Genomic DNA, 115,343 nt, shown 5'->3' with positions numbered 1-115,343 from the left:
CGAGCTTATTGCAGTTTGCTGATAGCTTGGCAAATTCATCATGGCCGGAATCATCTAGTTTATGAGTTAAGTCACCAGATGCGAGAACATTAAGCGCATGGTTTACTTTATCGAGTGAGCGAGTCAGTGGCCTTACAACTGCAATACTCACCACAACCGCAACGACTATGGCAACCAACATGAGTAAAATTGTGCGCATACTGGCACTATCTATATTCGCGATAGCGTCGGTACTAATTTGGTTGGAGATGGTTTCGATATTGTTATTTAGCGTGGACATTTGCTGGTTAACTCTGCCTGCACTTAGCTCTACTTCGTCAAGTAAACTTGCAGCGCTATCATTAAAGGCTATTTCGTTTCGCTTTAACTCGGTTAATGAGTTGCGTCCGCTTATCATGCTAAATACGTTATTGGCTTCGGTATTGATCTCGTTGATTAGCTCCGCATCGACAATACCTTGCCAGTTTGAGGTGACATAGGTGACTTTGCTTTTAGCATCACTAACTATGTAATCAAGCTCCTTAGAAATGGTATTAAACTTGGCTTTATCTTTACTACCCATTAAGTCAAAGCTAGTACTTACAATGCTGCTAAAACTAAGCTCTAGATTACTCGCTGTCGCCGCTATCTCTTGTTCGGTTAGATCTTCACTCATCTCAAGGTCGATTAAGTCGAGTAATAGAGAGGCTGTGTCATCGGCACCAATTTCAATATCATCATAACGAGTCACAATTTTCTGTGCGCTGACTAATGCATTTTCATGTGCCTGCATCATCTGCTTGCTTGTCGTATTGAACTTTGTGTAATCACTCTCTAATTGGCTAATAACCGAGGTAAATTCGCTATTATCGCTAACGAGTGCGCTAAGCTTATCAAGTTCGCTATTAAAGATTTTACCTGCGGCAGAGAACTGTGCATTGACTTGCGGCATTTCGGCGACATTAGGACTATGGTAAGCCACTAGGATCTGCTTTTCTTGCTGAGAAATCGTTTGAGTCAGCAGGTTACTTGACTCTAAGGCTGGAAGGCTTAACTGCTGTAAAACTTGAGTGCTTGTCTTTAGTTGGTTGTTGGTAAACCAAGAAGCGGCGCCGAGAACGAGTAATAGTAAGGTGACAACCGTAAATCCACCTATGACTCTAGTGGCTACATTTAACTTCATAAGCGCTCCATTGTTATTATTTTTATTTAAAGTCACTGTTTTGGCGACACCTAGTTGATATGTTATATCGACCAGATGTCGAAATAGTTTAACTCTTTTTTAACTTCGTTTAACGTCTTTTAATTTAATCTGCGTAATTTTCTGATCTGACTCTAAATGCCATAACGTCATGTGTTCCCCCCAACAGCAACCTGTATCGAGTGCTAAGCGATTAGCGTGTTGAGTTTGCCCCATAATTGCAGCCCAGTGCCCGAATACGACACGGTAGTCATTAGGCAGTTTATGAGGAAGGTTAAACCACGGAGTTAAATTCGACTGGTTACAATGTTCTATTGGTGCTTTGCAGTTAAAATCTAGCGCACCGGAGTCAGTGATATAGCGCATGCGGGTTAGCGCATTGATACAATAAATCTGCTGCTCAAGACTGGATAATTGAGGTCGGTCTTGGTCAATATCATTGGTGTACATGTGCGCAATGAGAGCGGTTAGGTAATCGCTTGACTGTAAGACATTACTCACAGCGTCTGCTCTGGCTCTTAGAGTTGCAAGCTCCCAATTTGGTGGAATGCCTGCGTGGGTCATAATGAGTTGCTGATCAGGAAGTTCCTGATACAAGGGCTGTAATCTTAGCCAGTCGATGATAGAAGCGATATCTTCAGATGCCAGTAGTTCGCTTAGATGATCTTTGGGGTTTGCGCGCTTTAGTTGACCCTGTATAGCCAGTAAGTGAAGATCGTGATTGCCGAGAACGACTTTTGCAGAACCTTGTAATGATTTAAAAAAACGTAAGGTTTCAAGTGACCCCGGTCCTCTGGCCACAAGATCGCCAACAGCCCAAAGGGTGTCACGCGACGGGTTAAAAGCTACTTTTTCAAGTAACAAGGTGAGTTCATTAAAACAGCCTTGAATATCACCTACAAAATAGTTTGCCATTTTTACCTATTTATTATGATTTTATAATGGTTAGTGCAGTAATCCGGGTATAGATAATCGAAAGGCTGAGATTATTGCCTTAAATTCTTGTCCCTGTTCATCTGTCATAGTGTAACTTCCCTCCATCACACCTAACGGCGTTTCTAGTACGGTACCACTAGTATATTCATATGAAGAGTTGGGTTTGATGGTTGGGGTTTCTCCAACAACACCTGAGCCATGAACTTCACTTTTTCGGCCCTCTGCATCGGTTATGCACCAATGACGGCTTTTTAGTGTAATGTCTTCGTTGCCAAGGTTATGGATGGTAATTGTGTAGCTAAATAGGTATTTGTCTTCATCGGGTGAGGATTGGGTTTCGATATACGCTGTTTTTACGTCAACTCTAACTGATGATGCTAAATGACTCATATAGCCCCCTAAAAAGCTTAATTTAATCTTATGTTTACGCGGGTATAGACTTCATATTAAAGCCTGTATTGGAGAATTAATAGGTAAATGTCTACCGATAAAGTATAAAAAAAGGGCAGTTAATGCCCCTTTTCAGATAGTGAATGATTCGAAAGTTACTTCTTATCAAATACGTGGTTAGCCATGGCGACATACTGGTCGACACGGATTTGCTCTGGTCGCAATGTTGGATCTATACCTAACTCAGCAAAGTCTTCATCTGATAACATTTGCTTAAGGTTATTTCTTAACGTTTTACGACGCATATTGAAGGCGGTAGTGGTTAAGTTTCTTAGTAGCTCAACATCTTTACAAGGCCACGGCTTGTTTTTGTAAGGCACTAAGCGCACGACCGCAGAATCAACTTTTGGTGGTGGTGTAAAACATCCTGGTGGTACTTCAAGTACAGGCATCACTTGGCAGTGGTATTGCGCCATTACGGTTAAGCGGCCATAAGCCTTAGTTCCTGGCGCAGCGGAAAGTCTTAACACCACTTCTTTTTGCAGCATAAAGTGCATATTTTCAATATGCTCTGCAAATTCAAATAAGTGGAACATAAGCGGCGTTGAGATGTTGTATGGCAGGTTACCAAACACTTTCATCTGCTTGTCTTCACGTACCAATTGGTTGAAGTCAAACTTTAATGCATCGCCTTGATGGATCTCGAGTTTATCTTTCAGCACTGGGTGCTCTTGTAAACGCTCAACCAAATCTTTATCTAGTTCAACAACAATCAATTTGTCGATGCTAGTTGCTACAGGCTCAGTTAACGCCGCTAAACCTGGGCCAATTTCTACCATAACGTGGTCGTTATCTGGTGAGATAGCGCCAACAATGCGATTAATCACATTTTCGTCGGTTAAGAAGTTTTGTCCGAAACGCTTTCTGGCCGTATGGCCTAAATGTACTTTATTGCTCATGAGGTAACTTTTATCACTAATTCTTAGCAGCCAAATCAATGGCTTTATTTAATGCGCAGACGAAACTGCCGATATCTGCAGTACCTGTGCCTGCAAGCTCTAGGGCCGTACCATGGTCGACCGACGTTCTTATATAGGGTAATCCTAGGGTGATATTGACTGAACTGCCAAATCCTCTAGATTTTAGTACTGGAAGCCCCTGATCGTGGTACATAGCAAGCACAACGTCAGCATCTTCTAAGTATTTTGGTTGGAACAGAGTATCTGCTGGTAAAGGCCCAACTATATCCATATCCAGTTCACGTAACTCATTTAGTGCAGGGATAATAACATCAATCTCTTCTCTGCCTAAATGACCGTCCTCACCAGCGTGAGGATTTAAGCCGCAAACGTAGATGCGTGGCGAGGCAATAGCGAATTTCTCGACCAGATCTCGATGTAAAATCTTGATGATTTGGTGCAAACGATCGCGGGTAATTGCTTTTGATACATAGGCCAGAGGTATGTGTGTCGTTACTAGCGCAACCTGCAGACCTGGCGCTGCCAACATCATCACTACATCTTGACAGTTTGCTTGGTTAGCAAAAAATTCGGTATGACCACTAAATGGAATACCTGCCTCGTTGATAATGCCTTTGTGAACCGGGCCGGTTACCACCGCATCAAACTCGCCAACCATGTTTTTCTCACCTGCAAATCGCAGTGTTTCAACCACGTAGGCACTATTTTGCTCATCAAGCTTACCGCAAACCGCTTCAGCTTCTAATGAGAATGGCACTATGGTTAATGTGCCGGCTTCTTGGGGCTTTGGTGGCTGATTTGGTTGATAAGGACGCAGCTGAATAGGTAAACCAAGTTTTTTAGCACGAGATTGCAGTAATTGTGGATCGGCACAAACGACTAGCTCAGCAGGCCATGCCTGCTGAGCTAGTTGTATCACTAAATCTGGGCCTACACCCGCCGGTTCACCCGGCGTGATGGCTATGCGTTTAGTCGACAATAGTATTAACCTCGGTTTGATACTGGCTCAAAGATATCGATAAAAGCTTCTGCGCGCATTTCGTCTAACCAGTTTTGTAATTCTTCATTAAACTTACGGCGGAATATCAGCTGATGAGCTCGGTTTGTGTTGAACTTGTCAGTTGCATCAGTGGTACGCTTATCTTCTAGCTGTACTATGTGCCAGCCATGTGTTGAACGGAACGGTTCACTGTACTGGCCTATTTCTAGACTATTTAGCTCTTGAGCAAACGCAGGTACGTAAATGTTTGGATCTGCCCAACCTAATTCACCACCTTTAACCGCACTACCCGGATCTTCTGAGTACTGACGCGCTAGGTCTTCAAACTTAGCTTCACCTGATTTCACTTGCTCAAGGAATCTATCCATCATGCTTTTTGCACGTTCTTCTGACAGAATTGGTGATGGCTTAAGTAGAATATGACGAGATTTAACCTCTTCAATTTCTTGAGTTTGCAAACCGCGTGCGTCCATTATTTTAATAATGTGTAAGCCTGAACCACTTTTAATAGGGCCGATTATATCACCAGTTTTAGCATCACCAACGACTTCAGCAAATAAAGTCGGCATTTCGTTGATGTTCATATAATCCCAAATACCGCCTTCTAGCGCTTTTGGACCAGAGGATGCTGCAATCGCGATGCTTCTAAAGTCATCACCATCGTTTAGTCTTTTTAGTACCGCTGCAGCTCGCTTACTTGCAGCGTCTAATTGTTGGCTGTTGGCATCGCTTGGGACGTCAATCAAGATGTGGCCAATTTGGAACTCAACATCTTTAAGCCCTTGTTCATTGATGATTTTGACAAGGTTATTGATCTCTTGTGGCGAGACTTGGATACGACGTTGAACCTGAATACGTTGGATTTCACCTAAGGTGATTTCTTCACGTAATTGCTCACGGTATTGCGCAAAAGTGGTGCCATCGCTTTCGATTTGCGCTTTCATTTGTGAAACCGTGATATTTTGCTCTTTAGCAATATTTTCAATCGTTTGGTCTAATTGTAAATCACCAATATGCAAACCAATTCTATCTGCCATTTGTAGCTGTAAACGAGTTAAGATCAGTCGTTCAATAACCTGAGTTCGTAGAGCTGTATCAGAAGGCAACTTTTGGCCAGCGTTTGCCGCATTGGCTTTAATGGTTTTCACCATTCCACTGACTTCGCTTTCTAGAATAATCCCTTCGTTTATCTGCACAGTGACGCGGTCAAGTGGCGTCGGAGCTGCTTGAATCGTCTGGCTCATCGCCAAAGTTAACAGGGCAAAAATTAATTGGTTACAGCGTTTCATCCACTAAAATCCTTGGCATTTATTGAGTGTCATTTACGGTATTTACATACCGCGCTAATGATTCTTTAGTCCTGCTTTGACTGCATGTCGTCAGCTAGGTTCAGCATTTTTTTAAGTTAATTTTTTGCTAATTTTTCAAATAAAGCGGTTTACGATAATTAAATAGGCCATCATCCAACATATCTGATACGCCTAACGGGCCCGAGCCACCGAGTCCTTTAACTACAAAGTTCAGGTAGAAGCCGCTTTCAAATAGCTCTCGAGTATCCTGTACCGGATTATTTTCGTCAATATAATTGGTTTTGATGCGGTAATGATAACTCAAACGCACTGCCCAACAACATGATTCATATTGAAAGCCGGTATAGGTTTCTACGGCGCGACTCTCATTTAGATCATAATACCAGTTACCGACTAAATATAAGCTGTCGTTAATTGGCCATGCACCACGAAAGCCTAACTGCTTAATATCGACTGACTCATTAGTGTTGGTATTCAGTAGATCCGGCACATAGCGGTAACTAGCTTGGAGCAACTTGTTTTCACCAGGGCGATAGTCGACAGTAACTTCACTCTTTTTATTTTCACTCTCTTTAGCGTCGTATTGAATCGAACCGCTTAAGAACCAGTCAGAGTAAAGCTGAGTTGTTAACTCTGCGGCTACGGCTGAATTAGAGGTGTTTTCTTGTACGAATGTATCGGCACTTCCATTAACGTCGTTAAGACCGACGCGACTATCTTGTAGATAGACTATCTGACCTAAGCTGAACTTAAATACTTCGCGGTTTTGTTCATTAAACATTCTGGTTGTTAGACCCAGAGTGAATTGATTGGCATCGGCAATGCGGTCTAAACCTGAGAAACGGCGTTCTCTAAACAGACCGTTATAGTCTTCTTGTAATAATGCTGTATCGTAAATACCGATGTTTGACTGGTCTTCATAACCAACATAAAGGTATTGGAATTGAGGCTCTAATGTTTGCCTATAATTAGTGTCAAAATAATCAGTAAAACGCTCAAAGTTTATTTGGCCGTGAATGCGCACTTGCGGCAGGGTACGGTTCACCGTGTCATCGAGTTCTGATGTCATCAGGTTAGAGCGATCATCTTGCCAGTAATTGGTTTGCAGTAGTTTCACTTCACTGGTTAACGAACCTGCTGGACCATGAATTGGGTAAGAAATACTCGGCTCTAAATGTAAGCGGGTTGCAGTTGAGTACTCACTGTCCCGGTGCTCAAAGTTAGTCACTTCGCTATTGAAGTTAAAATCCAGTCCGTGCCAATAACTAGGTGCGCGATAATTAAACACAAACTGTGGCATAACTTGGTAAGGTTTTTCGTCCTCGCCTAGCACTTTAATATCTTGCACGCGGGCGCTGATATCCCAGTTTTGCTCAAAATAAGCAACTTCACCAATGCGGGTTAATTGGTTATCTGTCGCGCGCTGTACATCAGAGCTTAAGTCGTTAAAGTAGTTGTTATCCGATACATCGGTATAGTTAGCCAGTACTCGCCAGTTTTTGTTGATGGCACCACTATGTTCCCAGTGATAGAGGTAACGGTCTGGGCTACCAACTAATTTGTCGTCATCGGCTAGGTATTCTAGGTTTAACTGACCTTGCTGTTTTTCACCCGCTAAATATCTAAATTCAGTCTTGGTAAATAGTCCGCGAGCTGACATATAGTTTGGAGTAAAGGTTAAATCGTATTCTGGAGCAATATTCCAATAGTAAGGGGTAGCAACCTCTACACCATTGGTGGTGCTGGTGCTGAAACTTGGAAATAGGAATCCAGATTTTCGTTTGTCAGAGACTGGAATTGTCATGTAAGGCACATACATAACAGGCACGCCTGCGATTTTGATCTTAGCGTCCCAGATCTCGCCCCACTCTTCAGTACTGTCAATTTTGATGCGGTCAGCTTCTAACAGCCACGCCGGATCATCACCAGGACAAGTGGTGAAGTTAGTCCCAGCAAGTAGTAGGTTGTTTTCTTGGGTGATCTCTAATGTTTCTGCGTCACCATGGATCTGCTGCCCATGCAGCCAATATTTAGCACCACTTAATACTGCGCTATTGCTGCGCATTTTAGCTACCAATGAACTTGCTGTGACGGTAAACATTTCGTCTTGAAAGACTAAGTTGCCGTTAGCTTCTAGTTCTTCAGCTTCTTGATTCAGAATCGCTTCATCTGCGGCAACATTACGGCCGCCTTGGCTAAAGTTCACATTGCCTGAAAATGTTGCTTGTTTGCCCATCTGCGCATCTGAACGGTCAGAGCTAATATAGATGCGAGCTAAATCCTCTGGGGTATTAAGCTCATAAAGTGGCACATAAGGCTTTACTGGAGGTACAACTACGCATTGTGCGCTAGATGTGGTCACAGTTTCGGTTTCGTCTGCTAAGACTAATTGGGGAAGCAGGCTCAAGGCCAGAAAATAACGGATCTGCATCTTAGGTCAATTAATTATGATTTCTTAGTCTGGACAGTGAAAGAGGAGAAAAGTTGACCCTTACCTGGGCAACTCAGCCAAATAAATTTTTTCAATTGCTTAGCTGTTTCCATTTTGTCGTTATAATAAAGCAATTTCTTCTTAAGAGCCATGAGGTGCCCTTGTCAGATCCTAGATTTCTTCAGTTAAATGCATGGCTAAACCAGTATTTTAATGTAAAAGTCTCGCCACAGTTGATATCTGGCGATGCGAGCTTTAGACGCTACTTTAGAGTTTTTATCGATGACTTGTCATATATTGTAGTCGATTCACCGCCTAACCTTATCGATATTGCACCGTTTATTCAATTGGCAGACAGTTATTCACGTCAAGGTATTGCTGTGCCAAAGGTGATAGCAAGCGACCAATCTTTAGGGGTTATGCTGCTGAGTGACTTAGGCGATGTGCAGCTGTTGTCGGTGTTAAACGAGCAAAGCTTACAAAAATATTATTCTGAGGCATTGGTTTTACTGACTGATATTGCAAAAGTCACTACGACAAGTGCGGGCCCTTTACCTAGCTATGATAAAGCCTTTGTAGAACGTGAGTTAGCGATCTTTTGTGAATGGTTAGCTGTGCATCATTTAGGCTTACCTGCCGAAGCGGTCAAAAGTCACACCACTAAAGCTTTTAAGGTATTAACCGATAGCGCGTTATCACAGCCTCAAGCCGGTATGCACAGAGATTACCATAGCCGTAACCTAATGCTTCAAGATGGCCAGTTAAAAGTTATTGATTTTCAAGATGCCGTCATAGGTCCTGTGACTTACGATGCAGTCTCTTTACTACGTGACTGCTATATTCGCTGGCCAGACTCTGATGTGGAGCGACTGATGCTGCAGCACTATACACAGTGCATTGAGAATAAACTCATTCCCGCAAAGACGAGCATTGAGCAATATCGCCGCTGGTTTGATCTTATGGGGATACAGCGTCATGTAAAAGCCGCTGGTATTTTCGCAAGACTCAATTATCGAGACAATAAACCTGCTTATATGGCAGACATTCCGTTGACGCTCGAGTATATCCGCGATATAGCAGGCAGATATGCAGAGTTAAAGGCATTTTCGGTATGGATCGCAGAAGATATAATCCCGGCGGTAAATGCACCAAACAACTCGATTTAAATAGCTAATTTACATAAAAGGCATGCAATGAAAGCAATGATCTTAGCGGCGGGGCGTGGAGAGCGTTTACGGCCATTGACTGATTCAATTCCTAAACCTTTAGTCCCAGTTGCTGGTAAGCCATTAATTGTGTATCACATTGAAAAACTCGCTGCAGCAGGTATTTCAGAAATAGTGATTAACCATGCTTGGCTCGGACATAAGCTAGTTGAAACGCTAGGTGATGGTAGTCAGTGGCAAGTTAATATCCAATACAGTGCAGAGGACTCTGCGTTAGAGACCGGCGGCGGGATCAAGCAAGCGCTCAACCTTTTAGGTAATGAACCATTTTTGGTGATTAATGGTGATATTTTTATTGACCAGTTACCAGAGATTAAGCCACTGATGCCTGACATGTTAGCCCACCTATGGTTAGTTAATAACCCTAGTCAGCATCCAGAAGGCGACTTTGCCTTAAGCCGAGGGCTTGTCGTTGATGAAGGCACGCAAAAGCTAACGTTTTCGGGAATGGGTATTTACCATCCACAATTATTTAATGGCACGGAAGAAGGTGCATTTGCGTTAGCACCATTATTACGGCAAGCCATGAAAACGAAACAAGTTAGTGGCGATCATTTTGATCATTTTTGGTGTGATGTCGGTACAATAGAACGGCATACACAAATTGAAGCTCGCGAAAGTAAAAAGGTTAGATAATGCGTATTTGGGGTAAGGTTTTCGGTTTTATTATAGGTTTTATGTTCGGACGTCTCGGAGGCGCGATTTTAGGGCTTTGGCTTGGACATATGTATGACCGCAAATTCGGCAAAAGTGCAGGCATAAGCAGTAGCGGTAAGCGTCAGGCATTATTTTTTAATACTACATTTGCGGTAATGGGCCATGTTGCTAAAGCATCTGGGCATGTCACCGAAAATGATATTCGCATGGCGAGTTCTTTAATGGACCAGCTTAATTTAAGTGGCCAAGCGCGCGCAGATGCACAAGCAGCATTTCGTGAAGGTAAAGAGTCTGACTTTGACCTCAATGCCTGTTTAAAGACCTTTAGAGTTATCTCAATGGGGCGTAAAGAAGTGCTACAGATGTTTTTGGAGATCCAAATTCAAACGGCACTATCTGATGCTCAACTAGATCAAAAAGAGCGCTCTATTTTATCGATTGTGGCCAAAGAGCTGGGTTTTAGTCAGCAGCAACTCGATGATTTGCTTGCAAGATGGCAAGCTGAATTTAATTTCCACCGTAGCGGCGGCGCTGGTAATCAAACATCAATTAAAGATGCTTATGAGGTGCTTGGCATGTCAGAGTCTAATTCAGACCAAGATATCAAGCGCGCCTATAGAAAGTTGATGAATGAACATCATCCAGACAAATTAGTGGCTAAAGGATTACCAGCTGAAATGATGGAACTTGCCAAGACAAAAGCGCAAGATATTCAAGCGGCTTATGATAGAGTCAAAGGTGAAAGAGGTATGCGCTAACTTAGCCAACAATGGCTAGGACTCATTATAGGGACATTATATGAAACCAAGTATTGCGTTATTAATGACTTCATTGTGTGCTCTTCCTGCGGCAGCTGAAGTTTATGTAGCTCCGTTTGCTGGTTATAGTTTTGCTGCGAGTGAGTTTGATATCTCAAACTCAGCTTCGGCAGACACTGGCCAAGGAAAGATTGCTGAATCTGAAAACTACGGCGTAATGCTTGGGATCACTACTAAGGACCCTGGCAGTGTTTATTTACTCTATAGCCATCAAGCCACAGATTTAAAAGGCGCGGGAAATTTTAGTCCTGAAATCATCACTTCTATGGATGTTGATTACTTTCATGTCGGTGGCGCGCTTTACTTTCCTACTCAAGTTCTTAATCCCTATGTCACCACCAGTCTTGGTTTAACCAGTATGCGTCCAGGTGGTGGCTATTCAACTGAAACGCGTTTTTCAATGGCGATTGGTGGCGGCTTTGAATATCAAGCTACCCAATCATTAGCGCTATTTGCAGAAGTTAAAGGTTACGCCACCTTTGTGAACGCTGATAACGCTCTGTTTTGCGATGGAACGGGCTGCATCTGGAATATTCAGTCAGACATTATGTGGCAAGGTCAGGCGAATATTGGCGCCAGTTTAAAATTTTAGGAAAACCTATATGAAGATAGTGGTACTTGACGGTTATACACTTAATCCAGGCGATTTAGACTGGCAGCCGTTAACTGCACTTGGCGAGCTCACTGTTTATGAGCGCTGCGATGCGAATAACATATTGCCGCGAAGCCAAGGTGCTGAAATAATCTTCACTAACAAAACACCTCTAGATGAGGCGCTGTTAACGCAATTGCCTAAGTTAAAATACATAGGTATTTTAGCGACAGGTACTAATGTTGTTGATTTAACAGTAGCTGAAAAGCTTGGCATTATAGTGACTAACGTACCCGCCTATGGTCCTGATGCTGTGGCGCAAATGGTATTTGCACATATTCTGCATGCAACGCAGCAAGTTGCCCTGCACTCAGGTGCAGTGAAAAGTGGCCAATGGAGTCAGTCTGCCGACTTTTGTTTTACGTTGTCACCGCTGCAATCGCTAAAAGGTAAAACCATAGGTTTAATCGGCTTTGGTGATATAGCCAAAGTGGTAGCGCAAATCGCATTGGCGTTTGGTATGCAAGTGCTGGTAAACACTCGAAATTCCGAGGTGCAATTACCGGTAGGTTGCAGCTGGGCTGAGCGAGATGAGCTTTTTGCACAGTCTGATATTATTTCACTGCATTGCCCGTTAACAGCTGATACTCAAGAGCTAATTAATGCTGAAGTGCTTGATTGCATGAAACCATCTGCAATGTTAATCAATACTGCTCGAGGTGGTTTAATTGATGAGCAAGCGCTGGCAAATGCGCTAAATTCAGATCTGCTGGCTTATGCGGGAGTCGATGTTTTATCGAGTGAACCGCCTGCAGCTAATAATCCTCTACTTAGCGCTAAAAATATCAGCATCTCTCCTCATAATGCATGGGCAACGATTGAAGCAAGACAAAATCTACTTAATATCGCTGTCGATAACTTAAGTTGCTTTATAAAGGATGAGCATAAAAACCGCGTTAACTAAGTGTTTTGGTGTTCAAATCGCTTTTATCATTACTACGTTTATGCAGCTTGAGAATATAAAAAGAACCCACCTAAAAAGGTGGGTTTTTGTTTTACATAATAACTTTAATCTTGCTCGCTGCGTTTAACGCTTTTTGGACAGCCTTGTCTAGGTTCAGATCTCTTGCTAGTGCAACACCTAAGCGTCTTTGCCCATCAATTTCGGGTTTGGCAAATAAGCGAACTTGAGTGTCTGGCTCAACTAGTGCCTCAGCCACACCGGTAAACTGAATATTGTTTGAAGTACCATTAGCCAAAATAACCGCTGATGCACTTGGGCCGTGTTGGGCAATGTTACTAATTGGTAAGCCTAAAATGGCGCGAACATGTAAGGCAAATTCTGACAAATCTTGGCTGATTAATGTAACCATGCCAGTGTCGTGAGGTCTTGGTGAGACTTCAGAGAAATAAACCTCATCACCTTTGATAAATAGCTCAACACCAAATAGGCCATATCCACCTAAGGCTTCAACGACTTTTTTACCAATAGTTTGTGATTTTTGTAAAACCGTTGCCGACATAGCTTGAGGTTGCCATGATTCACGATAATCACCGTCTTCTTGACGATGGCCAATAGCATCGCAGAAATGAATACCATTAACTGCGCTAATTGTTAGCAGGGTAATTTCATAATCAAAGGCGACAAAGCCCTCAACGATCACCCGACCTTTACCGGCGCGGCCACCTTCTTGAGCATATTGCCAAGCAGGTAGGATTTGCTCTTGAGAGCGAATAACGCTTTGTCCTTTACCCGATGAGCTCATCACCGGCTTAACAACACAAGGTAAGCCGATTGTCGCTACTGCATCGTTAAACTCGGCTTCGGTATCGCAGAAAAAGTATGGTGAGGTTGGAATATCGAGAGTTTCAGCAGCTAAACGGCGAATACCTTCACGGTCCATTGTTAGTTGCGTTGCTTTTGCTGTTGGCACAACATTAACGCCTTCGGCTTCCACTTCAACAAGGGTTTGGGTGGCAATGGCCTCTAATTCTGGAATAACTAAATCTGGTTTTTCAAGCGCAATAACGGCTTTAAGTGCGTCAGCATCTAGCATATTTATAACGTGTGAGCGGTGAGCGATTTGCATTGCAGGAGCGTTAGGGTAACGGTCAACGCCAATCACCTCAATACCGAAGCGTTGCAGTTCAATGGCGACTTCTTTACCTAACTCACCGCAGCCAAGCAACATTGCGCGTTTAGCGTTAGGAGATAATGCAGTACCTATCATTTGTGTACCTTTTATTTTGTAGGGAGTTTTTGTTTATTGCAGAGGCTAATTTTACAGACGCTGCAATATTTGAAAGCATCTTTGGCTTTCAATTGTTATTTGCGCTTAGTGTAACGTGCAGTGAAAGCTTGTTAGTGATAATTACTAACAAGTGTGCGTGAGATCACTAAATAGTGATGGCTAGAAAGATAATTAATGTTTGGTTTTTAATCAAAAAAATAGATTTTAACCGCAAATATTGCCAATATGTTGCTAGGATGTTTTGGGCTCGATTGCCGAGTTCCTTTTATTAAAGGGAGAGCACTGTGTTTCTAGATTATTTTGCATTAGGCATTATCTTTTTCGTGGCTATCTTTATCTTCTACGGAGTAATTGCGATTCATGATATACCTTATGAAATCGCTAAAAAGCGCAATCACCCCCAGCAAGATGCTTTGCATATAGCTGGCTGGGTAAGCTTATTTACACTACATGCGATTTGGCCATTTTTATGGATTTGGGCAACGCTTTACCGCGAAGACAGAGGCTGGGGTTTCCAAGAGGTTGTAGAAAAAGAGCAATTACTCGAAAGCGAGGTTAAAGGCTTAACTGAGTCTGTGAGGAAGTTAGAGCAAAAATTAGCTGCAATGGAAGCGATGAATAGCAAGGGGCCTGATGATAACGCCCATAGGTCAAATAACTCAGATAATACCTCAAAAGGGCCGACTGGCGAGCCTTCCGATAACAACCAAGCAAATAAGGTAGAGGTGTAATATGGATTTACTATTAGTTCTAACCTATACCGCAGTGTGTATCGCCATCTTTAAGATCTTTAAAATTCCATTGACTAAATGGACAGTACCAACAGCCATTTTAGGCGGGATTTTTATTGTTGGCGCATTGATTTTGCTGATGAATTACAACCACCCTTATACGCCTTTTGCGAAAGAATATTTTGTAACGACTCCAATTAACCCCGCGGTAAGAGGTGTAGTGACAACAGTAGAGGTTGAACCAAATACGCCGATTAAAAAAGGCGACGTATTATTTAGAATTGACCCAACACCATTTCAAGCCATTGTTAAACAAAAGCGTGCCGCACTAGTGGCGGCAGAACTTGAAGTGCCACAACTTGAAGCTGCGTGGGAAACCGCAAGGGCTGCGGTTGCTCGAGCAACGGCTGATAGAGATAGAACCAAGTCAGCGTTTGAGCGCTATGAAAAGGGCCGTAAACGTGGCGGTGCCAACTCGCCCTTTACTGAGCTTGAATTAGATAATAAACGTCAACTCTATCTTGCATCTGAAGCGCAATTGACCGCGGCAAGTGCTGAAGAGTTGCGAGTGAGATTAGCCTTTGAGTCTAATGTCGATGGGGTCAATACTAAAGTTGCAGGTATTCAAGGTGAACTTGAAAAAGCGGAATTTGACTTAAAGCAAACCGTGGTTAGGGCGCCAGCTGATGGAATGGTGACACAAATGGCGCTACGCCCAGGAATAGTTGCAGTGCCTATGCCACTTAGACCATTACTAAGCTTTATTCCTGATGAAGAAAGGGTGTTTGTTGGTGCATTTTGGCAAAACTCCTTGTTGCGTTTACAAGAGGGCGATGAAGCTGAAGTCATCCTAGATGGCGCGCCAGGGCAGGTGTTTAAAGGTAAGGTGGCTAAGGTGCTACCAGCAATGGCTGAAGGTGAAATTCAATCCTCGGGGGCCTTGGTATCTTCAAATCGTTTAATGGTGCGCGGCCGCGCATTAGTATTAATCAAGCTTGAAGATCATGAGGTAAGAACCCGCTTCCCTGCAGGTGTTTCTGGTCACGCCGCGATTTACACTGAGCACTTTGCTCATGTATCGATAATGCGTAAAGTTTTACTAAGAATGCAGGGCTGGCTCAATTACTTATTCCATTAATTTATTTGAATAAATAAGGCGTTATAAGCTAAATCAGATATAAAGCTTATAACTTTGATATAAAGGGGGCGTAAGCCCCCTTTTGCTTCATTAGTAACTTGTTCAAGCAGTTTAAGGACTAAATATGCAAGATATCCAAGATCTCACTGCGGTACTGCGCTCAAATACCCCCATTGTTGTAATCGAAACTTATGAAGAATACCGAGTGATAGAGTTACTAAAAAAGGTATCTAATATTCTGTTTCAACCTCTATTTAGTTGGAGTGTCACAGAGGGGCTAATGCGAGTCGATAGTGGGCTTGGACGACAAAAGTTCAATGCTGAGCCGAGCGATATTCTTGGGCAAATAAAGTCGACACGAGAGCGGGGCATATATGTGCTTTGTGACTTTCATCCTTTTGTTGAAGATGCACCTAAAAATGTGCGTTTACTTAAAGAGATCGCGCTGGAATATGAATCATTACAACACACCCTTGTATTGGTGAGTCATGAGTTCAGCATTCCGCCTGAAATTAAACATTATTGTGCCCACTTTAGATTGTCACTGCCCAATAGCACCCAATTGCTGAATTTAATCTATGAACAAGTCGATAAAGTGCGCAGTGAAGGCGTTCTGCTTAATGTTGATGACACTGCAGTGGCAAAGCTTGCTGAGAACCTTCGCGGGGTAACATTTGATGATGCGCGGCGTTTAGCACATAAAGCCATAGTCGATGATGGTGCCATAACTCATTCAGATGTAGATACAATTAATCGGGCTAAGTTTGAGTTGCTTGATATGCAGGGCGTATTGCAATTTGAATATGACACCAGTGATTTTTCTCAAGTGGCGGGACTGCAAAACCTCAAGCAGTGGTTAGCTTATCGCTCGCCCATATCCGCGCCCCAAGGAATTGTAGACAAGCCGAAAGGCGTATTACTGCTTGGGGTACAAGGGAGCGGTAAAAGTTTAGCTGCTAAAGCAGTAGCCGGTATGTGGCATCGACCTTTACTTAAGATGGATATGGCTGCGCTTTATAATAAGTACATAGGTGAAACTGAGAAAAATTTGGCTAAGGCATTAGAGTTAGCGGATTTAATGGCGCCATGTGTATTGTGGATAGATGAAATAGAGAAGGGCTTGAGTAGTGGCAGTAGTGATGATGGCACTTCAAAACGCATTTTAGGTACGATTTTAACTTGGATGGCTGAGCGTAAATCAGATGTTTTTCTGGTTGCAACGGCCAATGATATTAGCGCTCTTCCGCCAGAGTTAATGCGTAAAGGACGCATGGATGAAATCTTCTTTGTTGATTTACCAGACGCTGAAGTAAGGCAGACTATTTTTGAGATCCATTTAAAGCGTCGTCAACTTGCACTTAACTTATTTGATCTTGAGCAGTTGGCTACGGTCAGTCACGGGTTCTCTGGAGCTGAAATCGAGCAAGCGGTGATCTCAGCGGTTTATACGGCGAAAGCATCACAACTTGAGGTTAATCAAACGGTTTTACATCAAGAGATTATGAAAACCCAACCACTTTCTGTTGTTATGCGTGAGCAGTTGCAATCATTACGACATTGGGCGGAGGAGCGAACCGTCAGTGCGCATTGATTTGTCGCTTTAGACGGAGATTTTAAGCTTGTAAATTTTAGCTGCTAGCAGTTTTACTAGCAGCTAATTAGTTATTTAATGATTAGTCGGCTGTTTTTTGTGGTGGAAACTGAGCCAGGATCTTTGCCACAGTAGCATTTGTTTCCTCTGCTTTTGCTTGGCCACCATCATCAAAGGTGAACTTGTCAGAGCCGCGCCAGACGAGTTTATTCGTTTCTGGATCTATAATATCAATTTGAATCGTTTGGATTTTAGCTGTGTCGCTGCCAACTGGTACATCGACACTTGTGCCGATACTTGCACCACCTGAGCTGCCCCACGAGCCTGTACCTAAGCCAATTGAAAAGCCTGAGTCTTTGGGTTTATCTTCCACTTTAAAACCGTAAGTAACATTAAAGTCCGGATTTGTGTCTTGCTTTATAAAGCCTTGGCTGGCTAGAGCTGTTTCAATGGCGAGCTGAATTCTACTTGCACTTAGGGGATCATTATTGGCAGGTGGTGTTACCTGAGAAAAGCTTTTTAAGCTGGCAAAATCGTAGCTAAGATCGTAATCATTCTTAGGTGTTGAACTACAAGCGCTGAGCAATACTAGCGGCAGAGATATTAGTATGAGCAATAGCTTACGTTGTAACTTATTCAGTTGTAACTTATTCATATATAGGACCTCTGCTGTAGACGACATTCCTGCATGCCATAAAAATAGCTAAAATTTGAGTAATCATGCTGATAAATAACTGTATTTATTTTAGCCTTTTATTGTCAAGATGGTATATGTTTAACCTATGGAGCAGTTAGAGTTTTTTGAGATCCTTAGTCCTTGTATTGGTGTGTGTCAAAGTGATGCAAGAGGCTACTGTAAGGGATGTTTACGTAATCGCGATGAGCGCTTTAATTGGCTCGAATTTAGCGATGCGCAAAAAAATAATGTGATTCGTTTATGTAAGCAGCGTAAACGGAGGCGTCAGCTCGCTTTTCTTAAAGCCAAAAAAGCGCAGATCCTCGATGAAAGAGCAAAAATTAACGCAAACTTAGATTTTGAAGCTGGATCTAATAATGACTGACGGCTTAGTAAACTCAGTATAAACTGCCTGCTGTATTAGCCTACTTATCAAATGATTTTTGAGGTGATTGTTGAACAGGTCCTCATTGGGCGCTATTGGCTACTGTTTGGCCAAATAAGGCTAAAACAGGTGTAACCTGGTTGGCTTTCAAGCGTCACTTGGCCATGATGCCGTTCCATAATTCGTTTGATAATCGCTAAACCTAGACCGTGACCTTTATTGCCATTTTTACTGCTAGCACTGCGGTAAAAAGGTTCAAAAATCTTACTTTGATCTTCAGCTAAAATTCCTTCACCGTGGTCGGTAACAGCAACTGTAATCGCATCTTGAGTCTGGCTAATTTTGACTTTGATATCGTCAGTAGAGAAGCGCTGCGCATTGGTGATTAAGTTTTGTAATGCCCGCTCTACCAGTGATGGTTCAGCCATTAGGTATACGACACTTTCTGGTGCATCAAGAGTAATCGGAGTCGGATTATAGGTCTGTAACCGTCTAATGGTTTGGCTGACTAAACTATTTAAATCGCAGCGCTCAAAACTAAGAGATTCACGCTGAGTTTCTAAACTCGCATAGGTTAGTAACTCTTGTAACAGATTCTCCATCTCTTTGATATCAAGCTTCATATCGTCTAGGAATTGTTGACGCTGAGCGAGATCTGAATCAGGTTGGCAGTACTGAGGCAATAGGGCTAGGGCGAACTTTAGTCGAGCTAGCGGCGTTCTAATCTCGTGAGATACGGCGTTAGAAAGGTGCTTTTGGTTTTCAATTAGCGCGCTAATATGTGCAGCCATATCGTTAAACGTATCGGCTAACGGCAGTACTTGTGAGCTTTTAGCTAACTTAATGCGGGTGTTCCATTTAGCTTGGCCAAATTCTTTAGTGGCTCTGCCCAAAATTTTAAGATCTTTTGATAGCGGCCATACCCAGATCAGTACGATAAAACCAAGTAGTAGATAGAAAAAGATATTGTACAGATTACGCAGACTAGCTCGAGGGTCTAGCTCTATAGGCCCAGCCATTAACACTTGCTCACTTACTGCAATAAAGTGTAATTCATGGTTGAGATCATAAGGCGTGGCAATAATTTTATCGGCGCGCATCAGTTGCTCGCTAGAAACTGCAACTTGCTCGGCGTCGAGTAAGGTTAGAGGAAACTTAGGGTTAGGCTCTATGGTTGTCAGCATGGCTTGGCGCTGTTCTGCGGGCAGTGCAGATAGCACCTGCGCTAAAGCAATTAAAGGTGCATCGTGTACACCTTTATCGTCAACATTGCTTTGCCACAAATTATCGAGTGCCCAACCTATGCCCAATACACCTAGGCTGAGCAAAAAATAAAGGCTAATAAAAAGACGTTTCATCTTAATATCGCGGTAGCGTTAGTTATTCCATGCTTCTGGTGCAAACAGGTAACCTTGACCCCAAACCGTTTTAATTCGAAATGGTGTTTCGATATTGTCACCTAGTTTCTTTCTTAAGCGGGAAATACGCACATCGATTTTTCGGTCTTTGCCATCAAAATCAATATTTAATAGATACTGGTAGATGTATTGGCGACTCATGACCTGACCTGCTTGAGAAGCCAGTAGCCATAATAGCTCGAATTCGTGACTGGTTAAGTCAACTTCGGTGTCACCTAAACGGATTGCTTGGGTATGTGGATCAATGCTTAACTTACCAAAACTGAGGCAGTGTGATTCAACTTGATCAGGTTTAGCTTGGCGACGCAATAGGTTGTTAATACGCGCAACTAGCAGGGCTGGGTCGACAGGCTTAACAACATAATCGTCGGCACCTAGTTCAAGGCCTTTGATTTGATCTTCATTTGAGCCTAGAGCACTCATCAATAAGATTGGACCGGCAAAATAGTCTGGTAACTTTTCACACAAGGTTAACCCGTCCATGCCTGGCAACATGATATCGAGTAAAATAATGTCAGGCTTATAGTTTATTAGGCGAGTCAATACTGTGTCGCCTCGGCGTTCAACTTCAACATGCATGCCATGGGACTTTAAAAAGTCGACGATCAAATTGGCCAAACGAATATCATCTTCGACTAATAATACTCTATGCGTAGATTGCGAGTTGGTCATTAGAATAAACTCCATGGGTTTCGGTATCGCCGCCTTACTTGAGGCGGAGAAGCTGGTGTTACTTTTAATTTTACACCCGCAATAGTCTCGTGTGTATCTTTGTCTATCATCACAAACTGAATATCACGATCAGCACTAATATTGACGGTTAAAGCGTGAATATCAGGTGACGTACTGCACCATTTTTTTAAATCTTTGTAGTCAGATATGATGCAAATCGTTTTGTTTGTTAATTCACCCCATTCAAGGGTGACTTCGATATCACAGGACTTTTTGTCTGCAGAAGTAATACAGATCTCTGGTGAGAGTTTAAGTAAAGGGGGGGATTCCTCAGTCGTATTTTGCGCAAACGCACTTGGGCTCAACAATGAGCCAGCCAAAAAACATAGGTAAAGTAGTTTACGTTTTGAAAGCACGCTAGTTAGAACCTATATGCTGCACTGACAAAATAGGTGCTAGTGTAATCTTTATCTAGTAAGGGACTATTGGCAATTTCATCTGCGATATCGGTATAGCGCGCGACAAAGAGTAGATTCCAGTTTTCAGTTAATACGTACTGCCCGGTAAACTCAATACTCTTATTCAACGCTGACTCCGCTTGATATGCTTGGTTCCAGTAGAGGCTTTCGCTAGCTCTTACGCCATAATAGTAATCAACTACCTCTTCACTCTTCCAGTCTAACACTGCAGCAAACTCAAAATTCCATCTATCTAAAGGAATATTGTAAAGCCACTTTAGTCTAGACTCCATTCCACCATGTACATCTAAAATATCATGGGCAATGGTTGCATGCACTATACCAAAACGGGTGTAAATAAAAGTCTCTACTCCGCCAAGATATGTAAAGTTTCGGTTTTCTAATTCACCAATAGATTTTGGGTCCGGGGTGCTCCGTGTCGTCATCGTACTTGCTAGTGGAGCAATCGCTGCATGGTTATTATCAGCATTAAGTAAGAAAATATTTGAAGGATCCCAGCGATGAAAAAAGGCGCTGTCATTACTAAAAGTGGTGATTAGGTTTACGGTGTAGTTTTCACCCTCTGCTAAGGTGTAACCAATGTTTCCATTATCAAAAAACCAACTGTCTCCATAATAAGCAAGAGTAGGGACCGCATACAAAGGGATATCTTCATAATCTTTAAGTGGGTTAGTTTTATTGCCGTAACCTATGGCAATACCAATGTCCCAACGACCAACTTCAATACAGTCGGTATTGTTATCACAGCTTGAAGGGGTGCTAGCAAAAGATGCTGTGGAAAATAGGCTAGCAGCCATTAATAATGCTAATAAATAAGGCATCTAAAACATTGACTCATGATTACAAAATTAACAAATGGACTCATAGAGTATCACTTATTGGAATAAAGCGGCATGTGAGATAAGCGCTTTGTTGCAAACTGATACAGCTTGAAATACAACCAAGGTAGAGATTGTTAAATCAGTTTGCACTATGGTTTCTTTCTAATGCTTAGTTGTTACTTATTGATATAGAAGTTATTTTAATTAAGCTTAACAAGGTGTGTGCAAAGTTTACTTCAAGGAAAGGGCTATGGAACTAGATACTATTCATACAGTTACTGGTGAAACTAAATTGCTAGATATAGAGATCCGTCACAGCAATGATAGCGATATTGAAGGTATTTGGCGGCTCTATAGTCAGCCAAGTTGCTACCGAGAAACGCTGCAGCAGCCTTTTCCGTCTTTGCAACTATGGCAAAAGCGATTAGTAGAACTACCTGAAAACGTTTATAGCTTAGTCGCTATAAGAGGTGGTGAAGTTGTTGGGCAAATTGGTATGGAGGTGTTTGCCAATCCAAGACGTAAGCATGTTGCTAACATAGGAATGGCGGTGCATGAAGAGTTTCGGGCCATCGGTATTGCATCTGCGTTGCTAAGTGCGATGGTGTCACATGCTCAAAATTGGCTGGCGGTGAGACGTATAGAACTTGAGGTATATACCGATAACCATTTAGCCATTAGCTTGTATAAAAAGCATGGTTTCATTATTGAAGGAGAAATGCGTGAATATGCGTTTCGCGACGGCGAATATATTGACGCATTTCTAATGGCTAATGTTAAAGATTAATCTTAGGTTAGGCTTTTTTAGCCGCTTTATCTTTAACAAACTGTATGGCGGTTTCATCAAGGCTGCGCTTAGAAAGGTAGCTTACGCCTTTAGCTTGTTTTAACAAAAAGCCTTGCTCAGTTTCAGTAAACTCAATTACATCGGCCCATAAAATCGTGCCTTGTATGTAAAATGAATCGTTGCTGATCCCTGATTCATTAAGGGTTAAGGTCACCTCATTGTTGGCCGCTTTACTCATCATTTGGCGCATCAACCACCAAGGTTTTCTAAATTTTACACTTAATGCTTCTAACGCACTTAGCGCGATTAAAAACCACGATGCATAGCCGTTAATGTTGGTCAGCATTAAGCCTGTACCCACAACGGCAAAGATAATCGCTTTCCGATAAGCTTTAATCGAGTTATCAATAACAGCCGATTCGTCATAGCACTCGCTAAAGTGGCTTTTATCTAAGGTATATTGGGTAGTGTAACTATATTCTTGGTTCATTGTTGCTCGTCATTACTGCAGTTTTACTACACTGCTTTGCATATTGTGGCAGATTATAGTGGTTAGTTTGCTGATAGTCGCTTAACTTGAACTTAAATTGCATTAATTAGATTTTACAAATGAAAAGGTAAACCTATGGCTAGCATCCCACTTGATTATGTTAATTATAAATCAACCTCAGTATTTGAAATTAATAGCGTACCTAAGATGTTTTTGCATTTGCACAATACCAAAGCAGGTGTTTTTGGCCAAATCCATGTATTGAATGGAGAGTTGAAATTTTATGGCTTTACTGACAGACGCGGTGAGATTGAGCAAGAGCTGATTATTAAGGCGGGTGAAGTCGCTGTATCACCGCCTCAGTACTGGCATAAGGTGGAGTTTTTAACTCAAAATACTCGCTTTAGAGTCGATTTTTGGGCCCATAAAGACTCAGAGATAGTCGCCCAAAATCTATCTGAACGAGACGAATAGTAAGCGATTAATGAAGTTGAGGTTTTATCGCTAAAATATCGCATTTTAATTGGTCAATAATCACTGCTGATGTATGGCCTTTTAATTCGCTGATCAGCCCATGATGTTCACCAGCGCCAATGACCAACAAGTTGGCATTACATTTATGGGCTACATTAGGAATAACATGGTCCGGTAAGCCTTGCTCTAAATGGAGGTGGTCTCGTTCAAGTTGATAGTTTTTTGCATTATCTAATAATCGTTGCCAATGTTGTTGTTTTTGCGCCTCATCTGAGCGGTGGTGACTATCAGGTGTAACCGCCATACTCCAGTTTTCTAATTGATAGCAGTTGACGAGATGAATGTCATTATCCAATAACTTAGCGAGTTGCTGAGTGTCATCAAGTAGGCATTGATTTAGCTGATGATGCTCAAGGTTCGATTGGCTTGTTTCTAGTGCAGTAAGAATGTGCCCGTGGGACTGCCAGCTTTTATTACCGACAATCATTATTGGCTGGACACAATCTCGTAGCAGGCGAGTGCCACAACTAGGGATGATCTCGTTAAGTAAAGAGTGTTGCTGGTTGTTAATGATAATTAGGTCGTAGTGGCTGTGAGCGCTTTCATTAATTAGCGCAGTATGATCTTTTACGTTGTTGATCGTTTTGACTTCAATTTCGACGCCTAAATGCTGATATTGGCGAATGAGCTTTTTGACAAACAACATAGGATCAAGGGCATTTTGCGGGATGAGCCCGAGCCGACTTAAAAGGTTATTGTTGGGGCGGTCTATTTTTAACGCGGTGACTTTAGCTTTGGTCTTTTGCGCAAGTTGCAGTGCTTTATTCAGTGCCACCTGCGTGGCAGAATGATTGTCGATTAGCGTTAAAGTATTGTGGTAAGCAATCATTAAAGTCGTCCGTTTCATTGCTCTACATTGCATCAACTGTAGTCTACAGCCCAGTAAATACCTGCACTTGCTAATATCAAATTACACTTAAAATAAAGCTTGTAAGCGTTTTTCAATCTACGACTTGTTAAGCTATTGATTTCATAGTTTTGGCATTTTTCCGCTTTGGCTAAATTCACAAAAATTCACAATATATAACGCCATTAAACGTTAACAACCTTTAACTTTAGTTTAACTTTTAAGATGGGTAAGCTAGTCGTTCAATGGATGGAGACGATATGAACACCGAAGATAAGCAAGTTACCTCTAAAATGGATGTTAAGCCAAAAGCTAAAATTACGACTATGAATAGTGGTTCTAGCACGTTAACTGATTTGTTTGCTATGCAAACTGAAGTGGCATTACTGCAATCTATGGCCCGCTCAAAAACACTCACGATTATGGTTGTGGTCGGTGTACTAGGTTTTGCTGGTTTTATACTGTTTTTATATAAAATGGCGGGTTAGTCGCTCAGGTTTATTTTTCACCTCAAACCACTTGCTAAGGAAAGCAATATGTTTATGTTTGCCGCTGAATTACTGTTTACCATCGTCTGGGATTATGTACTGTGTTATGTATTTTATGCGACAGGTGCAATCGTGCTTTATCTCTGTACTTGGGGAAAAGTGAACTATCCGTTGGCTCCAAGTACATTTTTATCCCATTCTAGAGTTAAAGGAAAATCGACGACCGATAAGCCCCTTTTAATGGGCATGGCCTTTTATATTATCTTGTTCATAGTTGCCATTTGGTTAGCTTAATTTGGCTAAGATGATTGCGCTTTTAAGTTATTAAATGAGTTGATCAAGCTCATTCATTATTACTTATGCGTTGCAACCTCAGCATTGGTACCGAAGCTTAAGCTGTTAACGGTAAAGCTTTAGTCATAGCGATTACGCAGGGCTGGAATATCTGTTAAGTATTCAACAAACTCTACTTCATAACCGTCAGGGTCGACAAAATACACATTGCGTCTGTAAGGGTCGTCCATACCGGGTTTTGCAATCTCATAACCCGCAGCTTGGAGCCGACTAACAACGCCATCAAGATCATCAGTGGCATAAGCAAAGTGAGCCAGTCCCACCTGGTGCCCGCTTAAATCGCGGTTATCTGCATCACCATCATCGTTAAAAGTTAAATATTGATAGTCATCGCCAAAGTGCACCCAGTTACGTTCAACACCATGCCAGGTTGACTCGCCGCCACCGCGTATTTGCCAGTGGGGAAATATCGCTTGGTAAAAGTGTAGAGCTGTTGGGATGTCTCTCACGACTAAGTTCAAATGCTCTAAATGAATCATATTACTCTCCTTGTTGTCGTTAATGTTGTTGGTATTTCACCTTATTGTTACTGATTAAGGCTACATGCCGTAACTGTATTCTTGCTGATTGGGATAAACCTGTTGTTGATGGTTAATTCGCACTGATTTTAATGCAGTGCTGTACTGGGCAAGCATATGCAAACTGTAGTCTATGCGCTGACGTAAATGTAAATCGCGATCTGATTGTGGTTGTGAGCCATTAAGCACATTCTCAGCATCTCGAATAATTAAATGATCAGGTGTTGGGACTAATTTATTATTTTTAAAGGCGTTCATTCTAAGCTCTGCAATCGGATAAGCGCCGTTAATGCCGCTAGCAACGCCAACAAGTAACGCGGGTTTATGGGCTGTGTCTTGACTGTTGGACATCAATAAAAAGTTCTTCATTAATGGGGATGCCGTGCCAGCCCACTCTGGGGTAATTAACACCAGTGCATCGGCCCTTTTTATTTGTTGAGCAATTAAAGGCCACTGGCTGCCATCTGCTGATTTTGAGCTAGGGTCGCCATCCCAGAATGGCAGTTGGTATTGACTCAATTCGATGTGATTAATCTTAGTAAAAGCTGAGTTTTGTTCCTTGAGGTAGCGGCCAACTTTTGCACTTTGAGATGGGCTTCTTTGGCTTGCACTTACGATAACTAATTCCATTTTAGTAAACCTTTTACTTTATTTAAGTTATAAGTAAAGTAATCTCTTTACATAAGAAAGTAAAGATATAGTAAATAAAAAAGTTTACTTAATTGTCGATTAAGTAATAATGGCATTAGTCATACTGCTTTGAGCTAGCAGTCATACTGCAGTGTTGAGGTAATAAAGAGGTGTCGATGAAGACAAGTGACAAGATTTTACAGATGTTAAAAACCCAAGGAGAGCTAACCGCTAAAGTGATTGCCTGTGAGTTAGGTCTAACAACCATGGGGGTACGTCAACACCTACAAAGCCTGGAAGAAAGCCAAGATGTGGTGTTTGAAGATAGAAAGGCGACTCGTGGAAGACCAACACGCTTCTGGGCGCTGACCCCGCAAAGTAATAGTCATTTCTCAGATCGCCATGAAGATCTGACGGTGCAATTAATCGATTCGGTAAAAGTTGTATTTGGTGACGGCGGATTAGAGCAGCTGATTAGCCATCGTGAGCAGGCAACCTATACCTTGTATAGCCAAGCTCTGGCGAATGTCGATGGTTTAGAAGCCAAGCTGGATATGCTAGCAAAATTACGTACTGACGAAGGCTATATGGCGACCGTTGAGCAGCAGCAAGGCGTATATTTCTTGCTAGAAAATCATTGCCCTATATGCGCTGCAGCAACCAAATGTCTAAACTTTTGTCGTTCTGAGTTACAGCTGTTTCAGACCTTGCTACAAGATGATGCGATAGTCAGTCGCGAAGAGCATATTATTGAAGGTGCACGCCGTTGCGCATATAAAGTCGTGCCTCATCGTCAAGGTAATAGTCAATAAGTATGGAATCGAAACGTGCACGCTTAGATAGATTTATTAGCGTTAAAACCGGTGTCAGTAAAAAAAACGTCAGAGTAATTTTAGCGAAGGGCCAAGTGCTGGTGGACGGAGAAATTGCCCGTGACATCGATTTAATTATTGATGAGTTCTCTCATGTCACCTTAGATGGGCAGATCCTGCAAGCTTGTCAGCCTAGTTACGTCATGCTGCATAAGCCCGTTGGTGTCGTCAGTGCTACAGTCGATGATAAACATAAAACGGTTATCGATTTGCTAGATAGAGATGATAAGCACAGCCTGCATATTGTTGGACGGCTTGATCTGAATACCTCAGGTTTATTACTGCTGACTAATGATGGCCGCTGGTCTAAAAAATTGATGTCGCCAGAGCATAAGGTCGGCAAATTATATCGAGTCCAGCTGCAGAACCCGATTGATGAATCCTATATCGCTGCTTTTGCTGATGGTATGTACTTTGAGTATGAAGACATCACCACATTACCAGCCAAGCTTGAGATTGTGGATGACCACACGGCATTGGTGACACTTATGGAAGGACGTTACCATCAAATAAAACGTATGTTTGGTCGTTTTCGTAATCCGGTTATTGGTCTGCACCGAATCTCTGTAGGCGCGATAACGTTAGACGCGGACCTTTCAGTAGGAGCAAGTCGCGACCTAACTGCAGATGAAGTGCGACAAGGTTAAGCTTTATCCAGTATTCGGTATTCAACTTCACTGCTCAGATTTTCAGTAGCTTATCTAGCGTAAGCATCTTACATAAAAACCTAGCGTAAGCGTTTAGCATAAGTATCTAAATTTAAACTTAATTGTGAGTTAGTGCCGGGAGCGTAATTCATATTTCAATGAGTTATTCATTCAGTGATAGTAAGCGGCTAGAAAGATCTATTTAGTTAGGATTTCTGACAACCCATCGCACATTTTTCGCCGCAAATATGCGGCTTTAGGCGTATTTGCTATCACTGTGACTTATCACTAATTTCTAAGCATTAGCCTTATCCAAACTAAGCTGAACCCGCCATTAAAGCTGCCAATATGTTATACCTTTAACTAATTATTCAACTTGCCTGACGAAACTATGCTTAATCAGTCGTTAAAAAAACTCGCTGAACTTGATGTGTTCTGCCTACTGGTTTTCAAAACACTTTATGAAAATGGTCATGCCAATACTACCGCGAACGAACTGCAAGTCTCAGCGCCTAAGGTGAGTCGCAGTTTAACCATACTCAGAGCGACATTTAATGACGAGTTGTTTTATCGGCGTCAGCAAGGACTCAAACCGACACCTTTGTCAGATTTATTGTATGAACCTATTTGCCACTTTTGTCGCAGCGTTGCTGCCATTGGCCAAGTAGCATTTAATGAAGTCGAGCCTCTTGAATTACCCACATTAAATATTGCGGTCACCCAAAGCATTATGAGTAGTTTGGCTATCAAGATTAGCCAGCACTCTAGTTGTGAGTTACTGGGGCAAATTAGGCTTCACTGTTGGGGCGGGGGATCTGCAGAGCTTTTACGTAATAACGAGTTAGATTTTGGTATTACCTTTGATACGTCACTGACTAGCGACTTTAATTGTGAGCTTATTGGCTCGCCAGATTCGATTTACGTTGCCGCGCGTGCACAGCATGAGATCTGGCAAAGCCTGCCAGATCTTAGATTAGAAGATCTCGCAAAACACCCATTTTTATACCTTGAGAGCAAAGGCTTTAACGACAAAATCGACCCATTTGAGATGTATTGTCGTAGTGCTAACGTCACGCTTGAAAAAATCGATAAAGTTAGCAGTAGAGAAGCATGGTTTTGTCACTTAATGACCATGGGAAGTGTCGCTTTTTTACCTGCAATAGAAGCCGAGGCCTGTAAAAAAATATCCGGGTTACGTACCGAAGCGTTAGCAGCAGAACAGGTGAAGTTGTTGCATGGTGATAGGATGTCACCTAAGTATTACTTTATTGAAAATAAGACCATTAACCACAGATATACCGCTTCACGTAAAGCGTTAATCATTCAGATGGTGAGTGATTTTTTAAAGTCAAAGTAGCCATCAAACTGGTTAATATTTGTCAGCTATTTTAAATGTTGAAATTGCCAGTTTCAGCAATCGAAATTACGTTTTTTGAATCTTTAAATTGTAATCACAAGTTCGGTACAAGCGCATTTCGCTTCCATCACATTGTTTTATATTTGTTGTACTGCACTAGCAGAAATATAACACCTATAAAGGGACAAAATGATGAGAACACACAAAAAATCTTTATTGGCCATGGCGCTCATTGCTGCCATTGGCCTAGTAGGTTGTAGTGACGGTGATGACGGACAAGATGGGGCGCCAGGTGAACCGGGAAATCCGGGGACACCTGGTCTACCAGCAGGTGCTGTAGTTGATTCCGTCAGCACCGCTGCTGACTATCATCTCACTCTATTGCCTAGCGATATTGTGGTGATTGGCAGTGATGACTTTTCGGTAAAATTCACTGTTACAGGTAAAAATGCTAAAGGCGAAGACACGCCATTTACTGGGCTTGAAAAAGTTGCGCTATATGTAATGAATCAGTCGGCGAACACCAGTGAAACAGGCGCGCCTCTGTTGTGGCAAAACCATTCATTGGCTAACGAGTTCGGCTCCAGTATGTATTGTTCTCCTACAGGTAAAACAGTGAGCTGGGGTAAAGAAGTTGATGCCTGTACGCTGGTTGAAGATACCGAAAATCCAGGGACTTATACCGGCACATGGGAGCATGATGGTAATGCGCCTATCGTTTTAGCTGATGGTAACCCTAATAACTTTTACCGAGTGGTGATCCGCTCATACGATATTAGCGACGACTCGGGCGCAGCAATATCCGATAAACTGCTGTCAACTCCGGTTGATTTTATCGCTGCTACGGGCGAGCTAGCCATTTCTGAAAAAGACTCAGTTTCCAACGCTGCTTGTATTAAATGTCATAGCCAAATGGACGGCTACCAAGCAACTGATCTGCGTATTGCCAACATTGGTGCTCACCACAATTATCAAAAAGTTGAAAACTGTGTTGCTTGCCATAATCCAGCCTATGCCGCTGACCAAAATGATCCAGAAAAAGGCTATAACCCAAATTGGAATGCAATGATCCATACCATTCATGGCGGGCATCATTTAGATCTACAAGGTGAAGCGAAAGAGATGTTTGGCGAAGTGGGTTTTCCATCTGAGCTAAATGAATGTACGACATGTCATGATAATGGCATGCAATGGAATGATAACGTATATGCAGAAGCGTGTGTTTCATGTCATACCAATGTCGACCTTGAAACTGGTGACGGTCACTTAGGTATTGTGCCTGAAAGTGACGCTGCATGTTCCGGTTGTCATGGCGCAGGTAGCTTAAGCCCAATGGAAGCTCATAAAGTGGGTGTGAGGGCGATGGCAACCGAGTCGATTGAGATTGCATTAAGCAGTGTTTCCTACACTGAAAGTGCTGTTGCTAATGAGGACGAAATAGTACTGACATTAGATGTCAGTATTGATGGCGCACCTGTCGCAGACGGTTTTGAATTTACTGGTTTCACTAAGTATGACGAAATTAAAACCGGTTGGATCACTGCTGATGGTACTTATTATGGCAGCGGCGCAGTGAGCCTTAGCGGCACAGCGGCATCTGCTGGTCAGTTAGTGGTAACCCAACTCGGTGAATACAACTTAGAGGGCAAGAGTATTGCGCTTACGCCACGCTTCTCAGTTTGCACTGACGCTAAAGGCGCATTGGTTAAATGTTTAGATGCCAATGGTGAAGCGCAATATGACATCGGTTATGTTGCGGTGAAAATGGCGCCAGCTTATTGGAATCTTGCCAATGCTGATGGCAGCAACGCCACCATCTCGCGCTTTAGCGACCCTGAGCGAGTAACGGCAGATGAAGCGAAATGTAATGCTTGTCATACATCGTTAGGTATTGCTAAGCACTATGGTGATGAACGTTTTGATCAATGTGTCGCTTGTCATAATGAAACATGGGGTGGCTCATATCATCCTGTTGTTGAGTACAAAAGTGATGAGCTTGATGCTGACGGTAATCCGATCTTTAAGACAATAGAAGGACTGACCTACAACACCAGAGATTTGTTTGCTGTGGCACACCGTTTTCATACCGGTCTTTGGGATGATAATCGCGGCGCACCAGCCATCTATGTTGATGCGGATATGCAAACTCAAGGTTATCCAGCTGTCGCCACTGAATGTAGTGCCTGTCATAAAGATGATGTGAGCTTATTTGCTGCAGATGGTGGTTTAGCCTCTGGTAAACGTGCTATTGCTGTTGATTCTGCGGCGACACAGTTTATTAGTCCTACGGCTGAAGCATGTAGAACTTGTCACGCTCACTCCGATGCTGCTGCAATGGCTCATTTTAAGAGCAATGGCGCGATAGTCGATGGTGAGCCGTCATCTACAGCGAATCTACCCGTTGAATCTTGTGCTACTTGTCATGGGGAAGGTAAGACCTATGGTATTGATAAAGTTCATAACGGAGGTGGCCACTAAATTAGAATAATAAATGCAATACCGGCGATGAGATCCCCTGCCTCTCATTAGCCATTGACCCTTTTGGGAGCCTACGGGCTCCCTTTTTTTGGCTATTTCCTGCACAAACGATTTATTTGTCGCTATTGCGAGTTAATGTCCAACTTTGTGAGCTGGTGCAATTTTTCGACACTTTCGGATTATTAAATTCATTAATTACTAATGTGCTAATGAGCCACTCTAGCGATCAGTGTCTCGCTTTTGTTAATTTTGAGACATTGATCTGGAACGTGTTTTTTGTTAAATGCTTGATTGCTAATGTTTTTGTAAGTCTTTGATTTTTAGTGCTTATAATCCTGCTGCCGAACGCATCAGTGGGATACATAAGCAATAGGAGGTATTTGCTCAGCGTAGTGGCTTCAACTAGAATGCGCGCGCTCAAATTAACTTAATTTAATAATGTGCCTTTAGTGAGGCGCATTTGTTAGTGAATACTTCCTGTAGGGGAACTCAATGTCTACACAACTAGCTAATCCTGCTCCACTTGGTCTAATGGGCTTCGGTATGACTACCGTGCTATTAAACATCCATAACGCAGGCTTTTTCCCAATCGATTCAATGATTTTAGCGATGGGTATTTTCTACGGCGGTCTAGCTCAAGTTATCGTTGGTATCATGTGCTTCAAGCGCGGTGATACTTTCGGTACTACTGCATTTACATCTTACGGTCTATTCTGGTTAACGCTAGTGGGTTTACTAGTAATGCCAAAAATGGGCTTCGCGGCTAGTCCTGCGGCGTTTATGGGTTGGTACTTACTTTTATGGGGCATGTTCACTGCTGCGCTATTTGTAGGTTCACTACGTTACCCACGTGCTAAGCAAGTTGTATTTGCTTCATTAACGATTTTATTCTTCCTACTTGCAGCTCGTGATTTCACTGGTAGCGAGTTAATCGGCACTATCGCTGGTTACGAAGGTATTTTCTGTGGTCTAAGTGCAATTTACTTTGCAATGGCTCAAGTATTAAATGCTGAGTTTGGCCGCGTTATTTTACCAGTAGGTCCAGTTGCCGTTGCTGCATACGAGCCAGCTGCAGAGAAACAAGCCGCTTAAGCTAACCACCAATTATCACTTATCTCCGATAATGCATAGTTAAAAGCGATAAAAAAAGCTGACCAATTGGTCAGCTTTTTTGTATCTGCGGTATAGCGGTTGCTATCACTTACTATAGCTATTAACGCTGTTGTAGCTTGAACAACCACTTACCGTATAAGTAAATTCCTACTGCCGAGATAGTACCAATAGCAGCAATAATGTACCAAGCCATACCAATATTGTGGCTGTTGTATAACAGAGTCGTTAGCTCTTGAGCCGGTTCGCCAGTAAAGGCGACTAGTGTGGTAAAGGCTTCACCTTGTGGAATGGCGCTAATTTCACTTGCACTCATGCCGCGCTCAGCAAGCAGTTCTAATGAGAAGATCTCTTTAGATGCATACATCTCATAGAGTTTAGGGCCAAAGTAACCTTCTAGTGTCCAGCCGATCCCTTGCGGTAGCATCACAAAGCCGAGGTACATCGCCTTTTTACCTTCAGGGGCAATGTTACCCATAAATTCATTCTTCTTTGGGCTGATCATCATCTCGCCGAAAGAGAACATCGCAATCGCTAATACAATCATCCACGCGGCATTAGTCGCGCCAATCAATACGAATGCAAAAATACTTAATAAACAGCCACCTAGCATAGCAGTGGTAATACGGTATTTAGCCGTTAACGCTGCCACTAAGAAACAGGTAGTCATAATCATACCTGCGTTAAGGTTAAGCATGCCCTCTGGCATCACCTTAGTACCGGTGTTATCAAGGCCGAGCCAGAACTGGAAGATACCGTTTGAGGTGCCTTCTGGACCAAATAGTGAAGTCACAATAACGCTGGTATCAACCCATTCGGCGATATGGATTGGTAGTACGTCAAATAGTGAGTTGAACAGGAACCAGAAACCTGCAAACACTAACATGTAGTAGATAACCACAGGCTTTTTCAGTTCATGCCATGCATCTTTCCAAAGCGCTTCTTGATGGATTTCACCGGCTTTAATTTTACGGTTACGTTCCATGCGCTCCTCTTTTCCTGGCTCTTTATAGGCAAGTAAGAATAGGAAGTTGAGCGAGATAATAGCTGCACAAGCATAGAATACATTGTCCCAAGAAAGCTGGCGCATATGCACCGCAACCAATGGTCCTAAGAAACCACCAATGTTGACCACTTGGTAGAAAATTCCCCAAGCCATAGAGGTATTTTGTCTACCGGTTGATAGCACTAAAGTGCCTTGAATACCGGGTTTAAAAATACCTGTACCACCGGCAAGTAAAATGGCACCAAACAAGAAACCATAGAAACTGGGGAAGAATGCCATCACGAGATAGCCGGCAATCTTGATAAAGGTCGAGGCGAAAATGGTTTCTTTATAACCGACTCGGTCTGAGATCCCGCCGGTAAAGACAGGTATAAAGGTCTGCATAAATGCCCAGATCGCGATAATAATACCGTAATCGCTGAGGCTAATACCTAGACCGCCTTCTGAGGTAGGTGCTTTTGCATATAGACCTGCACTGGCTTTAACGCCGTAGTAAGCAATTCGCTCTACGAGCTCCATGCCACCGACAATCCAAAATATATAACTTAAGCTGGCAATAGAGGCCCACATACCAAGCTGTTTAACTTCCCTTAGGTCGTTATCTGCATAAGTATCTTTCGAATCACTCATAACTTTCCTTCAATTTTTGTAATTATTTATAGTTATTTTGTATGTTTTTATTGTGTTGGTTTTGAGTATGTCGAACGTGTGACTCTTTACCAAAACGCTGCAAGCTTGTAATTGCAGCAGACACTTTACCTAATTTGTTGTTAAACGCAAAAGTGTTAATTTTCACTTTAGTGAGCTTTAAGCAGCTTTTAATTCGTTTAATTGCCATAAAAGAGTGTGGGATCGGCAATGATTGGCTGTATTTTTGAGTAACAGCAGAGGATTTGAATAGACTAACGAAATGCCGGCCTGTTTATGTGTGGTTTATAACTGCTGCATAATAAACGTAAATTCAATCGTCTAATTTCTAATGTTTATACCTAATGTTTAATGCTTAGGAATCGTGGCAAAAGGAAATGCGAAACGGGGATAGGTAAAGGGGGAGCAAAGCTTAAGCTAGATAGCTGCCAATACTCGCAGCGGTGAAATCATTAACGCAAGTACCAGCAAAAATGTGTGTACTTAACTGATGGTGATGTCAGTTAAGTAGCGCGGCAAAGAGTGGGGCGGTGAGTACCATAGCAATACCTGTAAAAATCATAGTTAGGCTGGCAATAACCCCCTCTTGGTGACCAATCTCATTTGCTTTAGCTGCGCCAGCGCCATGAGCAGAAGCCCCTAATGCAACGCCTTTGGCAATCGAGCTTTGAATGTTAGCGGCTTTAAATAATGGCTCACAAATCAACATTCCAATCACGCCGGTAAGTAACACCAACATTGCAGTGAGCTCAGGTATGCCACCAAATGAGCCTGTTGCTTCAATGGCAAATGGAGTCGATACCGAGCGCACCATCAAGCTGTGGGATAACTCTGGTGGCAGATTGGTTAGCTTTACGAGTAGCCAAGATGAACCGAGCCCAAGTAATAAGCCACAAACAACACCTAGACTAAGTGTGATTGGATATTGGCTAATCAACTTGCGCTCACGATAAATAGGCACGGCAAATGCAATGGTGGCAGGAGCCAACATTGCCGCTAAATAGTGGGTATAGCTAAAGTAGTCACTCACATCAATTTGTAAAGCGACCACAATAACCAAGATCGTAATTGGCGCTATTATGATTGGCGCGAGCCATATTCTTCGCTGGCGGCGATATAGAGCTTTACTTGCAAAATAACCTAGTAAAGTTAGCGCCAAACAAAATAATCCTGTTGCTGAGTGACTCATGCTGCTTGGCGCTCCGCCGGGTTTGTTTGTAATTGTGAGGTTTGTGCTGATGTTAATGCTTGCTCTGCAGCTTGAATCGCTTGATGTTGTAAACGCTTTTTGTGCTCAAATTTAAATAATTTATCAACAGCAAATGCGGTACCTAAAAGCACGCAGGTACTCGCTGCTAGCATGGCGCTAATTAATACTGCGCCAAAATGCTCTAGTAAGGCTTGATACTTAATGACTGCTACAACAGGTGGAATGAAAAACAGCAGTAACTCACCAATTAACCACCTTGAAGCAAAGCTTACGCTGCGCTCTGGGACTAATTTCAATGACAGTAATAACAGTAATATTGTTAAGCCGATAACACTGCCAGGAATAGGGGAGTGGAGGTAAATAGCTAAGGTTTGACACAACCAAGCAAAGCCACAAAAGCCGGCGACTTGCAGGGCAACAAGTACGCAGTGTTTGATATTTTTGTGGTTAATCTTGGCGAAAATAGCCATGGTTGTTTCCAGAGCAGTAAACGTAGCGAATGCGTGTTAGTTTACGCTTGCTTATTAAATAGAAAAAATGAATATTAAGAATGCTATCTATAAATATTGGTTATCTAAATGGATCTCAAAGCGCTGCAACACTTTATCCAAGTGGTCGATGCTGGTGGTTTTGCTAAGGCGAGTCATGTGGCATGCCTGACTCAACCTGCTCTGTCTAAAGCGGTAAGAATGTTAGAAGAAGAACTAGATATGGTGTTGCTTGAGCGAGGAAAACGCGGCACCCAGATAAAACTCACTGCGGCAGGGGAAGTCGTATACCAGCACGCTCAGCAATTACTTACTGGGCGTCAGGCACTGCTGCATGAACTTGATGCACTGCGTAATTTAAGCGGTGGCAGCTTGAAACTTGGTTTAGCGCCGCTTGGCAGCGCTGAACTGTTTGCTCCGGTGATTGCTAAGTTTAGGCAACTGTACCCAAAAGTTGATATGCAACTTTTAGTGCGTGGCGGTATTGAGCAAACACTTGCACTACAGAAAAATGAGATTGAGTTAGCTACCGGCATTATCGCCTTTGATGGCGAGTTTGATGGCTTAAGGATCCGTAACGATCCTATGGTGGTTGTGGTACCTAAAACTCACGAGTTAGCAAGTTTTAAGGAGCTGCAATTAACGGATTTACGTGCATTAGCGCAGGTGATGTTTGAGCCTGAATATGCACTCTATGAGTTGATTTTAGACGCCTGTAACAAAGCAGGCTTTGTACCAGCTGAGATCACTCGGGTGAGTCACGCTGATTTTGGCATCGCATTGGTGGCCGCTGGCACAGGCATTATGGTGTTACCGCAAATTATAGCTGAACGCTATCGGGTCGATGCGGTTGTGAACGTGCCACTTGCGAGTGAAGATTTACGTTGGGAGTTATCGCTGTTTTGGCGCAAACAACAAAGCTTGTCTTTTGCTGCTAAGGCGATGATAGAACTGGTTAAGCAGCAGCTTGAGCAAACATCTGCTGATTAGTTACGCTGGCCATAAAAAAAGCCTAGCTCTTAGCTAGGCTTGATATTTGCGGGGGACTAGCGTGACACTATTTCGTCACAACCCAGAGTGCATGCAGTAAGCCCGGAATAAAGAATAACAAGCATAAAATAATATTAATCAACAGGTCTTTACCTACACCGCTTTTTAAAAATACTGCTACTGGAGGTAATAAAATCGCGATGATGATGAGTAACAGTTTATTGGTATCCATATAGTCATGTCCTTTAGCCAGTTAGTTGATTTTTATGTCTGGTTTACTTAGTTAATGCTGTTTAAAACTTAATCTATATTTCAAGGCTTGTAAATGTTGCTGCTATTGAAATAAAAGCCAACTTAACTCTTGTTGAGCCTAGCTGGCTAATTGTTATGAATTACCTTTACCTCAAGTGTTTACCTATAGTGGCCAAGGTGATGTGCCATCAATGGCCACAGCTTGCAGATCTAGGCCTTTACAGTATTCGCCAGGCGCATAAACATAAATCTGCTTAGCGATGCTGGTAAAACCAAACGAGCTAACCTGATCTTTCGCTGCTTGAGTGGTCGCTAAGCCCCACATTTGATAAATTTGGCGATAATCCAGTTGGGCTGAATAGCTCATGGCAATCATCAAAAAATCATTGTTTGAGATAGTCTTGGCTGTATCTAAATCAAATTGATTGAAACCAAGTTGAGTCCGTTTTTGTAGCCAGATTTCATCTGAAGCCTTAGCTCGCTCAAACTCCCGCAATAAAATATGCAGCCTAGCAAGCAGGTGCCAGCCATTGTCTAACTTGCCATAATCTTGAGCCGCGACCATCATTTGCAACATGGTAGCCATACCATTAGACCAACTAGTAAGATTGGCTGCTTGCATATAAGCAAATGGATCTGGCTGATTTACACTGGCTTGTAGTACGGCAAACTCATCGTCAATGTCCAACCCTTGGCATGATGGTAGCTTACCAAGTTCTGTATATGCTCGGGATTTAGTGTAATAAGAGTATGGATTAGTTGATGCATGACCATCGTGGCCATCAAAACGTAAGCGGCCTTTTTCGAGACCGTGGCCTAGTTCATGAATGTCGCCATGGCCGGTTGGGCTAAATGACCAGTATGCATCGTAAGGATTACCAGAGCAGCCATAACCACAAGTTGCTTGGTCGGCATTCATATGTTTTACGGTGTCTATGGTATCAATCTGCCAGCCTTGACTGCTGGCAAACTCAGTAATTTCAGCCACATCATCGATAAATGGGCCTTTAAAGCCTGCTAATAAATGCGGATAGTTATGTACTTGAGTCATAATAGCATTGGCCATTTTTTCAGGTGTATCCCAAAGTGGCTCATGCTCCATGGTTTGTTGCATTTTATCTAGCTTAGAGTGTACTTCAAAATGCTCGCTTGCAAGTTCACTCCAATCGTACTGCTCTGCTGCCAAGTCTTGCATAAACTTGTTCTCGTCCATTCCCTTACGCCAATATGGGTGTAACCCAATTTGTTGAAAGTCTAATTGGGTGGCTAAGTCGCCTTGGTCAAAGCTAATTTGCATAGGCCCGCCATAAGGGCTGGTTAATTTAATGGTTTCGCCCGCTTTAACTTCAATATGCGTTGACTGCAACAATTTAGGGCGGCTGTAGCCATTAGTGGCAAACTCATGAGTTGAACCGGAACGTAAGCTGTTTACAAATACCCAAGTGCGTACAGGGCTATTGTCGTTACGAGTTACACTTACTGTTTGACCCGGCAATGCGTAAACGCCAGCAGAGCGAAAGCCTTTCTTACTCTCAAGATTAATGGTTTTATCTGTTGCTGTTATATGGCTAAAATCAACCCGGCTAAAATTGCCTAAGTCTTTTGGCACAGGGTTAATATCGCGATAGTTATAAACGCTATGGTCAGCGTAATAAGCTTTTAAATAACTTAAGCTATCGGTTGTTGCGACATCCATAGGGTATTGAATATCTTGGCGATAAATATCACCTAATAGGATAAGCAATTTATAAAGTGAGTAATCAGCTTGGTCAAAAATGTCCTGTTTACTCGTATCTAACGCTTTGATGTTGTTTCTAATATTACTCAATGCTGGGCGATAGGCATCGTTAAATTTAGCATCACAATTAGTTGCACAATTAGCGAGATTAAAATCGGTTTGCTGAGTATCGAATAGCGATAACCACATTTGTTCACTATCAAGCGCATTGTAGTTATTAAGCATATTAGCGGCTGACAGCCAATCAGCCTTATCTTGGGAAAAGTAATTGCCAGGGCCGCCAACACCTTGCATGCTAAAGCCCATAGGGTTAAGCACAGTTTGGGTTAGTGGCACACTGTTCCAGCTATGCAAGTGCATATATAAAAGTGGCTGTTTGTCAGATTGAATTTGTGCGATAAGCGGCTTAACTTGCTCGATAGTAAAGAGTTCGGAAGAACCTGTGATCACTAATTGGGCATCAGATAAACAGATGCTTAACGCTGTCTCTTCACTACAAGTTTGCACTTGCCAGTTTGGGTAGTGTTGATTTATCCAACTGGTAATTCGACTTACTGTGTTACCACTCATTAGAAACAGTCTAACTTGTTGCTCCTGTGCTAGTTGGCTTGTGTCTTGGTTTAACAGCCAAGTTAATAGGCGTTTAAAGCTAGCTTCAAACTCAAGATTATTGCCTTGCTGCATACTCGAAATGATATCAGTGCCAAACGCAGCATTGCGCTGACCAGCTCTATCATTTACTGCGGCAAAAGTGAGCCCTTTGTTACCTGTCACTATGCTGTAGGCTTTGCTATCTGGGTATGCGTGTTCAGCGCCTGATAGTTGGATCATTTGTGAGTGACGACCTTGATCGTATATAACTGGCTCACCTTGATAGATATTCTCAAGTAAGGTTTTGCCGTCTAAACGATATTGCTCAATATGCAATAGAGCACGTTTTACTATATGGGTTGATTGCGTGGCCGCAATGCTGGCATCACCAGTTCGCATAGCGGTAGAAATTCTATCGTTTAATTGCAGGTTAATTTCAGCTGTCGCGGTTTGGTTTTGGCTATCGGTGACACTTAAGCTAAGTGTAATGCTGGCATCTTGAGTTAATTGGCTTGCATCTATTGTGACACCGCTAATACTTGCGTTTGATAAAGAGACCTCGGGTCCAGACTCTTGCTGCCACTGAAAAGTAGCATTACCGGATGCGTAGACTGTGACCTCAGCATTTAACTGTAGGCTTTGATCATTCCAAGCCGTTATATCTTCGCTAAGTGTAACTGCAGGTGGTTGGGCTGACGGGACAAGGTTTTCGTTGTCTGTCGCTGCTGAATCATCTGATCCCCCACAACCAAATAGACCGATTAAGATACAACCCGATAAAAACCAATGTTTCATATTGTTAACACTCTGTTTAATTTGTGTCTATCTTGAGTGTTTTTACTGTTTGAATCAAATGTAATTGAAATTTATTTATATAAAACAATGGTTAAGTCGGTTTTTTGACTTTGTCATCAAATTGACTTCTACAGTATGCGGTTGAGTCGATGTACATAAAATGTATAGTCTGACGGCAGCATTTTACGGCAAGATGGAATATTACAATTGACAGTTAAAGCGAAAATTAGCCCGCGTTCTTACAGCCTAATAAATGCTCGTTGTCGACATTAGTCATTGTAATCGAGTAAAACTTGATATTAGGGTGTGATCTCTATCAATAATCTAAGCGCTTTTCTTATCTTTGTGTATCAAATTGGAACCAAATCTCTATGCTGCTTTCCGGTATGTTTTGAAGATACAAAACCAATACTTCATTTCTCTTTGATTTTAAAATTTCAATAGCTTACGCAGGAAACGAGAATTAGCATGTCTGTATTAATCGAGCAGTTAGGGCAAGATGAACTTCGTCGCCCAAGTCAGTCTCAATCTAGCTTTATGTCACTTATCAAATCAGTTCGCTATCAGCTCAAATTTATTGTTTTTTTAACTGTGATGTCATTTGTGTTTCTTGGATATAAAGGCATATCCGGAATGCAAGATGCTGGAGAATCGATAGGACAGCTGCATGCCCAAGGCATGCAGCTAAGTATTAATGCAGGTCAAACTTTAACTGAGTTAGCTACAGCACGTAGTGAGTTATTACTGGCATTTCAACATGATCCTAGCAGTCAGTTTTCTGAAATGCATAACCACCCATTGTCTTTACACATAGCTCAGGCTCAAGCATCGATAAATACTTTAAAAGATATTGTAGAAAATCAAATATTAAGTGCCGATTTAGCTGCAGATGAGCGTCGTCAGGCCAATGAGCTTAAAAGCCTGCTAGATCGTGTTGTTTTGGTTGGCTTCAATCCAACCATTGCAGCATTGCAGCAACAACAATATGAAGAAGCGAATCAGATTTTACTTAGCGAGATTAATCCGCTATTTAAAACGATTACCGCTGAAGCGAAAGAGTTTTTAGATCTGCAAATCGCTGAGGGTGAACACATCTTTAAGCAGTTTAATAACAATATGCAGGTTTATATTGTGTTAGTCGCGCTGTTTTCTAGTATCAGCATGTTAGTTATTACTATTAGCTTGACGCTAATTCGACGCCGTATTGCTAAGTCGGTGGTTGAGCTTGAACAGACTGCGATTAATATTGCTAGTGGTGATTTAACTAAACGTATTGAAATTGGTGGTGACGATGAATTTGCCCATATTGCAGATTACGTCAACCAAATAGCATCTCGCTTCCAGCATGTAGTGCAGAACACTCACGAGTCTACAGCGCGTTTAGCCAGTGCAGCTGAAGAGAACTCAGTGGTTTCGACTCAAACGCAGCGCAATGTGATTGAGCAGCAACAACAAACTCAGCAAATTGCTGCAGCAATTCATCAGTTTACTTCTACCGTAAGGGATGTGGCACAAAGTGCTGAAGCTGCAGCTTTTACCTCTAATGAGGCTAATGATATTGCTAATCAAGGCCAAGCTGTTGTTAATGAGAGCATAGCTGTTATTGAAACTCTATCGGTTGAAATGGACGGTGCGACAGAAGCAATGCATGTATTGTCCAAGTCATCTGATGAAATTGGCTCAGTAGTTGATGTTATTCAAAGTATTTCAGAGCAAACAAACTTACTGGCATTGAATGCGGCGATTGAAGCTGCACGTGCGGGCGAGCAGGGCAGAGGTTTTGCGGTTGTTGCCGATGAAGTCCGTAGTTTAGCTAAGCGCACACAGGACTCGACTGAAGAGATCCAAAAGATGATCCAACGTTTGCAGCTTGGTGCTAAAGACTCGATGTTAATGATGGAGCGCGGTACAGAGCAAGCTAAGCTGAGTGTGGGTAAGTCACAACAAGCGGGTGAAGCCTTGCAGCAAATTATGGCGAGTATTGAACAAATTAATGCGTTGAATACTCAAATTGCGACAGCGTCAGAAGAGCAAAGCTTAGTGACCGAAGAGATTAACCGCAACATTACTAATATTAGTGATATTTCGGATCAAACCGCCGCTGGTGCTGAGCAAACTCAAGCATCGACTCATGAGCTTGCTAGCCTTGCTGAATCTATGCAACAAGAGATTGCTTACTATCGAGTGTAGCAGGCGAGTGGTATAAAAAATGAGATAACAAAAAGGGCTGTCAGTGACAGCCCTTTTTTTATAAGCTAACTCTCGGGGAGAGAGTTAGCTTTAATTGCTTAGCCTTCTAGCTTGGCAAGCTCAGCTTTTTGCTCAGTAAGCTTGTCCATATCGCGTTGATATTCAGCTTGCTTAGCGCGTTCTTTTTCAATAACGGCTGCAGGTGCTTTAGCAACGAAACCTTGGTTTGATAGCTTACCTTCGATACGTGCAAACTCAGCTTGTGCTTTTTCTAATAGCTTGTCGATACGGGCTACTTCTTTAGCAACATCGATTAGGCCTGCCATTGGGATCAATAGCTCCATGTTGCCGACAAGCTGCGTAGTCGACATAGGCGCAGTTTCACCGTCAGCTAGAATCGTCATAGACTCAAGCTTAGCTAGGGTCTTGAAGAAAGTTTGGTTAGCTTCAAGGCGAGCCTTATCTTGCTCACTCACGCCACGTAGTAGTGCGTTTAGTGGCTTAGATGGGGCAATGTTTAGCTCAGCACGGATGTTACGTACAGCAACAATCACTTGCTTAACCCATTCCAAATCTTCCATTGCTGCAGCATCAACTTTATCAGCTTGGAACTCAGGGAACTGAGCAAGCATCAAAGTATCGCCTTCAACACCAGCTAGCGGCTTAACACGCTGCCAGATAGTTTCAGTTAGGTATGGCATGATTGGGTGCATTAGACGCTGCATCTGCTCAAGTACGTTAACCAAAGTATGGCGAGTACCACGAAGCTGTGCTTCAGTGCCACTTTGCATCACAGGCTTGGTTAGCTCTAAGTACCAGTCACAGAATTGGTTCCAGGTGAACTCGTAAATGGTGTTAGCTGCTAAGTCAAAACGGTAGTTAGCCATGTGCTCGTCATAGGCCTTAACGGTTTCATTGAACAAACCGATAATCCAACGATCTGCAAGAGATAGCTCCATCTCACCGCCATGTTGGCCGCAGTCTAGTGCTTCACCAATTGCATCATCGCTTGCATCATCCGCTTGTACTTCAGTGTTCATTAACACGTAACGTGATGCGTTCCAGATCTTGTTACAGAAGCTACGGTAACCATCTAGGCGTTTCATGTCCCAGTTGATGTCGCGGCCAGTTGATGCCATAGAGGCAAGAGTAAAGCGCAGTGCGTCAGTACCGTGTGCTTCAATACCGTCAGCAAACTCTTTACGGGTGCTCTTTTCAATCTTAGCCGCAAGCTGTGGCTGCATCATGTTGCCAGTACGCTTTTCAACTAAAGATTCAAGATCGATACCATCAATCATGTCTAGTGGGTCAAGTACGTTACCCTTAGACTTAGACATCTTGTTACCCGCTTCATCACGGATAAGACCGGTAACATATACCGTCTTAAACGGAACTTGCGGCTTGCCGTTTTCATCTTTGATAAAGTGCATGGTCATCATGATCATGCGGGCAACCCAGAAGAAGATGATGTCAAAGCCCGTTACCAACACATCTGTTGGGTGGAAAGCTTTTAGCTCAGCGGTATCTTCTGGCCAGCCTAGTGTTGAGAAAGTCCACAATGCAGAGCTGAACCAAGTATCTAGTACGTCAGCGTCTTGGCGTAGAACCACTAAATCGTCAAGCTTGTGCTTAGCACGTACTTCAGCTTCATCACGGCCAACGTAAACCTTACCGGCTTCGTCGTACCATGCCGGGATACGGTGACCCCACCAAAGCTGACGTGAAATACACCAGTCTTGAATATCACGCATCCAAGAGTTGTACATGTTCTCGTATTGCTGTGGTACAAACTTGATGTCACCGTTTTCAACGGCTTCCATCGCAGTCTTAGCCATAGGCGCAACAGCAACATACCATTGGTCTGTTAGTAGTGGCTCGATAACAACGCCAGAGCGGTCACCATATGGCACCTTCAATGCGTGTGGATCGATTTTGCCTAGTAGACCTAATGTTTCAAATTCTTCAACAATAGCTGTACGAGCCTTGAAGCGATCAAGACCTGCGTAACGCTCTGGAAGGCTGTTATCTAAATCGTTGTTGGCTGTGCCGTCAGTGTTTACAACTTCAGCGCTTGAGCGAATAGCCGCATCAATCGTTAGAATGTTGTACATAGGCAGCGCGTGACGTTTACCAACTTCGTAGTCGTTAAAGTCGTGTGCAGGAGTGATCTTCACACAACCTGTACCAAACTCCATATCCACATAATCGTCAGCAACGATTGGGATAAGACGGTTTACGATTGGTAGTAGAATAAACTTACCAATAAGTGATTGGTAACGCTCATCGTCTGGATGAACTGCAACTGCGCTGTCACCCAGCATAGTTTCAGGACGAGTAGTCGCCACTTCTAGGTAATCTTTACCGTCAGCAGTTAAGGCGCCATCAGCTAGCGGGTAGCGGAAGTGCCACATGCTGCCTTGCTTTTCTTTGTTCTCAACTTCTAAGTCTGAGATCGCAGTGTGTAGAGTTGGATCCCAGTTTACTAGGCGCTTACCGCGGTAAATTAGGTCATCTTCGTATAGACGTACAAACACTTCTTGTACGGCATCAGACATGCCTTCATCCATAGTGAAACGTTCGCGATCCCAATCGACAGAAGCGCCAAGACGACGTAACTGTTTAGTGATGGTGCCGCCAGACTGTTCTTTCCAGTCCCAAATACGGTCGATGAAGTTTTCACGGCCAAGATCGTGACGGCTTAAGCCTTCTTCAGCAGCAACTTTACGCTCAACCAACATTTGCGTTGCGATACCAGCGTGGTCAGTACCGACCTGCCAAAGGGTGTTTTTGCCCTTCATACGTTGGTAACGAGTCAAGGTGTCCATGATGGTATCTTGGAAGGCGTGACCCATATGCAAGCTACCCGTCACGTTTGGTGGCGGGATCATGATGCAATAGTTGCCTTGAGACTCATCGCCGTGTGGCTTGAAGTAACCTTTCTCTTCCCAGTTTTGGTAAAGAGACTGTTCTATAGACTGCGGGTTATATGTTTTTTCCATGGGGCGTGTTTATCTCAAACTAAAAATTAATTGGTTGTGCTGCTAAATCTTGGGTCGTTAAAGCTATCCCAAGGCTGCGATACTGCCGATAGCGATCACGAGCAATCGCTTTATTGCTATCGTCATTGGCAACGAAATCGATAATCTGTTCAAAGTTTACCGCAAATTGCGGCACTTGGTCTGCAAGATTAACCAGAAGATGACGTTTTTTGTTGGCGCCAAGCCTGTCAAAGCCTATTTCTACCGGAGCGCCGCCTAATGGACCTTCACCTTTAAGGTTATGTGGTACAAATGATTGCGGCTCAAATTGCCAAAGTAGCTCATCAATCGCATAAGCTTGCTGTTGATCTTGGCAATGAATGTAAACCAACTCTTGAGCAGAAAAAGCTCTCTCTGCCAGTTGGCAAGCAACAAGATACACTTGCTCTAGCGCTGATTTTGATTGATGAGGTACCTGTCCGGCACCTTGAGGCATCAGATAAAACAGAGCTTGCGATTGGCTAGAAGACACACTAGATGACATAGTTGTTTATTAGCTTGGCTTTTTGGCTGACGAAAGAGAGGATTTTACACTAAAAGTCGCTCAGAGATCAGCCTCTAATCATGGATTTCTTTCACGCTTATTTGAGTTTACTGTTGAGCTAATAAAGAACGCGCTTTTTAGCCTCTATTTCATGCTTAGCTAACGGGTTAATTTTACTAATTGCAGCGCTGTGGTTACACTCCATGCAACTGTTGTAAATAGTCCATATTATGAATTTTTCCGACCTAAATTTAAGCGCTCAAATCCTATCTACATTGCCGAGTAAGTTAGCTATTGCAACTGAAATTCAAAGGCTTGCGATTCCTGAAATATTAGCGGGTAACGACGTGCTAGCACTAGCACAAACAGGCAGCGGTAAAACTTATGCCTTTGGCCTGCCGTTACTAGAAGCTATTGCATCAGCTAAGGTCACTAGCTGCGAAACCAAAGATTTAGTTAAAGCACTTATATTGGTCCCCACTCGTGAGTTAGCTCTGCAAGTGGCAGAATCGCTTGATGTTGTGTCGTTGGACACCGAGATAGTCGTACTGTGTGGCGGAGTCGATAAGGCGCTGCAAATAACTGCGTTGCAGCAAGCAAATCAGCTGCATAAGTCGCAGCTTGTTGTGGCTACCCCGGGAAGATTACTCGATTTTTTGCGTGAGCAGCATTTATCGCTGAGTGGATTAAAGCAGCTTGTTCTTGATGAAGCAGATAGATTGTTGGAAATGGGCTTTTGGTCAGATTTGGAGCGTATTCTTGAGTTTATGCCAAGCAAACGCCAAACCTTGTTGTTTTCGGCCACCCTTGCCCCCGAGTTAAATCAAAAAGCGCTGAAATTACTTAATCAACCTAAAATGCTTGCTGCGCAAGCGGTGAATAGCGTGACTGCGGATATTAATGAATCACTTTATTTAGTTAATAAAGGTGATAAAGCGAGAGCATTAGCCGCGTTAATTGATAAACACCGATGGCCACAAGTATTGGTATTTATTAATGCTAAAGACGATGCGGATAAATTGGCAAAAAGGCTAGTTAAAGCAGGCGTAAATGCTGCGGCATTGCATGGTGATAAAGAGCATCAGCAGCGTCAGAAAACACTTACCGCTTTTAAGTCTAATGAGCTACAGGTGCTAGTAACCACTGATCTGTTATCTCGTGGTATTCATGTTGATGCGCTACCTGTAGTGATAAATTTTGACTTACCAACCAATGCGCCTGTTTATGTGCATCGTATAGGCCGCACCGCAAGAGCAGGAGCCAATGGTTTAGCTATTTCACTAGTCTGCCATGGTGAGACTGAGTATTTAAAAGCGATTGAGTTATTTACTGAGCGAAAACTTAGCCTTAAAGAGCTTGATGGTTTTGCGGTGACAGATAAGCCTTCAACAGGAGCAAGTAAGCGTGCCCCTCGAGATAAAAAGGCTAATCGTCGTAGTCAAAATAAACGCAGTGCTAAAGATTTTGTCAGCAAAAAGCCAAGGCCGGCAAAATAGGTGATAGTTAGGCTATATTGGGTATTTTTCCGTGCCCAAATGCCGGGTGTTTAGGCTTTTCAAAAAAAATTAGCGTTTGTTTAATGCAAAGAGTATCAGTGAGCTTTAGTTTGTAATTGATAAAAAATTAATCGCTCACATTGTCTAATTTATTAGCTGGTAGGTTTTTAGCATTGCGGATATACTCCGCGCTCGCGCAAATACTGATCGATATTATACTTATATCTACGGCGAGAAACTTGGCTGCCAGCAAGCAAATATTGTTAGATAAAGTATAGAGATAGGTGTGTTTTTTAGTTTTAGAATAGGTGCTAAATGAGCTTCTTTGATAATGCTGTAATTGTATTGCTCCTGATTGGAGTCAGTTGTTTTTTTTCGATGTCGGAAATTGCGCTGGCGGCTGCCCGTAAAATTCGCTTACGTCAATTATCGACAGAAGGTGATATTCGCGCTGATAAAGTTCTGCTACTACAAGAGCAGCCAGGTAACTTTTTTACTGTGGTGCAAATAGGTTTAAACGCTGTTGCTATCATGGGTGGTATTGTCGGTGAATCAGCTTTTACTCCACATATTCATGCGTTTTTATCTTCTTGGTTAACAGGGCCTTGGTTAGATAAAACCAGCTTTCTATTATCATTTGTGCTGGTGACAAGTTTATTCATTTTAATTGCCGACCTTATTCCAAAGCGCTTAGCGATGGCATTTCCAGAGAAAGTCGCTATGACTTTTGTGGGCCCAATGATGGTCTGTATCGTGGTATTAAAGCCGCTAGTATGGTTTTTCAACGGTTCTGCAAACTTGGTATTTCGCGTGTTTCAAGTACAAACCGCACGTAATGACGCCGTGACCTCTGATGATATCTACGCGGTTATGGATGCTGGCGCTGAAGCGGGGGTGCTAGATAAAGGCGACCAGCTGATGATGGAAAAAGTGTTTGAGATGCAAACCATTCCAGTCACCGCCGCTATGACAGCTCGTGAAAGCTTAGCTTACTTTTTACTGCAAGATAATGAGCAAGAAATTAGACGTAAAATCGCTGAAGATCCGCATTCAAACTTTTTAGTCTGTGATGAGCAGTTAGATACAGTTGTGGGTATAGTTAACGCTAAAAAGTTACTGATTTATCTGATTAACGGCGAAAAAATTAGCCTGACAGATAAGAGCTTAGTGACTAACTGTTTTATCATTCCAGACACGCTAACTTTGTCTGAATCTATGGATTATTTTAAGAATAGTCGTGCCGATTTTGCAGTTGTCATGAATGAATACTCTTTAGTTGTGGGGGTTGTTACTGCTAAAGATCTGCAAGATGCGGTGATGGGCGCCTGGTCATTACCTGAAAGCGAAGAGCAAATCATCGCCCGTGATGAACGTTCATGGTTGATGGATGGTGTTACCCCAATAACGGATGTGATGCGTGCACTAGATATCGAAGAGTTTCCGCAAAATCATAACTATGAAACCATCGCTGGTTTTATGATGTTTATGCTGCGGAAAATTCCGAAGTGTACAGACTCTGTGAATCATGCAGGCTTTAAGTTTGAAGTTGTCGATGTTGATAGCTACAAGGTTGACCAGCTATTGGTAACCCGAATTGACGATATAGTTGTGACTGAAGTGGTTGAACCAAAAGCCTAGTTTCAAGTGAGTTTAAAGTAAAAGGCTGCTAAGTCATTAGCAGCTTTTTTGTATTTGTTGTTTCTGTTTATCTATTTAGTCATCTATTTCGGTTTCACGCCTGTAATTTCGATACTTTTGCATGCTGTAGAGAGCTTTTGGCATACAAGTCGCTATTATAGGCTAAAGTGAATTTCTCAAACTCATACTCTTCTGCAGGGCGATGAAAGTAGTAGCCTTGATAATAATCACAGCCTATCTGACTTAATATCTCCTGCTGCGCTTTCAGCTCCACCCCTTCGGCAATAACGTCTAAATCTAAACATGTAGCTAAGTTAACGATAGTTTTTGAGATCGCGATGTCATTGTCGTCACTAAGCAGATCTTTTATAAACGACTTATCAATTTTTAGTTGAGTTAATGGCAGTGACTTTAAATAACAAAGAGATGAAAAGCCGGTACCGAAATCATCAAGAGAAAACAAAACACCGCAATTGGCTAAATCATTCATAATTGCAATTGTCGCGTCGATATTTTCAATAAAGATACTTTCGGTAATTTCTAGTTTTAACTTGCCTGCTGGAACTTGATAAGTGCTGAGTAGCTGCTTTACATAGTCGGTAAAGTCTTCATGTAATAACTGCATGGTGCTTACATTAATCGACAAGGTTAATTGTTTAAATTCTTGTTGTTTCGACCATTGCTGCAGTTTTTTACAGCCATCAAGTAATACCTTGTTACCAACCGGAACAAGTAGGCCGGTTTCTTCTAGCTGTGGGATAAAGTCATTGGGATAAACCAAGCCCTTTTGGGGATGAAACCAACGGAGCAAGGTTTCCGCGCCAATGACTCCTTGCTCTGACGATACTTGAGCTTGAAAAAATATTTGAAACTCTTCATTAATAATTGCTTGTTCAAGGTCTTTTTCAGTTTGTTTACGCTGTACAATTTTAGTTTGCATTTCTGGATCGTAAAAGCTGATGTTATTGCGGCCCGATGCTTTCACTTTATACATCGCCAGTTCTGCCTGTTTAATTAGGTCCTCAATATTGGTGGCACTTTCGCCGAATAAGGTAATGCCTATGCTTGCAGACAGCTTAAAACTTTTTGAGTCGACATTAAGAGGCTTTTGAATGTTGTGCAGCAACTTACGTGCGACTGATTTTGTTTGGGTGATAGCTTGAAACTTTTGCGGCGATGCATGAGGGATGAACACGATAAATTTGTCACCGCCTAGCCGACAAACGGTAAATTCAGCATCTAAGCTTTGAGTGATTCTATTGGCGAAGCTAATCAACACTTGGTCACCGACACTATGATTGTTTATATCATTGACTTCTTTGAAGTGGTCTAAATCAATAAATAACAGAGCGCTGTATGACTTTAAACGGCGGTTCAATACCAATGATTGGCTGATCCTATCTTGTAGTAGTTGGCGATTTGGCAATTTAGTGAGATGGTCAAAATGGGCCAACTCATAGATTTTTGATTCGCTTAACCTCTTTTGAGTGATATCGATATTGGAGCCAACCATACGAATAGGCACTTTATTGCTATCAGTAATCACCTTTGCTGAAGCTTGTATGCTTCTTACCTCACCGTCGTCTCTAATTATTCTAAATTCACTATTAAAGTTCTCGCCGGTATTTATTGAGCGATGAAAGTCGCTTAGCGCCTGTTGTTTGTCTTCGGGGTGAACTGCGTTTTCCCAGATAATATAAGCAGCCTGGGTCTCTTCAGGGCAAATTCCATAAATACGATACATCCATGAGTCCCAAACTAATGACTGTGTTTTTAAGTCAAAATCCCAAATGCCGATTTTGGCTGCATCTGCGGCAATGGCTAGACGTTGTTGGCTGTTGAGTAACTCTTGCTTTGCTTCTAGCTCATCGTGACGTACAAGAAAGTAATTACGATTATTGATTTGAATTTTATTAGCAGAGAGTTGGAAATAATGACGGCAGCCTTGGTTGTCGTAGCTATATTCCACCTGAATATCGTTAAGCTGTTGCTTTAGTGCTTGCTGTAGGCTTTGTATGACATGATTTGGCACAGTGGCAACATTTAAAGCAATGTCTGGGACAGCTTTTGAATGGGCACATTCTTGAGCGTGACAGGTTTTAAAGTGGAGTGTTAAATAGTTTTCGCCAATCCAATTGTTGATATTAAACGGCTCAAAACATGCAAATTGCTCCCAGCTGCGATTAACTAATTGGATCACGCCTGAGTCATCGATAATTGCTATTGGGCTTGGTAATAAGCTAAATGCATTTGCATATTGCTCGGCGGCTTCTGGTTGGAGGCATACACTATTCACAACATACTATTCCTTCAGTCTATGTGAGTAACACGTGGCTTATCGAGTGTTAGACAACAAGTATCCTTTTGATGTTGTTAGAAAAACGATTGCAGCACAAATTAAGGTTAGCTTATAAGTATCATTTACGCCGATTTTTATAGTGATTTTGGTGGCTTTTTAGCCGATTAATGATTGCAAGTCAGTCGTTAGGTTGGCTGTTGAAGGGTAGGGATGAGCTTTATAAAGCCTATAATATGGCTACTAGAATTGGATGCTAGTTATTCTAATAAGCTTCAGCTTCAGCTTCAGTTAGGCATAATAAGCGCCAACTTAAGCTGGATTGATTCGCTAATAGGGGCTCGCAAGCTGCTCTTTTATGACTTTGAGTTGCCAGTCGTTGTGCCACTGTTTTAAGCGCTCAGCAGACATAGGCGCAGCAATAAAGTAGCCTTGGGCTAAGTTACAATCAAGCTGTTGTAGGTGACGCCAAAGAGCTATGGTTTCAACACCTTCTGCGACAGATTCTAGCTGTAAACGCTGACTTAGTAATAAACATGCTTCAACAATCGCGGCTGCTGTTTTGCTGCTTTCCATTGGCCTGATAAAGCTCATATCAATTTTCAATGAATCAAAAGGCAGGGTATCTAGTAGTGAGAGTGACGAGTAGCCAGTACCAAAATCGTCAATCGATAAATTAAAGCCGTGCATGGCTAAACGTGAAGCCGATTCGAGGGCGCGTCCTGTATTTTCTAAAGCATCCGATTCGGTAATTTCAAAGTAAACCTTTTGACTTAAATTTGGGTGTCTTTCAGCAATATTAAGCAGCTTATCAACAAAATGGCTATGCATTAATGTTGTGGGGGTGATATTAACCGCTACAGATCTGCCCAAGAGTTCCGGTTGCTTGCTAAGAATGTATTCAATACTGAGCAGTGCGAGCTCGGCATCTTTTTGCATTTTGCTCAATAAAGGTAGAAAGCTTGCTGGCGGTAAAACGCCAAGCACAGGATGAATAAAGCGGATTAAAGCTTCGCAACCACGCCATTCGCCATTATCGAGATCAACAAGTGGTTGAAAGTAGGGTCTAATCCAGCCTTGTTCTAAAGCGTGAACCAGCTCTTTCTCAGTAAAATCTTTATTTTTAAGCGTATTATTAACAATAAATGTTGTGTTACTTTGCTGCTCTAGGTGGGCTAACTGTAGTAGCTCTTTGAGTATTGTAATTTTAACTGGCTTACTTATCGCACCTATCACTTTTAGGTGGTAGCTCAAACACATTTTTTGCACTGTATTCAGTACTATGTGGTTACTCGCACTCGTAATAATAATTGAGCCGTTAAACGAGAGCTCACTGATATAGCCAAGAAAAGTAATGCCGTCCATTTCAGGCATTTTTAAGTCGCAAAGTAATACATCAGGCTTAAAGCTAGTCATCAGTTTTAATGCTGCTCTGCCTGAAGAAGCGGTTTTAATTTCACTAATAACCGGTTGCTCAATTAGCGCGAGTTGCATCAGCATCGCTTCGCGTTGAAATTCATGATCTTCAATAACCAAAATTTTCATTACAATTGCTCCACGACTATGGTTATTTGCGTCATAGTCTGCTCAAGTGTAGTCAATAGCTGCTGGCAAAGGTTTAGATCATGGGCAACTGCGGTTGCTTCTAGTTCTTTGGCTACTAGTGCTAAAGCCTGTGATTCTATCACGCCTGCTGCGCCTTTGAATCTATGAGCAATATTTCCGATAGCATCAAAATCTGCATTAACTACAGCCCGTTGCAGTAAGGGTAAGTCTTGCTCTGAGGTGGCAATAAACTTATTTAATAGACTAATACAAATAGCCATATCGCCAAAATTGCCGACGAGTGCATCAAGGTCAATAACTGGCGCTAATGTATCTTCAGCAGGCGTTGGCGCAAGTTTATCTAGTAGATCGTCAGCTTCTGCCTGTTGAGTCTCAGCTTGAGTAGCCTCTGGAGAAACGTTTTCAGTTGTTTCATCTGTGCAAGTCGCCATATTATTTAAATGAGTTTGTAGCACTTGACTCAGCTGGTTTAGGCTAATTGGTTTAATTAAATAATCATCGAAACCCAAGTGCTGACAGCGCTCTTTTTCGCTCGACATAGCATTAGCGGTAAGTGCAACGATTGGCAAACGTGGTAGTTGCAATGAGCGCTCATTTTCACGAATAGCATTGACTAGTCCATAACCGTCAAGCTCCGGCATATGGCAATCTGTTAGCAGTAAGTTGTACTTTTGCTGGTGGTAAGCCGTTAGGGCTTGCTGACCATCATCAAAAATATCGCCAACATAGCCGAGTTTACTTAGCTGCATTCGAATAACATCTTGGTTTATAGGATGATCTTCTGCCACTAAAACTAGCTTATTTTGCTTAATAGCTTGCTCACGGCTAAGACTTTTCTGTTTTGAGGCTTGTGTTGCAGCGTACTTACTTTCGAAGAACTCTGGTTTAGTGATTAAATGCAGTAAGTGATCTGGGATCAACGGGTTAACCGATAATGCCCAGCCAAGTTTTGCTGGCGTTGGTGACAGCATGCTTTGGGTTTTCAGAACAATAATCTGCACGCCAGCTAAGCTGCGTTTTAGCCAGCTTGCGGTAATACCTTGCTGCTCACACCACTGATTTTCAAGTATTAAAATATCGAGTTTATTGATGGTTGCCCAAGAGGCCAGTGATATTTTATTGTTTAGAGCAGAGAGATCGAATGTACTGCAATGCCAGTTTTTCAGATAATCAGAGAGCAGGTCATAACTACTTGCATCACTGGCAAGCACGCCGCAACGTTTTTGTACCAGTGTCGGCACTTCTACTGCTACAACAGGGACATTTAGGTTGAATTTAAATGTACTACCTTGGCCGCGACAGCTATTAACAGCTATTTCTCCCCCCATCAATTTGACTAACTGCTGACAAATTGAGAGTCCTAAACCGGTACCGCTAAAGCGTCGTTCACTGCTTAGATCGACCTGTTCAAACGGCAAGAATAGTTTGCTTATGTCGCCTTCTGAAATGCCCATACCGGTATCCGTAACGGCAAAGCTAATGGTTTGCTGTGTGTCCGTTGATGACAATAGATCTACAGACAACCAGATCTCGCCTTCACAGGTAAATTTAGAGGCATTATTGAGTAGGTTATTAAGTACTTGCTTTAAGCGTAAATCATCAAGTTTTACCGAATAAGCTAAATCTGGATCTAGCCATAACTTGAACTTAAGCCCTTTGCGCTCAACGTGCGCAATATGCGGCTGCACTAACTCGCAGATAAATGTACTTAATTGGCAATCTGTCGGGCTAAGGCTAAGTTTACCCGCTTCGATTTTAGAGAAATCCAGTACATCATTTACTATGTTGAGCAGATTATTGCCTGAGTGGGTAAGGTTTTTATGGATCCCATATAGTTCTTTGCTGTTTAAATGAGGTGCCATCAGCTCTAAAAGGCTTAACACCCCGCTAATTGGGGTACGGATCTCATGGCTCATCATGGCTAAAAAGCGTGATTTTGCTTCGGCTGCTGATTCTGCTAGCTGACGAGCTTCATTAAGCTCGGCCTGCTTTTGCTTGATTAACGATATATCGACAAGGGTATAGGTCCAGTGACGGTTTTTACTGACTAAGGTGCAGACACCGGTCACTTGGAACCAAGATGACTGGCCATTAATATTCAATTTCAGCGTAGTGTAAAGCGAATCAGAAAAGCGCGATTCATCTATATCATTTAAGAAATCGTGTTCTTCTGCATGTTTGCTTAAAAACTCCATAAGCAGATGGGGAGTTTGGTACAACTGCTCGGGAGTAATACCTAGGTATTTTTCAATATTACTGCTGACATAGCTCCATGAAATATCATCAATGTCATCGCCATAGCGAATTAGCTGCGCGACAATACCACCAAAGTTACTGTTAACTAATCTAAGTTCTTTTTCGACGCTGTGCCTTTGAGCAATCTCTGCTTTTAGCTTCCTATTGGAGTAAACAAAAACCAGCAAGCTTGCACAAATACCGGCTAACACTAACAGCATCCAGCTAGGTATTTTGGTAAATGAGAACTCGCTATCAATCTTAACGTCGTTCCACTTGTGATTAATAGCCTCTAGCTCTTCCTCGGAAATAGAAGTGCTGGCTTTATTAAGAATGGATAGTAAAACCGGTGCGCTTTTATTTACGCCAAAGCTGATTGCGCGAGTATGTTTACCGATAGGGTCGTGGATCACCTTAAGTTGGCCAAAGTATCTTGGACCAATAAGGCTGTTAGCTTTAGATAAAGGTAAAATGGCAACATTAACTTTATTGTCAAGAACCGCATTTAACATGTGTTTAGTTGAACCAAAACTATACACTTCGGCACTCGGAAAATGTGGTTCAATGTTGTTTAGTTTTTGGTGACCACTAAGTACGCCAAGTGTACTGGTTTTGCTTAAACTTAGCGTATTTGATTTTACCGATGTAACAGCTATCCATGGATCTCGCATATACGCGGAAGTACAGCTTATATAAGGAATATCCTGCTCTTTACAGGTGTAAGCAAGTATAAGGTCAAACTCACCCTCTATTAACTCTGATTCAATCTTATTTCCTGAATAGGCCGTTGCTTCCAAATTCAGGTTGAGCTTTTTTGCCATCATTTTCAAAATGTCGGCACTCATACCATCCATTTCGCCATCGTCATTGGTAAATGCAAACGGATGATTATCTGAGGAGTAAAGTACTTTTATGTTGCGCTTTTCGCGCATCGCATTAATTTCATCATCGGTAAGATTAAGATCATGCTGCTGATAGACATAACGGCTTTGAGATTTGGTTAACCAAGTTTCATATAAACGATTGAAAGTCTTACTTGAAATCAGCTTTAGGCCACGGTTAAGTTCATCTATGAGTTTTTGATTTTTGTAGAGGCCTGCAAAGTGTAAATGATCAAAAGGCATATCATTCAGTAAAGCGATATTGAGGTTATCTGGTGCATTTTGATGAGTGCGTAAATAATCTAAAGTAATCGCATTACCAACGTAAGCGTCGACATAACCTTTTGCGACAGCTGAGTATGCGTCTTGGCTACCGGGGTAATTACTTAACTCAATCTGGCTTGCTGTGGCGCGAAGTAAAACCTCATTAATCGCAAACCCTGCTTCGGTGGCAATATGCTGATCTTTTAATTCAAGCAAACTACTAATATTAGGCTCACGGGTGATGACTGCATTAGGAACCAACATGATGGGCGAACTAAAGCTTAACCAAGTCATTCTCTCGGGGGTTTTGGAAGCTCCCATGATAATGTCGACTTCACCATGGCGCAGTGCTTGATTGACTTCTGCGTAGCATGGGTAGGTTACTACCTCAATTTTATAGCCGCTATTCTTTGCTATTTCTTGAAATATTGAAGGTAATAGACCTATGACCTTTTTATCTTTACTGACATAGGTAAAAGGTTGCCAATCAAATGCAGGATAGCCCACTTTAATAATACGTTCTGAACCTTGGTCTTCAGTTTCTTGAGCAAAAGCACTAAGCGAGGTCAAAAGGAAAAAAAGTATGAGTAATGCCCGATGCATTTTGTCACCTTAAATGGAGTTGCAGCTATAAAAGTAAATTGGTTTGGTGCACTGAGCTGCGAGTATTGATGGTGATGAGTACTCATCAAGATCGTTAGAATTTTGCGGCTGGTGTCGGTATTTTTTATACTGGGCAAGAATAATAGAAGTTAGTGTAATTAGTCTAAACAGTAAAAATTGTGCGTATTGTAAAGATTAAATATGTGCTGTCGATATTAAGGCGCAAATATATTGCCAGTTAGGTCGCAAATTTGAAGTTTTTTTCAGCAGTTTGGGCGTGTATTAGCTAGCAGCTCTATTTAAATGAGCTTATAAAGAGTATCTGATTGAAAAAGTACTCAGGCGCAGCGTAACAAACCCATAAAGGCGAGCTATCAAAAGGGGATTAAAAAGGCCAAACCCACAAAGGTTTGGCCTAATATCAATCACGCGGTAGAAGGCTACAGCCTATTCACCTTGTTCAACACCTGCACGGTTAATTAGGAATTGAGTGAGCAAAGGTACTGGACGGCCAGTTGAGCCTTTGTTTGCACCACTATTCCAAGCTGTACCAGCCACATCTAAATGTGCCCAGTTGTACTTTTTAGCGAAGCGTGACAGGAAGCATGCTGCAGTAATTGAACCAGCAGCGCGGCCGCCTAGGTTTGTCATATCTGCAAATGGGCTTTCCAAATGCTCTTGGTATTCATCCCATAAAGGCATGCGCCAAGCGCGGTCGCCACTTTGCTCACCAGCGTTTAATAGCTCGTGCGCAAGCGGATTATGGCCAGAGAATAGTCCTGATGCATGTTTGCCTAGAGCAATAACACAAGCGCCTGTTAAGGTAGCTGTGTCTACTACCAACTCAGGGTCAAAGCGTTCTACGTAGGTTAACACGTCACATAATACTAGACGGCCTTCGGCGTCAGTATTAAGTACTTCAACAGTTTGACCAGACATAGTCGTAAGGATGTCGCCCGGGCGATATGCATTACTTGACGGCATGTTTTCACAACCCGCCAAAATACCAATAACGTTGATTGGTAGTTGCATTTCACACAAGGCTTTCATCGCACCAATAACGCCAGCAGCACCGCCCATGTCATATTTCATCTCATCCATGGCTTCGCCAGGTTTTAGTGAAATACCACCAGAGTCGAATGTTAGGCCTTTACCAATTAGCACAATAGGCTTTTCAGTATTATCAATTGCACCCTTGTATTCCATAATGGTCATTACTGACTCATTGTGGCTACCACGGCCAACTGCAAGGTAAGAGTTCATCCCTAAGGCTTCCATTTGCTCTTCGCCAACAGTTGTTACCGTGAGGTTTTCGGTATTTTCAGCGATTTGACGAGCTTGAGAAGCAAGGTAAGCAGGATTACAGATATTTGGTGGCATATTGGCCACATCACGACACAGGTGCATACCCGAAGATACGGCCATACCGTGCTCAATTGCACGTTCGCCAACGGTGAGTTCGCGGCGTGTTGGTACATTAAATACCAGTTTGCGTAGTGGGCGACGAGTTTCGCCTTTACGAGTTTTTAGCGCATCGAAGCTGTATAGGCTGTTTTGCGTAGTTTCAACCGCTTCACGTACTTTCCAGTATGTGTCGCGACCTTTCACATGTAACTCGGTAAGGAAACAAACTGCTTCCATTGAACCGGTTTCATTAAGGGTGTTGATTGTTTTAGTGATGATTTGCTTGTATTGACGTTCATCAAGTTCACGCTCTTTACCACAACCGACAAGCAACACACGCTCGCTAAGTACATTCGGTACATGGTGTAGCAACAACATTTGTCCTGGCTTTCCTTCCAAATCACCACGACGAAGTAAATTGCTGATATAGCCTTCACTGATTTTGTCTAGCTGTTCGGCGATACCAGACAAGCGTCTTGGTTCGTATACACCTACAACGATACAAGCTGAGCGTTGTTTTTCTGGACTACCGCTCTTTACGCTAAACTCCATGAGCTCTCCTAGATTCTTAAAGACAAATTTTATTATTTATTAGATAATGTCTGCTTGTGCCCAAAAAGGGCTTGAATATGGCGCACCCTATAATATTCTTTTCAGGTGTTTTCCCTGGCCATGTTATGTAATTGTTGGTTACAAAACTACTAAAAGTAGACAGTCTACATGAAAGTTGTATTGATACCAGCATAAATGAACGTTTGGAGACCGGATCCTCACTGTGATTGTATTTAGATACCTGATTCGAGAAGTTTTAAAAGCACAAATAGCGGTACTTTTAGTCCTGTTAGCTATTTTTATTAGCCAACACTTTGTACGTGTGCTTGCTGATGCCTCTGATGGCGAATTTCCAGCCTCTCTTGTTATGACCTTACTCGGTCTTAACATGCCATTTCTTACTGTCTTGGTTTTACCATTAAGTCTATTTTTGGGTATTTTGTTGGCCCATGGGCGTATGTATGCCGAAAATGAGATGGTTATTTTTCATGGTGTAGGTATCAGTGAATGGTATATCACTCGAGTAACTCTGTTACTTGCGATTACTAATATGCTATTTACCGGCTTCTTATCCGTGTATGTAGCACCTTGGGCTGAAGAACAGCAAAACCAAGTACTCGAAAGTGCAAAGTCTGAAGCAGGTCTTGCTGCATTAACTCAAGGGCGTTTCCAAACTAGCCCCAATGGTAGAGCAGTACTTTTTGTTGAGCGTATTGATCGTGACAACAAGCTTGATAAGGTATTTGTTGCCCAGTTACCCGATCCTAACGATGAAACCGGTGTTGCAAATGTAGTGGTTGCGCGCTCAGGAAAAGTGGTTGAAGACGGCACTGGTGGCCAGCGACTGCAACTTGAAGACGGTGTGCAGTACCAAGGTAACCCGAAGAGAGTTGACTACCAAGTGGTTGAATTTGGTGGTTACCAAATGCAGATTAAAGAGCAAGCTGTTGATGAGCGTCGCCGTAAATTATCTGCCATGCCAATTGATGAGTTAATGAAAATTGATAGCCCAGAGGCTACTGCAGAGTTTCATTGGCGCTTGGCAATCCCACTGGCTATTCCTTTGATGACTTTAATTGCAGTGCCTATGGCGCGAGTGAATAACCGTCAAGGTAAGTTTGCTAAGATGTTTCCTGCGATTTTGTTATACCTTGGCTACTTTGGTTTGATGGTGGCAGGGCGTAAATCACTAGAAGATGGGGTTATTCCACAGTACTTAGGTATGTGGTGGATCCATGCCTCCGCTTTGATGATAGGGATATTGCTCTTGGGTAAAGAGCGTCCAATCGGTGCTAAGGTTTCTGGCCTGTTCAAGCGTAAAAAGGCGGCTAAAGCATGAGAATTTTAGACTTATATATCGCTCGGGTATTGATTAGTACATCGTCTTTAGCACTGCTAATTTTGACAGGATTATCTGGCATTATTAAGTGGGTGGATCAATTACGTGTTGTCGGCCGTGGTACTTATACCATGATGGATGCGGCTGTTTACGTGCTATTTTTGATCCCGCGTGATATTGAACTGTTCTTTCCTATGGCGGTACTGCTTGGTGCGCTAGTGGGTATGGGCATGTTGGCATCAAATTCTGAGCTGGTAGTGATGCAGTCTTCTGGATTGTCACGCTTACAGATCACCATGTCTGCGATGAAAACCGCCATTCCATTGATGATTTTGGTGATGATGCTAACCGAGTGGGTAGCACCTGTTGCCGAGCTTCGTGCTAAAGAAATTAAACGAACCAATGTATCTGGTGGCAGCTTAATCGATTCTAGTCGTGGGATTTGGGCTAAAGATGGCGCGCTGTTCGTCAACATTGGCGGCGCTGCTGATATTAACAATTTGCGTGATATCACTTTATATGAGTTTGATGATACAACTAATTTAACCAGTACTGTTCATGCCGATTCAGCTGAATTTAAAGATGAATATTGGCTATTAAAAGATGTTCGTCGAACCACGCTTAAAAATGAGCAGGTGGTATTAGTGAACCTAGATGAAGATAAATGGATCTCATCACTTACGCCTGAAAAGCTCAGTGTGGTATCGGTAAAACCAGAGGCGCTTTCGATAGAAGGTCTACTGGATTATCTCGACTATTTAGAAAGTAATAACCAAGCCTCTGAGCGCTATGAGCTAGCACTGTGGCGCAAGCTCATGCAGCCTGTTACGGTGGCAGTAATGATGCTGGTGGCACTGTCGTTTGTCTTTGGGCCACTTAGAACAGTCACTATGGGCGCGCGCGTACTACTTGGTGTGGTGGCAGGTTTTAGCTTCTATATTTGTAGTGAGATCTTCGGGCCGCTAAGTATCGTGTATGGCCTGCCAGCCTTTATTAGTGCAGGTATGCCGGCATTGATATTTAGTATCGGCGCGCTGTACTTTATTCGTAAGTAGCAATGCTCAAATAGAAATGCTTAAGTCGAAATGTTTAAGTCATAGCGCTAAGTATTAAGCCTAAGTATTAAGCCTAAGTATTAACATTCAAAATTGAATAGTAAAAAAGCCAATAAACATAAGTTTATTGGCTTTTTTATTGGAAGGCATTAGCACAAATGAGCTAGCGTACAGCTTTATACTAATTGGTATTACACCGCTTAGGTTAACCTAGGCTGATACCATGTTATTCAATAATAGTATTACACACCGCGCCAGTTACGCATTTGATTTGCTTCTTTAGATAGCTCGACCACTTCTGAACGAGTCATCATATCTTGTAGCGCAAGCTTATTGCCGTTTATCAAAATCCATAAATTACCTATGCCAAGTAACGACCAAACTAATCGTGCTGCGGCCGTTATCATACTTAGATTTTGACCGTTTGGATGCTGGATCTTAAGGCGCCATGCACGCATACCTAAGGTCTGTCCGCCATAGCTCCAGAAGCTGATATAAAATAGACCCACACACAGTGCTATCCAGAACTGATAAATACCTTTATAAAGCGGCGTGTTGTTAAGCAAGTCTGAAACATGCTCATAGCCCGTGGTATCAATTAATCCACTGGATGTTAAACCGATAAAAATACCGAACCCAATTGCGCCAGCAACCATGTATACGGCTACCGCAAGAAAAAGGTCATAAACTATCGCGCCAAAGCGTTTAAAAAAACCGGCTCGTGGAAAGTTAGCATGTTCGTTATTAGGCAAATATGAAGTCGTCATTTATATCACTTTTTATTAGGTTTATTGGATGGTGATAACTGCTACTGGCTTACATGTTATGATTTTTTTGGTTCATCTTTATGGTAGTAGATGTCACTAAAGCCAAAACGCGCAAACTCTTTCGCGCGAAAATCTTTAACAGCAGATGAGCCTTTTGAAGTCATGGCGATTTGCTGTTCCATCATTAGGTATCGTGTTAAATCAACACCTTCAGCAGCGGCAACAGCCTCGTAAATGTCGTGGTATTTGTCGTAAGCAAAGTTAATCTCTTTTGCTTGGTTTTTAAATTTGTAAGTAATTCTGGTTGCCATTTTTAGCGTCTCTAATGAAAGTCTGTCTATGATAGCAAATCTCGGCTACAAGGTATAAACCATATAACGCGCATCTTCAGGGTAGGCGGATAGATCTTTGTTAATTTGCTTAGCGATAAAACCTTGTTTACCCCAGTATAGATGTGCGCCTTGCACTGCGACCAATGAAATATTGGGATAATTATTAGTGTTAGCAAAGCTTATTAGCTGATTTAAGGCTTGCTTGCCAGCACCTTTGCCTTGAGCTTTAGCTGATAGCGCAATATCGTGCAGATAGAGAGTATTAGCTTGGTCAATTTTTGCGAGTTGCTGTTCAAGGGAAGGCGGATTATCAAGATACCAAGGGTGGGCAAGGCAATAACCGATAATGCTATTATTTGCTTCAATGATAAAGCAGCTCTCGGGTGAGGCGAGCCACTTACTTTGCAATACTTCAAGCGACTCGGGCTCAATTTGTGGATAGCATTCAAGTTGAATATCAAGGATACAAGACCAATCAGCTTGAGTAATAGGGCGTAAATTCATGTTAGTTGCAATCCTAATACGGCAATGTTGATATAACAGCGGCTCCGACATCGCTTTATAGCCGGAGCAACTGTTATTAACCTTTCTTTATAGGTAACGGTTTTCAAGATGGCGCTTAAAGTGCGCAGGGTTGAGGGAGTCGCCAGTTGCTTGGCGCATTAGCTCGTCAATCGCCAATAGGCTGCCTTTTGACCAAACATTGCTTTGTAGCCAAGCCATAACATCTGCAAGCTTACCTGCCGCTATCGCATTTTCTATGCTGCCAATTTCGGCTTCCATTGCATGTTTAAACTGAGCCGCGTACATTGCGCCTAATGTATAGCTAGGGAAGTAACCTAGCTCACCTACTGCCCAATGTATGTCTTGCATACAACCATTTTTGTAATCACCATCAGTGTTAATACCTAATAGACTTTGCATCTGCGCCGACCAAAAGTCTGGTAAATCGGCTACTGCTAATTCGCCTGAAACCAACGCTTTTTCAGCTTCAAAGCGCAGTAAAATATGGCAAGGGTAAGTAACTTCATCAGCGTCTACTCGGATATGACCCGGCGTTACGCGAGTATAGATATTGGTTAACTGCTCATGGCTTAATGGGCATGCAAGCAGCTGTTTTAAATGCGGTTGAATAAGTTTTAAAAAACCAGGGCCACGGCCGATCTGCATTTCACAAAATAGACTTTGGCTTTCATGTAGCGCCATTGAGCGAGCAAGCCCTGCTGGTTGCCCACGCCAAGCAAGCGGTAAGCCTTGTTCGTATTTTGCATGGCCAGTCTCATGGACAATACCCATCAAGCCACTAGTAAAATCAGCTTCATCATAGCGCGTAGTTAAACGCACATCACTCGCCACTCCGCCGCAAAATGGATGGCTACTGATATCGAGTCGGCCGTGGTTAAAATCAAAACCTAATACCTGCATCACTTCACGGCCTAGCAGCGCTTGATTGGCAGTGCTCGCGCTTGGAATATTAAAGCGTGGCTCTGAGGCTTGTTTCGCTTGTACTTGCTGAATAAGTTCAGGTAACCAGCTTTTTAATTGGCCGAAAATATTGTCGATACCGGCGGTTGTCATTCCCGGTTCAAATTTATCTAATAGGGCGTCATAAGGACTGACTCCTAGCGCTTGAGCGCGAATAGAGGCTTCTTCCTTTACTAATGACATTAGGTTTTCTAGATTAGGCCTAAAGCCTTGCCAGTCGTTATTCTTGCGTTGATCTCGCCACGCTTGCTCACAGTGGTAAGCGGCTTTAGTTTTGGCTTCTACTAAGTCACCAGGTACAGCATTTGCTTGCAAGTATTGGTAGTTGATTTCACGTAGATTGGCACTTTGTTCAACCGTCAGTGACTCTTGCTGGGCCTGAGCAATGGTATCAGCCAACATTGGCGCTGTTTTTAGGCTGTGGATATGCTTTGCAAGTTCGGCCATTGCTGCACCTCTAGCTTCACCACCGCCAATAGGCATCATAGTCGCTTGATCCCAATCACCTAAAGCACTGAGGTGCTCAAAGTGGCTAATGCTCTGAAAATGCTTAGTTAAGGTTTGATAGTTGGGGGCTTTATCTGCGCTCATATTGCTACTGCTTATATTGGTGTAATATCTGCTAATGCTAGCACGCCGTGGCATACACGCTAAGCCTTAACCGCGAAACTTTAAGCTCGCGAGTCTTTATCGCAATTGGTCTCAATTTATACTCTTGTTATCAAAAGACACTGTGTTAACATACTGTTAAGTTTAAGTCTTGCTATTGGGTGGCAAAAGACATTCAAGAGGTTGCATGGGATGCAACTTGCTAAACATCATGGAGGATAAATGGTTGCATTTATGCTGAGCCAAGAAAACTTGCCTTATGCTATTTCGCTAAGTTTAGTGCTGCTATTCGGTTTGCTAGAAAGTTTGTCTTTGGTGGTTGGCACAAGTTTAGTTAGCTTACTGCAAAGTCCTGAGCAAAACGAAACTCCTTCGTTTAATCCTGAGTTACAGCAAGAATCATATACTCAAGCTCATATTAACCCATCTCGGCCACTGCTTCGCTTTGCGAGTTGGCTGTGTATCCACCGTTTACCTGTGTTAATTTGGTTCTCACTTGCTCTTTCTAGCTTTGCTATAGCGGGCTTAGCTGTCAACTTAGTATCCTTAGGCCTACTAATGGGGCTACAACCCCAATACACCAGCTTACCTGTTGCGTTACTGGTGATGATATTGTCATGTCACTTTCTTGGGGAATTCATTGCAGATCGGTTAAGCACTACAATTTCTAACGTGGTGTCGATTGAAGATCTTAATGGTTGTATTGCCAAAATAGGCTTTGCTCGAGCGCAGCAAGGCTTCCCTGGGGCTGCCATCGTGGTTGATCAGCATCGACAAGAGCATCAGATATTTGTTGAGCCTATAACTGTTGGTACTGAGTTTGTGGAGGGCACATCTGTAGTGCTAGTAAACAGGCGGGGTAGAGTATGGCAGGCATTGCCTGTTGAGGCTGACCGCTTGGCTAAGGTGAGTTAACAAGAGATAAAAAATGGCCTGCAATGCAGGCCATTTTTTTAGATTTAACTTATGCTTTCTACGCTTCCAGTGGCAGCAAAATGGTCAGTGCTGGCTGTAAGTTTTTAGGCCAGATTTGGTACGCTTTGTGGTGCTTAATTAAAGACGCTTTTTTGTTACCTGGGCTTAGCAGTAAATTGTGTTGGTAAGCGATTTTGGCAAATAGCATCTCATCTGCTCGTACAAAAACCGTGATAGGTTTTATTAACTCATCACCGACGATACGCTGGGTAAACTGATCATCTGAGATAATTAAGCTATTACAGCCATCGCTATCTAGCTTAAGCTTTTTAGTTACTTCTTGATCGGTAATGACTAGCCACTCTTGTGATTCAAGCTCGGCAATCATGTTATTTATCGAAGTGCCTAAGCCTGTTTGTTTATCCCTGATATAGCTATATTGCGCTTTGATCTTTTCAAGCAATGTCTTTAGTTCTGCCCCCGCACCCATGCTGCGGCCTTGGCGGATCCATAGGGTTAAGTCATCTGCGACGAGCTTAGAAAAAGTACGTTGCTTTAAAGCTGTTACCATCCAACTACAAAGAAAGTGGCTCTCTGCTGCAGGGGTTCTTACGCTGCTGCTCTTGGCGCTTGCTTCAGCTAGTGCTGCTAAACCTGCAGTGGCGAATTCTAAAACAGCTTGGTTATAGGTGATATCTGACATTGGCTCTCCGCCGCGTGGAAGTGATAAAAGATGACGGCGAAGTGATTATACCTAATGTGCGGCAAGTGCGAAATTAACTTAGCCCGTAAACATCTTTTTAGTCGGTTTACGGGCAGATTTTTATTGTTTAATTAAACTTGCTGCAGTCATGATGAGCTCAGGAGCAGGGCGCACTCTAAAGTTGGGGTTTACATATTGAAAATGCACTAAGCCATTGCCATCAGTAATGTACACAGCTGGTACCGGCAAGACTAAGCGCTGCTTGCCTTCTGGTGTTTGCCAAAGTTTGTTCTCAAGTTTCATTTTACTTAGGTAACGATTGGTGACTTTTTCACTGGTAAAGTAGGCCAAACCGAACGCTTTACTGACATCAAGGTTAGCGTCAGATAGTAAGATGTAAGAGAGCTCTTGCTCTGTCATTGACTCTTTTAGTTTGGCAGGCGTATCAGGTGATATGCCGATGAGCTGAAAACCCATGTCTAATAATTGCGGTTCAATCGCTTTGAGTTGTCCCATTTGCGAATTACAAAATGGGCACCAACCGCCACGGTAGAAAAAGATCACGCTGGGCTTACCTTGGGTTATCTGGGCAATATCAACGGGGCGATCGTTAAGATCTTTTAAGCTTGCAGAAGGGATCGTTTGGCCGTTCATGAGTGGCATAACGCTGAGTTCGTCATTGGCAATGGGTTTAGCATTAACGGTATGGCTTAGCGCTAGGCTACTGATCATTAGGGCCAGAGCGGCAAAGGTATTTCTTAGCATTATTATTCCTTTTTTAAAGCAAAATGAGGTTGCGTTTGAGAAGACCGCGTAGAGCGCAAATTGCTTTCATTGCATAAGGAATAATCGCTGCGTACAAAAAAGACACCAAAAGGTGCCTTTTCTGTTTATAAAATAATTCGGTGTCCGTACAGCGATTATTTTATCTTCTTAATTTTTGCTGGTGACGCATTCTTCACTTTAACGCGGCGACCTTGCATGTTCTTCTCTGCAATAACCTGTGCACCAGCATTGTCTACACGCTGCTGTTTCTTGGCAAAACTGCGACGTTTTTGTAGCTGTTTGATCAATAGATCGCGGCTACCCACTTCATAACCTGGAATGCTAATGCGGCGCAGTTGCTGGCCAATTAGCTTCTCGATATCGGCAAGAGTGCGCTCTTCTTCACGGCTTACAAATGAGATAGCAACGCCTGACTTACCTGCACGGCCTGTACGGCCAATACGGTGTACATAATCTTCTGCTAAGAAAGGTAGATCGTAGTTAACAACGTACTCTAAGCCTTGAATATCAAGACCACGTGCAGCTACTTCAGTCGCTACAAGTACGCGCATTTTACCTTCTTTAAACTCACGTAGTGCACGACGGCGGCTACCTTGAGCTTTTTCACCATGAACAACCGCAGTTGGAATACCATCTAGGTTTAGCTCTTTTTCAAGCTTGTCAGCAGCATCGCGAGTAGCGGTAAACACTAGCACTTGGCGCCAGTTTTTCTTACCGATTAACTCCGACAGTAGCTCGCGCTTACGGCGTTGCTCAACTGGGTAAACCACTTGGCTAACAGTAATCGCGGTAGTGTTTTGCTTGTCTGCAGCAATGACACTTGGTTTTACCATCATCTCGTTAGCAAGTTGCTTAACCGCTGATGAAAACGTTGCTGAGAACAATAGGTTCTGACGCTTTTTATTTACTGCTTGTAGGATCTTTTGGATATCAGCACTAAAGCCCATATCTAGCATACGGTCAGCTTCGTCTAAGACCAGAAAATCGACGTTAGATAGACTTAGGTTGCAGGCAGTAAGGTGCTCTAGTAAACGGCCTGGCGTAGCGATAATGATATCTGCGCCGCGCTTTAGCTTAGTTGCTTGGCTATCCATCTTAACGCCACCAAAAATAGTGACTACTTTCATATCTAAGTACTTAGCGTAGTCATTAACGTTATCGGCAATCTGTGCAGCCAATTCACGGGTCGGCGTTAAGATTAATGCGCGCGCGTTTGAGCGGCCCGTTGTGCTTGGGTTATCAAGCATCTTTTGCAAAATAGGTAGTGCAAATGCAGCTGTTTTACCCGTACCTGTTTGTGCACTAGCAAGTACATCTTGGCCGCGACGAACGGCTGGAATCGCTTGCTGCTGAATTGGTGTCATTTTTTCATAACCACATTCAGAGATTGCACGCAAAATCTCAGGAGCAAAACTAAATGATTCAAATCTCATGATTGAGGAGTCCTATGTTCAACAATTCAATTACTAACAGGTAGGCTAGCATTTTTAAAGCCATAAAATGGCGGCCGCGGAGTATAGCAAACTTTTCAACTGACGGGTATTAGATTAAAACCTGTACTTTTACAATATTAGTACGAAGCTAAATAAAAAAGCAGCGCTTGAGCGCTGCTATGATTTACTGCTGTTAGTAAAGTGGCGCTGATAAATTAAATTGCCGCAGTCACCTTATTTAGCCAGTCTAAATCCTCACCTTGCATAAACGGCGTTAGCTTGTCTTTAACTTGCTGATGATATTGGTTAAACCAATTAACTTCAGACTCGGTTAGATACTGTTTATCGATTAAGCGAGCATCCATTGGGATAAAGGTTAATGCTTCAAACTCAAACATTTCACGCTCGATATTAGCTAGTGCTTCACATGGGCGAACAGCAATTAAGTTTTCTAGTCGAATACCAAATTGTTCAGCGCGGTAGTAGCCAGGCTCATTCGATAGCACCATGCCATCTAACAAAGGCACATTTGAGCGACCTTTGGCGATACCTTGCGGGCCCTCATGCACGCTGAGGTAGTGGCCTACACCATGGCCTGTTCCGTGGTCAAAATCATAACCGTGTTGCCATAAGTATTGGCGGGCAAATGCATCGAGCTGCATACCGCTAGTGCCTTTCGGGAATTTAGCTTGGTCGATAGCAATATGGCCTTTTAATACTAAGGTGACCATTTTCTTTTGTTCGGCAGTGACATCACCAATAGCGATAGTGCGGGTAACATCGGTTGTGCCATCTAAATATTGCGCGCCAGAATCGACAAGGTAGATGCTGTTCATCTGCATTTGTACTGGCGTGCCATTATTGTGGTTGTAATGACACATAGCCGCATTTGCGCCAGTGGCCGAAATAGTATCGAAGCTAGGCTCTTGATACATAGGATCGCTTAAACGGAAGCTTTCAAGCTTATCGGCAAGTACCGCTTCATCGTAAAGACGGCTTGCAGCTACTTCACGATCTAGCCAAGCAAGAAAACGACTGACTGCCACGCCATCGCGAATATGACAGGCTTTCATACCGGCAAGTTCTGCTGCATTTTTCTGGGCTTTTGGTAGTGCAACCGGGTCATTGCCAGCAATTAACTGCGCGCCAGCCGCTTTAGCGGTAAGTTGTAGCCATGCATTGCAGCTCTCTGGGCTAGCAAGCACTTTTTGGCCTTCTAATTTGGCAAGCTCTGCAGCTAAATCAGCTTCACTTTTAAAGCTAACGCCAGTGCCAACATGGTCGTTAATATTCTCAGGCAGTTTATTGGTGTCTGTAAATAGCACCATATCGCCATTGGCATGCAATAAAGCCGTACCAAGTACTACAGGTAGGCATGGAATATCTTTACCACGAATATTCAGTAGCCAACAAAATGAATCTAACGCTGAAATAATCGCAACATCTGCACCTTGAGCCTTAATGTCAGCGCCAATTGCGGTGCGTTTATCTAGGCTGCTTCTACCCGCGCTTTGCTCGCTAAACAACATGATTGGGTCTGACGTTGGTGCTGGTCTGTCGCTCCAATTCACATCAACGGGATTATGAGCAACTTGAGTGAGGTTGATTTGCGCTTTAGCTAGATCTGCTTGAGTCTGAGTAAACCAAGCTAAAGTATGTAAACGAGCATCAAAGCCAACATTTGCATTAGCACCCAGCTGATCAATTAACCATTGTGCTTGAGGGGTGTCATATAGGCTTAAGTATTCAAATAAGCTGCCATCAACTTGCTGACGCACTTGCACAGTGTAACGACCATCAACAAAAATAGCGGCGCTTTCCTTAAGGACGATAATCGCGCCGGCAGACCCGGTAAATCCACTGGCCCAAAGCATGCGCTCATTGTGTTCAGGCACATACTCACCTAAATATTCATCGGCACGAGGAATAATAAATGCGTCTAGGTTTAATTTGGCCATTTCACTGCGAATGGCATTTAGGCGTTCTGCAATTATATTTGACATTCAAACTCCATTATTAGCGCACAAGCTAAGGTTTTTACTGAGCTTGAAGCTATTTCTTTTTGTACGAATTTAGCGCGGAGGTTAGCATAAATAGCCACTTCATGGCAGCTACTGCAAAGGATTTATACATTATTGAGTTGTGATAAGTGTGAATCAAACTGGACAAAAAGGCTTGAGGGTTTTAGCTAATATAGCGGCATTTCGCTGGTCAAAAAGTAGTGATTAACATCAGAACTAGTGAGCTTTTACCTGTCAGTTAATCGATTTGTTTACAGTTTTACGCAATTTTGGCTGAGTTAATATTTAGGCAAGTATATGGTGTAAGTCTCTATTATGTTAGTATTTTGTTTGTCGTTAGGATGCGATTAGTCGTGGTGTAACCATGCTTATGGGAGTGCTAAGTGCAAACATTAACAATCGATATTAGTGGTTCAAAAGCCTTATTCGAAATAGAAACACAAGGGCGAGTAGAGCAATATAAAATAGCGATAACAGACGGATTTAATATCAACAGTTTAAATACGCAAATCGCTGAGTTAGAGCAAGACTACGGCCTAGATGATTACGGATTAGGCATAGCTGTACCTGGGTTAGTGCAAGCGCAGCAGTTGGTATCCTGTCAGTCTTTGCCTGGCCTTAAAGGCTTGAGCGGGGATGATCTATTTACAAAAGCTAAACGGGTCATTATTGCAAATGACAGTGATGCCGGTTTACAAGCGTTAATGGACAATAAGCAAGACTGCGAACTACTGGTGATGTGCGATATGGGGATCGGTATGTCTATTGCCGTAAACGGCATGCCTTTTACTGGCGCATCGGGTATGGCGGGCGAGCTAGGTCATTGTCGTATGATGACTGAATCTGGTGAGTTTAGTCTTGAGCAACTCGCCAGTGGCGCTGCGATAAAGCGCCGTAACTGGACTCGCAGCGAAGATATTGCTCGAGCAGGTAGTTACATAGGTCAAAGCTTAGCTTGGGTGGTTAATCTGTTTAACCCATCACATATCTACTTAGCTGGTAGTTTGATGGATAATCCGCATTATTACCAAGCGTGTGTTGCTGCAATTAAAGAGATGGCGTTACCCATTCCTGTAGCAAAGGTAAAGATTAACCGTGTCGATGACCGTGAAACCATGGTTTGCCGCGGTCTGAAAGTGATGCTAAATAAGTAATTTTTTGCATTAACCTATTTAATTTAAAGAGTAAGCTTCGTTGAGGAACTTGCTCTTTTTTATTTCAAATCTAGCAAATTTTATCACCAGTAAAAAACTCCCTTTTAGTCAGTATACCTTCATCTTTGACCAACAATTATTTGCAGTTTGACCTATTAATTACTGACTGATTGTATATTTTATGCTAGAAAGTGTGGCATACCATGAGCCATTACAAATATGGCGATTGCTAGTGGCCTTTATTTGGCACCAGCATGACAAACTACATAATGAAATTTGAAAGGTAAGCATATGACCATAGGTGTTGGCGGTTCTACCGCAGAGCAGGAATTAGCAAAATTAACTGACATGACTCAAGGTGCAGATCCCATTAGTCGTGAAGAATACCAAGCTCGAATCGCCAAGGCGCAAGCCATTATGAACGAGCAAGGTATTGCAGCGATTTACCTTAATGCTGGTACCAACCTTTACTATTACACTGGCACGCGCTGGTACGCTAGTGAGCGTATGGTTGGTGCAATTTTGCCTGCTACAGGCGATGTTGAATATATCGCGCCGGCGTTTGAGGTCGACACACTTAATGGTTATATGGTTATTGGCGGTAAGGTTAATACCTGGCAAGAAGATGAAAGCCCATTTGCACTGTTCGGCAATGTTTTAGCCAACATGGGGATTGAGTCAGGCAATATCGGTATCGATGAGTCTGCAGCCTTCTTTATCTTTGATGGTGTGCGTCAAGAGCACCCACAATATAACTATGTTAACGCTAAGCCTGTGACTGCTGGTTGCCGCATGATTAAGTCTGCAGTAGAGCTAAGCTTGCTACAACGCGCTAAAGATATGACTATGGAAGTACATAAAGCGGTAGCGCGTATTTTGCATGAAGGTATCACGACTAGTGAAGTCGAAGCCTTTATCAATGCAGCTCACATTAAAGTGGGGATCCCAGCTGGTTCATATTTCTGTATCGTTCTTTTTGGTGAGGACAGTGCTTATCCGCACGGGGTTAAATCACCAAAAGCACTAGAACTAAATGACACGGTATTGATTGATACCGGTTGTCAGTTACACGGCTATAACTCAGATATTACCCGTACCTATGTATTTGGTGAACCTAGCCCACGTCAACGCGAATTATGGCAGTTTGAGCAAGCATCGCAAATTGCAGGTTTTGAAGCGGCGCAAATTGGCGCTACGTGTGCAAGTGTTGATCGCGCAGCTCGCGATGTGCTTGAAGCTGCAGGCTTTGGCCCAGGCTATGATGTACCGGGTCTGCCGCATCGTACAGGTCATGGTGTTGGTCTTGATATTCACGAATGGCCTTACCTAGTTTTGAACGATCACACGCCACTTGAAGCGGGTATGTGTTTCAGTAACGAACCAATGCTATGTGTACCAGGTGAGTTCGGTGTACGTCATGAAGACCACTTTTATATGACAGAGCAAGGCCCAGTTTGGTTTACTCAGCCAGCGCACTCAATCGACGACCCATTTGGTTACGAAGCTTAACTAAAGTACGATGCCTTGTATTAAGTCACGAGGCATCAATTGCTATGTGTACCAGGTGAGTTCGGTGTGCGTCATGAAGACCACTTTTATATGACAGAGCAAGGCCCAGTTTGGTTTACTCAGCCTGCGCATTCAATCGATGATCCATTTGGTTACGAAGCTTAACTAAAGTGCGATGCCTTGTATTAAGTCACGAGGCATCAATTGCTATGTGTACCAGGTGAGTTCGGTGTACGTCATGAAGACCACTTTTATATGACAGAGCAAGGCCCAGTTTGGTTTACTCAGCCTGCGCATTCAATCGATGATCCATTTGGTTACGAAGCTTAACTAAAGTGCGATGCCTTGTATTAAGTCACGAGGCATCAATTGCTATGTGTAGCAGGTGAGTTCGGTGTACGTCATGAAGACCACTTTTATATGACAGAGCAAGGCCCAGTTTGGTTTACTCAGCCTGCGCACTCAATCGATGATCCATTTGGGTAAGAAGCTTAATACAGCTAGTTTATGCCAAATAAAAAGCCCGAATGGTTATTCATTCGGGCTTTATTTTTTCATCTAAATAATCAGTATTAATCGATGCTGATTAACTCGACATCAAAAATGAGAGTTGAGCCGCCACCGATTTTTCCAGCGCTGCGGTTGCCGTATGCAAGCTCACTTGGAATAAAGAAACGGGTTTTCTCACCAACGACCATTAGCTGTACGCCCTCAGTCCAACCTTTAATTACGCGATTAAGCGGAAATGCAATGGGCTCACCGCGCTCTACTGAGCTGTCAAATACAGTGCCATCAATTAGTGTGCCGTGGTAGTGCACAGTTACCGTGTCACTCGCTTTAGGGTGTACCGTACCGGTACCTGGTTCTAATACTTGATATTGCAGACCAGATGCTGTGGTTATCACACCTTCTTTTTGTTTGTTCTCTGCTAAAAAAGCGCGACCAATTTCAATATTTTCTTGGGCTGCTTTTTGGTTGTTCATCGAGGTAAAGAAGTAAAAAATAACACATGCGATGACGACAACAGCTAAAATCATTTTCATTTTAAAATCACTTTATTTTGATTAGGCTGCCAATCATAACCAATCCCTCTCAAGAGGTAAATCTAGGTTAAAACGCCGGCCAGTTAGTTGTCGCTTGCATGACATAATTGAGTATGTAGCGATCAAAAAGGTAAATAAGTCCTAAATTACCTATGATTGCTAACCACAAAACTAGTTTAAAGCGTCCCTTCGCTGATTTATGTCTTAGCCATTGCTGAGCGTATAAAGCTCCTGGCCAGCCACCGAGTAAACTAAAAAGCTGCAACTTTGCTTCACTTACGCGCCAATGTTGCAGCCTAGCTGCACGCTTGTCCCACCCATAAGTTAAAAAGGTTATTACACTCATACAGGCGAAATAAATCAGTGGCCAGAGCGGTAAAATCTGCTGTAGATAACCGATAGCGAGCAAACCAATAAATGCTGCGGCAAATAGCAAAGGAGCAGGATGAGATTTAGTTTTTATGTTGTGAGGCTTTTTTAGTGACGCCTTGCGTGCTGTGCGGTTTTTTGCGGAATTTGTTTTCTCTAGCTTTAAGTTGGCAGCAGACTTTATCAGTCGAGCCTTATCTGCGCGAAGCTTACCTTGTTTGTCGGTAGCTAATTCGAACTCAATATGACTACCAATTTGTGGCCTACTGCTTTTACTTGAAAGCGCCGAGATATGCAGAAAAATTCGCGATTTTTGACTATCGCAGTGAATAAAGCCAAAACCTTTCGCATCGTCCCACGACTCTATAAGGCCTATATTCTTTGCCATAGTAATGTTCTGCTTAACGTTAGTGTGATATTCGGATCACAGACTATTTTGGTGTTAGTTAATGATGATAAAAGGACTAAAGCAAACTCAAGTAAAGCGCTTAGCAAGATTCTTCAGCACAGCACTCTTCTTGTAAAAACTGAATAAGACCTTCTAAGCAGTCAAATTGCGGAATACAGTGTAATACTCGTCCTTCACGCTCCTGCTTTACGAGGCCGGCAGACATTAAGCTTGATAAGTGATGTGACAATGTTGAGTTTGGGATTTGTAAGCTCTCTTGTAAATGGCCTACAGGTAAGCCTTTATGGCCAGCTTTTACTAGACATCTAAACAAAGTTAGCCGAGTAGGGTGGCCTAACTCTTTTAGGGCTTTTGCAGCAATTTCGGTGTTCATAAGCTTACTCTTAAAATGTTTCGGTATTATTCGAAATAATAGCAGGGATCCGTCAGCCGACAAGTGTTATTTGTGTCAGCTGGCGTATTCTACCTCAAATAATTTACTGTTTGTTTGGCTTTTCAGAGATCCAAAGTTTGATTGTACCTTGCACAACAGCCACGCCATCGGTGTCGTAAGCGGTTACAGGCACGAGCATATCACCTGGCACCCATTGCTCAGGTTTCACTTCGGCTACACAGGTGATGTCACTACCTGCTTTCGCTGTGTAGTCGACACTCATGCCTTTAGGGATCCAGCGTAAATGATGCGAAATAGAAGCTTCTGCCATTACTCCCATCGCCATTTCAAGCCCGTTGCAGATGGCAATAACATGAACAGTTTGAATATGATTGTGGACTGCTTTGCGTTTTTTTATTTGGCAAACACAGCGATTCACATTTAATTCACTGATGATAGGTTTAACTGTACCGAAGTAAGGCGCCATTCGGCTGACCATTACAGAAAAGATCTTATTACCAAAGGGCAGGCGGCTAACACGATTATAGAGTGACATGACTTTGGTGGGCTTATTATTAATATTGTTATGGCTCATCGATACTTGTCCTTATGTGTTTGCTTTATATGTGCTTGCTACTCGATTAATGATAAAACCTTCTAACTGGTCGGATGAGGTTAACATTGAATTAACATTAATTACTAGTGTCGATTAATCTGTGTACAGAAAATTAAACTGCATTTCATTTCGTTTTGCGGTGAGTGGCACGTATAATTTCGGCCGTTAAAAACATCTCAGTAAATTAAGGATTAAAGTGAATTATTTAAAGACCTACCTCAAGGGGATGGCAATGGGAGCTGCAGATGTGGTCCCAGGTGTATCTGGCGGTACGATTGCATTTATTACCGGGATTTTAGACCCACTGCTTGAAAGCATTAAAAAGATTAATCCTTCTTTATTTGGGGTGATTAAGGAAAAAGGCATTAAAGCAGCCTTTATGCACATCAACGGCCCATTTTTAGTGTGCGTATTTGGTGGGATCTTGACCAGTATTCTTACCTTAGCCAAGTTAATCACTTATTTGCTCGACACGCACCCAATCCCGGTGTGGTCGTTCTTTTTTGGCCTAATTGTAATATCAGTTATCCATATGCTGAAACAGGTTAAGGGTATAACCTTTGCTCGACTAGCTTTGTTCGCACTAGGTGTGGTCTTTGCTTGGGGCATCACCATGCTTAACCCCATTGCGGTTGAGATGACATATCTAAATGTGTTCTTAGGTGGCTGTATTGCGATTACTGCAATGATTTTACCGGGTATTTCAGGTAGTTTTATATTGCTATTACTAGGTTTATATACACCAGTTATTGGCGCGGTGAAGAATTTTGAGCTTGGTATTATGGCTACCTTTGCCGCTGGTGCTGCTATCGGTATTCTGTGTTTTAGTCATGTATTGTCGGCATTGCTGCGTAAGTTCCACGATGCAACGTTAGTCTTTTTAACCGGCTTAATGCTTGGCACACTCGGAAAAATTTGGCCTTGGAAAGAAGTGCTGACTTTCCGTGAAAATTCAAAAGGTGAAATGGTGCCGCTTGATGAGCGTGTTCTGTCGCCAATGCAGTATGAGCAAATCACCGGTCAACCGTCATTACTGCTCTATGCTGTTATTGCTATGTTTGCCGGAATCTTATTAGTGTGGGGCTTAGAGCGGTTCGCTAATAAAAATCGTTAGTACTTAAAATACTCCTAATTAAAAACGCCAGCTATTTAGCTGGCGTTTTTTGTTTAAATTTACAGCGACAAAACACAATTTAGGGATTAAATTAAAACTTGTACAAAAAAGTGATCCTTGTACAAGTATAAGGCGTAATGCACCGTTAATAAGGGAGTATGACTATGAGCCAATTTAATCCAGAAAAAATTCAGATCGGAATAAGTGCATGTTTGTTAGGTGAAAAAGTTCGTTTTGACGGCGGCCATAAAGCATCGAGTTATTGCCGCAAAGAAATTGCACCACACTTCGATTACGTACCTGTATGCCCGGAAATGGCCATTGGTATGGGGGCGCCACGTAAATCTATTCGTTTAGAAAAAGACGGCGACATTATCTTTGTAAAAAGTGCCGATGGTTCGGTTGATGTTACCGAAAAGCTCAATGAGTTTAGTGACAAAAAAGTTGAGCAACTAAACTTTTTAGGTGGCTACATTCTTTGTGCTAAATCGCCGACTTGCGGTATGGAGCGCGTGACAGAATACAAGTATGGCACCAATAATGGCTGGAAGTCGGGTATTGGTGTCTACGCTAGAAAGTTGATGGAGCGTTATCCGCTGCTTCCCGTTGAAGAAGAAGGGCGCTTACACGACCTACCTATCCGCGAGAACTTCTTTACCCGTGTATACGCTTACCATGACTGGCACATGCTAAAAGCGTCTGGTTTTACCAAGAGTAGTATCTTGGATTTCCATGCCCGCTACAAATATATGCTGATGGCCCACAATCCAAAGCTTTATCGTGAGCTTGGACCTTTGCTAGCGGACATGAGCGGCGACTTAGAAAAGATTGCAGACAGCTACTTTACCGGCTTTATGCAGATCTTAAAGATTAAAGCGACCCGCAAAAATCACACCAGTGCGTTGCAGCATATTCAAGGGTATTTCAAAAAGCACTTATCAAGCGCGCAAAAAGCTGAGCTCGCTGATTCGATCCTTAAATACAACCAAGGGTTGCAACCTATCTTGGTACCTATGACGCTGATTAATCATTATCTGCGCGAGTTCCCAACGCCTTATATTGAGAACCAAGTGTATCTTAATCCGCACCCGCAAGAGCTCAAGCTGCGTTATGCCTACTAGGTATAAGTTTGATTGCTAACGAGGAGCACCGCATGGATAAGATTGAGGATGAAGCAATATGGCTCACCATCGGTGATGCTGCTCAGCGGACCGGGGTCAACCCGGTTACCTTGAGAGCGTGGCAAAGGCGTTTTGGCTTAGTTGTTCCTAATCGAACTCCCAAGGGGCATCGTTTATACGGTGAGTCTCATTTAGCCCAAATCGAAGAGATCCTATTTTGGCTAAACCAAGGTGTGGCAATTAGTAAAGTTAAGCCGCTACTCAAGTCGTCGCAAACGCAAGCTGCGGCCAAGCCTTTAGCTAAGCAAGCGTTAACGGCCGAAGAGCAAAACCTTTGGTTAGAGCATATTGAATACCTCAATCAAGCTTGCGTTGATTTTAATGCGGCAGCACTCAACGCAAAGCTTACTGACTTGTCCGGTTTATACCCATTCTCGGTGCTCAAAAACAGCCTTTATTGGCCGTGGCTTAATGGACTTGAAGGGTTGCTGTTCGATAGGCCCGATGCATCATGTGTTGAAGCGTGGGTGATTGACGAATTGTCTGCTCGTATCGCTAAAAGGCGATTGGCTCAACTTCAAGCAGACGCGCAGCAACCCTGCTTATTAGTTGAGTTACAGGGAGCTAAACCCATCAACTCATTGATAATGTCGTTAGAGTTATCGGCTTATCACGTAAACCATAACTTAGTTAAAGTCACTAATGTTGCTGAGCTTAACTTTATTGTGCAGCGACTCAACTGCAGCCAAGTCTTTTTACTGCCGCAGCCGCAAATGACGTCCACTGAAACCCAAGCGTTACAAGATTTTATGATTGGTGCTGGCGCCAAAGTGCATCTGGTTGGCAGTTACGCCAAAGTGGTTAATCGAGCACTCGGCTTGGAACATTGCGATACGGCGGAACTGCTTGTGCAATGTGGTATAGCGGTTCCCAAGCCAACAATATTCCCTCAACCAATATTGTCTGACACCGACACCGACACCGACACTGAGACGGAGAAATAACATGAACCCTCATCACGCTATCGGCAGTCATGCACTTGTTTGGTTTAGGCATGATTTGCGTCTCGATGATAACCAAAGCCTGGTAGCAGCTTGCCAGCATGCAGCAGAGCATCAAGGTGCCGTGCGGGCGATATTTGTGGTAACACCTAAGCAGTGGGCGTCTCATGATGTTGCACCGATTCAATTAGACTTTATAGAAAGGCAGGTGAACCAGCTTGCCATAGAGCTGGCTGAACTTGGGATCCCGTTAGATATTTTTCACGCGGAGGATTTTGAGGCCATACCTGCACTGTTGTCGCAATACATAAACACTTGGAAGATTACTAAAGTGTTTGCTACGAGCGAGCCTGAGTGTAATGAGCAGAGCCGAGATTATGCTGTGATTGAGGCTGGGATCCAGCTTGAGCTTAGCCAGCAACATTGTTTGCTACCGCCTTTATCCGTGCTCAATTTATCGGGTGAAATGTACAAGGTGTTTACGCCTTTTGCTAAAAAGTGGCGTCAGATAGCAAAACAAGATCCTGTCCAAACGTTACCCCGTCCAGAGCCGATTGCGGCGCCATTACCGACACCTAATTATGTTGAGTTTAATTGCACTAAGATCGATAGCGGTCAATGGCAGGTTGGTGAACAGACAGCTCAAGCCAAACTGCGACAATTTGCTTTAGATAAAGTGGCTGATTATCAAGCCAGCCGTGATTTTCCCGCTATCGATGGCACTAGTCAGCTTTCAGCTTATCTTGCTGTGGGCATCATTAGTCCTCGTCAATGTTTGCAAGTGCTGTTAAGCCACTATCCTGATGTGTTAGTGCATGACGAGAGTCAGGGGCGCTGCTGGTTAAACGAGTTGATTTGGCGTGAGTTTTATCGTCACTTGCTGGTGGCGTTCCCTAAGCTTTCTAAACGGGCAAACTTCAATGCATTAGCCAATAACATTAAATGGCGCAACAACCCTCGCGAGTTCCAGGCCTGGTGCGAGGGGAGAACTGGTTACCCATTAGTTGACGCGGCTATGCGACAGTTAAACAAAACGGGTTGGATGCATAATCGTTTGCGGATGGTGACAGCAAGTTTTTTGACTAAACATTTACTCGTTGACTGGCGTTGGGGCGAGCGTTATTTCAGACAGAAACTGATTGATGGTGACTTAGCCGCTAATAATGGCGGTTGGCAATGGTCAGCTGGAACGGGTTGCGATGCGCAGCCTTATTTTAGGGTGTTTAATCCGATTTCGCAGAGTGAAAAGTTTGATCCCACAGGTGCATTTATCCGTAAGTACTTACCAGAGCTTGATGGGGTAGATTTGAAGTTAATTCATAAACTTAAAATACCCGCTCAAGTAGATATTTTTGTTGATACCGCTTATGTTTCACCTATAGTTGATCATAAGTTTGCTAGAGCTCGAGCCATTGATGTCTTGTCTGCGATGAAGAAAGGTGCAGAAGCGATTCCCCCCGGGCTTGATGGACAATCGAATCACGTTAAAAGCGTTGATTTAGATAAGGAGATATTTGGATGACGGCAAACGTAAAAGTGTTTGATTCAGATGCAGCGTCTCATGAGAAGTCTGCAAAAAACTTTGAGAAACAAGCGCAAGAAAGACAGCTTGTCGACAGTTTTATCGATCTCTATCAAAAGCTCAATAAAGACAATTTACATCTTTTAGGGCAAGTTTACAGTGATGACATTGAATTTAGCGATCCGTTGCATCAGGTATATGGTCTCAGCGCGCTGACAAATTACTTCGCTAACCTTTACGCAAATGTTAGCTCAATCAATTTCGATATTCACCAGGTTATCCATGCCCAAGGTGCGGCGACACTAAAATGGACCATGACCTTCACTCACGCAAAGCTCAATGGCGCAAAGCCCATTAGTCTTGATGGTGTCAGCGTATTGTCGCTCAATGACAAAATCTATCAGCACCAAGACTTTTTTGACCTTGGCAGCATGTTGTATGAGCACATTCCACTAGTAGGCCGTCTAGTTAAGTTGGTTAAAGCTAGGGCCTCATAATGAACACAAGCCAAAAGAAAGTACTTATCACCGGTGCGAGTTCAGGAATTGGCTTGCAACTTGCCAAGGATTACCTTGCTGATGGTTGGCAGGTTTATGCCTGTGGTCGTAATCAGCAAGCATTGTCGCAACTTAGTGGCGCCGAAGCATTAGTGTTTGATATTACAGATAACGCAGCGGTAAAGGCGCAAGCTAAAGCGTTAACTGAAACTGGTGTAGATGGATTCGATTTAGTGGTCTTAAATGCCGGAAGCTGTGAATACATAAACGATGCACATCAATTTGATGCCGAGCTATTTGAGCGAGTGATCCGCACTAACTTAATTGCTATGGGTTATTGCTTAGGCGCATTTATACCGCTGATCAAATCTGGAGGTCGTTTAGGGTTGATGGGCTCGAGTGCGGTGTATTTGCCATTTCCTCGAGCTGAAGCTTATGGCGCCTCGAAAGCGGGAGTGCAGTATCTAGCAAGTAGCTTGGCTATTGACCTTAAGCCACACAATATTGGCGTCAGTGTGATTTGCCCTGGCTTTGTTAAAACGCCGCTCACCGATAAAAATGACTTTGCTATGCCAATGCAGCTAACCAGCGAGGAGGCATCTGTTGCTATTCGCCACGGGTTAACTAAAGGGGTTAGAGAGATCCACTTTCCTAAACGTTTTACTTTGTTGCTTAAGTTTATCTCATTATTACCACGAAGTTTGTGGGAGCGGATTAACCAAACAACTGAAGTAGCTCCCCATACCGATTTACCAGCGCACAGCGATAACCAAGCAAGTTCAACAACTGTAGAAACTACAGATAATCATCTAAAAAATAAGCCTGAAGAAGCTAAGAAGGTGTCTCAATGAATATCGTCGACAATAATAAACAATCTAAACGAATTGCAATTGTAGGCACAGGGATCTCAGGGTTGACTTGCGGGCATATTTTGTCGCAAAAGCATGAGGTCACGGTGTTTGAAGCAAACGATTATATAGGCGGGCACACTGCTACTGTCGACGTTGAAGTCGACGGTAAAGAGTATGCCATCGATACTGGCTTTATCGTATTTAATGACAGAACTTATCCAAGATTTGAGCAGTTACTGGCGCGACTTAATGTTAAACCGTTAGCGACGGAGATGAGTTTTAGTGTGCACAATGCTAACACGGGTCTTGAATATAATGGCAACACTGTTTCTAGCCTGTTTGCACAAAAGCGCAATATTTTTAACCCCAAGTTTTGGTCTTTTATCTTAGAGATTTTGCGCTTTAATAAGTTGTGTAAGCAAGCTTTCGCAGATGACAATTACCAGTTTCAAACCTTAGGTGAATTACTCGATCGCAAAGGTTTTAGTGACTTTTTTAGTCAGCACTACATTTTGCCTATGGGCGCTGCTATTTGGTCTTCGAGTATTGATGATATGCGCGCTTTTTCATTGCGCTTTTTTATTCAGTTTTTCCAAAACCACGGCTTGTTAAACATCGCAGATAGACCACAGTGGTACGTGTTACAAGGTGGTTCTCGTAGCTACATTCCCGATTTAATCGCGCCTTTTAAAGATGCCATCCACTTAAACAGCCCTGTGACGGCAATTAAGCGCGAAAACGATGCCGTACAACTGCAAGTGAGTGGTGGTGAGTGGCAAGAGTTTGATGAAGTGGTGCTGGCTTGCCATAGCGACCAAGCGCTGGCGATGTTGCAAGACTCAACAGCAAAAGAGCAGCAGGTATTGAGTAAGCTTGCTTATCAAAATAATGAAGTTGTACTACACACAGATGAGAGCTTAATGCCTAAGCGTCAAGCTGCATGGGCTAGCTGGAATTATCGTTTAGATGGTGACACTAAAAAGCAAGCTTCAGTGACCTACAATATGAACATTTTGCAGCGTTTGCCTGAGGGGGCGCCAACATTTTGTGTGACATTAAATCAATCTGAGTTGATCTCATCTAGCAAGGTATTACGTACTTTTAATTATGCGCATCCGGTTTTTAATGAAGACAGTATGCAAGCCCAGTCGCAGCGCGATTTAATTTCAGGTGTTAACCATACTCATTTTGCTGGCGCTTATTGGTACAACGGCTTTCATGAAGATGGTGTACACAGTGCATTTGACGTTTGTGAAGCCTTTGGAATGCGTTTATGAGTAGTCACTCGTTAATTAATGAAGAGTTTGTTAGCGGTGTTTATACCGGTAGCGTAGCGCACAAACGGTACCAGCCAAGCTTGCACGCTTTTAACTATTCCATGGCGATGTTAGGCATCGACTTAGATGAGTTAGACAGGCTAGAAAATGTAAGCCGAGTGTTTTCATCTAAGCGTGCAGCGCCGCTTAGGTTCAAGCAAACGGATTACTTATCTAAGCAGACTGATATTGATGCTCTACAGGATAATTTAAAAGCTAGGGTGTTAGCTAAGACGCAGCAGTTAGGTGCTAATACGAGTTGTAACCGAGTGGTATTTGTCGGTCAGGTTCGCCATTTTGGGATCTATTTTAGTCCGATAAATTGTTTTTTTTGTTACCAAGATGACGATGCAAAATACCTGCTTGCTGAGGTAAGTAATACGCCATGGAATGAGCGTCATTATTATTTAATCGATCTTGAAAACACGCAGCCAACGGATAAGGCGTTTCATGTTTCACCTTTTATGGACTTGAACATGAAGTACATCTGGCGGGTCAGTGCTCCAGCAGACAAGGTCAGAGTAGGTATTGAAAATCGCAGTGAGCAAAAGTTATTTGACGCTAATTTAAGTCTTGATAAACAACAAATGAGCGCTAAAAGTTTGCGAGCCATGTTAATCAGTTTTCCTTTTATGACGTTAAGAATCGTCCAAGGAATTTATTGGCAAGCATTAAAGCTATTTATCAAACGCGTGCCCTTTATTGGGCACCCTGGAAAGCCAGCGGAGAAAATATAATGGAAGATATAACCACAAAACATAATCTGGCCGCTGAGCGTTTGCCTGATAGCCTAGCAAGAAAGCTATTGTTAGGAGTGCTGCCTGGGTTAGCTGAAGGGCATTTATGCTTGATTGATGGCGAAAAAAGTTATGAGTTTGGCCATAAATCCTCAGACTTACACGCAACAATAGTCGTGCTTAATCCGCGTTTTTATCGTCAGGTTTTATTGTCAGGCTCTATTGGTGCCGGCGAAGCATTTATTCAGGCTCACTGGTCAAGCCCAGACTTAACCAAAGTGGTGCAGTTATTTGCGAGAAATTTACCATTACTCGATAAGTTGGAGCAAAAATTGTCTTGGGTAACGGCGCCATTTAGCAGGCTTTCGCACCTGTTTAATCGCAACACAGAGGCTGGTTCAAAGCGCAATATTTTAGCCCACTATGACTTGGGCAATAAAATGTATGAGCAATTTTTAGATAAAGAAATGCTCTATTCAAGTGCGCTATATCCTCATAGCGGCGCAAGTCTTGATGAAGCCCAGCAACACAAGCTTAAAACGATTTGTGAGCGCTTAGATTTAACTCCAGGTCAAAGCCTTTTAGAGGTTGGTACCGGCTGGGGGGCATTGGCTATTTACGCTGCCAAGCACTATGGAGTAAAGGTTACCACCACCACTATCTCAGATGCTCAGTATGAATACGCCAAAAAGCGGGTTGAGCAAGAAGGTTTGCAAGACTCGGTCACGCTACTTAAAGATGATTACCGCATATTAAGCGGAGAGTATGACCGCGTGGTATCGATTGAAATGATTGAAGCGGTTGGTCACGAATATCTACCGGGATTTTTCAAAAAGCTGCAGAGTGTACTTAAGCCTAATGGTCGCTTACTCATTCAAGCGATTACCATCGCAGACCAGCGCTATGACAGTTATCGCAAAGGGGCAGACTTTATTCAGCGTTATATTTTCCCAGGTGGCTGTTTACCATCTGTGACACGCATGACAAATGAGCTAACCAAGCATACCGATTTTGTGACTTGGTCGATTGACGATATGGGACTAGATTACGCTAAAACCCTTAAAGACTGGCATGACAATTTTGATGCTGCGTTACCGCAAATAAAACGCTTGGGCTATGGCGACGATTTTATTCGTATGTGGAAGTTTTACTTAAGTTACTGTGAGGGAGGGTTCTTAGAAAGAACCACCAGTACCGTGCATCTAGTGGCGGTTAGACCGCAATATCGTGTAGCGACTAATACCAGTCTTTAGTCTGCATTTATTTAGCATTGATTAAAGGGTATTTGATATGTTGATGAGCTCTACTGCTAGGCTTAAGCCACTACACCTAAACATGATCAATCTCGTCATGTTTCAAGGCGTGTGGTGGCTATCTATCTTGTATCAAAACTCGGCCCTTTGGCTAACTGTGCCGTTACTGCTATTGCACTTTTATTTATCATTAAATCCTTTGCAAGATTTAAAGTTAATGCTCAAAGTCGCAGGCTTTGGTTTCGTATTTGATTGTGCGTTGATGTTTGCTGGTGTGTTTCAGTTTCAGCAGTTCCCCATTTGGCTGCTGTTGATCTGGTGTCACTTTGCCATTTCATTACGTTATAGCTTGATGTTCACTCAAAAATTAAAATGGCAATTTAACGCGCTACTAGGTGGAGTATTCGGCTGTTTAAGTTATTTGGCCGGAGCGCGCTTGGAGGCGGTTGTTTTGCCACTAGAATTATTCTCTAGCGCGCTGATCCTGTTCTTTGTTTGGCTCGTAATGTTCCCTATGTTTGTTAATATCAGTCGGCCACAAGCCAACTGATTATGGGGATTAATTTATGCGTGTTACTTCCGTTGTTGGTTGGCACAGTCTCGGTGCGGTAAAAACCATTTTTTTGGTCTTGAGTATTCTGCTTACGCTTACCAGCTCGGCTCAAGCTAAAATTGTGCAGCAATTAATTGATGAATCGCTGCAAATCGGTTCTTCAAGCACAGATACAAAACCTCAAGCTGCTCACTATCAAAAGACTGACTCTCAAGAGGTTTTAACCCAGATTGATAAAACCACTCTGCAGCAGAGCGATGATTTTAAAGAGGTTGGTCGTGGTGAGATGCAGTGGTGGTGGTTTTCGCTTTATCGAGCCAAATTGCTCACCCTTGATGGTAACTACAGTCAAGGCGAACAACCACTGGTGTTAGATATTGAATATTATCAAGAGATCCCAAGTGAGCGACTGGTGGAAGCGACCTTAGATCAGTGGCAGCACATAGGGGTAAGTCAGCAACGCCAGCAAAAATGGCTCGCGGAAATCAAATCGGTTTGGCCCGATGTGGTAGAGGGCGACAAGCTTACCTTAAGCGTTCTTGATTCAGGCGTGAGCCAATTCTACTTTAACGGTGAACCCTTAGCTAAGCCTTTGCCTAAGGGCTTTAGTGATGACTTTCTTGCCATATGGTTATCAGAGCAAACCAGCCGACCAGAGCTCAGAAAACAACTACTAGGAGAGCTTGCATGCGATTGTTAAGAAAGATTAAGCAGTCTATAGCTGTATTGGGGTTGCTGTTGCTTGCAGCTTGTTCAAGTTCAGATATTAATGACTATCAAGGCACCACACCCAATTTAGATCTAAAGACATTCTTTGACGGCAAACTTACCGCTCACGGTACAGTTCAAGATTATAGCGGCAAGGTTACGCGGCGATTTACTGTTGAGATGCTGGCTAGTTGGCAAGGTGATAAAGGCGAGATCAAAGAATGGTTTATTTATGATGACGGCGAAAAGCAGATCCGGATTTGGAACATCACAGATCTCGGCAACGGTAACTACACAGGTACCGCAAATGACATTTTAGGCGAAGCCCAAGGCCAAGCTGTAGGTATGGCGCTGCAATGGCAATATGAAATGTTGTTGCCAGTAGATGATACTGAATATCAAGTGACTTTTGACGACTGGATGTTTTTGGTAGATGAAAACACCATCATTAACCGCAGCGATATCATTAAATTTGGCATCACCATGGCTGAGGTCACCTTAGTGATTAGCAAAGTTAAAGCGTAAGGGGCTGAGACGTTAACCTATAGATATTTAAACTGGCTAACAGCAGCAAATTAAGATGAGGATGTTTTGTCAACGAGACAGACGGCTATAAAGGCGGATACGACTGTCACAATAAATGATGAGATAGTTAAAGAGTAGCAAAACAAAGAGCAAGAGGCGAAGCCGCTAGAGTAACAGCTACAATAGTAAGTCCGCTTGCTCTTAATACCGAGTTAATTAGGTTGATTAAGAAACTTTCTTGCTGTTATCAACCTGCTTTTTGTCATAATACTCAAATGGAAATACATTTCTAATGCGTTGAGCGATGCCGTCACTGACATTAGCTGATATATGCAAGCGCACCCCATTAAGTTTTTCAGCCCTAACTGTGCAAGTTAGCTTATTTGACTTAGCGATTGCGCGGCACTCTTTGGCAAATTTCTCAGGAATTTTTCCTTTGTGAGAGTCTAGCCGTCCCTCTTTAAAGTGCATTTCAAATAACGTTAAGCCTTTTTTACCGCTAAAAAGAAGTTTGTAAATAATAAATACCGCTACAGCAATAAACACTATTTTAAGTAGGGTTGGAGTCATGCGCTTTCCTTTTCGATTAATCACTTCTCGACCTAAAGTTAACATACTCCTGAGCGTTGATATTTAAAAGGGGCTAGGTCACTAGATTGGAATTTTATGCTATACAGGCTATCTTTATAGGTAGTGATTTTATGGATGAATAAAACGTTAAGGAAAACATTTTATGTCAATATCAAATGCCCATCGCTGGCTTGAGATTTGTGAGAAACAAGCCAAACTCCTCGAAAACTTATCTGAAACTTTCCCCCAGCGGCAAAGGGAACATACGCAACTTAGCCAAAGTTGGCGTCAAGTAGCGGCAGAAATTGTTACAGAGCAACAGCTCAAATAACAAAAGCTAATATCGAGTGTGGCTCAAGTTTAATAGTCTAAGTTAGACAAGAGTTAAACAATATATTGTAGCTTTATCTAAATGGCTGAGAAATTTGATTTCTCAGCCATTTTTCTAGGATGCTTAGCAGATTTTAATGGTTTTAGCGGCGTATACTCTTTGCCTACATTTATCTGGCTTAGCGGTAATAACAATGGTCCATTTTGTTGGCAAATATGAAGTTGAATTTAAGTATCGGCTGCAGTCTAAAGCCGATTTTTTGCAAAAGCTTAAGCTGTTAGCCGTTGAAGTCATGCTTGAAGACAACGCAGAGTATGATTGCTACTTTGATATGCCGAATAACACTTTGGGGACGCAACGTAAGAGTGTATGTATTCGAGAGATGCTGCCGTCCGGGATCAAATTATGGATAGTTAAAGGCCCTGAAAAGGATCGCTGCGAAGCCGTCGATATTAGCGACAGTGATAGAGCTAAAAGCATGCTGCTTACCATGGGGTTTGAGCAGGTTTTAGAGTTACATAAGACTCGCAGCATCTATTTTTTAGGTAAATTTCATATCACAGTTGATAACCTAGCTGGTATCGGTGATTTTGCCGAGCTTGCGATTATGACCGATGATGAGTCTGCTCTAACGCGTTATAGAGCGGAGTTGCTTGAGTTAGCCATACAGTTAGGCCTAACGCCAGAGATGCAAGAGCATCAATCTTATCGCCAGCTACAACAAGCCTTGCAGGCTAATGGTCACTAGTATCATTTCCTAGATATTAAGCACTAGATTTTAAACTCTAGATTTTAAGTCTAAATCTTAGCCAATAGCTCTTAATAAGAAGTCACTCCTGATAATCAGTATTGACTGGCTAGTGATATAAATAATTTTTTATGTTTGAATCGAGTTTCGCTGTGCTTGCAACCAATGGTAAGTGCCGTGGTCAAACGCTGAGTTATTGCGGTTAGAACAACAATGCAGATAACAAGGCCTTAGATAATACAAACTTTGTTTATATGTATGCTGTTAGCCTAAATTTAGAAATAAAACCGAGTCACTGAACTTAGTTTAAGGAGTACTTGTGCAATTAAATGATGCCAGCTTGCTGCGGCAGCAATGTTATATCAATGGCGAATGGGTTGATGCAGATAGCGGTGAAAGCATCGCAATTCAGAACCCTGCAACAGCCGATATTATTGGCCAAGTACCAGTTATGAGCACACATGAGACTCAAGCGGCAATTACTGCTGCTGAGGCCGCTTTACCGGCCTGGCGTGCTTTAACTGCCAAAGAGCGCTCACATAAGTTGAACCGCTGGTTTGATTTGTTAGCTGAACATCAAGATGATTTAGCACGGTTGATGACTACTGAGCAAGGAAAGCCACTAAGCGAAGCCAAAGGCGAGGTGGCTTATGCCGCCTCTTTCATTGAATGGTTTAGCGAAGAAGCCAAGCGAGTCTACGGCGAGACTATTCCGGCTCATCAAGCCGATAAACGTCTTATCGTTATTAAGCAAAGTGTTGGCGTTACTGCAGCTATTACGCCGTGGAACTTTCCTGCGGCAATGATTACTCGTAAAGCTGCTCCTGCATTAGCTGCAGGTTGCACTATGGTCGTGAAGCCTGCTCCGCAAACTCCATTTACTGCACTAGCATTAGCTGAGTTGGCTGAGCGAGCAGGGATCCCCAAAGGTGTGTTTAATGTCATTACTGGTGACGCTATAGCCATAGGTAATGAACTTTGTGCCAATCCTGTGGTGAGAAAATTGTCTTTTACGGGATCGACTCCAGTTGGCATTAAACTTATGCAGCAATGCGCTCCTACGCTTAAGAAGTTGTCATTAGAGCTTGGTGGCAATGCGCCTTTTATCGTGTTTAACGACGCTGACATCGATGCGGCGGTTGAAGGGGCTATGATTGCTAAATACCGCAATGCAGGGCAAACCTGTGTTTGTGCTAATCGGATTTATGTGCAAGCTGAAGTGTACGATGAGTTTGCCAAAAAGCTCGCATTAGCGGTTAATGAGTTAACCTTAGGCGTCGGCACTAAAGCGGGCGTAACAACTGGACCATTAATCAATGTAGATGCGTTAGAAAAAGTAGAGCATCACCTAGCTGACGCGATATCGAAAGGCGCCAAAGTGATTGCTGGTGGTAAACGTTCAGCTCTAGGCGGCAACTTCTTTGAGCCGACCGTTATTACTCATGCTGATAACAGCATGTTAGTTGCTAAAGAAGAAACCTTTGGACCGTTAGCCCCTTTATTTAAATTTAACGATGTTGAAGAGGTAATCAAGCAAGCTAATGATACTGAGTTTGGTTTAGCAGCGTACTTCTATGGTCGAGATATTTCGCTGGTTTGGGAAGTCGCAGAAGCGTTAGAGTACGGCATGGTGGGGGTTAACACGGGTCTTATCTCAACTGAGGTCGCCCCTTTTGGCGGTATTAAATCGTCAGGGCTTGGCCGAGAAGGTGGTAAATCCGGTATTGAAGAATACTTAGAGATGAAATACATCTGCATGTCTGTTTAAAGCTAGATAAAATCTTTGATAAAAAGCTAGCAGTGGAGTGACTCTTCACTGCTATGTTAAAGCTAACTTACAAATACGCTATTTTACGACTAATACTGGGCAGTAGGCTTTGTTGACGATTTTCTCTGCCGTATTTGCATTTAAAAAATGATTTAAACCTGTACGTCCATGGCTGGCGATGACTATCATTCCAGCATTCATCTGCTTAGCACTTGCCAATATGGTGGGCACTATCTCACCGTGGCAGATCATACTCTCTATTGGCAAATTGGCATCTAAAGTTTCAATATACTTTTGCATTTGCTCTGCCGCCTGCTTTTCCATTCTTTCAATTAATTCATCTGGTGTTTCTGCAAACACTCGAGTGTGTTTATCACCAAATGGCTTATTAACCACATGCAGCAGTCGCACCTTAACATGATAAAACTCAGCCATTTCGATGGCGTAGCTAATGGCATGAGAAGCAGTAGGTGAAAAGTCGGTCGGGCAAAGAATAGATTGATTACGCATAACATCCCCCTGTAAATACCGATTATTCAGAGCTTAATTAGAGCCCGTATCGTTACACTCATTTTCAGGTTTATAGAGTTAATAGCCGTTACTTTAAATATAGGTGCTAGGGCACAGGGAGCAAGCTGGGAGTGGACAATAGTTGGTGGTTGTAGTGACAAGGAATTTATAAGAAAAAAGCCTGCTATGCAGACTTTTAAGGTTATTGATTTTCCGCCATTAAACTTGGGAAGGCTTTGCTTAGCACGCCTTGCAGTCGATTAAGGCTGAGCCCGAGTACAACTACGCTGCATTCAACAATCGCAATTCCCAGTAGTAATGAAAAAAGAGCGGGCGCATGTCTAATAAAATCCATAGAAGACCTCTAATCAATATGTGATACAAGCTGATACGTTCAAATAAATATCCCACACATTTTTAGATTTAATTTTGATTAAGCTCACAAAAAAATGAGCCTTAATTATTGTTAATCTTAGCTTTATCAAAAACATTATTTTAGCTTTTATTAATTAAGGGGGAGGGTTTATTCATGCCTTGGTGTGAAGTAAGTGAATAAAATTTGAACTCTTTTTGAGCGCATCACGTAATGATTAATTCGTTTAATAATTGTGCAAATTGTGGCAATTCAAATAATACAGACTAGTTTCAATAAGGTGCACAAGAAGATAAGAGACTGCTTATGAACCGACAACTGCTACTAATACTCCTCACCTTATGGTCTTCAACAACACTTGCTGATTACGAGCCTAGTTTCAAAATTGGTAAAGAAAAGGCCAAGGTATGCATGACCTGTCACGGCAAAGACGGGATCTCCAGCATAGATCCTTATCCCAATTTGCGAGGTCAAAAAATGGGGTATTTGATTTCGTCATTGAAAGACTATCAGTCTCGGCAACGAACAAGTGGTTTAGCTATTTTGATGCAGCAACAGGCGGACGCACTGAGTGAGCAAGACATAAAGGATATTTCTTATTATTACTCAGTTCTGGGCACCGATAAAGAAGAGGAGTAGGGCATGCACGCAAGTACTGAGCTCTATGATGTAAAAGTTGTCCGTTATTTTATTATTGCTGCATTGATATGGTCGATTGCAGGCATGTTTATTGGTGTTGTGCTCGCGGCGCAACTTTATTGGCCAGCTCTTAATTTTGATTCTGAGTATATTCAATTTGGACGACTGCGTCCGTTACACACTTCCGGGGTTATTTATGGCTTTGTCGTAAATATTTTAATGGGTACCTCGCTGTATATTGTGCAACGAACCGGGCAAACTAAACTATTTAATCACAGCTTGTCATGGATGGTATTTTGGGGCTGGCAACTAGTACTGATCCTCGCGTTAATCACCCTGCCTCTTGGCTATACCACAAGTAAAGAGTACGCAGAGCTTGAGTGGCCAATAGATATTTTAATCGTGATTGTGTGGGTGCTATATGCGGTGCTGTTCTTCGGCACCATAGCCAAACGAAAAGTGCACCACATATTTGTGGCTAACTGGTTCTTTGGCGCTTTTATTATTGTTATTGCGCTGATTTTTATCCTGAATAACCTAGCTCTACCTGCCAGTTTTATGAAATCTTATTCGGTATTTGCAGGTGCGCAAGATGCGATAGTGCAGTGGTGGTGGGGCCATAACGCGGTAGGTTTTCTACTCACTGCGGGTATTATTGGCATGAACTATTACTTTATTCCTAAGCTTGCCGAACGACCCATCTATTCCTATCGTTTGTCGATTATTCATTTCTGGGGGCTGGTTGGTTTTTATACCTGGGCCGGAACCCATCATCTGGTTTATTCATCTGTGCCGGTTTGGGTGCAAAACATCGGTATCGTGATGTCACTTATCTTGTGGCTTCCGTCATGGGCGGGAGCATTTAATAGTGCAATGACCTTGCTGCAAAACAAAGCCAAGCTGAAAACCGATTACATCATGTGGTTCTTTATGTCGGCGATTTTGTATTACTGCTTGGCGACATTTGAAGGACCCTTGTTAGCAATACGTTGGTTCAACATGATTGCGCATAATACCGAGTGGATTATTGGACATGTACACTCAGCAGCGCTTGGTTGGGTGGGGATGTCTGGTATTGCCGTGTTCTATTATTTCATTCCGCGACTATGGGGCAAAAATGGCCTTTGGTCGAACCGCTTACTTAAGTGGCATTTCTGGTTAGCGCATCTTGGTGTTGCTTTATATGCAATTGCCTTGTGGGTCGCTGGTATAGGTGAGGGTTATATGTGGCTTGCGCAGCAAGAGAATGGCTCTCTTGCATATAGCTTTGTTGAAGCGATGGACTTTAAAGCCCCTTGGTTGTTTGTGCGATTCTTTGGTGGTGCTTGTTTTGTTTTAGGTCTATTACTGATGGCGTTTAATCTCTACAAAACAGTGACGGTAAACTTGGAGGTAAGTGAAGATGCTAAGTAAAGACTTTACCCAATCTTTGGTGATCCTCATTGTTGCTACAGTGCTAGTGGCGAGCTTTTCAATTGTGGTGTTAATCGTGCCTAACCTTGTTCGAACCGATGAAATCCGCGAACAGTCATTAGCAAAGCCATTAACTGCAATCCAAGTCGCAGGTCGTGATGTTTATATCAGTGAGGGCTGCCATGTTTGTCATACCCAGATGGTACGTAACATTGACCCAGAAGTGAAACGAGATGGCAGGGCCAATAAAGAAGCGGATGACATTTATGAGTTTCCAAATCTGTGGGGCTCAAAACGTACCGGACCAGACTTAACCAATCTAGGGCGAAAGTACTCAGAGCAGTGGCAACGGATCCACCTCATCAATCCAAGACAAGTGTTGCCAACCTCATTGATGCCGGCTTACCCTTGGTTGTTTGAGCAAGTGCTAACCGGCGATGATATTGAGGCTAAAATGCGCGCGTTACAGACGTTGGGCGTACCTTATACCGACAGCGAAATCGATAAGGCGCGCTTAGCTGTCAAAGGCGTGACAAAAGGGGAGGCTTTGGTTCAATACTTACAAAGCTTAGGACAAGACACTGCCAGCGATCAGGAGCGTTAATATGACTGTTTTCTGGAATATATGGGTCATTGGATTCATTGTTATCTTTTTAGCCTTTATGGCGCTTGTCATTGTTAAGTATTGGCGTGATAACCACAGTGCCGATAAAGATAAAACCATCGATACATTTGACGGTATTGACGAAAATGATGCGCCGCCACCTCGGATTCTGTTTTTATCGTATTTAGTCGCCTTTGGTATTTCAGCTGTTTTCTTGGTCTTGTATCCAGGTTTAGGTAACTGGAAAGGCACGATGGGCTGGCAACAAGAAGATGATGCACTGAGTTCGCCGGTCACCGACCTCGAAATTGAGATGGCCCCGCTGAATGACAAAAGCCTAATGTCACTCGCAAACAATAAAACGATTACCGCAACAGGTCAGGCGTTATTTGAAAATCATTGTGCAGCATGTCATCGCCGCAATGCGCAGGGGCAAAAGCACTTTCCCAACCTTATTGATAATGAGTGGCTTTATGGTGGCAGTGAAGCTGAAATTTTACATTCGATAGAAAAGGGGCGTCATGGCGCGATGCCAGGCTGGAAGGGAATTTTATCTGATGATCAAATTACCAAAATGGCTTATTACATTGCTTCATTGCAGCGCCGCAATTTAAATGCGCCACAAGTTAAGATTGACCTAGGTAAAGGTATTTTTACTCAGTACTGTGCAAGCTGCCATGGTGACGGCACTGTAGCGAATACCCAAATTGGTGCGCCTCTGCTAAATGACGCTATTTGGTTACATGGCGGTAGTATTGAAGAAATAAAGCACACGATTGAAGCTGGTCTCAACAATTTAATGCCAGGGTTTGAAGAGCAATTATCTGAAAATGAAATCTTAGCTGTTGGTGCTTATATTACTGAGCAAAGGCTGTTATATGACGCCAAGCTAGCAGGGCTAGATCCAGAGTCGGTTAAGCGAGGCGAGTACCTGATAAATGCCGGTGACTGCGTTGCTTGCCATAGCTCTGAAGGTGGAGAGCGTTTTGCTGGTGGCCTGCCTTTTAAAACACCTTTTGGTACCGTGTATTCAACCAATATTACTCCTCATGTATCTGAAGGTATTGGTAGTGATGATTACGACGACTTCAGAGCCGCACTGTTTGACGGCAAAGGAAAGAATGGCTACCTGTATCCCGCGATGCCATACACCTCTTATCAATACCTAACTGAGCAAGACACTCAAGACTTATGGAGCTACTTGCAATCGATAACTGCAGTGGCAAGGCAAAATGATAAGAACCAGATGATTTTCCCCTCGAATATTCGTACTGGACTATTAGGTTGGAACTTAGTGTTTATGGATACTGCGCCCCTTTCTTATGAGGCGCCAGACCATGTTCAGCTAGACGAGCAAGAGTTAAAAGAGTGGCAACGAGGAAAATACTGGGTAATGGGGTTAGGTCATTGCAGTGAGTGCCATACGCCGCGTAATCTTGCTCAAGCCTTGATCCCGGAGAAGATATTTCAAGGCAATTTAATTGATGGCTGGAACGCACCGGATATTAGTGCCAAAGAGCTTTATCAAGACCGGTGGGACATCGAATCGCTCACAGACTTCTTGCATACAGGCCATTCGTCAAAAGGCTCAGCGTTTGCGGGCATGGCTGATGTAGTTAAAAACAGCACCAGCTTAATGACCCGAGAAGACATTCAAACTATGTCTCGCTATTTATTAGTTGGTGATAAGTACAACACCATCCCTGAAGGCACTAAACAGCTAAATCCAAGCGGATTTACTGAAGAAGCCTACGCAGACAAGCAATTTAATGCTTATGCGCTTTACGCTGAAACCTGTGGCGCCTGTCATGGTGAAGACGGCAAAGGTCGAGATCCTATCGCTCCAACACTGCTCAATAACGGCATTATAATGCATAGCGATCCGTTCAATACGATAGCGGTTACCATTCGTGGCTTATCACCAACCTATTTGGATGAAGAACGTAACTTTATGCCGATGACAAGTTTCCAAAATGTACTTACCGATACCGAGCTGGCGAATTTAATCAGCTTTGTACGTCATTACTTAGGAGATAGAAAGGAGCCGGTGACAGCTGAGCAAGTGAAAGCGGTGCGTAAGCAGTTAGAAAAAGCAGGCTTTGCCGGAAACTTACATACAACGCCAGATATGTACGACCATAGAGATAGTGATATTAGCGTGGATTAACTCGTACATTGCTCTATGAAACGATGAACAAAATGCCTGTTAAATGATAGCGGGCATTTTTATTTGATAGATTTAATTGCTATTTAATTCAGGGCTTAATCTTATGTGAAACAGACCATTAAACCAAATTACAGACATGAAAAAGTCGCTTAAACTTTTTAGCGGTTTATCAAAATTGATGATTTTCGCGGACTTGAGCTGTATGAATTGATGACGATTATGATTTTTTATATGAAGCCATGTCATTTTCTTCAGATACAAAAAAGCCTACACAAGGTAGGCTTCTTCGTTTTAAATTGGTGGCCCCTCACGGACTTGAACCGTGGACCTGACGATTATGAGTCCCGGTAGCTTGTTTTTGAGAAGATTAATGTAAATTATCTTATTGATAATATTAAGCTTTAATTTTTAGCTCTGTCGCACTTTTGCAATGGTTTGCATCATTTACCATGTTTCTTGTGCGACAGGTGTGCGATCAAATTTCACTGAAATGAGAACGCATACTGATGAATACTAATCTACAAATTTCCTTTTCGAACAAATCTATCGACCAATTTCTTTGTTATGCGGCAACACGCCTTAACAAGAAAACCGCTAAGCCTAATCAAAAGTTTTTAGCATTTAAGTCTTACCTTGAATCTTCATTCCCAACAGAGTCGATTGATCACTTTCACAATGAAATTGAGCGATGGTGGCAAGGTGATACAAAATACTTTGTACTCAATTGCACCGAGCTGAAGGGCTTATCGGTTCGATTTTATAGGGCGCAACTGACACTCACTAAAGCAACATTAGCCCCAAAAGATGAATCTAAGGCAGCAGTTGTGTATTTACGATATCGAGATGCATTAACAGCAAAGTTAAATACCACCAAAGTAGGCGACTTATCAAAGGACAACATAAGCCAGCTAGTTAAAGCTGCGACTCAACTTAAATCTGGCAACAATCTAGGCATTAAGCTGATTGAAAAGCAAAAGAAGGGACTACAGCAGGATGGTTGTTATACCACTTTACATACCTTTTTATATTCTGATTACCTTGAAACAAAACGCTATGAAAACCCGAAAACGGTGATGAGTAAAATTAGGGTGATTGAGCGCAACTTCAAGAAGTATCTCGATAGCCCTGTATCTGACATAACGGCAGAGGTGGTTCGTGAGTGGATGCGTTCTAAAGAGCGTAAGCTAACCAAGAGGCAATTGGCAGCCGGGGAAAGCTTGTGGAGTGTTAAGCCTTCAACGCTAAAAGAGACCATCTGCACCCTAAGGGCCTGCATCCAGCTAGCAAAAGAAAAGGGCGTTATCAGGGAGCATGACCTGTACACCTTGCCGAAAATCAAAGTTGATAATCAGGTCATTCGTTATTTATCAGATAGCGAAGAGCTGAGGCTTTACGATGCAATTAATCAGCGCAACTCTATGAAGCACGATCAACGAATTCGAACCATTGAGCATAGAGAAAAACGCAGGTTACAGAAGCCTGACGATTTGGCTGATTGCCAGTTTGCAGATCATGTGACGCCTTTCATTATTTTGTTCAAAGAAACCGGAATAAGACCAGGGACTCTATTCAACTCCCGCTGGCAAGATGTCGATCTCGAGAACCGATTCTTCCGTATCAGAAAATCATTAGATAAACGCGGTGTCTCGAACTTTATTCCATTGAATGAACTTGCCTATGCCACGCTGGTTGAGTGGCGCAAACATCGGGTTCATAGTGAGTCAGCAAAACACTTTAAGGCAAGTTCTGAGTCTTGGCTGTTTCCATCACCGACCAATCCTAGCTTTCAGCTAACAACGATTAAGAAGCCTTGGACTAAGTTGCTTAAGGAAGCAAAGATAGAAAGCTTTAGGCTGTATGACTTACGCCATGACTTTGCGTCAAAGGTGATGATGCAAACAGGCAATATTTACATGGTCAGTCAGCTGCTCAATCACAAGCAGATAGAGACCACCAAACGTTATGCACATTTAATGGATAGAACTCGATTTGAGGCTGTTAGTAAGCTGGATTCGTCAAGACAGCAAGGGGCGATGCCGGATTTTTTGAAGTAATAAAATTACCTAGATAAAAATATCTATTTATTGAGCAAGCTAAAAGAACATGGTTGTTATTAGATAAGGCTTGAATCTAGAAACTTACCAAGTACTTTACTCTACTAATGTGGTGCAGTTGGGACTAGTCCTGGTTTTGTAATTGATTATGTTTGTGATGATTTTCTTCTAGCTGAAAAATAAAATTAGGCATAAAATCCACGAGTTTTTTTACTCCTAGAACTTAACATGAACGAAGTCTTACACGCACCCAAACTCCACTTTAATCTATTGGGGAGAATACTCGGTTACTCTAATATTTCTTTAGATAATGCTTCCTTAGTATACGAAGCTAAAGGCAAAGTTGTATCTGCCTGCTCGCTAGCAGGTATCAATGCTTTTGCAAGCTATAGAGAATCATTTTTTGGTGGAGAGATCACCTTAAATACCAAAGAGAAAGCGTCGAAGTTTAGGTTCTTGAAAAGCTCAACATCAGATGTATTTTTGAAATTATTAAATAGTGAGATTGCAGAGCGAATAGAGAAAGATTTAGCTCAAGCATTTAGTGAGTTCAACTTAGTTGTTCTGAAAGAGTACCCTAGGGATAGTCGTATAGATCAGGTCGCTACTTTATGTTGTTGGATACACACCGCTTACACTCCACAAGCTGAACTTTGGGAAGAGTATCTGTGTGCAGATACAATAAAAAAAGTTAAAGAAATTGTCGAGTTTCACCCTGTTAAAGCTGAAAGCCTTAGAACCTTCCATGAGGAATATCAGTTAGGAAAGCGAAAAGAGTTCTTCGACTGTGTTGAATCAAATCCTTTGACTCTAGAGCAGCGATTAGGCGTCTTGCGTTCTAATGATCGTAATATGGTATTAGCTGCTGCTGGGACGGGGAAAACATCGGTAATGGTGGCAAAAGCTTTAGATATTATTGATAGAGGGTTAGCAAAGCCATCGGAGATATTAGTTCTGGCATATAACAAGGCTGCAGCTGAAGAATTAAAGGAGCGACTTGCAGAGAAAGCTGCAAAAGGAAACATAGGGCTTGAATCATCTCCTCAAATTTCAACATTTCATGCCTTAGGAAGAAAATTTCTTCGCGATGCTGGTGTTCCAACACACATGAGTATTTTTACTGAAGATGACTTCAGGCTTAAGCAATGGGTGACGGAGTGGATTTATAGCTACATCGCAGCAGATCCATCAAGAGTATTCGATCTTATTGAATTAAGCACTCCACCGTTAGATCCATTCTCTTTTAAAACAAAGGCTGAATACGAATGTTATGTTAGGGATAACGAATTTAGAACGCTAAACAACGAACGCGTTAGAGGCTATCAAGAACTGTTAATAGCCAACTTTTTATATTTGAACCAAATCAAATATAAGTACGAGGCTCCGTTTGTAAGTAAGCGTAGAATTGAGCCTGGTTTTGATTACAAACCAGACTTTTTTATCGAAGATGCTGATATTTATTTAGAGCATTTTGGTGTAGATCGTCAGGGGAATACGAGACAAGACATTGACGCCAAAAAGTACAATGAGTCAATGCATTCTAAGCGTGCTTTGCACCTTGAATGCGGTACAACAATGATCGAAACTTATCATTACGAGTGGAAAGAAAACACGTTACTAACTGGTCTGAAAGATAAATTGGCTGAGCATGGTGTGCGCTGTAATCCATTGCACCCTAGTGAAGTTTTTGAAAAGTTAAACCAGCAAAAACAATTATCAACATGGAGTGACTTGATGAAAAAAGCACTTCAGGCGATAAGGATTGAACGGCTCTCAAAGAACCAGATCCTCGAAAGATTTGAAAACTCAAAGGTACACCAATCTGTTAAATATGCAGGCTTGCTGGATGCGCTTCATCAGGGGTATGTTGAGGAACTTCAACATCAAAATGCGATTGACTTCGACGATATGATCATTAGGGCAATACAGGTTGTCAATGATAAAGAAATTGTTCCTGAATGGAAGTATGTGCTTGTTGATGAATTCCAGGATATCTCTGCAGCTCGAATGGAGTTTATTGAGTCAATAATTCTAAATGGTCCGACTCCTTCGTTAACAGTCGTAGGTGATGACTGGCAGTCTATTTATCGTTTTTCTGGGGGGAAGTTAGAATTAACAACGCGTTTTGGTGAAATGGTTGGGCAATATTCGTCGACAAAACTCCAAAAAACGTTCAGGTATAACAACAGTATCGCTAATACTGCTGGACAGTTCATCATGGAGAACCCTGAACAGTATAAGAAGCATATTGATACTCACACAAAAGTTGCAGATTCCCAGGTCTATTTACTTGATGATAAAGGAGGAAGAGATAATGGACTTAATGAACGCATTGAAGAAATAGTTAAGAAAATTAGGGCTAATGATCCCTTTGGGGAAATTGCAATTATCGCTCGTTATAACTATTTACTGACTGAGGCACAGTCTGTACTTAGGAAAAGTAAACTTAAAGAGAATATACAGTTTTGGAGCTTTCATAAATCTAAAGGTCTTGAGGCCGATTATTGTATTCTAATTGGATTTTTCCAAGGGCGTAGTGGCTTTCCGAATGAAAATAGGGATGAAGCTATTGTAGAGTCTTTGTTGCCTTCCCTTGATAGCTTCCCTCACTCAGAAGAGCGGCGTTTGATGTATGTTGGACTTACTCGAGCTAAGAGAAAGTCTTACATTATTGCTAACCCGACTGCGCCATCAGAGTTTGTAGCAGAACTCTTGGCTCCCAAGTATGAGCTCAATATTGCTTCGAAAACTTTCCAGGAAAAATATCGTAAGATTTTTAAGTGCCCTAATTGTGAAGGGGGGTATCTTAGATTGATAAAGGGGCAATTTGGCGAGTTTTACTCCTGTAGCACAGGACTTGGTTGCCAGGTTGGAAAGGCTAGAGTTTGCCTTAAATGCAAAGCGCCTTCAATTGATACGCGTTCTGCTAGCATTTGTAACAATAGCAACTGCGGTGAATCAATCAAAATTTGCAGTCGCTGCGGCCGGCCGATGAAACTAAGGAGCGGTAAATTTGGTCAGTTCTGGGGGTGCAGTGGTTACGGTATAAAAGACGATCAATGCAAAAATACAGAAAATTAACCCTGTTAAAGGACTTTTGTGAGGCGTTGAATAATTAGTGAAAGGGTATTCTTAGTCTGTATCTGGTAGTTTTGACTTGAGTTGTTATTTTTAATCGTTGGATGCGTTCATGGTTAAGTTATTGAATTGGAGTGTTTTTATTGGTTGGCCATATTGTTGTAGCTTTATGGCTACAACAATATAGGTAGTTTTAAACTTATCGTTGCTGGTTGTTAAGTCGCTGAGCAGCCTCGTAAGCTGACTGAGATTGTTTACCTGCGCACTCAGAATTAAACCGATTAATCATTTTAGAATGTCGGTTAACTTGAGTATTGTACTCATCAACAGATGCTGAGCTATATTGATCAACATACATGGAGTTGAGCTTTTTATAAAGCCATTCCGCTTCGTTATACAGTTTTACACATTCCTCCATTTTTAGGTCTGATATAACAGGCACGCTACCATAAGATGACGATGTCGGTGGTACTTTATATGTTTGTGCTGCTGCAGGAATTATGAAAGTGATTAATGCTGCGGTAGCCGCCGATAAAAAAATTGATTTATTTATCATTTTGATCCGTTTAAATTATTGCAAAATAAATGTTTAGTTAATTGAGCTTGAATATGTAGCTAGTTCAGAGAGAGAGATTGACGGTGTATTGTTATTAATGGACTTTATCAAGTCATCCTGTGTAATTTTCAGATCTTTCTTTAAGGCTGCACGGGCGGCTTCATCACAAATAAATTTAATATCACTCGATACATAGCTTTCTGTTCTAGAGGCTAACTCTGAAATATCCACATCTGTACTTAAAGGTCGTCCACCAAGAAGTTTTTCGAATAGCTTCTTTCGACTATCATGATCTGGCAGCGGGATATATATCTTTTTATCGATTCGTCCAGTTCGTAATACTGCAGGGTCTATTGACTCAGGCTTGTTGGTTGCCCCCACAATAAATACTCCATCGGCACCACAGTTGTTCATCTGAGCGAGAAATTCATTAACTGCACTAGTATTCATGTGATTAACACTTTCGTTATCGCGTCTAGGTACTATTGCGTCCAGTTCGTCAATAAACACAATCGAAGGTGCATTTTCTCGAGCATTATCAAATAACTTCTTGATATTCCCTTGGGTTGCGTTGACCCATTTACTTTGAATATCTGAGGGCTTAAGGTGAAATAAGCTAAAGCCCACTTCTTCTGCCATTCGCTCTGCAAAAAAGGTTTTGCCACAGCCAGGAGGCCCATAAAGTAGCATTCCATTTGGGATATCTAACCCATAACGCTGGTATTTTTCACGCTCGTTTAGTGCATCAATTACATCAGTTTTAATGGTTTCTTTTAAAGCCTCCATTCCTGCAATAGCTGCAAATCCCCAAGTTGTAGGAGTGCTAGCGGGCTTAGAAGCTTTAAGGTTTTTAGTTTGAAATGTAGCTTTGCCTTCTAGTGCTAAAATAAACTCGTTTGCAGTTTGGAAACGTTTAGAGGGATCTTCTGCAAGAGATTTATTTACAACATCAAACAAATTGCTCCCAGAAATACTGTTTATTTCTGGGGCGCTGATACCAACTTCACGTGCTTTCGCGACGATAGTTTGTATATCTTTCTGCAGAAACATATCTTCTGGCAGCATTATTTTCCATGGGGGCGAACCATAGAGCAAATGATAAAGAATGACTCCAACGCTGAACAAGTCGCTCTGCGGAGTCCCTTTACCTAGGATTGCTTCTGTCGCCATGTAAGGGATTTCATGGCGGTCAATTTCAGTTTTGAAATTGGCCTGTTCAACATGAGCTCTATCATAATTACTTAGGTGATAGCTATTTTCTGTAGATTCCATATCGATAATAATGGAGCTACTATTAATGTTATTACAAATAATCGCGGGGCTAGCTGAATGTAATGATTCAAGCCCTTTTAAAATAGCTATAGTGACATGCTTCGCTGTTGCGGAAGATACATTCGATAACCGATTAATGCGGTCGTCTAACGACTCTCCACTAATATGTTTTTGGATAATAAAATGAAAACTTTGCCCGTTGCTCTTGTGCTTCCCTTTGCTGATTAGCTTAGGAGGGAATGCAGAATCAGAAGCTTCCATTAATGTCGCTTGTGCAGAGTAATTAGCTATAGCACTTTCATTAGGTTTAAATAAACGTAAGACAAAGCTTTCACCAGCTTTGTTTTTTACCCGATATGTCTGAGCACATCTGCTTAGATTTAATAAAAAACCAACTTCGTAGGCATCGCCTAGAAGTTGGCCTTTACTTAGCAGCGGCTTGATGTCGCTACTCATTCCGATTTATCCTGCAAGTACACTATCATCAATTTCAGAGCGCTCAGTTTCTGGTAACAGATCACAAAGACTAAAGACTAGTGGGCCTAGTTCATCAGCATCAGCGCGCCTAGCGACTAGTTCCAGTGCTTGATTTACTAGTTCTCGAGCTTCAGCTTTATCTGTCCAATGATATGCATTGAAGTGATTATCAAAGTCACGAATAAAGCCCATAAACTGGTAAAGCTTAGTCAGTTGGAAGAACAATGAGCTAATAGTTTGTAAAAGCTGTTTACCAGCCTTTAAATCTTGTGACTGAAGCACATCAGATAACTCATCGCGAATAGAATCAACGTGCTCAGTTGTATCTTCGTTACCTAAATCGCTATTTGCATCTTCAAGGCGTTTAAATTCGTGTTTAAGCTTACGTTCCATATTTGGCCATGCTTCGCTTTTATTTAAGCGATCAATTTCTTTAAGCACTGAGCGTAATTCATCACGAGCTTTCATTTTTGCATCGACACAGTCGGAGCTTGCATTTAACTCGCGCTCAGCTTCTTCAAGACGGGCATGTAAACTCGCTGAATCATCTAGTTCGCTAATCACTGAACTGGCTTTTACAAACTCTTTCTCTAGCACGTCTGTAGAGATTGATTGCACGTCAGATGTTGGAAGATCTATCTCATATGTATAATCAAGATAAGAAAAATATGCCTCTACTTTAATATTTTGACTGCGATCAACACTAACCATTAACTCAACGGTACTGCCTGCTGGTAGTAATTTAGGTAAATCAGAGCCAGAAATAAGCACGTCGTACACGTGCTCATTATGGATAGCTCGGCTTCCCTCAGCGTAATGCTCCCCTTGGTAAAGTGGGATCTTAATAAAGTCTGCCTGTATGCCTGGGCGAATATCTTTCTGTGTTTTTAACTCTCTCTTACAGATACCTGTAGCTGGCAGAGTCGCATTTTTTTCAAGCCCCTTTAGTGCTGAAAAGACTAAGTCACCATTACTAATATCTAAAATTTCAACACCAAAATGGAGCGGTAATGGCATGCTGCCAAGTACCGAACCTTGAATAATACTAAAAGAGGTCGGCTCACACTCTACTTGATTTCCTTCACCATCAAATAGCGCAATATCAAAACTGTTTGTTTTACCATCCACAAGTTCTACATCACAGACTTCGCCACGAGCATCAATCTCAACTTTATCGCTTTTCCATGCGCCATCATTGCGCGACAGTTGGGCATAAACTTGATCTGGAATTGTACCTTCTGTTTTATTAGTCAAAACCTTTAAGGTAATAAACTCAGTTAGCTCTACGCTAGAGGCTTCATAATCAACGCCTAATTGAACTTTAGTTCTGTCACGTTTAGCATCGACAATATCTTCGGGTAGAGACACCGTTGAAGCGTAAATTGCTGCACCTCTGGCTACCACAGTCATAGGGTCAACACTGGTATCTGGTGCGCAAATTTGTTCGCCGACCATATCTCGCAAAACTGGTGAAAGTGTTGGGCCACCTACCAAAATTAATGAGGCCAGTTGCTCACCGCTTAAGTTATTACGCTTTAATAAATCTAAACTCAGATCAATTGCTCTTTGATACACTGTTTCAACAACGGCTCTAAGCGTAGCTTGGGTAACAGTTAAATCGATGTCAATCTCCTCGCCGTCATCATCGTCACGGATATCACCCGCATCGATACAAAGCTCGTATTCATCGTTAAAAGAGAGTTGGTTTTTTAACTGTTCAGCGAAAAACTTCAAGCCTGCACGAAAATTTGAACTGACATTAGGGTCTGACAATAGTTCATCAATTTCAAAATTTTCTTGAATATGAGGAATAATGAGTTTATCTACTACTGCAAAGTCTAAGTCTTTACCACCTAAATGATTGTCCCCCGATGAGTCAATTACTTTGACAATACCATCTTCGACTTTTACGAGGGCAGCGTCGAATGTGCCGCCACCAAAGTCAAAAACCAGCCAAAAACCGTCTTTCCCCTTGCCTTCAACACCATAAGCCATTGCGGCAGCAACAGGCTCCTGCAACGTCTCAATGTATTTAAAACCGGCAAGGTCAGCTGCGCGGCGCACTGCATCAATCTGATTCATGGTATAAGCTGCTGGTATAGTGATTACCGCAGCATCAATTTTTTCGTCAGACACATAGCCTTTTAAGTATTTTAAAACTTCGGCTGATAATTGCTCAGATGAAAAGCTCTCTCCTTTATGTGATGATTCATAACGTTCATCTGTGCCCATGGTACGCTTAAACTCAATATAAGCATTAAAAGGAATAGCTCGCTTCATACTTTTAAGGCATTCCTGGCGATAAACTTGAGATGACGACGCTCCTACCTGTTGTGCTCCTTTTTTGTTGTAAGCTACTGTTGATGGTGTAGTGTCACGTTGATCATCAAGGGATTTGATAATTGTTAAAGCACCACTATCAATGCGCGCGAGAGCTGAGTTAGTAGTACCTAAATCAATACCATAATCTATATTTAAACGTTTCATATCTATCTCTTAATTAATTGCAACATCGACTTGAGCGCGCTGAATAAGCATGCCATTAAAGTTAACTTGAGGGCGAACAACTTTGACAATGATTTTCTCATCGTCAGCCAGTTCAGGATCATCAACATAGTTAATTACATCCATATTCATTCGTTCATCGTAAGGCTTATTTAACAAGTCAATAATCTCATAGCCGTTAGCCATAAAGTTTTTGCGGATACGTTCAAGGCCTTTCACTAACGGCTTAATGCCTTTAACACTAGGATCCATTTGTGAAATATTTTTTTGCATTCGCGTAATTTCATCGGCTACTTTGAGCGAAAGTGAGTGATCAGGCTCCTCTGGCTCTGTATCTTTTACAACTTGTGCAGTTTCCTTAGTGAGCTTTATTTCTTGTGCTAACAGTAATTGCTTTTCAAGCACTTCAATTAATTTATTATCTAAGCTAAGACTTTCTTCTTCTAGGGAGGCTTTAGCAGATTGGATTTTTTGCTCCATGCGTACACCAGTTGAATCAATCCTACGGCGTAAGATAAAAATAACGCCACCGATAACCAATACGGCAATACTGAAGCCAATACCAACTAATATGAACTTACTCGTTGTTCCATCCGCTACTTTGTTGACCATAGCATTGGTGGTTGAATTGGCTTCTTGTATTTTTAGAGACAGCCCTTTATTTAGCTTAACCATTGCGGTTTCACCATCAGTTACCTTTTGATTAAAAAGAACTAATTTTTGGTCTGCCAGTGATAGCTCGTCTTTAAGTGCTGAAATTGTAGATTTCATATCTTCAAGGAAAGCATTTTGTTGTGCTAACTGTTTATGTAATGCACGTGAGCGAGTATCTTGCTCAGTATATTGACGGTTTAACTTATTTAAATTGACATTAACGAGCTCTGACACGTCAATTTTTTGCTTAATATTTTTAATGTTTTGCGTGTTAGCTTGAGTTTGTCCTTCCAAAGCCGCCAAAAAATATTCAATCCTATTCAGCCTTGCGTCGATATCATTAATCGCTTTTTGTTCTTGTACAAAGGATTGTTCTGCTACGAGCTCTGTTAGCTGAGTTTTGTCAACAGTCGCCCATACACTCAACGAACATAGAGTTAGAAGCAAAATGCTTAGATTTTTCATTTTATGTCCAAAATTTTAATTAGTTTATCTAAAACTGTTTTAATCAGTTTATTAATATTTTTATGCGTTTTTAGTTTTTCTACCATGAGAGGTGAGTATCTGTAATAGACTTTAATAAACGTACACCCAAGCTTTGTTTTCGCCAGTGTTTGATCTCTGAATTGACGTAATCGCAGGACCTGCGGGTGGTCATAGTCACCGTATGCCATAGTAGCTATGTAGCAGCCTTGATTGCGTTCGGCCTGCTTATTGAGGTTTCTAATGGTGTCGTGATTTGTGTTATACCTTTCACATACTGCTTCATTCATTGCAAAGTCGTAGAGATCAGTCATAGCATTTACTGCCTGTTGAAAAACTTCTCTAATAGCTGCAGATGTATGCTTTCCATTCTGAACATAGTTTACTTGAGCTATCATCATATTTAATGCCACTGTTACAACTAGGCTGCTAAGTTCAATAAACTCTTTCGTAGCACCGCCTTCACTGCGTAAATTCGCCAATTTAGGTTTGCATACGTTGATTAAAGCTCTTGCATTTTCTACTGATGCAAACCTATCTTTAAAATTTGCTAGCTCCTCATAGATATCATCGTAGTATTTACCTAGGCGGCGGTTTTCTTTGCGCTGCTTCATATCTTCTATGTTTTGAATGATTTCTCGTCTTGTTTTGTCGCTAGTGGAAAGTTTTTTCGCATAACCTAGAAGCTCAAGCGACTCATCAAAGATGTCGCGTAATTGATTATTTGCGTTAAAGTAATCAATATCACATTGCATAATCTCTTTTGCTACAGCGTCTGAAATCGTTTTGAATTTAATGCTTGATGGACTAAGAAGGTTTGAAATTTTAGTGATTGCGCCATCAACATTGTTATGTAGTGATAGTGCAAACGCATAAGCCTCAGAACCACTTTGCTCCCTTTTTTTCTGAGTTGTTTCAATTGCACGTTCAACATCAAAAATTAGGTTCTCACAAAAGCTTAGCGCTACATAATCTGTTACCCATTGTTCACATTGTGAAAAATAGCTAACGACATCATTTTCTGTCTTGTTAGCTGTGCGCAGAAGCTTAATGACATGCTTGATAAATTTTTCAGCGATCTGACGTTTTTCCACTACAAATGTTTCATCAGTAACAGCTGTTACAAATGCTGTAAATTCATCTGATTGAATCAGCTTAAGTTTATTTGCTATGCCAGACTTGTGCTCACTAGCTAGAACAGAGGTTAGTTGCAAGGTCGACAAGTTATTTAGACTTGAAATGTTGTTTGCTGTAACTGCTCTATTTTCAGTTACCTTGCTCCAAGTAGACATCGCTTTGTCTGTATCAGATTCTGCAAGATGACTAAGTGCAATTTCATCAAATTGGTTGTTGTTCACAAACCAAAATAAAGAATACTCAAGCTTGTCTTGCCTTTGGTCTATGCTTGAGAATGCTGCTGAAACAGATTGCTCTGTTCGAACAATCGGTGTCAGAAAAGTATAATCATGCTCAGAAGGTATATTTTTACCGACACTTGCATACTTACTTAATTTTACTTTTTGACGGTGTATTTCTTTTTCTTTTGCATTAGACAAGACGCCAATGACTCGAAAGGGGTTTTTTTGGACAGCGAACATATTAATCGGCGCTCGATAATTATTTTAAAACTACAGTTGTATTTTTCGTAGCTGTTTCACTATGAGTGGGTGTTTTTTATAACAGGCATTACTACTAATTTATCATTTGATAGGTGTTTATATTTTGACTTATATCAAGTTATGTTTCAAAATTATAACTTTAAGAAAAAACTAAAAGGCTATAGATGGTTGCTAGCCAACAACGCTTGATGTGCTTTACTTTTCTTTGAAGTATTAACAATTGTATCTATGTTAGTTTGCTTTTTGACTCTTGGGTACGCCTATTTTACGCTCTATATTATTAATCGTTTCAAAAATAAATTTGAATCGCACTTCGGTTTCCGCATTCATATCTAAATATGAAATTCTGGTCATACCCACTACTTATGTATTGATTTTATCTTTCATGTTGAACTTTATGCACCTGAGTTTATCCACTGTTTGATTTACTCGTAGATACTTGATGAGATTTTTTGATCGGCATCAGCTAATTAAAGTTGTTTTTACTTGTACGAGTTTGATGAAACGTAGAACTTAATGGTTGAATGATTAGCCCCTCACATCGTCAGCGGTTACTGGGCAAAAAAAGGGGGCGATATATTTCAATATTTCGCGTGTTTGATGAGGTATAAAATACCTATAATCATCACAGCAGCTGGTATTAAAAAGTACATTTCCACTCCTTAATATTTGGTCTAAACCAATCGAAACAGTACATAGTAACTGGCACGCCATAAGTTCACTTTGCTCGGGTTTTGCGTGCAAAGGACTTGGTATGTTGAAGCGCCATGCATCAGCTTGCACGTACCTAAACTATAGGTGCAAAGGTACCGAATATCATCGGTTTCAACATAAAAAGAGAATAACCAGAACAATAATATCGCGCCGATTACTAGCGGGATGCTAATTGTCTGGTTTAGGTTTAATCGTTTTCTTGGCATTTAAAAGTCATCGAATCCAGAGCTAAAAGAGTCGTAGCTACTGTCATAAGAGCAATCAGATGAGTCATCAAATGAACTGTCGGAAGTGCTATCTGGTGAGGGAGTGCCCGTATCCATAGATGAGTCGGTTACACCATATGGATTGCCTTTAATATCGACTCCACTATCAGCCACCATAGGTGTGCCATCGACATTTACTTGTGGCCCGTTGTTAAAATTTGTACTCATAATTATCTCCTGATTTTGCTGTTTGAAAGTTCACCGCTATCTATACACGTTAATGAAAAAATGTTAGATTACAAACTTGTTTGACTGAACTGTCAGCAACAAAAAGTTTGGCGTTTTACCTCTAAATATTCTTCGTTTTTTCTTCAAAAATTCCGCAAAATTTTCCCGTTACGCTTTAACGAATGTGTGCTTTTAATAGCAAAAATCGGCACGAAATTTTGTGACAAAAGTGCATGTGAAACATGCTATCAGCTCGCGTATTTGGATGGATACGAAGTATCGATTCAAAGGAACAACGCGCATGTACAGCTGGTCTGTACTAACCGTATTTCCATTTTGCTTCAGCAAAATTTAGCCTCACATTTGGCACAAATTGATGGCTAAACCATTTGCCTTTTCGTCAGAAAAGCACAGCGTCGAAAGAGGGAATAGAGGTGGCACACATCCCCTCGTCGTAAGCGGTGAAAATGCGGTTAGTACAGAGCGTAGCGAGATACATGCGCGTTTGATGTCTTGAAAAGCTAGAGCGTAGCTCGTAAGACGGTGGCGATGACGAGTCATCAGAGCTGGCGGGCGATTCAAGGCATATGGATGTATCACGAAGTGATTCATTCATCAGGCGAAGTCTGGCTTGGTAGCGATACTTATCGCTATTTTCATCCCGAGAGGGATTAATAAGCATCTCGGAATAAAAATCAGCACTTTTTTGCCTCAATCAGCATTGTTTGTGTCTTAAGGTTCTACCTCTTGATAACCATGTTCAACCTAACAACGGATATCAAGATGAATGAGCAAAACAATACAAACCAACGGCTAAATCAAACAGTCGAAATAGCGGGTGAAATAGCTGTTGAAGTCGTGCGGTTATATCAACCCTATATCTCTATGCCAATGCACTATCAACCTGGAACAAGTAATAATCAGATTGGTAAAGATAGACGTGTATTAACGATGAAAATCGTTACACGTTTCGGTCTAACATCACCAACGATTATCAGTTTGCTTTATGGCATTCCACATCGGCTCGCTTTAGAGCATTTGAACAAGCTTGTCAGCGATAAATTGCTGAGCTTAGTTATCACTCATCGTTCTATCGATGGGCGAGTATATGTACTCGATTATGCGGGGGCTAAATACGCCGAAGAGTTGTTATCTGTTGCGGTGTATTTTCGAACCGGAGAGCCAAGCCTGCGAGTCAACCAAAACACCATAATGCACGATCTTATGATGCAGTACGTCTTGCTCAAAGGCGTGCACAATCAAACGAAAGATAATATAGCTAAACCCTACTGGTATTCATTCGTTACCGAGCCTGAGTTTAAGCGGCTTTTTAAATCCAATGATGTGCGCAATGTTGATGGTATAGCGTTAGAGCCTGATGGCACCATCGCCGCGGTTGAGATAGAGCACTCATTCAAGACTAAGGCCGCAAGACAAACCATCCTATTAAAGTGGTTGTATGGCCTTAAGCATGGCTATTACAGCAAGGTCATGCTGTTCTCGCAGTCGCTACAAATCTTTAGTGACATAAAGAGGCTGCATAACCAACTCTATGAAGAGATGCCAACACGGTTTGATAAGAAGACGCGGCAGGTGTTACTAAGTCAGGAGGATGCTGAGCTACTCAAAGGAAATATTGTGCACCGAACGGTGCTGTGTGAGGAGCTAGCGACTATTTTTTATTAGCAGCTTAGGCGTAACGGGAAAAAGATACATAAAGTATCTTTTTCCCGGCAGAACTATCACTTCTAGAACTACAGTGTGCGAAAGCAAATTGAACGCTTTGGTGCAATTGCAGAGATCTATCATTTGGAGTGTGATAGATAACCCTCATTGATCGAGTTTCGCTGACAGAAGGCCTCCAGGTCCCGCTGTACTAATACATAGGACCTTTCCATGCTGATTTTTGAACTTTATAGCTTTAGGTCATGATTTTCGTATATGCACAGAGTAAATACTTTGTTCTGGCTAGATTCTAAGAGCGCGGGCGATATTAGTTGACCACTGTTAGTTGAAGTTTTCATTGCCTAACATAAAAAAGACAGAACAAGTTTGAGTCATTAGAAAAATCGGAGCTTTTATAGTGACAGTCTAAAAGACTATTTTTCTTTGAAATCAACATTGTCTATATAGTAGTGTGATATTGTTTGAGTTGAATGTTTAGTTAGGATTTAAAGCAAGGAATGCGAATGAAAGATAAGGAAAAAATAGCTCTTTTTATTGATGCCGATAACGCTCCAGCAGCAAAGATTGATGTAATCCTGTCAGAGTTGGCCAAGTACGGTGTCGTTAATATTCGTAAGGCTTATGGAAACTGGAAAAGCCCTAATATCAAGTCTTGGGAAGATGTATTACATGAGTATGCCATACAACCCATTCAGCAATTCGATCTCACAAAAGGTAAGAATGCCACAGATATAGCACTGGTTATCGATGCTATGGATACCCTCTACACCAAAGACGTCGATATCATATGTTTAGTGTCTTCTGGTTGTGATTTTACTCCCCTTGTGACTAGAGCACTTGCTGACGGCAAATTCTTGATTGGATTTGGTGAGCGTAAGGCACCAAGTGCTTTCGTCAATAGCTGCTCTCGATTCCTATATCTGGATGGATATGAACAAGGTGATGAAAATTTACCTAAACCAGTTAAAAATATTAAACGTGATACCAAGCTTATTAACCTTCTAAGGCAGGCGATTGAGGCTGTTGAAGAGGATGATGGGTGGGCGATGCTAGGGCCTGTTGGCAAGCATATTTCTAATCAAACATCTTTTGATCAGAGAAACTACGGCTATAAGAAACTAAGTGAGCTCTTTGCTGCTATTTAAGTGTAATATTGAAAGAAGAAAAACCATTACTTACTAGTTCTTTATTGGACAAAACTAAGTCTTCTTAGAAAATCAATTGAAACTTCATGTTCTAGTTCCTTAAAGCTGTAACCCTAATATTGATGATTACATGGGTTAACTAAAAGCATTACTCTTATAAGAGAATTGCTTTTCTGCAGATTAAGTTTGAATAGCAGTATGCCGCTAAACTTATTTTTTCACCAAAGTGAGTTTCGCAGCTCAAAAGGCAAATAGGGTGGGTAAAGCTTTGTCCATGCAAAAGCTAATCTGAAAGAGTGTGGTAATCTAAAAGGTTAGTTCAGATTAAAGCTAGTAGAGTATTCATGCTTAATCCCCCCTTTCAATATACACCTTATTCAGTATGAATAAGGTGACTTTCAATAATTTATAGCGTTAGCTAAAGAGATTGTGTTGTGTCACCTCTAGTGTGACCTTTCACCCAATGACCACGAACCCTGTAACCATCTCTCCAATGTCCTCGGCGCCAAAATCCAGTGACCTCATGAGTTACACTAGAGTCGTAGGTATCAGATGCATATAACTCATATGCAGTTGTCGTTTTATCACTCGAAATACCTGCCAACTCTTCTTCTAAGAGAAACGCCAGTTCTGATAAGGCTATGTGCTGAGTTTCAAAATAGTTATCCCAGAACTCACCAAGGTCTAAAATAGTTTTGTATTCGTCGGACTCCTGCAGTGAGTTTAGCTCTGCACCGACTTGTTGATGTCGATATTTTAATTCCTCTAATTTGGCAAAAAGCATCTCAAACGTTGTAAGTGAATTACTCGCTGCAGCATAACGTTCACCGCGTTCTATTTGACTAAGAAGCTCAAGTACTTTACTCAGATTTTGGCTAGCATAAGCCTCGTTTAACTGTACCATGAGCTGGTGAGCGTGCTTTTTAAGAGCATCACCAACTAAGTCAGGATGACAAAGCATTGATGCTTTACGATAAGCTTTTTTCAATGCCTTGATTTCGTCTTTTGTTAAGGCTTCAACAATCTTCTGAGTGATATCTTCGTTTTCTTGTTCAAAACTATTGGCTTGATTATGGGCTTGTTGGTAGTCGCTATACGAGCCTGCCTGCTTGGCATGGTTAAACTCTCTAAGCATGGTTTGACGAATTGTCTCTCGCTCAGCTTCTAGCATCTCAACGCTTTGCTTCTTGGAATTATACTGGGCTAGTATCTGACCGTAGTTTTCACTTAAAAAGTCTATAATGCATAGTTGTTCATCAAGTGATTGAAGTTCTGTTTTCAATGTTGCTAGCTGATTATTCCGTGTGGAAAACTCTGCAAATAGCCGCCGAAACTCATTTAGCTGTAGTGCTAATTTTTGAGCAGCGACTTCCTCTTGCAATGATAGGATTCGTTTTAAAATTGGTCCCAGTTTAAGATGATATTGGCGGTTAAAATCTTGCAGACGATTATGGGCTTCGTCTCTTTGCAACAGTAAAGATTGTAGCTTTTGTTCAACTACTTTTAACTCAAGACGAATAGCTGCAGTTTTGTCGTCCTCATAAAGAACAAGGGACTGTTGTTTATGCAGCCAATCCTCAATCAATTGTTGTGATTCGAGGTACTCTTGTTGTTCTAACAAACTGATGATTTCAAGCACCTGTTCATTGCAAGAGAGTGCTTGCAACACTGGCAATTGTAGTTCGATTAAATAATGGTCTTCCAAGCTAATACAGGTTTGGATTAGTTTCAGACGTTTAAAAAGTTCGCTCATAGGTGAATAGTCAATTTAGAATTATCAAGCAACTGTTGAGGTATATGTCCTGTGTAACCTTCCAAGTATAAATCTGTAAGGCTTGAAAGATCGCATAAACAATCTGCAATTTCGAGCAATTGGTTATAAGATAAATTAAGTTTGGTTAACTGAGTCTGGTTACCAATAAACTCAGGGATTTTGTTCAGCCGGTTATAGCTTAAATCAAGCTCGGTTAGTTGCGTCAAATTTCTAATAGACTCAGGGATTGCGCTTAGTTGATTGCTGCTTAAATTAAGCTCGGTCAACTGAGTCAGATTACCAATAAACTCAGGGATTTCGTTCAGCCGATTACAGCCTAATTTTAGCTGGGTTAGGTACGTCAGGTTACCAATCGACTCAGGGAGGGCACTTAGTTGATTGCTGAACAAAGAAAGCTTGGTCAACTGAGTTAGGTCTCCAATAGACTCAGGGATTGCGCTTAGTTGATTACTTTCTAATTTAAGCTCGGTCAACTGAGTTAGATTTCCAATAG

Annotated in this window: 101 protein-coding genes and 2 pseudogenes (1 of these 103 running past the window's edge); 52 read left to right on the top strand and 51 right to left on the bottom strand. The window is 42.2% G+C overall.

Annotated features, from left to right (window positions below; genetic code table 11):
- The 7 genes from MSG37_RS03135 to lptD all read right to left on the bottom strand — a co-directional run.
- Positions 1-1,162, bottom strand: partial view of a methyl-accepting chemotaxis protein gene (locus MSG37_RS03135; RefSeq protein ID WP_248469085.1) — the 5' portion only. 860 nt of this gene lie to the left of the window's left edge; the window shows 1,162 of its 2,022 coding nt (coding positions 1-1,162); it begins with the start codon at positions 1,160-1,162; its stop codon lies beyond the left edge, outside the window.
- Between the two features lie 99 nt (positions 1,163-1,261).
- Positions 1,262-2,095: a symmetrical bis(5'-nucleosyl)-tetraphosphatase gene (locus MSG37_RS03130; protein ID WP_248469084.1), complete on the bottom strand. Its 834-nt coding sequence runs from the start codon at positions 2,093-2,095 to the stop codon at positions 1,262-1,264.
- A gap of 30 nt (positions 2,096-2,125) precedes the next feature.
- Positions 2,126-2,506, bottom strand: coding sequence for a Co2+/Mg2+ efflux protein ApaG (apaG, locus tag MSG37_RS03125; RefSeq protein ID WP_248469083.1), 381 nt, complete (start codon positions 2,504-2,506; stop codon positions 2,126-2,128).
- Positions 2,507-2,661: 155 nt separating this feature from the next.
- A complete protein-coding gene (gene rsmA, locus MSG37_RS03120) occupies positions 2,662-3,465 on the bottom strand; it encodes a 16S rRNA (adenine(1518)-N(6)/adenine(1519)-N(6))-dimethyltransferase RsmA (RefSeq protein ID WP_248469082.1) in 804 nt (267 codons plus the stop codon).
- Between the two features lie 16 nt (positions 3,466-3,481).
- Positions 3,482-4,465, bottom strand: coding sequence for a 4-hydroxythreonine-4-phosphate dehydrogenase PdxA (gene pdxA / locus MSG37_RS03115; RefSeq protein ID WP_248469081.1), 984 nt, complete (start codon positions 4,463-4,465; stop codon positions 3,482-3,484).
- Between the two features lie 5 nt (positions 4,466-4,470).
- Positions 4,471-5,775, bottom strand: coding sequence for a peptidylprolyl isomerase SurA (surA, locus tag MSG37_RS03110; protein WP_248469080.1), 1,305 nt, complete (start codon positions 5,773-5,775; stop codon positions 4,471-4,473).
- 127 nt (positions 5,776-5,902) lie between these two features.
- Entirely contained in the window at positions 5,903-8,227 is a 2,325-nt protein-coding gene (gene lptD, locus MSG37_RS03105; protein ID WP_248469079.1) for an LPS assembly protein LptD, read from the bottom strand.
- Positions 8,228-8,382: 155 nt separating this feature from the next.
- Here lptD and MSG37_RS03100 point away from each other — a divergent pair, with 155 nt between their 5' ends.
- The 5 genes from MSG37_RS03100 to MSG37_RS03080 are packed head-to-tail and all read left to right on the top strand — an operon-like array spanning position 8,383 to position 12,484.
- A complete protein-coding gene (locus tag MSG37_RS03100) occupies positions 8,383-9,393 on the top strand; it encodes a phosphotransferase (RefSeq protein WP_248469078.1) in 1,011 nt (336 codons plus the stop codon).
- A 27-nt stretch (positions 9,394-9,420) separates the two neighbouring features.
- Positions 9,421-10,089, top strand: coding sequence for an N-acetylmuramate alpha-1-phosphate uridylyltransferase MurU (murU, locus tag MSG37_RS03095; protein WP_248469077.1), 669 nt, complete (start codon positions 9,421-9,423; stop codon positions 10,087-10,089).
- On the top strand, positions 10,089-10,868 hold the full coding sequence (djlA, locus tag MSG37_RS03090) for a co-chaperone DjlA (protein WP_282446548.1): 780 nt from the start codon (positions 10,089-10,091) through the stop codon (positions 10,866-10,868). Before murU ends, djlA begins: the two co-directional genes overlap by 1 nt.
- A 40-nt stretch (positions 10,869-10,908) precedes the next feature.
- On the top strand, positions 10,909-11,520 hold the full coding sequence (locus MSG37_RS03085; protein WP_248469076.1) for an outer membrane beta-barrel protein: 612 nt from the start codon (positions 10,909-10,911) through the stop codon (positions 11,518-11,520).
- A gap of 10 nt (positions 11,521-11,530) precedes the next feature.
- Complete coding sequence (locus MSG37_RS03080; RefSeq protein WP_248469075.1) at positions 11,531-12,484, top strand: D-2-hydroxyacid dehydrogenase; 954 nt, start codon at positions 11,531-11,533, stop codon at positions 12,482-12,484.
- 91 nt (positions 12,485-12,575) lie between these two features.
- Here the strand turns inward: MSG37_RS03080 and purT are convergent, their stop codons facing one another.
- A complete protein-coding gene (purT, locus tag MSG37_RS03075; protein WP_248469074.1) occupies positions 12,576-13,751 on the bottom strand; it encodes a formate-dependent phosphoribosylglycinamide formyltransferase in 1,176 nt (391 codons plus the stop codon).
- A 305-nt stretch (positions 13,752-14,056) separates the two neighbouring features.
- Here purT and MSG37_RS03070 point away from each other — a divergent pair, with 305 nt between their 5' ends.
- The 3 genes from MSG37_RS03070 (at position 14,057) to MSG37_RS03060 (ending at position 17,232) form a co-directional block, all read left to right on the top strand.
- Positions 14,057-14,503 carry a DUF3302 domain-containing protein gene (locus MSG37_RS03070; protein WP_248469073.1) on the top strand — a complete coding sequence of 149 codons (447 nt, stop codon included), beginning with the start codon at positions 14,057-14,059 and terminating at the stop codon, positions 14,501-14,503.
- Position 14,504: 1 nt separating this feature from the next.
- A complete protein-coding gene (locus tag MSG37_RS03065) occupies positions 14,505-15,641 on the top strand; it encodes an HlyD family secretion protein (RefSeq protein ID WP_248469072.1) in 1,137 nt (378 codons plus the stop codon).
- Between the two features lie 124 nt (positions 15,642-15,765).
- Positions 15,766-17,232, top strand: coding sequence for an AAA family ATPase (locus MSG37_RS03060; RefSeq protein ID WP_248469071.1), 1,467 nt, complete (start codon positions 15,766-15,768; stop codon positions 17,230-17,232).
- Positions 17,233-17,314: 82 nt separating this feature from the next.
- On the opposite strand, the gene MSG37_RS03055 is transcribed toward MSG37_RS03060, so the two are convergent.
- Positions 17,315-17,887 carry a DUF4136 domain-containing protein gene (locus MSG37_RS03055; protein ID WP_248469070.1) on the bottom strand — a complete coding sequence of 191 codons (573 nt, stop codon included), beginning with the start codon at positions 17,885-17,887 and terminating at the stop codon, positions 17,315-17,317.
- A 127-nt stretch (positions 17,888-18,014) separates the two neighbouring features.
- Here MSG37_RS03055 and MSG37_RS03050 point away from each other — a divergent pair, with 127 nt between their 5' ends.
- The gene (locus MSG37_RS03050; RefSeq protein WP_248469069.1) at positions 18,015-18,293 is read left to right on the top strand and encodes a DUF1289 domain-containing protein; all 279 of its coding nucleotides are present in this window, start codon (positions 18,015-18,017) and stop codon (positions 18,291-18,293) included.
- Between the two features lie 92 nt (positions 18,294-18,385).
- Here MSG37_RS03050 and MSG37_RS03045 read toward each other — a convergent pair whose 3' ends face one another.
- Genes MSG37_RS03045 through MSG37_RS03030 form a run of 4 tightly spaced genes read right to left on the bottom strand, consistent with a single transcriptional unit; the run spans position 18,386 to position 21,683 of the window.
- Positions 18,386-19,651, bottom strand: a complete 1,266-nt coding sequence (locus MSG37_RS03045; RefSeq protein WP_248469068.1) for an ATP-binding protein — start codon at positions 19,649-19,651, stop codon at positions 18,386-18,388.
- 18 nt (positions 19,652-19,669) lie between these two features.
- Positions 19,670-20,383: a response regulator gene (locus MSG37_RS03040; protein ID WP_028765873.1), complete on the bottom strand. Its 714-nt coding sequence runs from the start codon at positions 20,381-20,383 to the stop codon at positions 19,670-19,672.
- Positions 20,383-20,799, bottom strand: a complete 417-nt coding sequence (locus tag MSG37_RS03035; protein ID WP_248469067.1) for a DUF3019 domain-containing protein — start codon at positions 20,797-20,799, stop codon at positions 20,383-20,385. The genes MSG37_RS03040 and MSG37_RS03035 overlap by 1 nt, the downstream gene beginning before the upstream one ends.
- Positions 20,800-20,804: 5 nt before the next feature.
- Entirely contained in the window at positions 20,805-21,683 is an 879-nt protein-coding gene (locus MSG37_RS03030) for a MipA/OmpV family protein (RefSeq protein WP_248469066.1), read from the bottom strand.
- Positions 21,684-21,933: 250 nt separating this feature from the next.
- Here MSG37_RS03030 and MSG37_RS03025 point away from each other — a divergent pair, with 250 nt between their 5' ends.
- Positions 21,934-22,470 carry a GNAT family N-acetyltransferase gene (locus MSG37_RS03025; protein ID WP_248469065.1) on the top strand — a complete coding sequence of 179 codons (537 nt, stop codon included), beginning with the start codon at positions 21,934-21,936 and terminating at the stop codon, positions 22,468-22,470.
- Between the two features lie 7 nt (positions 22,471-22,477).
- On the opposite strand, the gene MSG37_RS03020 is transcribed toward MSG37_RS03025, so the two are convergent.
- Positions 22,478-22,960 carry a YcxB family protein gene (locus tag MSG37_RS03020; protein ID WP_248469064.1) on the bottom strand — a complete coding sequence of 161 codons (483 nt, stop codon included), beginning with the start codon at positions 22,958-22,960 and terminating at the stop codon, positions 22,478-22,480.
- Positions 22,961-23,095: 135 nt separating this feature from the next.
- On the opposite strand from MSG37_RS03020, the gene MSG37_RS03015 reads away from it, so the two are divergent.
- On the top strand, positions 23,096-23,434 hold the full coding sequence (locus MSG37_RS03015) for a DUF1971 domain-containing protein (RefSeq protein ID WP_248469063.1): 339 nt from the start codon (positions 23,096-23,098) through the stop codon (positions 23,432-23,434).
- A gap of 7 nt (positions 23,435-23,441) precedes the next feature.
- On the opposite strand, the gene MSG37_RS03010 is transcribed toward MSG37_RS03015, so the two are convergent.
- Positions 23,442-24,341 carry a universal stress protein gene (locus tag MSG37_RS03010; RefSeq protein ID WP_248469062.1) on the bottom strand — a complete coding sequence of 300 codons (900 nt, stop codon included), beginning with the start codon at positions 24,339-24,341 and terminating at the stop codon, positions 23,442-23,444.
- 260 nt (positions 24,342-24,601) lie between these two features.
- On the opposite strand from MSG37_RS03010, the gene MSG37_RS03005 reads away from it, so the two are divergent.
- Both MSG37_RS03005 and MSG37_RS03000 read left to right on the top strand, forming a co-directional pair.
- Positions 24,602-24,829 carry a hypothetical protein gene (locus MSG37_RS03005; RefSeq protein ID WP_248469061.1) on the top strand — a complete coding sequence of 76 codons (228 nt, stop codon included), beginning with the start codon at positions 24,602-24,604 and terminating at the stop codon, positions 24,827-24,829.
- Positions 24,830-24,877: 48 nt separating this feature from the next.
- A complete protein-coding gene (locus MSG37_RS03000; protein WP_248469060.1) occupies positions 24,878-25,123 on the top strand; it encodes a hypothetical protein in 246 nt (81 codons plus the stop codon).
- Between the two features lie 119 nt (positions 25,124-25,242).
- Here MSG37_RS03000 and MSG37_RS02995 read toward each other — a convergent pair whose 3' ends face one another.
- On the bottom strand, positions 25,243-25,662 hold the full coding sequence (locus MSG37_RS02995) for a VOC family protein (RefSeq protein ID WP_248469059.1): 420 nt from the start codon (positions 25,660-25,662) through the stop codon (positions 25,243-25,245).
- Positions 25,663-25,722: 60 nt separating this feature from the next.
- A complete protein-coding gene (locus MSG37_RS02990; RefSeq protein WP_220779321.1) occupies positions 25,723-26,331 on the bottom strand; it encodes an NAD(P)H-dependent oxidoreductase in 609 nt (202 codons plus the stop codon).
- Positions 26,332-26,507: 176 nt separating this feature from the next.
- On the opposite strand from MSG37_RS02990, the gene MSG37_RS02985 reads away from it, so the two are divergent.
- The 5 genes from MSG37_RS02985 (at position 26,508) to MSG37_RS02965 (ending at position 32,777) form a co-directional block, all read left to right on the top strand.
- Positions 26,508-27,143, top strand: coding sequence for a metalloregulator ArsR/SmtB family transcription factor (locus tag MSG37_RS02985; RefSeq protein ID WP_248469058.1), 636 nt, complete (start codon positions 26,508-26,510; stop codon positions 27,141-27,143).
- A gap of 2 nt (positions 27,144-27,145) precedes the next feature.
- Complete coding sequence (locus MSG37_RS02980; protein ID WP_248469057.1) at positions 27,146-27,850, top strand: pseudouridine synthase; 705 nt, start codon at positions 27,146-27,148, stop codon at positions 27,848-27,850.
- 376 nt (positions 27,851-28,226) lie between these two features.
- Positions 28,227-29,207, top strand: coding sequence for a LysR family transcriptional regulator (locus MSG37_RS02975; RefSeq protein ID WP_248469056.1), 981 nt, complete (start codon positions 28,227-28,229; stop codon positions 29,205-29,207).
- A 192-nt stretch (positions 29,208-29,399) separates the two neighbouring features.
- The gene (locus MSG37_RS02970; protein ID WP_248469055.1) at positions 29,400-31,685 is read left to right on the top strand and encodes an OmcA/MtrC family decaheme c-type cytochrome; all 2,286 of its coding nucleotides are present in this window, start codon (positions 29,400-29,402) and stop codon (positions 31,683-31,685) included.
- Positions 31,686-32,177: 492 nt separating this feature from the next.
- The gene (locus MSG37_RS02965; protein WP_220779327.1) at positions 32,178-32,777 is read left to right on the top strand and encodes an acetate uptake transporter; all 600 of its coding nucleotides are present in this window, start codon (positions 32,178-32,180) and stop codon (positions 32,775-32,777) included.
- A 121-nt stretch (positions 32,778-32,898) separates the two neighbouring features.
- On the opposite strand, the gene MSG37_RS02960 is transcribed toward MSG37_RS02965, so the two are convergent.
- From MSG37_RS02960 to MSG37_RS02950, 3 genes are all read right to left on the bottom strand, one after another.
- Positions 32,899-34,431: an MFS transporter gene (locus tag MSG37_RS02960; RefSeq protein ID WP_248469054.1), complete on the bottom strand. Its 1,533-nt coding sequence runs from the start codon at positions 34,429-34,431 to the stop codon at positions 32,899-32,901.
- A 517-nt stretch (positions 34,432-34,948) separates the two neighbouring features.
- The gene (locus MSG37_RS02955; RefSeq protein ID WP_248469053.1) at positions 34,949-35,638 is read right to left on the bottom strand and encodes an LrgB family protein; all 690 of its coding nucleotides are present in this window, start codon (positions 35,636-35,638) and stop codon (positions 34,949-34,951) included.
- A complete protein-coding gene (locus tag MSG37_RS02950) occupies positions 35,635-36,129 on the bottom strand; it encodes a CidA/LrgA family protein (RefSeq protein WP_248469052.1) in 495 nt (164 codons plus the stop codon). Before MSG37_RS02950 ends, MSG37_RS02955 begins: the two co-directional genes overlap by 4 nt.
- A 108-nt stretch (positions 36,130-36,237) precedes the next feature.
- Between MSG37_RS02950 and MSG37_RS02945 the strand changes: the two genes are divergently transcribed.
- Complete coding sequence (locus tag MSG37_RS02945) at positions 36,238-37,137, top strand: LysR substrate-binding domain-containing protein (RefSeq protein ID WP_248469051.1); 900 nt, start codon at positions 36,238-36,240, stop codon at positions 37,135-37,137.
- A gap of 67 nt (positions 37,138-37,204) precedes the next feature.
- Here MSG37_RS02945 and MSG37_RS02940 read toward each other — a convergent pair whose 3' ends face one another.
- Positions 37,205-37,369: a YqaE/Pmp3 family membrane protein gene (locus tag MSG37_RS02940; RefSeq protein ID WP_012144718.1), complete on the bottom strand. Its 165-nt coding sequence runs from the start codon at positions 37,367-37,369 to the stop codon at positions 37,205-37,207.
- 183 nt (positions 37,370-37,552) lie between these two features.
- Positions 37,553-40,513: an ImpA family metalloprotease gene (locus tag MSG37_RS02935; RefSeq protein WP_248469050.1), complete on the bottom strand. Its 2,961-nt coding sequence runs from the start codon at positions 40,511-40,513 to the stop codon at positions 37,553-37,555.
- 468 nt (positions 40,514-40,981) lie between these two features.
- Here MSG37_RS02935 and MSG37_RS02930 point away from each other — a divergent pair, with 468 nt between their 5' ends.
- Positions 40,982-42,703, top strand: coding sequence for a methyl-accepting chemotaxis protein (locus MSG37_RS02930; protein ID WP_248469049.1), 1,722 nt, complete (start codon positions 40,982-40,984; stop codon positions 42,701-42,703).
- Between the two features lie 98 nt (positions 42,704-42,801).
- Here MSG37_RS02930 and MSG37_RS02925 read toward each other — a convergent pair whose 3' ends face one another.
- Positions 42,802-45,702 (bottom strand): valine--tRNA ligase, encoded by a 2,901-nt coding sequence (locus MSG37_RS02925; protein WP_248469048.1) that lies wholly within the window; start codon positions 45,700-45,702, stop codon positions 42,802-42,804.
- Positions 45,703-45,721: 19 nt separating this feature from the next.
- Complete coding sequence (locus MSG37_RS02920) at positions 45,722-46,225, bottom strand: DNA polymerase III subunit chi (protein WP_282446546.1); 504 nt, start codon at positions 46,223-46,225, stop codon at positions 45,722-45,724.
- A 230-nt stretch (positions 46,226-46,455) separates the two neighbouring features.
- On the opposite strand from MSG37_RS02920, the gene MSG37_RS02915 reads away from it, so the two are divergent.
- The gene (locus MSG37_RS02915; RefSeq protein ID WP_248469047.1) at positions 46,456-47,721 is read left to right on the top strand and encodes a DEAD/DEAH box helicase; all 1,266 of its coding nucleotides are present in this window, start codon (positions 46,456-46,458) and stop codon (positions 47,719-47,721) included.
- Between the two features lie 315 nt (positions 47,722-48,036).
- Positions 48,037-49,359: a hemolysin family protein gene (locus tag MSG37_RS02910; RefSeq protein ID WP_248469046.1), complete on the top strand. Its 1,323-nt coding sequence runs from the start codon at positions 48,037-48,039 to the stop codon at positions 49,357-49,359.
- A 94-nt stretch (positions 49,360-49,453) separates the two neighbouring features.
- Here the strand turns inward: MSG37_RS02910 and MSG37_RS21370 are convergent, their stop codons facing one another.
- The 4 genes from MSG37_RS21370 to pepA form a co-directional block, all read right to left on the bottom strand.
- On the bottom strand, positions 49,454-51,655 hold the full coding sequence (locus MSG37_RS21370) for an EAL domain-containing protein (RefSeq protein WP_248469045.1): 2,202 nt from the start codon (positions 51,653-51,655) through the stop codon (positions 49,454-49,456).
- A 330-nt stretch (positions 51,656-51,985) separates the two neighbouring features.
- Positions 51,986-53,200 carry an EAL domain-containing response regulator gene (locus MSG37_RS02900; RefSeq protein ID WP_248469044.1) on the bottom strand — a complete coding sequence of 405 codons (1,215 nt, stop codon included), beginning with the start codon at positions 53,198-53,200 and terminating at the stop codon, positions 51,986-51,988.
- Complete coding sequence (locus MSG37_RS02895) at positions 53,200-57,204, bottom strand: transporter substrate-binding domain-containing protein (protein ID WP_248469043.1); 4,005 nt, start codon at positions 57,202-57,204, stop codon at positions 53,200-53,202. Before MSG37_RS02895 ends, MSG37_RS02900 begins: the two co-directional genes overlap by 1 nt.
- A gap of 447 nt (positions 57,205-57,651) precedes the next feature.
- Positions 57,652-59,160: a leucyl aminopeptidase gene (gene pepA / locus MSG37_RS02890; RefSeq protein ID WP_248469042.1), complete on the bottom strand. Its 1,509-nt coding sequence runs from the start codon at positions 59,158-59,160 to the stop codon at positions 57,652-57,654.
- A 223-nt stretch (positions 59,161-59,383) separates the two neighbouring features.
- Here pepA and lptF point away from each other — a divergent pair, with 223 nt between their 5' ends.
- A complete protein-coding gene (gene lptF, locus MSG37_RS02885; protein ID WP_248469041.1) occupies positions 59,384-60,499 on the top strand; it encodes an LPS export ABC transporter permease LptF in 1,116 nt (371 codons plus the stop codon).
- Complete coding sequence (gene lptG / locus MSG37_RS02880) at positions 60,496-61,554, top strand: LPS export ABC transporter permease LptG (protein WP_248469040.1); 1,059 nt, start codon at positions 60,496-60,498, stop codon at positions 61,552-61,554. The genes lptF and lptG overlap by 4 nt, the downstream gene beginning before the upstream one ends.
- Positions 61,555-61,796: 242 nt before the next feature.
- On the opposite strand, the gene MSG37_RS02875 is transcribed toward lptG, so the two are convergent.
- From MSG37_RS02875 to MSG37_RS02860, 4 genes are all read right to left on the bottom strand, one after another.
- Positions 61,797-62,306: an RDD family protein gene (locus MSG37_RS02875; RefSeq protein WP_248469145.1), complete on the bottom strand. Its 510-nt coding sequence runs from the start codon at positions 62,304-62,306 to the stop codon at positions 61,797-61,799.
- 71 nt (positions 62,307-62,377) lie between these two features.
- Complete coding sequence (locus tag MSG37_RS02870; protein WP_248469039.1) at positions 62,378-62,632, bottom strand: DUF2960 domain-containing protein; 255 nt, start codon at positions 62,630-62,632, stop codon at positions 62,378-62,380.
- A 45-nt stretch (positions 62,633-62,677) separates the two neighbouring features.
- Positions 62,678-63,157 carry a GNAT family N-acetyltransferase gene (locus MSG37_RS02865; protein ID WP_248469038.1) on the bottom strand — a complete coding sequence of 160 codons (480 nt, stop codon included), beginning with the start codon at positions 63,155-63,157 and terminating at the stop codon, positions 62,678-62,680.
- 87 nt (positions 63,158-63,244) lie between these two features.
- Positions 63,245-64,729 (bottom strand): carboxypeptidase M32, encoded by a 1,485-nt coding sequence (locus tag MSG37_RS02860; RefSeq protein WP_248469037.1) that lies wholly within the window; start codon positions 64,727-64,729, stop codon positions 63,245-63,247.
- Between the two features lie 240 nt (positions 64,730-64,969).
- On the opposite strand from MSG37_RS02860, the gene MSG37_RS02855 reads away from it, so the two are divergent.
- Positions 64,970-65,662 carry an OB-fold-containig protein gene (locus MSG37_RS02855; RefSeq protein ID WP_248469036.1) on the top strand — a complete coding sequence of 231 codons (693 nt, stop codon included), beginning with the start codon at positions 64,970-64,972 and terminating at the stop codon, positions 65,660-65,662.
- Positions 65,663-65,720: 58 nt separating this feature from the next.
- Here the strand turns inward: MSG37_RS02855 and MSG37_RS02850 are convergent, their stop codons facing one another.
- The 4 genes from MSG37_RS02850 to MSG37_RS02835 form a co-directional block, all read right to left on the bottom strand.
- Positions 65,721-66,365: a DUF2913 family protein gene (locus MSG37_RS02850; protein WP_248469035.1), complete on the bottom strand. Its 645-nt coding sequence runs from the start codon at positions 66,363-66,365 to the stop codon at positions 65,721-65,723.
- Positions 66,366-66,485: 120 nt separating this feature from the next.
- Positions 66,486-67,097, bottom strand: coding sequence for a peroxiredoxin-like family protein (locus MSG37_RS02845; RefSeq protein WP_248469144.1), 612 nt, complete (start codon positions 67,095-67,097; stop codon positions 66,486-66,488).
- A 188-nt stretch (positions 67,098-67,285) separates the two neighbouring features.
- On the bottom strand, positions 67,286-68,584 hold the full coding sequence (locus MSG37_RS02840) for a DEAD/DEAH box helicase (protein WP_248469034.1): 1,299 nt from the start codon (positions 68,582-68,584) through the stop codon (positions 67,286-67,288).
- A 215-nt stretch (positions 68,585-68,799) separates the two neighbouring features.
- The gene (locus MSG37_RS02835; RefSeq protein WP_248469033.1) at positions 68,800-70,587 is read right to left on the bottom strand and encodes an aminopeptidase P family protein; all 1,788 of its coding nucleotides are present in this window, start codon (positions 70,585-70,587) and stop codon (positions 68,800-68,802) included.
- A 401-nt stretch (positions 70,588-70,988) separates the two neighbouring features.
- Here MSG37_RS02835 and MSG37_RS02830 point away from each other — a divergent pair, with 401 nt between their 5' ends.
- From MSG37_RS02830 to MSG37_RS02815, 4 genes and pseudogenes are all read left to right on the top strand, one after another.
- On the top strand, positions 70,989-71,759 hold the full coding sequence (locus MSG37_RS02830) for an ROK family protein (protein WP_248469032.1): 771 nt from the start codon (positions 70,989-70,991) through the stop codon (positions 71,757-71,759).
- Between the two features lie 291 nt (positions 71,760-72,050).
- Positions 72,051-73,268, top strand: a complete 1,218-nt coding sequence (locus tag MSG37_RS02825; RefSeq protein ID WP_248469031.1) for a Xaa-Pro peptidase family protein — start codon at positions 72,051-72,053, stop codon at positions 73,266-73,268.
- Between the two features lie 39 nt (positions 73,269-73,307).
- A pseudogene (locus MSG37_RS02820) lies at positions 73,308-73,433 on the top strand (aminopeptidase P family protein); the annotation flags it as partial.
- Positions 73,434-73,472: 39 nt separating this feature from the next.
- Positions 73,473-73,598, top strand: a pseudogene (locus tag MSG37_RS02815) (aminopeptidase P family protein); the annotation flags it as partial.
- Positions 73,599-73,840: 242 nt separating this feature from the next.
- Here the strand turns inward: MSG37_RS02815 and MSG37_RS02810 are convergent.
- From MSG37_RS02810 to MSG37_RS02795, 4 genes are all read right to left on the bottom strand, one after another.
- The gene (locus MSG37_RS02810; protein WP_248469030.1) at positions 73,841-74,311 is read right to left on the bottom strand and encodes an FKBP-type peptidyl-prolyl cis-trans isomerase; all 471 of its coding nucleotides are present in this window, start codon (positions 74,309-74,311) and stop codon (positions 73,841-73,843) included.
- A gap of 67 nt (positions 74,312-74,378) precedes the next feature.
- Entirely contained in the window at positions 74,379-75,068 is a 690-nt protein-coding gene (locus MSG37_RS02805) for a DUF1294 domain-containing protein (protein ID WP_248469029.1), read from the bottom strand.
- A gap of 100 nt (positions 75,069-75,168) precedes the next feature.
- The gene (locus MSG37_RS02800) at positions 75,169-75,462 is read right to left on the bottom strand and encodes a metalloregulator ArsR/SmtB family transcription factor (RefSeq protein WP_248469028.1); all 294 of its coding nucleotides are present in this window, start codon (positions 75,460-75,462) and stop codon (positions 75,169-75,171) included.
- A gap of 103 nt (positions 75,463-75,565) precedes the next feature.
- Positions 75,566-76,057 carry a hotdog fold domain-containing protein gene (locus MSG37_RS02795; RefSeq protein ID WP_248469027.1) on the bottom strand — a complete coding sequence of 164 codons (492 nt, stop codon included), beginning with the start codon at positions 76,055-76,057 and terminating at the stop codon, positions 75,566-75,568.
- A 217-nt stretch (positions 76,058-76,274) separates the two neighbouring features.
- Between MSG37_RS02795 and MSG37_RS02790 the strand changes: the two genes are divergently transcribed.
- The 12 genes from MSG37_RS02790 to MSG37_RS02735 all read left to right on the top strand — a co-directional run bounded on the left by MSG37_RS02790 (position 76,275) and on the right by MSG37_RS02735 (position 87,276).
- Positions 76,275-77,192: a DUF368 domain-containing protein gene (locus MSG37_RS02790; RefSeq protein ID WP_248469026.1), complete on the top strand. Its 918-nt coding sequence runs from the start codon at positions 76,275-76,277 to the stop codon at positions 77,190-77,192.
- Positions 77,193-77,356: 164 nt separating this feature from the next.
- Entirely contained in the window at positions 77,357-78,313 is a 957-nt protein-coding gene (locus tag MSG37_RS02785; RefSeq protein ID WP_248469025.1) for a DUF523 and DUF1722 domain-containing protein, read from the top strand.
- Positions 78,314-78,345: 32 nt separating this feature from the next.
- A complete protein-coding gene (locus tag MSG37_RS02780) occupies positions 78,346-79,317 on the top strand; it encodes a MerR family transcriptional regulator (protein ID WP_248469024.1) in 972 nt (323 codons plus the stop codon).
- Between the two features lies 1 nt (position 79,318).
- A complete protein-coding gene (gene phrB / locus MSG37_RS02775) occupies positions 79,319-80,836 on the top strand; it encodes a deoxyribodipyrimidine photo-lyase (RefSeq protein ID WP_248469023.1) in 1,518 nt (505 codons plus the stop codon).
- Positions 80,833-81,333 carry a nuclear transport factor 2 family protein gene (locus tag MSG37_RS02770; protein ID WP_248469022.1) on the top strand — a complete coding sequence of 167 codons (501 nt, stop codon included), beginning with the start codon at positions 80,833-80,835 and terminating at the stop codon, positions 81,331-81,333. Before phrB ends, MSG37_RS02770 begins: the two co-directional genes overlap by 4 nt.
- On the top strand, positions 81,333-82,184 hold the full coding sequence (locus tag MSG37_RS02765; protein ID WP_248469021.1) for an SDR family NAD(P)-dependent oxidoreductase: 852 nt from the start codon (positions 81,333-81,335) through the stop codon (positions 82,182-82,184). Before MSG37_RS02770 ends, MSG37_RS02765 begins: the two co-directional genes overlap by 1 nt.
- Positions 82,181-83,461 carry an FAD-dependent oxidoreductase gene (locus MSG37_RS02760; RefSeq protein WP_248469020.1) on the top strand — a complete coding sequence of 427 codons (1,281 nt, stop codon included), beginning with the start codon at positions 82,181-82,183 and terminating at the stop codon, positions 83,459-83,461. Before MSG37_RS02765 ends, MSG37_RS02760 begins: the two co-directional genes overlap by 4 nt.
- Positions 83,458-84,237 (top strand): DUF1365 domain-containing protein, encoded by a 780-nt coding sequence (locus MSG37_RS02755; protein ID WP_248469019.1) that lies wholly within the window; start codon positions 83,458-83,460, stop codon positions 84,235-84,237. Before MSG37_RS02760 ends, MSG37_RS02755 begins: the two co-directional genes overlap by 4 nt.
- Positions 84,237-85,490, top strand: coding sequence for a cyclopropane-fatty-acyl-phospholipid synthase family protein (locus MSG37_RS02750; RefSeq protein ID WP_248469018.1), 1,254 nt, complete (start codon positions 84,237-84,239; stop codon positions 85,488-85,490). The genes MSG37_RS02755 and MSG37_RS02750 overlap by 1 nt, the downstream gene beginning before the upstream one ends.
- A gap of 37 nt (positions 85,491-85,527) precedes the next feature.
- Positions 85,528-86,040 (top strand): DUF2878 domain-containing protein, encoded by a 513-nt coding sequence (locus MSG37_RS02745; RefSeq protein WP_248469017.1) that lies wholly within the window; start codon positions 85,528-85,530, stop codon positions 86,038-86,040.
- Positions 86,041-86,056: 16 nt separating this feature from the next.
- Positions 86,057-86,743, top strand: a complete 687-nt coding sequence (locus MSG37_RS02740; RefSeq protein WP_248469016.1) for a chalcone isomerase family protein — start codon at positions 86,057-86,059, stop codon at positions 86,741-86,743.
- Positions 86,731-87,276 (top strand): DUF3833 domain-containing protein, encoded by a 546-nt coding sequence (locus MSG37_RS02735; protein ID WP_248469015.1) that lies wholly within the window; start codon positions 86,731-86,733, stop codon positions 87,274-87,276. Before MSG37_RS02740 ends, MSG37_RS02735 begins: the two co-directional genes overlap by 13 nt.
- Before the next feature lie 225 nt (positions 87,277-87,501).
- On the opposite strand, the gene MSG37_RS02730 is transcribed toward MSG37_RS02735, so the two are convergent.
- Positions 87,502-87,846, bottom strand: coding sequence for a DUF3634 family protein (locus tag MSG37_RS02730; protein ID WP_248469014.1), 345 nt, complete (start codon positions 87,844-87,846; stop codon positions 87,502-87,504).
- 163 nt (positions 87,847-88,009) lie between these two features.
- Here MSG37_RS02730 and MSG37_RS02725 point away from each other — a divergent pair, with 163 nt between their 5' ends.
- The 3 genes from MSG37_RS02725 to gabD all read left to right on the top strand — a co-directional run bounded on the left by MSG37_RS02725 (position 88,010) and on the right by gabD (position 90,693).
- Positions 88,010-88,177: a hypothetical protein gene (locus MSG37_RS02725; RefSeq protein WP_248469013.1), complete on the top strand. Its 168-nt coding sequence runs from the start codon at positions 88,010-88,012 to the stop codon at positions 88,175-88,177.
- A 193-nt stretch (positions 88,178-88,370) separates the two neighbouring features.
- Positions 88,371-88,925 (top strand): class IV adenylate cyclase, encoded by a 555-nt coding sequence (cyaB, locus tag MSG37_RS02720; RefSeq protein ID WP_248469012.1) that lies wholly within the window; start codon positions 88,371-88,373, stop codon positions 88,923-88,925.
- 319 nt (positions 88,926-89,244) lie between these two features.
- The gene (gene gabD / locus MSG37_RS02715; RefSeq protein WP_248469011.1) at positions 89,245-90,693 is read left to right on the top strand and encodes an NADP-dependent succinate-semialdehyde dehydrogenase; all 1,449 of its coding nucleotides are present in this window, start codon (positions 89,245-89,247) and stop codon (positions 90,691-90,693) included.
- A gap of 78 nt (positions 90,694-90,771) precedes the next feature.
- Here gabD and MSG37_RS02710 read toward each other — a convergent pair whose 3' ends face one another.
- Positions 90,772-91,203, bottom strand: a complete 432-nt coding sequence (locus tag MSG37_RS02710) for a universal stress protein (protein ID WP_248469010.1) — start codon at positions 91,201-91,203, stop codon at positions 90,772-90,774.
- 202 nt (positions 91,204-91,405) lie between these two features.
- Complete coding sequence (locus MSG37_RS02705; protein WP_248469009.1) at positions 91,406-91,558, bottom strand: hypothetical protein; 153 nt, start codon at positions 91,556-91,558, stop codon at positions 91,406-91,408.
- Positions 91,559-91,882: 324 nt separating this feature from the next.
- Here MSG37_RS02705 and MSG37_RS02700 point away from each other — a divergent pair, with 324 nt between their 5' ends.
- From MSG37_RS02700 to MSG37_RS02675, 6 genes are all read left to right on the top strand, one after another.
- Complete coding sequence (locus MSG37_RS02700; RefSeq protein WP_248469008.1) at positions 91,883-92,215, top strand: cytochrome c; 333 nt, start codon at positions 91,883-91,885, stop codon at positions 92,213-92,215.
- A 3-nt stretch (positions 92,216-92,218) separates the two neighbouring features.
- On the top strand, positions 92,219-93,628 hold the full coding sequence (ccoN, locus tag MSG37_RS02695; protein WP_248469007.1) for a cytochrome-c oxidase, cbb3-type subunit I: 1,410 nt from the start codon (positions 92,219-92,221) through the stop codon (positions 93,626-93,628).
- Positions 93,618-94,232, top strand: a complete 615-nt coding sequence (locus MSG37_RS02690; RefSeq protein ID WP_248469006.1) for a cbb3-type cytochrome c oxidase subunit II — start codon at positions 93,618-93,620, stop codon at positions 94,230-94,232. Before ccoN ends, MSG37_RS02690 begins: the two co-directional genes overlap by 11 nt.
- Position 94,233: 1 nt before the next feature.
- The gene (locus MSG37_RS02685) at positions 94,234-96,399 is read left to right on the top strand and encodes a c-type cytochrome (protein WP_248469005.1); all 2,166 of its coding nucleotides are present in this window, start codon (positions 94,234-94,236) and stop codon (positions 96,397-96,399) included.
- A 506-nt stretch (positions 96,400-96,905) separates the two neighbouring features.
- Positions 96,906-98,453, top strand: coding sequence for a site-specific integrase (locus tag MSG37_RS02680; RefSeq protein WP_248469004.1), 1,548 nt, complete (start codon positions 96,906-96,908; stop codon positions 98,451-98,453).
- Positions 98,454-98,681: 228 nt separating this feature from the next.
- Positions 98,682-101,534: a UvrD-helicase domain-containing protein gene (locus tag MSG37_RS02675; RefSeq protein WP_248469003.1), complete on the top strand. Its 2,853-nt coding sequence runs from the start codon at positions 98,682-98,684 to the stop codon at positions 101,532-101,534.
- A 196-nt stretch (positions 101,535-101,730) separates the two neighbouring features.
- Here MSG37_RS02675 and MSG37_RS02670 read toward each other — a convergent pair whose 3' ends face one another.
- The 6 genes from MSG37_RS02670 to MSG37_RS02645 form a co-directional block, all read right to left on the bottom strand.
- Complete coding sequence (locus tag MSG37_RS02670) at positions 101,731-102,087, bottom strand: hypothetical protein (protein ID WP_248469002.1); 357 nt, start codon at positions 102,085-102,087, stop codon at positions 101,731-101,733.
- Positions 102,088-102,120: 33 nt separating this feature from the next.
- Positions 102,121-103,815: an AAA family ATPase gene (locus tag MSG37_RS02665; RefSeq protein WP_248469001.1), complete on the bottom strand. Its 1,695-nt coding sequence runs from the start codon at positions 103,813-103,815 to the stop codon at positions 102,121-102,123.
- 6 nt (positions 103,816-103,821) lie between these two features.
- Positions 103,822-106,323 carry an Hsp70 family protein gene (locus MSG37_RS02660; RefSeq protein WP_248469000.1) on the bottom strand — a complete coding sequence of 834 codons (2,502 nt, stop codon included), beginning with the start codon at positions 106,321-106,323 and terminating at the stop codon, positions 103,822-103,824.
- 9 nt (positions 106,324-106,332) lie between these two features.
- Complete coding sequence (locus tag MSG37_RS02655; protein ID WP_248468999.1) at positions 106,333-107,460, bottom strand: hypothetical protein; 1,128 nt, start codon at positions 107,458-107,460, stop codon at positions 106,333-106,335.
- Positions 107,457-109,076: a CFI-box-CTERM domain-containing protein gene (locus MSG37_RS02650; RefSeq protein WP_248468998.1), complete on the bottom strand. Its 1,620-nt coding sequence runs from the start codon at positions 109,074-109,076 to the stop codon at positions 107,457-107,459. The genes MSG37_RS02655 and MSG37_RS02650 overlap by 4 nt, the downstream gene beginning before the upstream one ends.
- A 941-nt stretch (positions 109,077-110,017) precedes the next feature.
- Positions 110,018-110,245: a hypothetical protein gene (locus MSG37_RS02645; protein WP_248468997.1), complete on the bottom strand. Its 228-nt coding sequence runs from the start codon at positions 110,243-110,245 to the stop codon at positions 110,018-110,020.
- Between the two features lie 783 nt (positions 110,246-111,028).
- On the opposite strand from MSG37_RS02645, the gene MSG37_RS02640 reads away from it, so the two are divergent.
- Both MSG37_RS02640 and MSG37_RS02635 read left to right on the top strand, forming a co-directional pair.
- Positions 111,029-111,931 carry a hypothetical protein gene (locus MSG37_RS02640; RefSeq protein ID WP_248468996.1) on the top strand — a complete coding sequence of 301 codons (903 nt, stop codon included), beginning with the start codon at positions 111,029-111,031 and terminating at the stop codon, positions 111,929-111,931.
- Between the two features lie 503 nt (positions 111,932-112,434).
- Complete coding sequence (locus MSG37_RS02635) at positions 112,435-113,076, top strand: NYN domain-containing protein (protein ID WP_248468995.1); 642 nt, start codon at positions 112,435-112,437, stop codon at positions 113,074-113,076.
- A 418-nt stretch (positions 113,077-113,494) separates the two neighbouring features.
- Here the strand turns inward: MSG37_RS02635 and MSG37_RS02630 are convergent, their stop codons facing one another.
- Both MSG37_RS02630 and MSG37_RS02625 read right to left on the bottom strand, forming a co-directional pair.
- The gene (locus tag MSG37_RS02630; protein ID WP_248468994.1) at positions 113,495-114,829 is read right to left on the bottom strand and encodes a J domain-containing protein; all 1,335 of its coding nucleotides are present in this window, start codon (positions 114,827-114,829) and stop codon (positions 113,495-113,497) included.
- Positions 114,826-115,343, bottom strand: a 518-nt coding sequence (locus MSG37_RS02625) for a leucine-rich repeat domain-containing protein (RefSeq protein ID WP_248468993.1), incomplete at its 5' end; no start/stop codon positions are given. The genes MSG37_RS02625 and MSG37_RS02630, both read right to left, overlap by 4 nt.

The organism is Shewanella sp. 1CM18E (genome assembly GCF_023161665.1).
Lineage (GTDB): Bacteria > Pseudomonadota > Gammaproteobacteria > Enterobacterales > Shewanellaceae > Shewanella.
This window is presented reverse-complemented; position numbering and strand designations above follow the sequence as displayed.

Coding starts and splice junctions, on each gene's coding strand:
- MSG37_RS03130 (WP_248469084.1), bottom strand. CDS start 2,095: ATGGCAAACTATTTTGTAGGTGATATTCAAGGCTGTTTTAATGAACTC.
- apaG (WP_248469083.1), bottom strand. CDS start 2,506: ATGAGTCATTTAGCATCATCAGTTAGAGTTGACGTAAAAACAGCGTAT.
- rsmA (WP_248469082.1), bottom strand. CDS start 3,465: ATGAGCAATAAAGTACATTTAGGCCATACGGCCAGAAAGCGTTTCGGA.
- surA (WP_248469080.1), bottom strand. CDS start 5,775: ATGAAACGCTGTAACCAATTAATTTTTGCCCTGTTAACTTTGGCGATG.
- lptD (WP_248469079.1), bottom strand. CDS start 8,227: ATGCAGATCCGTTATTTTCTGGCCTTGAGCCTGCTTCCCCAATTAGTC.
- murU (WP_248469077.1), top strand. CDS start 9,421: ATGAAAGCAATGATCTTAGCGGCGGGGCGTGGAGAGCGTTTACGGCCA.
- djlA (WP_282446548.1), top strand. CDS start 10,089: ATGCGTATTTGGGGTAAGGTTTTCGGTTTTATTATAGGTTTTATGTTC.
- MSG37_RS03085 (WP_248469076.1), top strand. CDS start 10,909: ATGAAACCAAGTATTGCGTTATTAATGACTTCATTGTGTGCTCTTCCT.
- MSG37_RS03080 (WP_248469075.1), top strand. CDS start 11,531: ATGAAGATAGTGGTACTTGACGGTTATACACTTAATCCAGGCGATTTA.
- purT (WP_248469074.1), bottom strand. CDS start 13,751: ATGATAGGTACTGCATTATCTCCTAACGCTAAACGCGCAATGTTGCTT.
- MSG37_RS03065 (WP_248469072.1), top strand. CDS start 14,505: ATGGATTTACTATTAGTTCTAACCTATACCGCAGTGTGTATCGCCATC.
- MSG37_RS03060 (WP_248469071.1), top strand. CDS start 15,766: ATGCAAGATATCCAAGATCTCACTGCGGTACTGCGCTCAAATACCCCC.
- MSG37_RS03055 (WP_248469070.1), bottom strand. CDS start 17,887: ATGAATAAGTTACAACTGAATAAGTTACAACGTAAGCTATTGCTCATA.
- MSG37_RS03050 (WP_248469069.1), top strand. CDS start 18,015: ATGGAGCAGTTAGAGTTTTTTGAGATCCTTAGTCCTTGTATTGGTGTG.
- MSG37_RS03045 (WP_248469068.1), bottom strand. CDS start 19,651: ATGAAACGTCTTTTTATTAGCCTTTATTTTTTGCTCAGCCTAGGTGTA.
- MSG37_RS03040 (WP_028765873.1), bottom strand. CDS start 20,383: ATGACCAACTCGCAATCTACGCATAGAGTATTATTAGTCGAAGATGAT.
- MSG37_RS03030 (WP_248469066.1), bottom strand. CDS start 21,683: ATGCCTTATTTATTAGCATTATTAATGGCTGCTAGCCTATTTTCCACA.
- MSG37_RS03025 (WP_248469065.1), top strand. CDS start 21,934: ATGGAACTAGATACTATTCATACAGTTACTGGTGAAACTAAATTGCTA.
- MSG37_RS03020 (WP_248469064.1), bottom strand. CDS start 22,960: ATGAACCAAGAATATAGTTACACTACCCAATATACCTTAGATAAAAGC.
- MSG37_RS03015 (WP_248469063.1), top strand. CDS start 23,096: ATGGCTAGCATCCCACTTGATTATGTTAATTATAAATCAACCTCAGTA.
- MSG37_RS03010 (WP_248469062.1), bottom strand. CDS start 24,341: ATGAAACGGACGACTTTAATGATTGCTTACCACAATACTTTAACGCTA.
- MSG37_RS03005 (WP_248469061.1), top strand. CDS start 24,602: ATGAACACCGAAGATAAGCAAGTTACCTCTAAAATGGATGTTAAGCCA.
- MSG37_RS03000 (WP_248469060.1), top strand. CDS start 24,878: ATGTTTATGTTTGCCGCTGAATTACTGTTTACCATCGTCTGGGATTAT.
- MSG37_RS02995 (WP_248469059.1), bottom strand. CDS start 25,662: ATGATTCATTTAGAGCATTTGAACTTAGTCGTGAGAGACATCCCAACA.
- MSG37_RS02990 (WP_220779321.1), bottom strand. CDS start 26,331: ATGGAATTAGTTATCGTAAGTGCAAGCCAAAGAAGCCCATCTCAAAGT.
- MSG37_RS02985 (WP_248469058.1), top strand. CDS start 26,508: ATGAAGACAAGTGACAAGATTTTACAGATGTTAAAAACCCAAGGAGAG.
- MSG37_RS02980 (WP_248469057.1), top strand. CDS start 27,146: ATGGAATCGAAACGTGCACGCTTAGATAGATTTATTAGCGTTAAAACC.
- MSG37_RS02970 (WP_248469055.1), top strand. CDS start 29,400: ATGAGAACACACAAAAAATCTTTATTGGCCATGGCGCTCATTGCTGCC.
- MSG37_RS02965 (WP_220779327.1), top strand. CDS start 32,178: ATGTCTACACAACTAGCTAATCCTGCTCCACTTGGTCTAATGGGCTTC.
- MSG37_RS02960 (WP_248469054.1), bottom strand. CDS start 34,431: ATGAGTGATTCGAAAGATACTTATGCAGATAACGACCTAAGGGAAGTT.
- MSG37_RS02955 (WP_248469053.1), bottom strand. CDS start 35,638: ATGAGTCACTCAGCAACAGGATTATTTTGTTTGGCGCTAACTTTACTA.
- MSG37_RS02950 (WP_248469052.1), bottom strand. CDS start 36,129: ATGGCTATTTTCGCCAAGATTAACCACAAAAATATCAAACACTGCGTA.
- MSG37_RS02945 (WP_248469051.1), top strand. CDS start 36,238: ATGGATCTCAAAGCGCTGCAACACTTTATCCAAGTGGTCGATGCTGGT.
- MSG37_RS02940 (WP_012144718.1), bottom strand. CDS start 37,369: ATGGATACCAATAAACTGTTACTCATCATCATCGCGATTTTATTACCT.
- MSG37_RS02935 (WP_248469050.1), bottom strand. CDS start 40,513: ATGAAACATTGGTTTTTATCGGGTTGTATCTTAATCGGTCTATTTGGT.
- MSG37_RS02930 (WP_248469049.1), top strand. CDS start 40,982: ATGTCTGTATTAATCGAGCAGTTAGGGCAAGATGAACTTCGTCGCCCA.
- MSG37_RS02925 (WP_248469048.1), bottom strand. CDS start 45,702: ATGGAAAAAACATATAACCCGCAGTCTATAGAACAGTCTCTTTACCAA.
- MSG37_RS02920 (WP_282446546.1), bottom strand. CDS start 46,225: ATGTCATCTAGTGTGTCTTCTAGCCAATCGCAAGCTCTGTTTTATCTG.
- MSG37_RS02915 (WP_248469047.1), top strand. CDS start 46,456: ATGAATTTTTCCGACCTAAATTTAAGCGCTCAAATCCTATCTACATTG.
- MSG37_RS02910 (WP_248469046.1), top strand. CDS start 48,037: ATGAGCTTCTTTGATAATGCTGTAATTGTATTGCTCCTGATTGGAGTC.
- MSG37_RS02900 (WP_248469044.1), bottom strand. CDS start 53,200: ATGAAAATTTTGGTTATTGAAGATCATGAATTTCAACGCGAAGCGATG.
- MSG37_RS02895 (WP_248469043.1), bottom strand. CDS start 57,204: ATGCATCGGGCATTACTCATACTTTTTTTCCTTTTGACCTCGCTTAGT.
- pepA (WP_248469042.1), bottom strand. CDS start 59,160: ATGGAGTTTAGCGTAAAGAGCGGTAGTCCAGAAAAACAACGCTCAGCT.
- lptG (WP_248469040.1), top strand. CDS start 60,496: ATGAGAATTTTAGACTTATATATCGCTCGGGTATTGATTAGTACATCG.
- MSG37_RS02870 (WP_248469039.1), bottom strand. CDS start 62,632: ATGGCAACCAGAATTACTTACAAATTTAAAAACCAAGCAAAAGAGATT.
- MSG37_RS02865 (WP_248469038.1), bottom strand. CDS start 63,157: ATGAATTTACGCCCTATTACTCAAGCTGATTGGTCTTGTATCCTTGAT.
- MSG37_RS02860 (WP_248469037.1), bottom strand. CDS start 64,729: ATGAGCGCAGATAAAGCCCCCAACTATCAAACCTTAACTAAGCATTTT.
- MSG37_RS02855 (WP_248469036.1), top strand. CDS start 64,970: ATGGTTGCATTTATGCTGAGCCAAGAAAACTTGCCTTATGCTATTTCG.
- MSG37_RS02850 (WP_248469035.1), bottom strand. CDS start 66,365: ATGTCAGATATCACCTATAACCAAGCTGTTTTAGAATTCGCCACTGCA.
- MSG37_RS02845 (WP_248469144.1), bottom strand. CDS start 67,097: ATGATCAGTAGCCTAGCGCTAAGCCATACCGTTAATGCTAAACCCATT.
- MSG37_RS02840 (WP_248469034.1), bottom strand. CDS start 68,584: ATGAGATTTGAATCATTTAGTTTTGCTCCTGAGATTTTGCGTGCAATC.
- MSG37_RS02835 (WP_248469033.1), bottom strand. CDS start 70,587: ATGTCAAATATAATTGCAGAACGCCTAAATGCCATTCGCAGTGAAATG.
- MSG37_RS02825 (WP_248469031.1), top strand. CDS start 72,051: ATGACCATAGGTGTTGGCGGTTCTACCGCAGAGCAGGAATTAGCAAAA.
- MSG37_RS02810 (WP_248469030.1), bottom strand. CDS start 74,311: ATGAAAATGATTTTAGCTGTTGTCGTCATCGCATGTGTTATTTTTTAC.
- MSG37_RS02805 (WP_248469029.1), bottom strand. CDS start 75,068: ATGGCAAAGAATATAGGCCTTATAGAGTCGTGGGACGATGCGAAAGGT.
- MSG37_RS02800 (WP_248469028.1), bottom strand. CDS start 75,462: ATGAACACCGAAATTGCTGCAAAAGCCCTAAAAGAGTTAGGCCACCCT.
- MSG37_RS02795 (WP_248469027.1), bottom strand. CDS start 76,057: ATGAGCCATAACAATATTAATAATAAGCCCACCAAAGTCATGTCACTC.
- MSG37_RS02785 (WP_248469025.1), top strand. CDS start 77,357: ATGAGCCAATTTAATCCAGAAAAAATTCAGATCGGAATAAGTGCATGT.
- MSG37_RS02780 (WP_248469024.1), top strand. CDS start 78,346: ATGGATAAGATTGAGGATGAAGCAATATGGCTCACCATCGGTGATGCT.
- phrB (WP_248469023.1), top strand. CDS start 79,319: ATGAACCCTCATCACGCTATCGGCAGTCATGCACTTGTTTGGTTTAGG.
- MSG37_RS02770 (WP_248469022.1), top strand. CDS start 80,833: ATGACGGCAAACGTAAAAGTGTTTGATTCAGATGCAGCGTCTCATGAG.
- MSG37_RS02765 (WP_248469021.1), top strand. CDS start 81,333: ATGAACACAAGCCAAAAGAAAGTACTTATCACCGGTGCGAGTTCAGGA.
- MSG37_RS02760 (WP_248469020.1), top strand. CDS start 82,181: ATGAATATCGTCGACAATAATAAACAATCTAAACGAATTGCAATTGTA.
- MSG37_RS02755 (WP_248469019.1), top strand. CDS start 83,458: ATGAGTAGTCACTCGTTAATTAATGAAGAGTTTGTTAGCGGTGTTTAT.
- MSG37_RS02750 (WP_248469018.1), top strand. CDS start 84,237: ATGGAAGATATAACCACAAAACATAATCTGGCCGCTGAGCGTTTGCCT.
- MSG37_RS02745 (WP_248469017.1), top strand. CDS start 85,528: ATGTTGATGAGCTCTACTGCTAGGCTTAAGCCACTACACCTAAACATG.
- MSG37_RS02740 (WP_248469016.1), top strand. CDS start 86,057: ATGCGTGTTACTTCCGTTGTTGGTTGGCACAGTCTCGGTGCGGTAAAA.
- MSG37_RS02735 (WP_248469015.1), top strand. CDS start 86,731: ATGCGATTGTTAAGAAAGATTAAGCAGTCTATAGCTGTATTGGGGTTG.
- MSG37_RS02730 (WP_248469014.1), bottom strand. CDS start 87,846: ATGACTCCAACCCTACTTAAAATAGTGTTTATTGCTGTAGCGGTATTT.
- MSG37_RS02725 (WP_248469013.1), top strand. CDS start 88,010: ATGTCAATATCAAATGCCCATCGCTGGCTTGAGATTTGTGAGAAACAA.
- cyaB (WP_248469012.1), top strand. CDS start 88,371: ATGGTCCATTTTGTTGGCAAATATGAAGTTGAATTTAAGTATCGGCTG.
- MSG37_RS02710 (WP_248469010.1), bottom strand. CDS start 91,203: ATGCGTAATCAATCTATTCTTTGCCCGACCGACTTTTCACCTACTGCT.
- MSG37_RS02705 (WP_248469009.1), bottom strand. CDS start 91,558: ATGGATTTTATTAGACATGCGCCCGCTCTTTTTTCATTACTACTGGGA.
- MSG37_RS02700 (WP_248469008.1), top strand. CDS start 91,883: ATGAACCGACAACTGCTACTAATACTCCTCACCTTATGGTCTTCAACA.
- ccoN (WP_248469007.1), top strand. CDS start 92,219: ATGCACGCAAGTACTGAGCTCTATGATGTAAAAGTTGTCCGTTATTTT.
- MSG37_RS02690 (WP_248469006.1), top strand. CDS start 93,618: ATGCTAAGTAAAGACTTTACCCAATCTTTGGTGATCCTCATTGTTGCT.
- MSG37_RS02685 (WP_248469005.1), top strand. CDS start 94,234: ATGACTGTTTTCTGGAATATATGGGTCATTGGATTCATTGTTATCTTT.
- MSG37_RS02680 (WP_248469004.1), top strand. CDS start 96,906: ATGAATACTAATCTACAAATTTCCTTTTCGAACAAATCTATCGACCAA.
- MSG37_RS02675 (WP_248469003.1), top strand. CDS start 98,682: ATGAACGAAGTCTTACACGCACCCAAACTCCACTTTAATCTATTGGGG.
- MSG37_RS02670 (WP_248469002.1), bottom strand. CDS start 102,087: ATGATAAATAAATCAATTTTTTTATCGGCGGCTACCGCAGCATTAATC.
- MSG37_RS02665 (WP_248469001.1), bottom strand. CDS start 103,815: ATGAGTAGCGACATCAAGCCGCTGCTAAGTAAAGGCCAACTTCTAGGC.
- MSG37_RS02660 (WP_248469000.1), bottom strand. CDS start 106,323: ATGAAACGTTTAAATATAGATTATGGTATTGATTTAGGTACTACTAAC.
- MSG37_RS02655 (WP_248468999.1), bottom strand. CDS start 107,460: ATGAAAAATCTAAGCATTTTGCTTCTAACTCTATGTTCGTTGAGTGTA.
- MSG37_RS02650 (WP_248468998.1), bottom strand. CDS start 109,076: ATGTTCGCTGTCCAAAAAAACCCCTTTCGAGTCATTGGCGTCTTGTCT.
- MSG37_RS02645 (WP_248468997.1), bottom strand. CDS start 110,245: ATGAGTACAAATTTTAACAACGGGCCACAAGTAAATGTCGATGGCACA.
- MSG37_RS02640 (WP_248468996.1), top strand. CDS start 111,029: ATGAATGAGCAAAACAATACAAACCAACGGCTAAATCAAACAGTCGAA.
- MSG37_RS02635 (WP_248468995.1), top strand. CDS start 112,435: ATGAAAGATAAGGAAAAAATAGCTCTTTTTATTGATGCCGATAACGCT.
- MSG37_RS02630 (WP_248468994.1), bottom strand. CDS start 114,829: ATGAGCGAACTTTTTAAACGTCTGAAACTAATCCAAACCTGTATTAGC.